The 111,195-nt window shown below is 69.0% G+C and carries 102 protein-coding genes and 1 pseudogene (1 of these 103 only partly in view); 48 read left to right on the forward strand and 55 right to left on the reverse strand.

From position 1 onward, the window contains the following. The first annotated feature begins 377 nt into the window (after positions 1 to 377). Positions 378 to 1,325 (forward strand): integron integrase, encoded by a 948-nt coding sequence (locus tag ACYVJH_RS00005; protein WP_460452751.1) that lies wholly within the window; start codon positions 378 to 380, stop codon positions 1,323 to 1,325. Positions 1,326 to 1,391: 66 nt separating this feature from the next. Here ACYVJH_RS00005 and ACYVJH_RS00010 read toward each other — a convergent pair whose 3' ends face one another. The 5 genes from ACYVJH_RS00010 to ACYVJH_RS00030 form a co-directional block, all read right to left on the reverse strand. Further along, entirely contained in the window at positions 1,392 to 1,715 is a 324-nt protein-coding gene (locus ACYVJH_RS00010; RefSeq protein ID WP_460452630.1) for a DUF1820 family protein, read from the reverse strand. A 33-nt stretch (positions 1,716 to 1,748) separates the two neighbouring features. After that, complete coding sequence (locus tag ACYVJH_RS00015; RefSeq protein WP_460452631.1) at positions 1,749 to 2,189, reverse strand: cupin domain-containing protein; 441 nt, start codon at positions 2,187 to 2,189, stop codon at positions 1,749 to 1,751. A 78-nt stretch (positions 2,190 to 2,267) separates the two neighbouring features. After that, positions 2,268 to 2,945, reverse strand: a complete 678-nt coding sequence (locus ACYVJH_RS00020; protein WP_460452632.1) for a rhomboid family intramembrane serine protease — start codon at positions 2,943 to 2,945, stop codon at positions 2,268 to 2,270. A gap of 3 nt (positions 2,946 to 2,948) precedes the next feature. Next, on the reverse strand, positions 2,949 to 3,647 hold the full coding sequence (locus tag ACYVJH_RS00025) for a general secretion pathway protein GspB (protein ID WP_460452633.1): 699 nt from the start codon (positions 3,645 to 3,647) through the stop codon (positions 2,949 to 2,951). Then, complete coding sequence (locus ACYVJH_RS00030; RefSeq protein ID WP_460452634.1) at positions 3,647 to 5,260, reverse strand: ExeA family protein; 1,614 nt, start codon at positions 5,258 to 5,260, stop codon at positions 3,647 to 3,649. The genes ACYVJH_RS00025 and ACYVJH_RS00030 overlap by 1 nt, the downstream gene beginning before the upstream one ends. 201 nt (positions 5,261 to 5,461) lie before the next feature. Here ACYVJH_RS00030 and ACYVJH_RS00035 point away from each other — a divergent pair, with 201 nt between their 5' ends. Continuing rightward, entirely contained in the window at positions 5,462 to 6,076 is a 615-nt protein-coding gene (locus tag ACYVJH_RS00035; RefSeq protein ID WP_460452635.1) for a hypothetical protein, read from the forward strand. A 42-nt stretch (positions 6,077 to 6,118) separates the two neighbouring features. On the opposite strand, the gene putA is transcribed toward ACYVJH_RS00035, so the two are convergent. Beyond that, positions 6,119 to 9,274, reverse strand: a complete 3,156-nt coding sequence (gene putA / locus ACYVJH_RS00040) for a bifunctional proline dehydrogenase/L-glutamate gamma-semialdehyde dehydrogenase PutA (protein ID WP_460452752.1) — start codon at positions 9,272 to 9,274, stop codon at positions 6,119 to 6,121. A 259-nt stretch (positions 9,275 to 9,533) separates the two neighbouring features. On the opposite strand from putA, the gene coxB reads away from it, so the two are divergent. Genes coxB through ACYVJH_RS00065 form a run of 5 tightly spaced genes read left to right on the forward strand, consistent with a single transcriptional unit; the run spans position 9,534 to position 13,733 of the window. Continuing rightward, positions 9,534 to 10,421, forward strand: a complete 888-nt coding sequence (coxB, locus tag ACYVJH_RS00045) for a cytochrome c oxidase subunit II (protein ID WP_460452636.1) — start codon at positions 9,534 to 9,536, stop codon at positions 10,419 to 10,421. 26 nt (positions 10,422 to 10,447) lie between these two features. Next, positions 10,448 to 12,079: a cytochrome c oxidase subunit I gene (gene ctaD / locus ACYVJH_RS00050; RefSeq protein WP_460452637.1), complete on the forward strand. Its 1,632-nt coding sequence runs from the start codon at positions 10,448 to 10,450 to the stop codon at positions 12,077 to 12,079. A gap of 39 nt (positions 12,080 to 12,118) precedes the next feature. Further along, a complete protein-coding gene (locus tag ACYVJH_RS00055; RefSeq protein WP_460452638.1) occupies positions 12,119 to 12,247 on the forward strand; it encodes a hypothetical protein in 129 nt (42 codons plus the stop codon). Next, positions 12,244 to 12,825, forward strand: a complete 582-nt coding sequence (locus tag ACYVJH_RS00060; RefSeq protein WP_460452639.1) for a cytochrome c oxidase assembly protein — start codon at positions 12,244 to 12,246, stop codon at positions 12,823 to 12,825. The genes ACYVJH_RS00055 and ACYVJH_RS00060 overlap by 4 nt, the downstream gene beginning before the upstream one ends. 32 nt (positions 12,826 to 12,857) lie before the next feature. Then, a complete protein-coding gene (locus ACYVJH_RS00065) occupies positions 12,858 to 13,733 on the forward strand; it encodes a cytochrome c oxidase subunit 3 (protein WP_460452640.1) in 876 nt (291 codons plus the stop codon). Between the two features lie 51 nt (positions 13,734 to 13,784). On the opposite strand, the gene ACYVJH_RS00070 is transcribed toward ACYVJH_RS00065, so the two are convergent. Next, a complete protein-coding gene (locus ACYVJH_RS00070) occupies positions 13,785 to 14,012 on the reverse strand; it encodes a twin transmembrane helix small protein (RefSeq protein WP_460452641.1) in 228 nt (75 codons plus the stop codon). Between the two features lie 57 nt (positions 14,013 to 14,069). Between ACYVJH_RS00070 and ACYVJH_RS00075 the strand changes: the two genes are divergently transcribed. The 6 genes from ACYVJH_RS00075 to ACYVJH_RS00100 all read left to right on the forward strand — a co-directional run bounded on the left by ACYVJH_RS00075 (position 14,070) and on the right by ACYVJH_RS00100 (position 19,712). Further along, on the forward strand, positions 14,070 to 14,768 hold the full coding sequence (locus ACYVJH_RS00075) for an SURF1 family protein (RefSeq protein WP_460452642.1): 699 nt from the start codon (positions 14,070 to 14,072) through the stop codon (positions 14,766 to 14,768). Beyond that, positions 14,765 to 15,331 (forward strand): hypothetical protein, encoded by a 567-nt coding sequence (locus tag ACYVJH_RS00080; protein WP_460452643.1) that lies wholly within the window; start codon positions 14,765 to 14,767, stop codon positions 15,329 to 15,331. Before ACYVJH_RS00075 ends, ACYVJH_RS00080 begins: the two co-directional genes overlap by 4 nt. Positions 15,332 to 15,338: 7 nt before the next feature. Continuing rightward, entirely contained in the window at positions 15,339 to 16,484 is a 1,146-nt protein-coding gene (locus ACYVJH_RS00085) for a COX15/CtaA family protein (RefSeq protein WP_460452644.1), read from the forward strand. Continuing rightward, the gene (gene cyoE, locus ACYVJH_RS00090) at positions 16,481 to 17,440 is read left to right on the forward strand and encodes a heme o synthase (RefSeq protein WP_460452645.1); all 960 of its coding nucleotides are present in this window, start codon (positions 16,481 to 16,483) and stop codon (positions 17,438 to 17,440) included. Before ACYVJH_RS00085 ends, cyoE begins: the two co-directional genes overlap by 4 nt. Before the next feature lie 72 nt (positions 17,441 to 17,512). Further along, positions 17,513 to 17,890 carry a BlaI/MecI/CopY family transcriptional regulator gene (locus ACYVJH_RS00095; RefSeq protein ID WP_460452646.1) on the forward strand — a complete coding sequence of 126 codons (378 nt, stop codon included), beginning with the start codon at positions 17,513 to 17,515 and terminating at the stop codon, positions 17,888 to 17,890. Further along, the gene (locus ACYVJH_RS00100) at positions 17,880 to 19,712 is read left to right on the forward strand and encodes a TonB family protein (protein WP_460452647.1); all 1,833 of its coding nucleotides are present in this window, start codon (positions 17,880 to 17,882) and stop codon (positions 19,710 to 19,712) included. Before ACYVJH_RS00095 ends, ACYVJH_RS00100 begins: the two co-directional genes overlap by 11 nt. 40 nt (positions 19,713 to 19,752) lie before the next feature. On the opposite strand, the gene ACYVJH_RS00105 is transcribed toward ACYVJH_RS00100, so the two are convergent. The 5 genes from ACYVJH_RS00105 to rpsU form a co-directional block, all read right to left on the reverse strand. Next, on the reverse strand, positions 19,753 to 21,717 hold the full coding sequence (locus ACYVJH_RS00105; protein WP_460452648.1) for a S9 family peptidase: 1,965 nt from the start codon (positions 21,715 to 21,717) through the stop codon (positions 19,753 to 19,755). Positions 21,718 to 21,765: 48 nt separating this feature from the next. Then, positions 21,766 to 22,773 (reverse strand): mechanosensitive ion channel family protein, encoded by a 1,008-nt coding sequence (locus tag ACYVJH_RS00110; protein WP_460452649.1) that lies wholly within the window; start codon positions 22,771 to 22,773, stop codon positions 21,766 to 21,768. 8 nt (positions 22,774 to 22,781) lie between these two features. Next, positions 22,782 to 24,518 carry a DNA primase gene (gene dnaG, locus ACYVJH_RS00115; protein WP_460452650.1) on the reverse strand — a complete coding sequence of 579 codons (1,737 nt, stop codon included), beginning with the start codon at positions 24,516 to 24,518 and terminating at the stop codon, positions 22,782 to 22,784. A gap of 29 nt (positions 24,519 to 24,547) precedes the next feature. Then, positions 24,548 to 24,994 (reverse strand): GatB/YqeY domain-containing protein, encoded by a 447-nt coding sequence (locus tag ACYVJH_RS00120; protein ID WP_460452651.1) that lies wholly within the window; start codon positions 24,992 to 24,994, stop codon positions 24,548 to 24,550. Between the two features lie 103 nt (positions 24,995 to 25,097). Further along, positions 25,098 to 25,313, reverse strand: a complete 216-nt coding sequence (rpsU, locus tag ACYVJH_RS00125; RefSeq protein ID WP_034223607.1) for a 30S ribosomal protein S21 — start codon at positions 25,311 to 25,313, stop codon at positions 25,098 to 25,100. 137 nt (positions 25,314 to 25,450) lie between these two features. Between rpsU and tsaD the strand changes: the two genes are divergently transcribed. From tsaD to ACYVJH_RS00145, 4 genes are all read left to right on the forward strand, one after another. Beyond that, positions 25,451 to 26,464: a tRNA (adenosine(37)-N6)-threonylcarbamoyltransferase complex transferase subunit TsaD gene (tsaD, locus tag ACYVJH_RS00130; protein WP_460452652.1), complete on the forward strand. Its 1,014-nt coding sequence runs from the start codon at positions 25,451 to 25,453 to the stop codon at positions 26,462 to 26,464. A gap of 12 nt (positions 26,465 to 26,476) precedes the next feature. Continuing rightward, the gene (gene folB, locus ACYVJH_RS00135) at positions 26,477 to 26,833 is read left to right on the forward strand and encodes a dihydroneopterin aldolase (protein WP_460452653.1); all 357 of its coding nucleotides are present in this window, start codon (positions 26,477 to 26,479) and stop codon (positions 26,831 to 26,833) included. Continuing rightward, positions 26,830 to 27,330, forward strand: coding sequence for a 2-amino-4-hydroxy-6-hydroxymethyldihydropteridine diphosphokinase (folK, locus tag ACYVJH_RS00140; protein WP_460452654.1), 501 nt, complete (start codon positions 26,830 to 26,832; stop codon positions 27,328 to 27,330). Before folB ends, folK begins: the two co-directional genes overlap by 4 nt. Before the next feature lie 89 nt (positions 27,331 to 27,419). Continuing rightward, positions 27,420 to 28,253 (forward strand): DUF6159 family protein, encoded by an 834-nt coding sequence (locus ACYVJH_RS00145; protein WP_460452655.1) that lies wholly within the window; start codon positions 27,420 to 27,422, stop codon positions 28,251 to 28,253. A gap of 31 nt (positions 28,254 to 28,284) precedes the next feature. Here ACYVJH_RS00145 and ACYVJH_RS00150 read toward each other — a convergent pair whose 3' ends face one another. Further along, positions 28,285 to 29,025: a pteridine reductase gene (locus ACYVJH_RS00150; RefSeq protein ID WP_460452656.1), complete on the reverse strand. Its 741-nt coding sequence runs from the start codon at positions 29,023 to 29,025 to the stop codon at positions 28,285 to 28,287. A 56-nt stretch (positions 29,026 to 29,081) separates the two neighbouring features. Between ACYVJH_RS00150 and ACYVJH_RS00155 the strand changes: the two genes are divergently transcribed. After that, positions 29,082 to 30,266, forward strand: coding sequence for a class I SAM-dependent methyltransferase (locus ACYVJH_RS00155; protein WP_460452657.1), 1,185 nt, complete (start codon positions 29,082 to 29,084; stop codon positions 30,264 to 30,266). Beyond that, on the forward strand, positions 30,266 to 30,664 hold the full coding sequence (locus ACYVJH_RS00160) for a VanZ family protein (protein WP_460452658.1): 399 nt from the start codon (positions 30,266 to 30,268) through the stop codon (positions 30,662 to 30,664). Before ACYVJH_RS00155 ends, ACYVJH_RS00160 begins: the two co-directional genes overlap by 1 nt. Positions 30,665 to 30,670: 6 nt before the next feature. Here ACYVJH_RS00160 and ACYVJH_RS00165 read toward each other — a convergent pair whose 3' ends face one another. The 3 genes from ACYVJH_RS00165 to ACYVJH_RS00175 are packed head-to-tail and all read right to left on the reverse strand — an operon-like array spanning position 30,671 to position 34,831. Continuing rightward, positions 30,671 to 31,900, reverse strand: a complete 1,230-nt coding sequence (locus tag ACYVJH_RS00165) for a multifunctional CCA addition/repair protein (RefSeq protein WP_460452659.1) — start codon at positions 31,898 to 31,900, stop codon at positions 30,671 to 30,673. Positions 31,901 to 31,904: 4 nt separating this feature from the next. Then, the gene (locus tag ACYVJH_RS00170) at positions 31,905 to 32,846 is read right to left on the reverse strand and encodes a complex I NDUFA9 subunit family protein (RefSeq protein WP_460452660.1); all 942 of its coding nucleotides are present in this window, start codon (positions 32,844 to 32,846) and stop codon (positions 31,905 to 31,907) included. Next, positions 32,843 to 34,831 carry a transglycosylase SLT domain-containing protein gene (locus ACYVJH_RS00175; RefSeq protein ID WP_460452661.1) on the reverse strand — a complete coding sequence of 663 codons (1,989 nt, stop codon included), beginning with the start codon at positions 34,829 to 34,831 and terminating at the stop codon, positions 32,843 to 32,845. The genes ACYVJH_RS00170 and ACYVJH_RS00175 overlap by 4 nt, the downstream gene beginning before the upstream one ends. A gap of 58 nt (positions 34,832 to 34,889) precedes the next feature. Here ACYVJH_RS00175 and ACYVJH_RS00180 point away from each other — a divergent pair, with 58 nt between their 5' ends. Continuing rightward, positions 34,890 to 35,687 (forward strand): sulfite exporter TauE/SafE family protein, encoded by a 798-nt coding sequence (locus ACYVJH_RS00180; protein WP_460452662.1) that lies wholly within the window; start codon positions 34,890 to 34,892, stop codon positions 35,685 to 35,687. Positions 35,688 to 35,831: 144 nt separating this feature from the next. Then, the gene (locus ACYVJH_RS00185) at positions 35,832 to 38,702 is read left to right on the forward strand and encodes a TonB-dependent receptor plug domain-containing protein (RefSeq protein ID WP_460452663.1); all 2,871 of its coding nucleotides are present in this window, start codon (positions 35,832 to 35,834) and stop codon (positions 38,700 to 38,702) included. Between the two features lie 60 nt (positions 38,703 to 38,762). Here the strand turns inward: ACYVJH_RS00185 and ACYVJH_RS00190 are convergent, their stop codons facing one another. The 3 genes from ACYVJH_RS00190 to ACYVJH_RS00200 form a co-directional block, all read right to left on the reverse strand. Beyond that, positions 38,763 to 39,479, reverse strand: a complete 717-nt coding sequence (locus ACYVJH_RS00190; protein WP_460452753.1) for an endonuclease/exonuclease/phosphatase family protein — start codon at positions 39,477 to 39,479, stop codon at positions 38,763 to 38,765. Between the two features lie 140 nt (positions 39,480 to 39,619). Beyond that, the gene (locus ACYVJH_RS00195; protein WP_460452664.1) at positions 39,620 to 40,468 is read right to left on the reverse strand and encodes a thiol:disulfide interchange protein DsbA/DsbL; all 849 of its coding nucleotides are present in this window, start codon (positions 40,466 to 40,468) and stop codon (positions 39,620 to 39,622) included. A gap of 95 nt (positions 40,469 to 40,563) precedes the next feature. After that, positions 40,564 to 41,364, reverse strand: coding sequence for a c-type cytochrome (locus ACYVJH_RS00200; protein WP_460452665.1), 801 nt, complete (start codon positions 41,362 to 41,364; stop codon positions 40,564 to 40,566). 185 nt (positions 41,365 to 41,549) lie between these two features. Here ACYVJH_RS00200 and yihA point away from each other — a divergent pair, with 185 nt between their 5' ends. Next, complete coding sequence (yihA, locus tag ACYVJH_RS00205; RefSeq protein ID WP_460452666.1) at positions 41,550 to 42,137, forward strand: ribosome biogenesis GTP-binding protein YihA/YsxC; 588 nt, start codon at positions 41,550 to 41,552, stop codon at positions 42,135 to 42,137. On the opposite strand, the gene ACYVJH_RS00210 is transcribed toward yihA, so the two are convergent. Then, on the reverse strand, positions 42,134 to 43,066 hold the full coding sequence (locus tag ACYVJH_RS00210) for an ABC transporter permease (RefSeq protein ID WP_460452667.1): 933 nt from the start codon (positions 43,064 to 43,066) through the stop codon (positions 42,134 to 42,136). The two genes, yihA and ACYVJH_RS00210, sit on opposite strands and share 4 nt — an antisense overlap. Before the next feature lie 55 nt (positions 43,067 to 43,121). Between ACYVJH_RS00210 and ACYVJH_RS00215 the strand changes: the two genes are divergently transcribed. Next, positions 43,122 to 43,751, forward strand: a complete 630-nt coding sequence (locus tag ACYVJH_RS00215; protein WP_460452668.1) for a hypothetical protein — start codon at positions 43,122 to 43,124, stop codon at positions 43,749 to 43,751. Here ACYVJH_RS00215 and ACYVJH_RS00220 read toward each other — a convergent pair. Then, entirely contained in the window at positions 43,748 to 45,325 is a 1,578-nt protein-coding gene (locus ACYVJH_RS00220) for a peptide ABC transporter substrate-binding protein (RefSeq protein WP_460452669.1), read from the reverse strand. The genes ACYVJH_RS00215 and ACYVJH_RS00220 overlap by 4 nt on opposite strands. Positions 45,326 to 45,350: 25 nt before the next feature. Between ACYVJH_RS00220 and ACYVJH_RS00225 the strand changes: the two genes are divergently transcribed. From ACYVJH_RS00225 to ppc, 3 genes are read left to right on the forward strand one after another with little or no spacing between them, the layout of a single operon-like run. Continuing rightward, positions 45,351 to 46,715 carry a glutamate--cysteine ligase gene (locus tag ACYVJH_RS00225; RefSeq protein WP_460452670.1) on the forward strand — a complete coding sequence of 455 codons (1,365 nt, stop codon included), beginning with the start codon at positions 45,351 to 45,353 and terminating at the stop codon, positions 46,713 to 46,715. Beyond that, positions 46,715 to 47,431: a UPF0149 family protein gene (locus ACYVJH_RS00230; protein WP_460452671.1), complete on the forward strand. Its 717-nt coding sequence runs from the start codon at positions 46,715 to 46,717 to the stop codon at positions 47,429 to 47,431. Before ACYVJH_RS00225 ends, ACYVJH_RS00230 begins: the two co-directional genes overlap by 1 nt. Before the next feature lie 38 nt (positions 47,432 to 47,469). Continuing rightward, positions 47,470 to 50,196: a phosphoenolpyruvate carboxylase gene (gene ppc, locus ACYVJH_RS00235; RefSeq protein ID WP_460452672.1), complete on the forward strand. Its 2,727-nt coding sequence runs from the start codon at positions 47,470 to 47,472 to the stop codon at positions 50,194 to 50,196. Here the strand turns inward: ppc and ACYVJH_RS00240 are convergent. Continuing rightward, complete coding sequence (locus ACYVJH_RS00240) at positions 50,193 to 50,537, reverse strand: hypothetical protein (protein ID WP_460452673.1); 345 nt, start codon at positions 50,535 to 50,537, stop codon at positions 50,193 to 50,195. The genes ppc and ACYVJH_RS00240 overlap by 4 nt on opposite strands. 129 nt (positions 50,538 to 50,666) lie before the next feature. Here ACYVJH_RS00240 and ACYVJH_RS00245 point away from each other — a divergent pair, with 129 nt between their 5' ends. Both ACYVJH_RS00245 and ACYVJH_RS00250 read left to right on the forward strand, forming a co-directional pair. Beyond that, the gene (locus ACYVJH_RS00245) at positions 50,667 to 51,209 is read left to right on the forward strand and encodes a hypothetical protein (protein ID WP_460452674.1); all 543 of its coding nucleotides are present in this window, start codon (positions 50,667 to 50,669) and stop codon (positions 51,207 to 51,209) included. A 50-nt stretch (positions 51,210 to 51,259) separates the two neighbouring features. Continuing rightward, complete coding sequence (locus ACYVJH_RS00250; RefSeq protein ID WP_460452675.1) at positions 51,260 to 52,597, forward strand: amidohydrolase family protein; 1,338 nt, start codon at positions 51,260 to 51,262, stop codon at positions 52,595 to 52,597. Here ACYVJH_RS00250 and ACYVJH_RS00255 read toward each other — a convergent pair. Genes ACYVJH_RS00255 through ACYVJH_RS00270 form a run of 4 tightly spaced genes read right to left on the reverse strand, consistent with a single transcriptional unit; the run spans position 52,590 to position 54,737 of the window. Beyond that, positions 52,590 to 53,231, reverse strand: a complete 642-nt coding sequence (locus ACYVJH_RS00255; RefSeq protein WP_460452676.1) for an HAD family hydrolase — start codon at positions 53,229 to 53,231, stop codon at positions 52,590 to 52,592. The genes ACYVJH_RS00250 and ACYVJH_RS00255 overlap by 8 nt on opposite strands. Further along, a complete protein-coding gene (locus ACYVJH_RS00260) occupies positions 53,228 to 53,632 on the reverse strand; it encodes a VOC family protein (RefSeq protein ID WP_460452677.1) in 405 nt (134 codons plus the stop codon). The genes ACYVJH_RS00255 and ACYVJH_RS00260 overlap by 4 nt, the downstream gene beginning before the upstream one ends. Beyond that, the gene (locus tag ACYVJH_RS00265) at positions 53,629 to 53,994 is read right to left on the reverse strand and encodes a DoxX family protein (RefSeq protein WP_460452678.1); all 366 of its coding nucleotides are present in this window, start codon (positions 53,992 to 53,994) and stop codon (positions 53,629 to 53,631) included. The genes ACYVJH_RS00260 and ACYVJH_RS00265 overlap by 4 nt, the downstream gene beginning before the upstream one ends. Continuing rightward, entirely contained in the window at positions 53,991 to 54,737 is a 747-nt protein-coding gene (locus ACYVJH_RS00270; RefSeq protein WP_460452679.1) for a tetratricopeptide repeat protein, read from the reverse strand. The genes ACYVJH_RS00265 and ACYVJH_RS00270 overlap by 4 nt, the downstream gene beginning before the upstream one ends. 112 nt (positions 54,738 to 54,849) lie before the next feature. Here ACYVJH_RS00270 and ACYVJH_RS00275 point away from each other — a divergent pair, with 112 nt between their 5' ends. Continuing rightward, entirely contained in the window at positions 54,850 to 55,485 is a 636-nt protein-coding gene (locus tag ACYVJH_RS00275) for a DsbA family protein (protein WP_460452680.1), read from the forward strand. Here the strand turns inward: ACYVJH_RS00275 and ACYVJH_RS00280 are convergent. Both ACYVJH_RS00280 and ACYVJH_RS00285 read right to left on the reverse strand, forming a co-directional pair. Beyond that, positions 55,482 to 56,603, reverse strand: coding sequence for a diguanylate cyclase domain-containing protein (locus ACYVJH_RS00280; protein ID WP_460452681.1), 1,122 nt, complete (start codon positions 56,601 to 56,603; stop codon positions 55,482 to 55,484). The genes ACYVJH_RS00275 and ACYVJH_RS00280 overlap by 4 nt on opposite strands. 111 nt (positions 56,604 to 56,714) lie before the next feature. Beyond that, complete coding sequence (locus ACYVJH_RS00285; RefSeq protein WP_460452682.1) at positions 56,715 to 59,960, reverse strand: amidohydrolase family protein; 3,246 nt, start codon at positions 59,958 to 59,960, stop codon at positions 56,715 to 56,717. A 166-nt stretch (positions 59,961 to 60,126) separates the two neighbouring features. Here ACYVJH_RS00285 and ACYVJH_RS00290 point away from each other — a divergent pair, with 166 nt between their 5' ends. Then, positions 60,127 to 61,050 (forward strand): GGDEF domain-containing protein, encoded by a 924-nt coding sequence (locus ACYVJH_RS00290; RefSeq protein WP_460452683.1) that lies wholly within the window; start codon positions 60,127 to 60,129, stop codon positions 61,048 to 61,050. A 1-nt stretch (position 61,051) separates the two neighbouring features. Here the strand turns inward: ACYVJH_RS00290 and ACYVJH_RS00295 are convergent, their stop codons facing one another. Further along, complete coding sequence (locus tag ACYVJH_RS00295) at positions 61,052 to 61,468, reverse strand: DUF1761 domain-containing protein (RefSeq protein ID WP_460452684.1); 417 nt, start codon at positions 61,466 to 61,468, stop codon at positions 61,052 to 61,054. Between the two features lie 229 nt (positions 61,469 to 61,697). Here ACYVJH_RS00295 and ACYVJH_RS00300 point away from each other — a divergent pair, with 229 nt between their 5' ends. Together ACYVJH_RS00300 and ACYVJH_RS00305 are read left to right on the forward strand one after the other, a co-directional pair. Beyond that, positions 61,698 to 62,471: an AMP nucleosidase gene (locus ACYVJH_RS00300; RefSeq protein WP_460452685.1), complete on the forward strand. Its 774-nt coding sequence runs from the start codon at positions 61,698 to 61,700 to the stop codon at positions 62,469 to 62,471. 36 nt (positions 62,472 to 62,507) lie between these two features. Continuing rightward, positions 62,508 to 63,143 carry a class I SAM-dependent methyltransferase gene (locus ACYVJH_RS00305; RefSeq protein WP_460452686.1) on the forward strand — a complete coding sequence of 212 codons (636 nt, stop codon included), beginning with the start codon at positions 62,508 to 62,510 and terminating at the stop codon, positions 63,141 to 63,143. Between the two features lie 26 nt (positions 63,144 to 63,169). On the opposite strand, the gene ACYVJH_RS00310 is transcribed toward ACYVJH_RS00305, so the two are convergent. From ACYVJH_RS00310 to ACYVJH_RS00330, 5 genes are all read right to left on the reverse strand, one after another. Then, positions 63,170 to 63,508, reverse strand: coding sequence for a hypothetical protein (locus ACYVJH_RS00310; protein WP_460452687.1), 339 nt, complete (start codon positions 63,506 to 63,508; stop codon positions 63,170 to 63,172). 154 nt (positions 63,509 to 63,662) lie between these two features. After that, positions 63,663 to 64,592, reverse strand: coding sequence for a Grx4 family monothiol glutaredoxin (gene grxD / locus ACYVJH_RS00315; RefSeq protein WP_460452688.1), 930 nt, complete (start codon positions 64,590 to 64,592; stop codon positions 63,663 to 63,665). Between the two features lie 126 nt (positions 64,593 to 64,718). Beyond that, positions 64,719 to 65,357 carry an SGNH/GDSL hydrolase family protein gene (locus ACYVJH_RS00320; protein WP_460452689.1) on the reverse strand — a complete coding sequence of 213 codons (639 nt, stop codon included), beginning with the start codon at positions 65,355 to 65,357 and terminating at the stop codon, positions 64,719 to 64,721. Continuing rightward, complete coding sequence (locus tag ACYVJH_RS00325; protein WP_460452690.1) at positions 65,347 to 66,588, reverse strand: aminotransferase class I/II-fold pyridoxal phosphate-dependent enzyme; 1,242 nt, start codon at positions 66,586 to 66,588, stop codon at positions 65,347 to 65,349. The genes ACYVJH_RS00320 and ACYVJH_RS00325 overlap by 11 nt, the downstream gene beginning before the upstream one ends. A 71-nt stretch (positions 66,589 to 66,659) precedes the next feature. After that, on the reverse strand, positions 66,660 to 67,046 hold the full coding sequence (locus ACYVJH_RS00330) for a DUF4345 family protein (RefSeq protein WP_460452691.1): 387 nt from the start codon (positions 67,044 to 67,046) through the stop codon (positions 66,660 to 66,662). A gap of 61 nt (positions 67,047 to 67,107) precedes the next feature. Between ACYVJH_RS00330 and rsgA the strand changes: the two genes are divergently transcribed. Then, a complete protein-coding gene (gene rsgA / locus ACYVJH_RS00335) occupies positions 67,108 to 68,187 on the forward strand; it encodes a ribosome small subunit-dependent GTPase A (protein ID WP_460452692.1) in 1,080 nt (359 codons plus the stop codon). Positions 68,188 to 68,205: 18 nt separating this feature from the next. On the opposite strand, the gene ACYVJH_RS00340 is transcribed toward rsgA, so the two are convergent. Further along, positions 68,206 to 68,883, reverse strand: coding sequence for a hypothetical protein (locus ACYVJH_RS00340; protein WP_460452693.1), 678 nt, complete (start codon positions 68,881 to 68,883; stop codon positions 68,206 to 68,208). A 105-nt stretch (positions 68,884 to 68,988) separates the two neighbouring features. Here ACYVJH_RS00340 and ACYVJH_RS00345 point away from each other — a divergent pair, with 105 nt between their 5' ends. After that, complete coding sequence (locus tag ACYVJH_RS00345; RefSeq protein ID WP_460452694.1) at positions 68,989 to 70,251, forward strand: flavohemoglobin expression-modulating QEGLA motif protein; 1,263 nt, start codon at positions 68,989 to 68,991, stop codon at positions 70,249 to 70,251. Here the strand turns inward: ACYVJH_RS00345 and ACYVJH_RS00350 are convergent. After that, a complete protein-coding gene (locus ACYVJH_RS00350) occupies positions 70,248 to 70,469 on the reverse strand; it encodes a hypothetical protein (protein ID WP_460452695.1) in 222 nt (73 codons plus the stop codon). The two genes, ACYVJH_RS00345 and ACYVJH_RS00350, sit on opposite strands and share 4 nt — an antisense overlap. Positions 70,470 to 70,589: 120 nt before the next feature. On the opposite strand from ACYVJH_RS00350, the gene ACYVJH_RS00355 reads away from it, so the two are divergent. Then, complete coding sequence (locus tag ACYVJH_RS00355; RefSeq protein WP_188664150.1) at positions 70,590 to 71,135, forward strand: ECF-type sigma factor; 546 nt, start codon at positions 70,590 to 70,592, stop codon at positions 71,133 to 71,135. Then, a complete protein-coding gene (locus tag ACYVJH_RS00360; RefSeq protein WP_460452696.1) occupies positions 71,135 to 73,903 on the forward strand; it encodes a serine/threonine-protein kinase in 2,769 nt (922 codons plus the stop codon). Before ACYVJH_RS00355 ends, ACYVJH_RS00360 begins: the two co-directional genes overlap by 1 nt. Positions 73,904 to 74,076: 173 nt before the next feature. Here the strand turns inward: ACYVJH_RS00360 and ACYVJH_RS00365 are convergent, their stop codons facing one another. From ACYVJH_RS00365 to ACYVJH_RS00385, 5 genes and pseudogenes are all read right to left on the reverse strand, one after another. Further along, entirely contained in the window at positions 74,077 to 74,595 is a 519-nt protein-coding gene (locus ACYVJH_RS00365) for a glutaredoxin domain-containing protein (RefSeq protein ID WP_460452754.1), read from the reverse strand. Next, positions 74,590 to 75,528: pseudogene (locus tag ACYVJH_RS00370) on the reverse strand (PLP-dependent cysteine synthase family protein); the annotation flags it as partial. The pseudogene ACYVJH_RS00370 and the gene ACYVJH_RS00365, both read right to left, overlap by 6 nt. 8 nt (positions 75,529 to 75,536) lie before the next feature. Then, on the reverse strand, positions 75,537 to 76,523 hold the full coding sequence (locus ACYVJH_RS00375; RefSeq protein ID WP_460452697.1) for a hypothetical protein: 987 nt from the start codon (positions 76,521 to 76,523) through the stop codon (positions 75,537 to 75,539). After that, on the reverse strand, positions 76,520 to 77,329 hold the full coding sequence (gene mddA, locus ACYVJH_RS00380; protein ID WP_460452698.1) for a methanethiol S-methyltransferase: 810 nt from the start codon (positions 77,327 to 77,329) through the stop codon (positions 76,520 to 76,522). The genes ACYVJH_RS00375 and mddA overlap by 4 nt, the downstream gene beginning before the upstream one ends. Before the next feature lie 163 nt (positions 77,330 to 77,492). Then, entirely contained in the window at positions 77,493 to 79,943 is a 2,451-nt protein-coding gene (locus ACYVJH_RS00385; protein ID WP_460452699.1) for a tetratricopeptide repeat protein, read from the reverse strand. Positions 79,944 to 80,079: 136 nt separating this feature from the next. Here ACYVJH_RS00385 and ACYVJH_RS00390 point away from each other — a divergent pair, with 136 nt between their 5' ends. Together ACYVJH_RS00390 and ACYVJH_RS00395 are read left to right on the forward strand one after the other, a co-directional pair. Beyond that, a complete protein-coding gene (locus ACYVJH_RS00390) occupies positions 80,080 to 82,374 on the forward strand; it encodes an NADP-dependent malic enzyme (protein ID WP_460452700.1) in 2,295 nt (764 codons plus the stop codon). Between the two features lie 14 nt (positions 82,375 to 82,388). Beyond that, positions 82,389 to 82,901 carry a hypothetical protein gene (locus ACYVJH_RS00395; protein WP_460452701.1) on the forward strand — a complete coding sequence of 171 codons (513 nt, stop codon included), beginning with the start codon at positions 82,389 to 82,391 and terminating at the stop codon, positions 82,899 to 82,901. 10 nt (positions 82,902 to 82,911) lie between these two features. Here the strand turns inward: ACYVJH_RS00395 and ACYVJH_RS00400 are convergent, their stop codons facing one another. The 4 genes from ACYVJH_RS00400 to ACYVJH_RS00415 are packed head-to-tail and all read right to left on the reverse strand — an operon-like array spanning position 82,912 to position 87,653. Then, complete coding sequence (locus ACYVJH_RS00400) at positions 82,912 to 83,295, reverse strand: STAS domain-containing protein (RefSeq protein WP_460452702.1); 384 nt, start codon at positions 83,293 to 83,295, stop codon at positions 82,912 to 82,914. Next, complete coding sequence (locus ACYVJH_RS00405; protein WP_460452703.1) at positions 83,292 to 83,720, reverse strand: ATP-binding protein; 429 nt, start codon at positions 83,718 to 83,720, stop codon at positions 83,292 to 83,294. The genes ACYVJH_RS00400 and ACYVJH_RS00405 overlap by 4 nt, the downstream gene beginning before the upstream one ends. Positions 83,721 to 83,722: 2 nt before the next feature. Next, a complete protein-coding gene (locus tag ACYVJH_RS00410) occupies positions 83,723 to 85,681 on the reverse strand; it encodes a SpoIIE family protein phosphatase (RefSeq protein WP_460452704.1) in 1,959 nt (652 codons plus the stop codon). Further along, positions 85,674 to 87,653 (reverse strand): SpoIIE family protein phosphatase, encoded by a 1,980-nt coding sequence (locus ACYVJH_RS00415; RefSeq protein ID WP_460452705.1) that lies wholly within the window; start codon positions 87,651 to 87,653, stop codon positions 85,674 to 85,676. Before ACYVJH_RS00415 ends, ACYVJH_RS00410 begins: the two co-directional genes overlap by 8 nt. Positions 87,654 to 87,796: 143 nt before the next feature. Between ACYVJH_RS00415 and aceE the strand changes: the two genes are divergently transcribed. Both aceE and ACYVJH_RS00425 read left to right on the forward strand, forming a co-directional pair. Next, positions 87,797 to 90,481: a pyruvate dehydrogenase (acetyl-transferring), homodimeric type gene (aceE, locus tag ACYVJH_RS00420; protein ID WP_460452706.1), complete on the forward strand. Its 2,685-nt coding sequence runs from the start codon at positions 87,797 to 87,799 to the stop codon at positions 90,479 to 90,481. Between the two features lie 53 nt (positions 90,482 to 90,534). Next, entirely contained in the window at positions 90,535 to 93,585 is a 3,051-nt protein-coding gene (locus tag ACYVJH_RS00425; protein ID WP_460452707.1) for an STAND family AAA ATPase, read from the forward strand. A gap of 651 nt (positions 93,586 to 94,236) precedes the next feature. Here ACYVJH_RS00425 and ACYVJH_RS00430 read toward each other — a convergent pair. The 4 genes from ACYVJH_RS00430 to ACYVJH_RS00445 all read right to left on the reverse strand — a co-directional run bounded on the left by ACYVJH_RS00430 (position 94,237) and on the right by ACYVJH_RS00445 (position 98,631). Then, on the reverse strand, positions 94,237 to 96,120 hold the full coding sequence (locus ACYVJH_RS00430) for a S9 family peptidase (protein ID WP_460452708.1): 1,884 nt from the start codon (positions 96,118 to 96,120) through the stop codon (positions 94,237 to 94,239). A gap of 113 nt (positions 96,121 to 96,233) precedes the next feature. Then, positions 96,234 to 96,695 (reverse strand): hypothetical protein, encoded by a 462-nt coding sequence (locus ACYVJH_RS00435; protein WP_460452709.1) that lies wholly within the window; start codon positions 96,693 to 96,695, stop codon positions 96,234 to 96,236. A 96-nt stretch (positions 96,696 to 96,791) separates the two neighbouring features. Further along, complete coding sequence (locus tag ACYVJH_RS00440) at positions 96,792 to 98,315, reverse strand: M20/M25/M40 family metallo-hydrolase (protein ID WP_460452710.1); 1,524 nt, start codon at positions 98,313 to 98,315, stop codon at positions 96,792 to 96,794. A gap of 115 nt (positions 98,316 to 98,430) precedes the next feature. Then, positions 98,431 to 98,631: a hypothetical protein gene (locus ACYVJH_RS00445; protein ID WP_460452711.1), complete on the reverse strand. Its 201-nt coding sequence runs from the start codon at positions 98,629 to 98,631 to the stop codon at positions 98,431 to 98,433. A 140-nt stretch (positions 98,632 to 98,771) separates the two neighbouring features. On the opposite strand from ACYVJH_RS00445, the gene ACYVJH_RS00450 reads away from it, so the two are divergent. Next, positions 98,772 to 99,920, forward strand: coding sequence for a threonine aldolase family protein (locus ACYVJH_RS00450; RefSeq protein WP_460452712.1), 1,149 nt, complete (start codon positions 98,772 to 98,774; stop codon positions 99,918 to 99,920). A gap of 50 nt (positions 99,921 to 99,970) precedes the next feature. Next, on the forward strand, positions 99,971 to 100,342 hold the full coding sequence (locus tag ACYVJH_RS00455; protein WP_460452713.1) for a VOC family protein: 372 nt from the start codon (positions 99,971 to 99,973) through the stop codon (positions 100,340 to 100,342). A 15-nt stretch (positions 100,343 to 100,357) separates the two neighbouring features. On the opposite strand, the gene ACYVJH_RS00460 is transcribed toward ACYVJH_RS00455, so the two are convergent. Beyond that, a complete protein-coding gene (locus ACYVJH_RS00460) occupies positions 100,358 to 101,320 on the reverse strand; it encodes a helix-turn-helix transcriptional regulator (protein ID WP_460452714.1) in 963 nt (320 codons plus the stop codon). Positions 101,321 to 101,397: 77 nt separating this feature from the next. On the opposite strand from ACYVJH_RS00460, the gene ACYVJH_RS00465 reads away from it, so the two are divergent. The 4 genes from ACYVJH_RS00465 (at position 101,398) to ACYVJH_RS00480 (ending at position 104,103) form a co-directional block, all read left to right on the forward strand. Then, positions 101,398 to 102,039, forward strand: coding sequence for a glutathione S-transferase family protein (locus ACYVJH_RS00465; protein WP_460452715.1), 642 nt, complete (start codon positions 101,398 to 101,400; stop codon positions 102,037 to 102,039). Between the two features lie 68 nt (positions 102,040 to 102,107). Continuing rightward, positions 102,108 to 102,347, forward strand: a complete 240-nt coding sequence (locus tag ACYVJH_RS00470; RefSeq protein ID WP_460452716.1) for a hypothetical protein — start codon at positions 102,108 to 102,110, stop codon at positions 102,345 to 102,347. A 10-nt stretch (positions 102,348 to 102,357) separates the two neighbouring features. Continuing rightward, a complete protein-coding gene (locus ACYVJH_RS00475) occupies positions 102,358 to 103,026 on the forward strand; it encodes a nitroreductase family protein (RefSeq protein WP_460452717.1) in 669 nt (222 codons plus the stop codon). Positions 103,027 to 103,104: 78 nt separating this feature from the next. After that, positions 103,105 to 104,103, forward strand: coding sequence for an RNA polymerase sigma factor (locus ACYVJH_RS00480; protein WP_460452718.1), 999 nt, complete (start codon positions 103,105 to 103,107; stop codon positions 104,101 to 104,103). On the opposite strand, the gene ACYVJH_RS00485 is transcribed toward ACYVJH_RS00480, so the two are convergent. From ACYVJH_RS00485 to bla, 4 genes are read right to left on the reverse strand one after another with little or no spacing between them, the layout of a single operon-like run. Next, positions 104,057 to 105,127, reverse strand: coding sequence for a serine hydrolase domain-containing protein (locus tag ACYVJH_RS00485; protein WP_460452719.1), 1,071 nt, complete (start codon positions 105,125 to 105,127; stop codon positions 104,057 to 104,059). The two genes, ACYVJH_RS00480 and ACYVJH_RS00485, sit on opposite strands and share 47 nt — an antisense overlap. Further along, positions 105,124 to 106,353, reverse strand: a complete 1,230-nt coding sequence (locus tag ACYVJH_RS00490; RefSeq protein ID WP_460452720.1) for a DUF418 domain-containing protein — start codon at positions 106,351 to 106,353, stop codon at positions 105,124 to 105,126. Before ACYVJH_RS00490 ends, ACYVJH_RS00485 begins: the two co-directional genes overlap by 4 nt. Further along, complete coding sequence (locus ACYVJH_RS00495; protein ID WP_460452721.1) at positions 106,350 to 107,183, reverse strand: AraC family transcriptional regulator; 834 nt, start codon at positions 107,181 to 107,183, stop codon at positions 106,350 to 106,352. The genes ACYVJH_RS00490 and ACYVJH_RS00495 overlap by 4 nt, the downstream gene beginning before the upstream one ends. Before the next feature lie 5 nt (positions 107,184 to 107,188). After that, entirely contained in the window at positions 107,189 to 108,073 is an 885-nt protein-coding gene (gene bla / locus ACYVJH_RS00500) for a class A beta-lactamase (protein ID WP_460452722.1), read from the reverse strand. A 107-nt stretch (positions 108,074 to 108,180) separates the two neighbouring features. Here bla and ACYVJH_RS00505 point away from each other — a divergent pair, with 107 nt between their 5' ends. Both ACYVJH_RS00505 and ACYVJH_RS00510 read left to right on the forward strand, forming a co-directional pair. After that, positions 108,181 to 108,726, forward strand: coding sequence for a carboxymuconolactone decarboxylase family protein (locus ACYVJH_RS00505; protein ID WP_460452723.1), 546 nt, complete (start codon positions 108,181 to 108,183; stop codon positions 108,724 to 108,726). An 88-nt stretch (positions 108,727 to 108,814) separates the two neighbouring features. Beyond that, positions 108,815 to 110,842: an amidohydrolase family protein gene (locus ACYVJH_RS00510; protein ID WP_460452724.1), complete on the forward strand. Its 2,028-nt coding sequence runs from the start codon at positions 108,815 to 108,817 to the stop codon at positions 110,840 to 110,842. Here the strand turns inward: ACYVJH_RS00510 and ACYVJH_RS00515 are convergent. Then, positions 110,839 to 111,195 carry the 3' portion of a methyltransferase domain-containing protein gene (locus tag ACYVJH_RS00515; protein WP_460452725.1) on the reverse strand. 246 nt of this gene lie beyond the right edge of the window, so 357 of the gene's 603 nt are visible here — the last part of the coding sequence; its start codon lies beyond the right edge, outside the window; its stop codon occupies positions 110,839 to 110,841. The two genes, ACYVJH_RS00510 and ACYVJH_RS00515, sit on opposite strands and share 4 nt — an antisense overlap.

The following is a 111,195-nucleotide window of genomic DNA, read 5'->3' on the forward strand; positions in this document are numbered from 1 at the left end:
GAAGTAAACGACGACATGCGCGATACACAGCAGTGCAACAAGCCAGAAGAACTGCGTAAGTAGGCGAAGCGTTTCAGTTAGGAGCACTTTGCTTGAGATGCTGCGTTCATTCATTTGCGGCCTAACACCTATTCGACCCCTGAAGCGGGGCGTTGCGCGTACGTTCCGACAGAATTTCTGCGGGGTCAAGAGAGGATTCCTACCTCACATCAACGCTTTGGCCGATGTTCGGGGGGGCGGCGGGAGCCGCAGCATTCTGCGTTATGCATCGGCGGCGACGGCTAAGCGGTTATTGGAGCGCGAATGAAGATTCCGCCGGCGCGGCCGGGGTGGGCGATGCCTCGGCGAAGGGCGGGGCGGGGCGGCGCGCTCCACGCCTGTTGGACGAAGTTCGCCGCGTGATGCGGGTCAAGCACTACGCCATCCGCACCGAGCGGGCGTACGTGGACTGGATCAGGCGGTTCATACAAGCGAATGGGCGCCGGCATCCGCGGGAGCTGGGTGGGCGCGAGGTCGAAGCCTTCCTGTCTCTGCTGGCAGTGCGCGGGCGGGTGGCCGCCAGCACCCAGAACCAGGCGTTGGCGGCACTGTTGTTCCTCTACCGGGACGTGCTCGGGACCGAGTTGCCGTGGATGGACAAGGTCGTGCGCGCCAAGCGGCCCGAGCGGGTTCCGGTGGTGCTGTCGGTGGCCGAGGTGCGGGCCCTGCTGGCCGTGCTGGAAGGGCGCCCGTGGCTGCTGGCCAGCTTGCTCTACGGCAGCGGCATGCGCCTGATGGAAGTGCTGCGGTTGCGCATCAAGGACGTGGACTTCGGCCGCGGCGAAATCACCGTGCGCGAAGGCAAGGGCGCACGGGACCGGCGCACGGTGCTGCCGGCCTCCCTGGTCGAACCGCTGCAGCGCCAGGTCGATCGCGCCCGGGCGCTGCATGCCGCCGACCTGCGCGAAGGTTTCGGCCAGGCCTGGCTGCCCTTCGCGCTGGCGCGAAAGTACCCGAACGCGGGCCGCGAGCCGGGCTGGCAATACCTGTTTCCTTCCGAGCGCCGCTCGGCCGATCCGCGCGACGGCGTGGTGCGGCGGCACCACCTCGACGACCAGGTCGTCGGCCGCGCGCTCAAGGGCGCCGCCCGTCGTCTCGGCCTGGTCAAGCCCGTCAGCGCCCACACGCTGCGCCACAGTTTCGCCACCCACCTGCTCGAAGCCGGCTACGACATCCGCACCGTGCAGGAACTGCTGGGCCACAAGGACGTCGCCACGACGCAGATCTACACGCACGTATTGAACCGCGGTGCCGGCGGCGTGCTCAGTCCGCTCGACCGGCCATGACGCCTGCGTGGCCCTGCCGGCGCACTCGACGCAGTCCAGCGCCCGGCGTGCCGGGGTACCGCGGGTTCAGCGCGGTTTGGCCGGCAGGGGGAAAGGCGTCACCACCTTCTCGCCGGTGCTGGCGTCGCGGATGCTCAGCTGGCCCTTGCGGTCTACTTCCTCGACGCGCACCACGCTTTGCATGGGCAGGTGCAGCACGCGTGTGTCGGCGAACTCGTCGCGCAGTCGTTCTTCGGTGGGGTCCACCACCACGCCTTCCTTGGCATCGAACACCAGGTCGGCAACTTCCGTGAAACCCCACAGCGAGCTCGCCGCCACCCGGCGCGCATACAGCTCGTACACCTTGCCGGCGTTGAGGAAGGTCACCTTGTACAGAATGCGCGTGCTCATGGCAGGCGATTCTATGCCACTGCGCCTTCTGCGTCAGTCGGTGGGCACGGCATCCACCGGTGCGGTGAACGAAATGAACAGGATGCAGGGCTCGCCCGCCGCGCAGACGGCGGAATGGCCAAGCCGGGCCGGACCGTAGGCGTACATGCCGGCGCGCAGCGTGCGGGACTCTTGCCCGTCGTAACGGACCTCGAGTTCGCCGGAAACCAGCACCATGCGTTCGGGCGACGTGTGCCAGTGGTGCGGGATCACCGAACCACCGGGCACCTTGAAGAAAACATCGGAGCTCGGCCCGGCGGGGTCGCCGTGGAGCACGGCGATCCCGCAGCCCTCGGGCATGAAGTCAGGGCAGGGGCCCCAGGCCAGCCCGGCGTCATCGGCCGAAACCGCAAGCGCCGGCTCCGTATCGCCGGCAAGGGCCGCGGGACTGGCAAGCAGCAGGACAAGCGCGGTTCGCAGGGCAAATCGGTTCATGGCATGACTCCGGGAGGAACCGGGGCGGGTCGCCCCTTCCCATCCAACGTGCCAAGGACCATTAAACGGCCTGCGGGGTCAGGCGCCGCGGGAGCGGCGCGTCAGCATCGGCTTCAGGGCCAGGGCGTAGATCAGCCCGACCACGAAGCCGGCCAGGTGCGCCCACCAGGCCACGGCACCAAAGCTGGGGCCGGCAAAGGTGAAGATCAGCTGCAGCGTCGCCCACAGGCCGATCAGCAGGGCCGCCGGCACCTTGATGAACTCCAGCCACAGGCCCAGCGGCACCACCACGCCCAGCCGCGCGCGCGGGAACAGGGCCAGGTAGGCACCGATCACCGCCGACACGCCGCCGCTGGCGCCGATGATCGCGCGCGCCGGCGTACCCATCAGCACCGCGGCGGCCAGGTTGGCCAGGGCGCCGCCGGCCAGGAACAGCAGCAGGAAACGCCAGGGGCCCATGGTGCGTTCCGATGGCAGGCCGAAGATCAGCAGGAACAGCAGGTTGCCGACCAGGTGCACCGGCCCGGCGTGGATGAACAGCGCGGTGAGCAGGGTCAGCAGGCGCACGTCGCGCATCGCCGCGCGCCATTCGGTGACGCTGCCCGACAGCGTGCCCCAACGCAGCAGCGTGGCGCGCCAGGCGGCGTCGTCGGGCAACAGGAAGATCCAGATGTAGGCACCGACCATCAGCAGCGCCAGCAGCGGCGTGGCCCAGCGCCAGTGCGTCTTTCGGCGGGTCGGCAGGTCGACGAACACGGCTCAGGGTCTCGGCAGCAGCACGTCGCGGCCGCGCAGCGACAGCACCAGCCCGTCGCGGCGGATTTCCTGGATCACCACGCCGTCGGCCGGGTTGGCGCCTTCGCCGTGGCGGCGACCATCGAGGATGACAAAACGCTGCGCCGGGTCCTCGGCGTAGACGTGCATGGTGATCTTCAGCGACGGCAGGGCGTTGCGTTCGCTGGCCGGGAGGTCGGCGAGGCGGGGCAAGGTGTCGGCTGGCGCCACAACAGGGGCGGCGGCGGCCGGTGCAGGAACGGGCGCCGGCGTCTGCGGGGGAGCGACCGCGGGTGCCGGGGCTCGCGCCGGCGGCGGCACGCCCGCGGCATCAGGGCGCCCCGGCGCGTTGGCGGGCGCGGGCCGGGGAGGCGGTGCTTCGACGCGCGGCGGCACCACGTCCAACCCGGGCGCGCCCTGGCTCATTCCCGCGGGCGGGGCAGGGGCAGCGGCCTCCGGGGCCGGAGCCTGCGTCTGAACAGGCGCCACGGCATCCCGCGACCATTCCCGCCACGCGAACACAGCGAGCACCAGCACCAGCAGCAGCCCCAGCGCATACGCCCAGGCCGGCGTGCGCCGTCGCCCGCGCGCCGGCACCACGGCCTGCTGGACGAACAGGCCCGGGGCCTTGCCGCGCTGGCGCTCGGCTTCGGACTTCTTCAGGGCTTCCAGGATCAGCGACATCAGTCCAGCACCCGGCGCAGGCGCGGGCCCTCGTTCTCACGGGCGGCCAGGGCCATCAGGGTTTCCGGGCCGACCACGCCGTCGGGCACCAGGCCATGGGCGTCCTGCAGGCGGCGCACGGCGGCCAGGCTGTGTGCGTCGAGCACGGCCGGGCCGGCTTCCGGCGACTGCAGGCCGACACGGTCGCGCAGGCGGTCATGGATCCAGTCCACGGCCGGGCCGCTGTCGCCGGCCACCGGGGCCGGCCAGAGGAAATCCGGGCCGCGCCACAGCGTCGCGTAGTCGCCGTCCCAGGCGCGCTCGAGCGCCAGCCGGTCGGTATCGAAACGGCCGCCGCCGAGCCACAGGCGCACGCGTAGCGCGTCGGCCCCCAGCAGCAGCGCCCAGGCTTCTTCGCCATCGGCGCGCAGCCGCAGCAGCGAGGGGCGGCCCAGCGCCGCCAGCTTGTCCAGGCCGGCGCGGCCGCGTTGGCAATACAGGCCCGGTGCCAGCACCGGCGGACAGGCCTGGGCCCGGTCGACGGTGGTTTCGTTCGCGCGCACCGTCCACAGGCCCAGCAGCTGGCCCCAGGCAGGCTGCGCCGGTGCGCCGGCCAGGCGTATGCGGTCGGCCAGTTGCACGCCCGGCAGGTAGGGCACCACCGCCACGGTGACGGGCGGGGGTTCGGCCTGGGTTTGCGATTCGGGTTCGGGTTCGGGCGGCAGCGGCGTGCGTTCGCGCATGGCCAGGGCGATCACCAGCACCGCCAGCACGGCGGCCACGCCCCAGGCCAGGGTCGGGCGCGGCAGTTTCGACAGCCGCGGCGCCATCGCTTCGCGCGCGGCGCGGTCCACCCAGCTCTCGCCCACCTGGATCTGATCGTGGGCGTAACCAGCCAGCAGGGCGCGTTCGGCGATGATGTTCACCAGCCGCGGCACGCCGCCGGCGTGGTGGTGGATGCGCTTGACCGCCAGCTTGGTGAACGGGAAACGCGTGCCGCCGGCCACCGAAAACCGGTGCCGCAGGTAGGCCTCGGTTTCGGCGCCGTCCATCGGTGTCAGGTGGAACCTGGCGGTGACGCGCTGGGCCAGCTGGCGCAGGTCGGGGCGCGCCAGCATGTCGCGCAGCTCCGGCTGGCCCAGCAGCAGGATCTGAAGCAGCTTCTGCGTCGGCGTTTCCAGGTTGGTCAGCAGGCGCACCTGCTCCAGCGCTTCGGGGCTCAGGTTCTGCGCCTCGTCGATGATCAGCACCACGCGCAGCCCCTGCGCGTAGGCATCGAGCAGGAAGTGGTTGAGCGCATCCACCAGGCCCTTGAGGCTGCCGCGGCGGCCGGCCACGTCGATGCGCAGTTCTTCGCAGATCGTTTCCAGCAGTTCCACCGGGTCCAGGCGCGGGTTGAGCACCAGGGCCACGCGGACGTTCTCGGGCAATTGCTCCAGCAACAGCCGGCACAGCGTGGTCTTGCCGGTGCCCACTTCGCCGGTGAGCTGCACGAAACCGCCGCCGCCGCCCTGGCCGATGCCGAACAGCAGGTGCGCGAGGGCGTCCCGGTGGCGCTCGCTCAGGTAAACGAAGCGCGGGTCGGGCGTGATCGAGTACGGCGGCTCGTCGAGGCCGTAGTGCTCGAGATACATGCGAGGTCCGGGCGGAAGGGGCGACCAGCATGCCACGGCGGCCACGCAGGCAGGAACCGCATCCTTCCTGGCCGCGGCGGGTGCCTTTCCACGCGGCCGGCCGGTGTCTTGCCTACCGCTGTGCCGGGCTTGTGCCGATTCGCGGCCGGGGCGACGGGCGGACGCTGCTCCTGCGCCATTCCGGCGCACGAGGAGACCCCGATGATCCTGACCCGCTGTTTCGCCACCGCCGTCCTGTGGGCGGCCGCCGCCGGCGCCTTGGCCTTTCCCGGCACCGGCGACGAAACCATCGAACGCCCGCCCGGTGCGGCCCTGCTCACCATCACCTCGGCCATGCCCGAACTAACCGCCTTCCCCGACGACGGCAGCACCCACCTGGTCTGGGAGGACAGCGCCGGGCGCCGCAGCAAGGCCGAGATCCTGGCCGACGGCACCGTCCGCCTGCACCTGCCCGGCGACCCGGTGCGCCAGATCCCGCCGCGCCCGCGCCTGCTCAGCCTGTCCGAGGAGCAGCGCGTGAACCTGATCCTGGACTACTACTACGAAAACGGCGTCGACCTGGAAAACCGCCGCATGCGCCGCCCCAGTGACCCGCCGAGGCGCCGGCTCGTGCGTGGCGGCGGTGGCATCGGCCCGCTGATCGTCTGGATGATCGCCGATGCCTGCATCACCGCCGAAAAGGGCCGCCAGAACGCCTGTCTGGAGGAATGCGCGTCCATCGGCATGAGCGCGCACTACCGCAGCGGCATCTGCGGCGCCGGTTCCACCTGTGCCTGCGTGTACGTGGTTGAACGCCAGCCCGACACCGGCAACTGAGGCCGGAAGCAAGAAGGCCCTCCATCCGGAGGGCCTTGCTTGTCAGTCGTCCAGCGTCAGCAGCGAGGCATTGCCGCCGGCCGCCGTGGTGTTCACGGTCAGCACGCGTTCGGTGGCGAAGCGCAGCAGGTAGTGCGGGCCGCCGGCCTTGGGGCCGGTGCCGGACAGGCCTTCGCCGCCGAACGGCTGCACGCCGACCACGGCGCCCACCTGGTTGCGGTTGACGTAACAATTGCCCACCCGCACCGTCGTCGCGATCTTTTCCACCGTCGCGTCGATGCGCGAATGGATGCCCAGGGTCAGGCCGTAGCCGGTGGCGTTGATGTCGGCCATCACCCTGTCCAGCTCGCTGGCCTCGTAGCGAAGCACGTGCAGCACCGGGCCGAAGACTTCGCGTTCGAGCTGCGAGAGGTTCTTCAGTTCGTAGGCGCGCGGCGCGAAGAAGCAACCGTGCGCGGTGCTGTCTTCGGGCAGTGTCACCTGGTTGATCAGGCGCGCCTCGCGGTCCATGCGCTCGGCGTGTGCTTCGAGCACCTTGCGCGCGTCCTCGTCGATCACCGGGCCGACGTCGGTGCTCAGCAGCGCCGGGTTGCCCACCCGCAGTTCGTCCATGGCCCCCGACAGCATGGTGATCACCTTGTCGGCGATGTCGGCCTGTACGTAGAGCACGCGCGCGGCCGAACAGCGCTGGCCGGCGGAATCGAAGGCCGAGGTCATGGCGTCCTTCACCAGCTGCTCGGGCAGCGCCGACGAGTCGGCGATCAGCGCGTTCTGGCCGCCGGTTTCCGCGATCAGCGCGGCAATCGGCGCCTTGCGCGCGGCCAGGGCGCGGTTGATCGCCCACGCGGTGTCGGTCGAGCCGGTGAAACACACGCCGGCGATGCGCGGGTCCTTGGTCAGCGCCACGCCGACGGTGGCGCCGTCACCGGGCACGAACTGCAGCACGTCCTTGGGCACGCCGGCTTCGTGCAGCAACTGCGTCGCCAGGTAGGCCGTCAGCGTGGTCTGTTCGGCTGGCTTGGCCACCACGGTGTTGCCCGACGCCAGCGCGGCGGCCACCTGGCCCAGGTAAATCGCCAGCGGGAAGTTCCAGGGGCTGATGCAGGCGAACACGCCCTTGCCGTGCAGCCACAGTTCGTTCGATTCGCCGGTGGGGCCGGGCAGTTTTTCCGGCGCGCCGAACAGCTTGCGCGACTGCATGGCGTAGTAGCGCAGGAAGTCCACCGCCTCGCGCACCTCGCCCACCGATGAGGAAATGGACTTGCCGGCTTCCTTCACGCAGATCGCCATGAACGCGCCCATGCGCTGTTCCAGCAGGTCGGCGGCGTGTTCGAGGATGCGCGCGCGGCTGGCGGCCGGCATCCTGTCCCAGCCCGGCTGCGCGGCCACGGCGTTGGCGATGGCCAGTTCGACCGTGGCGGCGTCGGCGTTGATGTACTCGCCCACCTGCTCGCGGCGGTCGGCGGGGTTGCTCACCTTCACCTTCTCGCCGGCCGGCTTGGCGCCCGGCACCAGCGGCGTGGCCGACACCGGGGCGAGCGCGGCGTTCATTTCGCGCGCGAGGGTGGCAAGGGTGTCGTCGTTGGCGAGATTGGCGCCCATGGAATTGGTCCTGTCTTCGCCGGCGGCCCGGAACAGCGCGCGCGGCATGGGAATGCGGGGATGGGGCTTGGATTCGAACGCCGAGGCCACGGCCACCGGGTCGGCGACCAGGTCAGCGGCCGGCAGGGATTCGTCGGTGATGCGGTTGACGAAGCTGGAATTGGCGCCGTTCTCCAGCAGGCGCCGCACCAGGTAGGGCAGCAGGTCTTCGTGCGAGCCCACCGGCGCATACACGCGGCAGGGCACGCCCAGCTTGTCGGCCGGCACGACCTCGGCGTACAGGTCGTCGCCCATGCCGTGCAGCTTCTGGTATTCGAACCTGCCGCCCGCGTCCTTGGCGAAGTGGTGGATCGCGGCGATCGTATGCGCGTTGTGCGTCGCGAACATCGGATAAAGCGCATCCGTCGCCGCCAGCATCTGCCGCGCGCAGGCCAGGTAGCTGACGTCGGTGTTCACCTTGCGGGTGAAGACCGGGAAGCCCGGGTAGCCGTCGGCCTGGGCCTTCTTCACCTCGCTGTCCCAGTAGGCGCCCTTGACCAGGCGCATGGGGATGCGCCGGCCGGTGCGGCGGGCCAGGTCGACGATGTAGTCGATCACGTAGGGCGCGCGCTTCTGGTAGGCCTGGACGGCCAGGCCATAACCTTCCCAGCCTTCCAGCGACGGATCCTCGTAGGCGCCGGCAATGACGTCCAGGCTCAGTTCCAGGCGCTCGGATTCTTCGGCGTCGATGGTGAAGCCGATGCCCTGCGCCTTGGCCAGCCGGGCCAGTTCCAGCACCCGCGGGGTCAGTTCGGCCTGCACGCGGGCGCGCTGGGCCAGCTCGTAGCGCGGGTGCAGCGCGGACAACTTCACCGAAATGGAAGGTGCCTGGAACACGTCCTTGAACGGCCCGCCGGCCCCGATCGCGCCGATGGCGTCGCGGTAGGCCTTCAGGTAGCGGTCGGCGTCGGCCTGGGTGAAGGCGGCTTCACCGAGCATGTCGAAGGAGTACAGGTAATCGGCCGCATCGCCCTTGCGGCTGCGCTCCAGCGCCTCGGCGATCGTGCGGCCCATGACGAACTGGTGGCCCATGATGCGCATCGCCTGGCGCACGGCCAGGCGGATCGCCGGTTCGCCGGCCCGGCCGACCAGGCGACGGAAGGCGCCGATGGCGTTGCGGCGGGTTTCTTCGGCCAGGTTGACCATGCGGCCGGTCAGCATCAGGCCCCAGGTCGAGGCATTGACCAGCACCGAACTCGAGCGGCCCATGTGCCGGTCCCAGTCGGCGTCGCCCAGCTTGTCGCGGATCAGCTTGTCGGCGGTGGCGCGGTCGGGCACGCGCAGCAGGGCTTCGGCCACGCACATCAGCAGCACGCCTTCCTCGCTGGACAGGTCGTACTGGCGCATGAAGGCCTCGACCATGCCCGGGTCGGCGCCGCGCACCCGCGTGCGCTCCACCAGGCCCACGGCGGCGGCCTGCACCGCCGCCTGCTCGGCGGCCGGCAGGCGGGCGACCTCCAGCAGGCCGGCCAGGTGCTCGGCCTCGTCGCGGTGGAAGGCCGCGGTGATCCGGGCGCGCAGGTCCGACGGCGCGCCGGGCAGTTCAGGGCTCAGGATCGGGGTCACAAGGGTCCGTGGTGGTCGGCGCTGGCAGCGCGTGAACGCGGATTCTAAGGCCGCTGCCGGGGGCGCTGAAAGCGGTCCGCGTTCACCTTTCCGGACAACGGGCCTCCGGTTTGGCTTGCCCCCCCGTCGCGCGGGTCGCTAAAATCCGCCAGTTCTCCTGCCCTGCGTCCCCTGCCGCTGGCTGCCCTCGGGCCGCCGGCGACGACCGGGAGCCGGGCGGAGCCAAGACCACACGTTGGGGTATGTTCGGATGAAAGCGAAGAAAGCAAGCGCCATCGTCGCCAGGGTCGCCACCGGCCTGATGGCCGCGATGGCCAGTGTCTCGGCCCTGGCCGCCAGCAGCGAACCGGTGCGCTGGCAGCTCAACATGCCCGAAGGCGTCACCCGCACCGCGGAAAACGCCTACTTCATGCACATGCTGATGCTCTGGATCTGCGTTGCCATCGGCATCGTGGTGTTCGGTGCGATGGCCGTGGCCATGGTGAAGTTCCGCAAGTCCAAGGGCGCCAAGCCGGACGTGGACTTCACCCACTCGACCAAGCTCGAGATCATCTGGACCGTCATCCCCATCGTCATCCTGGTGGTGATGGCCGTGCCGGCCACCAGCATGGTCATCCAGCAGTACGACGCCAAGGGCCACGAAATGACGGTGAAGATCACCGGCTACCAGTGGATGTGGCGCTACGAGATCGTCGGCGAGGACGTGAACTACATCTCCCGCCTCGACCGCGAATCCGACCGCATCCGCCAGTCCGGCGAGCGCCCCGATGCCGACGTCGTGCCGCATTACCTGCGTGACGTCGACCGTCCGCTGGTGCTGCCCACCGACACCAAGATCCGCTTCGTGGTCACCGCCGACGACGTCATCCACGCCTGGTGGGTGCCGGCGCTTGGCTGGAAGCAGGACGCCATCCCGGGCCTGATCAACGAAGCCTGGACCGAGATCAAGCAGCCGGGTACCTACCGCGGCGTTTGCGCCGAGCTGTGCGGCAAGGACCACGGCTTCATGCCGATCGTCGTCAAGGCCGTGCCGCGCGCCGAGTACGAGGCCTGGCTGGCCGCCCAGAAGGCCGGCGACCTCGCCGAAGCCGCCCGCATCGTCGCCAACGCCCCCGCGAAAGCGGGCGGCGAGGGCTGAGCAGAACCTGAGAGAGGCACACGACCATGGCACACACTGACGCCCACGCCGCCGACCACCACGGCGAGCACAAGCAGGGCTTCGTCCAGCGCTGGCTCTACTCCACCAACCACAAGGACATCGGTACCCTGTACCTGGTGTTCGCGCTGGTGATGTTCTTCATCGGCGGCTCGATGGCCCTGGTGATCCGCGCTGAACTCTTCCAGCCCGGCCTGCAGCTGGTCGAGCCGGAGTTCTTCAACCAGATGACCACCATGCATGCGCTGGTGATGATCTTCGGCGCCGTCATGCCGGCCTTCGTCGGCCTGGCCAACTGGATGATCCCGCTGCAGATCGGCGCGCCCGACATGGCGCTGCCGCGCATGAACAACTGGTCGTTCTGGATCCTGCCGTTCGCCTTCACCCTGCTGCTGATGCCGCTGATCCTCCAGATCTTCTTCGGCGTGGGCGGCGGCGGCCCGGCCGGTGGCTGGACGCTCTACCCGCCGCTGTCGCTGCAGGGCGGCAACAGCACGGCCTTCACCATCTTCGCGATCCACCTGATGGGCATCAGCTCGATCATGGGCGCGATCAACGTCATCGCCACCATCCTCAACATGCGCGCCCCGGGCGTCGACCTGCTGAAGATGCCGATCTTCGTCTGGACCTGGCTGATCACCGCCTTCCTGCTGATCGCGGTGATGCCGGTCCTGGCCGGCGCGGTGACCATGCTGCTGACCGACAAGTTCTTCGACACCAGCTTCTTCAACGCCGCTGGTGGCGGTGACCCGGTGATGTTCCAGCACATCTTCTGGTTCTTCGGTCACCCCGAGGTCTACATCATGATCCTGCCGGCCTTCGGCATCGTGTCGGAGATCATCCCGACCTTCGCCCGCAAGCCGCTGTTCGGTTACCAGGCCATGGTGTACGCCACCGCGTCCATCGCCTTCCTGTCGTTCATCGTGTGGGCCCACCACATGTTCACCGTCGGCATGCCGCTGGGCGGCGAGCTGTACTTCATGTACGCGACGATGCTCATCGCCATTCCCACCGGCGTGAAGGTGTTCAACTGGGTCACCACCATGTGGCGCGGCTCGATCAGCTTCGAAACCCCGATGCTGTTCGCGCTGGGCTTCGTGATCATGTTCACCATCGGCGGCTTCTCGGGCCTGATGCTGGCCATCGTGCCGGCCGACTTCCAGTACCACGACACCTACTTCGTGGTGGCGCACTTCCACTACGTGCTGGTCACCGGCGCCGTGTTCGGCATCATGGCCGGCGTGTACTACTGGCTGCCCAAGTGGACCGGCCACATGTACAACGAGTCGCTGGGCAAGTGGCACTTCTGGCTGTCCACGATCTTCGTGAACCTGCTGTTCTTCCCGCAGCACTTCCTGGGCCTGGCGGGCATGCAGCGCCGCGTGCCGGACTACAACATGGCCTTCGCCGACTTCAACCTGTGGTCGTCCATCGGCGGCTTCGGCTTCGGCCTGAGCCAGCTGCTGTTCGCCTACATCGTCTGGTCGGCCGCCCGTGGCGGCGTCAAGGCCGAGCCGCGCGTCTGGGAAGGCGCCAAGGGCCTGGAGTGGACGGTGCCTTCGCCGGCCCCGCACCACACCTTCACCCTGCCGCCGGTCATCAAGGACGGTGACCTGGCCCACGGCGACATCACCCACTAAGGAGTGCAGGCGCCCCGACCGGGGCGCCGCCAAACCGGCATGAACAACCCCAGCCCGACCAAGACCGACGCCACCCGCCGCCGCAACGCCCGCCGCACGGCGCTGGCGCTTGCGCTGGTGGCCGCCGGTATTTTCGTGGCTTTCATGCTGACGGCGGTGATGCCGTGAAGACGCCCGCGCTCAAGACCTTCCGCACCATCGCCCTGGTTTCGGCGGCGTCGTTCGTGTTCGCGTTCTCGCTGGTGCCGCTGTACCGCATCGCCTGCGAGAAGGTCTTCGGCATCAAGCTCGAGCAGGGCCCCGCCGGCGAAGCGCAGGTGGCCGGGCTGCAGGTGGATGAATCGCGCACGATCACCATCGAGTTCGACGCCACGGTGAACTCCAAGCTGCCCTGGGAGTTCAAGCCCACCCAGCTCACCATGCAGGTGCACCCGGGCAAGATGTACGAGATGAACTACATCGCGCGCAACATCGCCGACCATGCCATCGTCGGCAATGCCGCGCCGTCGGTGGCGCCGTCCACGGCGTCCACCTACTTCAACAAGACCGAGTGCTTCTGCTTCACCGAGCAGCTGCTGGCCGCGGGCGAAGAGCGCCTGATGCCGGTGCGTTTCATCGTTGACCCGGCGCTGCCCGACAACGTGCAGACGCTCACCCTGTCCTACACTTTCTTCAGCAACGACGCGGCCACGGCCCGGGTCGGCGAGGGCGCCCACGCTCCCGCCGCCGCCCGCACCGCACCGTAACCCAAGGCCCACCAGGAGTACCGGGGAACCCCATGGCACACACCCACGACGACCCGAACATCTATTACGTCCCGCACCACAGCCCCTGGCCCTTCGTGGGTTCGATCACGCTGTTCACCACCATGGTGGGCGTGGCGAACTGGTTCAACGGCCACGGCTGGGGCGAGCCGGTGTTCTACATCGGCCTGGTGGCCACGCTGGCGGTGCTGTTCGGCTGGTTCGGCAACGTCATCGCCGAATCCGTGTCCGGCAGGTACAACACCCAGGTCGATGCCTCGTTCCGCATGGGCATGATGTGGTTCATCTTCTCGGAGATCATGTTCTTCGCGGCCTTCTTCGGCGCGCTGTTCTACACGCGCCAGTTCGCGCTGCCCTGGTTGTCGGGTGAAGGCGACGGCTCGCTGACCAACCAGTTCCTGTGGCAGGGCTTCAGCGCCGGCTGGCCCAGCAATGGCCCGGCCCAGATCGGCGGTTCCTTCCAGACCATCTCGGCCTGGGGCCTGCCGCTGGTCAACACCCTGCTGCTGCTCAGCTCGGGCGTCACCATCACCATCGCCCACCACGCCCTGAAGGCCAACAAGCGCGGCTCGCTGCTGTTCTGGCTGGGCGCCACCATCGCGCTGGGCGCGGTCTTCATGGTGGTGCAGGGTTACGAGTACTACCACGCCTACGCCGAGCTGGGCCTGACGCTGGGTTCGGGCATCTACGGCTCGACCTTCTTCATGCTCACCGGCTTCCACGGCATGCACGTGATGCTGGGTACGATCATGCTGGCCATCATCTGGCTGCGCTGCCTCAGGGGCCATTTCAGCCCCGACCACCACTTCGGTTTCGAGGCCGTGGCCTGGTACTGGCACTTCGTGGACGTGGTCTGGCTTGGCCTGTTCATGTTCGTCTACGTGCTCTGAGCACGCAGACAAACCGGTAACCGTGGGCCGGCCTTGCGCCGGCCCGCTGTTTTAAGGGCCGGCGCGGCCGATGCCATGCGGTTCGATCACGCCGGTGGCGATACCGATGATCACCAGCACGATCAGGCCGACCGAAAGGCCGATGCGCCAGCTCAGCGAGTTCACCGTGCGCTTGCTGCGGCCCTTGTCCACCATCATGTAATACAGGCCGGCGCCCAGGTTCCACAGGATGAAAATGAAGAATCCGACGACGACCAGGGTCTTGAGTTCACTGCTCATGCAAAGGGCCGGTGGTGATGTCTGGCGCGCATTATCCGCTTCCCGGGCGCACGGGTGGTGAAACGCCGCGTCCTGCTCGCGATCTTCGGCCTTTGCCTGGTGCTCGGATTCTCGGCGCTGGGCAACTGGCAGTGGGGCCGCGGGCTGGAGAAGCAGGCGATGCTCGACGCCGCCCTGGCTGCGCGCGCCGAGGCACCCTGGCCGCTGTCGGCCGCCGGCACCCCCGGTGGCGTCAACCGCGCCGCCGGCGGCGGTGTTTTCCTCGCCACGCCGCCGCTGTGGCTGGACAACCAGCGCCGTGGCCAGCGCGTGGGCGTGCGCCTGTACTGCGCCTTCCAGCCGCACAGCGGCACGGCGCTGCTGGTCGACCTGGGCTGGCTGCCGCTGCCCGGCGACCGCACCCTGCCGCGCGAAACCTGCCCCGCTGGCCCGGCGGACCTGTCCGGTCTGCTGGCGCCGCCGCCGGCGGTGGGGCTGCGCCTGGGCGGGGGACTGGAGTCGCGCGATGGCGGCGCCCGCTGGCTGGCGCTGCACCTGGAGCCCGATGCCGTGGCGCGCGCCTGGGAGCTGCCGGCGCTGGCGCCGCGGGTGCTGCGCCTGGATCCTTCGCTGCCGCTGGGCCATGAACGCGATCTTGAGGTGCTGGCGAATACGCTGCCTCCCGAAAAACACCGCGGCTACGCCATCCAGTGGTTTGGCCTGGCCTTCGCCACCCTGGTGGTGATCCTTCTCCTGTGGTTCCGGAAACGCCCATGAACGCGCCCAACAACGCCGCCCCGTCCAAGACCCGCTCGCGCCTGCAGCTGCTGCTGGTCGCGGCTTTTTTCCTCGGCAGTTTCGGCATCGCCGCCAGCCTGTTCTTCGGCGGCTGGAAGCCCAGCCAGACCCGCAACATCGGTGAAATGCTCGACCCCTATCCGGATCTGCGCACGCTTGCCCTCAAACGGGCCGACGGCAGCGACTGGTTATGGCAGCCGGCCGAACGCAACTGGCACGTCGTGTTCGTGGCGCCGGAAGGCTGCGGCGAACCCTGCGCGCAGATGCTGGTCGCCCTGCAGCGCGTCTGGGTCTCGGAAGGCCGGCACGCCGAACGCCTGAAGGTGCTGTGGTTCGGCGAGGTTCCCGCCGGCGCCCCCGGATTCGCCGGCCTGGTGCCCATGCAGCCCAGCGTGGCCCTTGCCGAAAAACTGCCCGACACGGCGCGCCCCGATGCGCTGCCGGCCTACCTGGCCGACCCCAATGGTTACCTCGTCCTGCGTTACGCCCCGGGGTTCAATCCCTCCGGCCTGCGCAAGGACCTCGGACGTGTGTTGAAGTAGGCCCCTGATGAACGCTCCCTCCCGTCATTTCCATCGCCTTGCCTGGGCAGCCGTGCTGCTGGCCCTGGTCGTGATCGTCTTCGGCGGTTTCGTCCGGCTGTCCAACGCCGGGCTGAGCTGCCCGGACTGGCCCACCTGTTACGGCAAGGCCACGTGGCCGAACCAGGACCACGAGATCGCCGCCGCCAATGCCGGCTACGAACGCATGGTCGAAGTCTCCAAGGCCTGGCGCGAACAGTTCCACCGCCACATCGCGGCGCTGCTCGGCGTACTGGTGCTTACCCTGGCCCTGCTGGCCGCGCGCAAGCGAAAGGGCGGGGTAGTCAGCGTGCTGGCGGCATCGGCCCTGGTCGGGCTGTCCATCCCGGTGTACATGGGCGTGGGCATGGCACCCAACCACGAGCTGTCCGTGGCGCTGTGGCTGGCCGGGGAGCTGATCCTGCTGGTCCAGGCCCTTCGCTGGTCGAACGTGGACGCCGCGCGCATGTCCACGCTGCTGCTGATGGTGATCGTCTTCCAGGCGGTGCTGGGCATGTGGACGGTCATCTGGCTGGTGAAGCCGGTCATCGTGATGGCGCACCTGCTGGGCGGCCTGCTCACGCTGTCGCTGCTGACCTGGCTGGCCTGGAAAACCACGCCCTGGGGCCCGCTGGTCAGCGCCGAGGCACCGAAGCTGCGGCGCCTGCTCTGGATCGGCCTGGTGCTGCTGGTCGTGCAGATCGCCCTGGGCGGCTGGACCAGCGCCAACTACGCCGCGCTCGCCTGCGGCACCGACTTCCCGACCTGCCTGGGCCAGTGGTGGCCACAGCAGGACTACCGCGAAGCTTTCGTGCTCTGGCGCGGCATCGGCGTCGACTACGAAGGCGGCGTGCTCGACGGCCCCGCGCGCGTGGCCATCCAGATGGCCCACCGGCTGATGGCGATCCTGGTGGTCGGCCACCTGCTGGTGGTGGCGATCAGGCTGCTGCGCTCGACCGGCCTTCGGTATTCCGGCGGCCTGCTGCTGGTGCTGCTTGTCGGCCAGGTCGCCCTGGGCATCAGCAACATCGTGCTGGGCCTGCCGCTGTGGGTGGCGGTGGCGCACAACGCCGGCGCGGCCCTGCTGCTGTTCACGGTGGTCGGCCTGCTGGCGCGGCTGCGGGCACCCGAATGAACCTGCCGCTGGCCGCCTACTGGGAGCTGACCAAGCCGCGCGTGGTGGCGCTGATCGTGTTCACCGCGATCATCGGCATGTTCCTGGCCATCGAACCGGGCGAGCCGCTGCCGTGGCAGCGCATGGTCCTGGGCGCGCTGGGCATCTGGCTGGCGGCTTCGTCGGCGGCGGCGATCAACCACCTGCTCGACCAGCGTATCGACGTGCTGATGGCGCGCACCCAGCACCGGCCGCTCGCCACGGGCTCGCTGCGGCCCGCCCAGGTGCTGGGCTTCGCGCTCGCGCTCGGTGCGCTGTCCATGGTCCTGCTGGCCGCGTGGGTGAACGTGTTCACGGCGGCGCTCACCTTTGCCTCGCTGATCGGCTATGCCATCGTCTACACCGGCTACCTCAAGCGCGCGACGCCGCAGAACATCGTCATCGGCGGCCTGGCCGGCGCCGCGCCGCCGGCCCTGGGCTGGGCGGCGGTGAAGGGCTGGCCGGCGGGCGTGTCGTTCTGGGGCCTGGCCGGCGCGCCGCTTCACTACGACCATGCGCTGTTGCTGGTGCTGATCATCTACGTCTGGACGCCGCCGCATTTCTGGGCGCTGGCGATCTTCCGCCGCGACGACTACGCCAAGGCGCTCATCCCGATGCTGCCGGTGGTGTACGGCGTCACCTACACGCGCTGGCAGATCCTGTTCTACACGGTGCTGCTGGTGGTGGTGACGGTGTTGCCCTACGTGACCGGCATGAGCGGCGTGTTCTACCTGGGCGGCGCGCTGGTGCTGGGCGCGGTCTTCCTCTGGTACGCCATCCGCCTGCTCAACCCGCCCAGCGAGTGGTACGCGATGCAGGTGTTCAATTATTCGATCGTGTACCTGATGGCCCTGTTCGCCTTCCTGCTGGCCGACCACTGGCTGCTGCGCGACGCTGCCGCCCTGGCCGTCCAGACCCTGGAGTTCGTCCCCGCCTGACCGGACCGGGGGCCTTGACATTTGGTTTTACAGGCGTAAATTGACCATCAATTACGCGTGTAAAGGAATGACATGGCCGGGGTATCCATCAGCGAAGCCGAAAGCGAAGTCATGAAGGCCCTCTGGGCGGCCGGGGAGGCCACCGCCGAGGACCTGATCGCTGCCGTCGCCGGCCCGCAGGGCTGGGCCGAAGCCACCGTGCGCACCCTCATCAACCGCCTGCTGACCAAGGGCGCGCTGTCGGCCGAACGCGAAGGCCGGCGCTACCGCTACCGCCCGGTGCTTACCCACGAAGCGTGGCTGGCCGAACAGTCCAGCGGCGTGCTCGAACGCCTGTTCGGCGGCCGCGTTGCGCCCCTGGTCGCCCACTTCGGCGAGCAGGGCAAGCTGACCCGTCGCGACATCGACGAGCTGCGCAAGCTGATCGAGGACTTCGACGATGGCCGCTGAACTCTTCGACTGGCTGCTGCGTTCGGCCGGGGCCCTGGCCGTGGCCGCCTGCCTGGTGATGGCCCTGCGCCCGCTGTGGCGCCGCTGGCTGGGTGCCGGCGCGGTGCTGTGGCTGTACCTGTTGCTGCCGGCCGCGCTGCTGGCAACCAGCCTGCCGGGCCCGACGATCGTGGTCGACGAGCCGGTGGCCCATGGGCCGGCGCCGGGCCCTGCGCTCATGGCGACCGCTGCGCCGGTGCTGCGGCCGTCACCGCCGGCCAACCTGGCCACTGGCCTGGCCGTCGCCAGCGTCGCGTCGCATACCCCCGCGTCGACTCCCCCGGTGTCCCGGGACCCGCAGGTCGGCGCGCTCACCGCCGCCCTGCTGGCCTGGGCCGCCGGGGCTTTGGTCCTGGCCGGCTGGCTGCTGGTGCAGCAGCGCCGCTTCCGCCGCCGCCTGGGCGCGCTGCAAGAGAGCGACGCCGGTTTGTGGCGGGCCAGTGCCGACGACATCGGTCCGGTGGTGATCGGCCTGCTGCGCCCGCGCATCGTCGTGCCGGCCGATTTCGAGCAGCGCTACGACCCGCAGCAGCGCGAACTGGTGCTGGCGCACGAACGCGCGCACCTGCGCCGCGGCGACCTGCCCATGAACGCGCTGGCCTGCGTGCTGCGCTGCGTGTTCTGGTTCAACCCGCTGGTGCACCTGGCCGCCGCCAAGCTGCGGCTTGACCAGGAGCTGGCCTGCGACGCCGCCGTGCTCGCCCGACATCCCCGCGCCGGACGCGCTTACGCGACCGCGCTCTTGAATACGCAGCTGGCCGACCTTGGACTGCCGGTCGGCTGCGCATGGCAGTCCAGCCATCCCCTCACCTGGAGAATCTCCATGCTCAAGAAACCCCTGCCGGGAACCGCCCGGCTGATGCTGGGCGCCGGACTCGCCGTTCTTGCCAGCTCCGCCGCCGCCACGGCGATCTGGCAGCAGCAGCCGGCCACCGTGGTTTCACTGCCCGCCGTTTCCCTGGCCGCCGCGACGGCGCCGCTGCCGCCGCTCGCGGTCGAAGGCCGGATGCCTGCGCCGGCACCGTCGGCCGCGCCATCGGTCGCCTTCGCCGCAGTCGCCGCTGCGCCGGTGGCGACGCCGGCGCCGGCGAGCCCGGTGGCTCCCGCAGCTCCGGTCGCCGCGCCTGGGCCGGTTCGGGCGACGCCTGCCATCGCCCCGGTGGCGAGACCCGGCAAGGGCTCGACCACGCCGGCGCCGCGGGTCTCCGCCGTCAACGATGCGGCGTCCTCTCCGGCCGGCGTCGCCCGGGCGGAGCGTGCGCCGCTGCCGCCGCCGCTTCACGCGGAACGCATCTACGCCTACAGCCAGAACCCGCCGCTGCCGCCGCCGCCCATGCCGTCCGACGAGTCAGGGCAGCTCGAGGTCACCGAACCCAAGGTGGTGCTGGTCGCCGGCGCCAATCCCGATGCCGAGGCCGCCGGCTACCAGCCGCCGCGCATCCGCCTGGCCAAGCCGGCCCGGCTGCCTTTCCTGGCCAGCGCGCGACCGGAAACCCTGGTGGCCTACGGCATGGTGATGAAGGTGGAGGTCGACACCACGGGCAAGCCGGTGGATGTGAAGGTCCACGACAGCAAGCTCACCGACGTTTACCAGCGCAACGCCCTGGCCGCGGTGAAGCGCTGGCGCTTCGAGCCGGCGAGCCTGGCCGGCCAGCCTCAGGAAGCTACGGTGCTGGTGCCGGTCTGGTTCGCGGGCTCGTCGGTCAGGAACTTCGAATCGGAGGCCATGCGCCACCCGAGGCCGCAGTACCGCATGCCGGTGCAGGCCGTCGCCGGCCAGTAGCGAAACGGGGGCGGGTGCATTGCACCCGTCCCCAGCCGGGTTACTCGGCCAGCAGGTGCTCCTGCCAGAACAGCATCGCCGCCGCGCCGAAGTAGTCGCTGTTGCCCTTCTTGCGGAAGCCGTGGCCTTCGTCCTTGAACATCAGGTACCAGACCTCGCCGCCGTTGCCGCGCACCGCCTTCACGATCTGCTCGGCTTCGGTCCAGGGCACGCGCGGGTCGTTGAAACCCTGGGCCACGAACAGCGGCGACGTGATGCGATGGGCGTTGTTGAGCGGCGCGATGCGGTCGTGGAAGGCCTTCATTTCCGGCAGGCGCTCGTCGCCGTATTCGGCGCGGCGCAGGTCGCGGCGGTAGTCCTCGGTGTTCTTGAGGAAGGTGCCGAAGTCGGAAATGCCCACTACGTCGATGCCCGCGCGGATGCGGTCGGCGTAGTCCACCATCGACGCCAGCACCATGTAGCCGCCGTAGCTGCCGCCCATCACGCCGATGCGGTCGGCGTCGAGTTCGGGTCGGGTGCCGATCCAGTCGAGCAGGGCGCCGATATCCTCGACCGAATCCTTGCGCAGCAGGCCATTGTCGAGCTGCAGGTAGGTCTTGCCGTAGCCGGCCGAGCCGCGCACGTTGGGCACGAGCACGGCTACCCGGAGCTCATTGAGCAGGAACTGGGTGGACGGATTGAAGGTCGGGGTTGCCTGCGCTTCCGGGCCGCCGTGGATGCTCACCACCACCGGGAAGGGGCCATCGCCCTCGGGGCGGTAGTAGAAGGCGGGGATGGTGCGCGGCTTGCCGTCCACTTCGTCGAAGGTGGCAAAGCGCACCAGTTCGGGCGCGCGGAAGCGCGACGCGTCCAGGCCGCCGACTTCACTCTGCGTCCAGCGCACCAGGTCGCCGCTGGCAAGATCGACCACGTAGACGTCGCTGGGCGAGGTCGCGCTGTTGAGCGTGAGCGCAAGACGCTTGCCGTCGGGCGAAAAGCCGAAGTTGCCGATCACGCCGACCGGAAGTTCCGGCAGCGGGACTTCCGCATGGCCGGGCAGCGCCAGCACGTGCAGCTTGCTGATGCCGTCCTCGTTGCTGGCGTAGGCCAGGTGGCCGCCGCCCGGGGCGATGTCCAGGTCGGTCACGTTCCAGGGGATGTGGCCGCTGACCAGGGTCGGCGCGCCGCCGCGGGGATCGTGGTGGCGCAGGGTCTGGAATTCGCGACCCTCGTCGGACACGTAATAGACGCTGCGGCCATCGGGCCCGTAGCGGAAGGCGCTGAAGCCGGCCTTGTCGCCGTCCACCGGGAACAGGCGCAGCCTGCCCGAGCCCAGGTCCACTTCGCCCGGGTAGGCTTCGTTGATCGAGACGTACTTCATCACCAGCAGGCGCTTGCCGTCGGGCGAGAAGTCCATTGGCCGCCACATGCCGCCTTCCTGCAGCACGATGCGCGACTGCCCCGTGCCCAGGTCCCGGACCCAGAGGTCGTAATCGCTGCCGTTGCGTGCGGTGCTGGCCCAGGCCAGCTGGCTTGAATCCTTGGAGAAAAGCGGCCCGGCGTTCTGGCTGCGGCCGCCGTCGGTGAGCATCGTCGCCTCGCGCGACCCCAGGTCGTACCAGAACAACTGCCAGAACTCGGAGCCGCCCACGTCCTTGCCGAATACGAAACCGTTGCGTCCCGGCGTGGTCGTCACCGCGGACAGCGGTTCGCTGTAGAAGGTGATCTGCTCGCGCATGCCCATCGGTTCGCGCACGCGGTGCACCTGGCTGGTTTCGGCGAAACGCGTGCTGATCGCCAGGCTGCCGTCGGGCAGCCAGCCCGAGAGGGTTGCGCCGCGGGTGTTCTGGTAGCGGTTCAGGCGCTCGACCAGGTCGGCCGGCACGTCCGGCAGGTTTTCGCTGATCCGGTTTCCGACGTCGACGCGTTCGACGGCCCGATCCGGTTTGACCGGTTCGACCTGGGACTCGGCCAGGACGGGCGGCGCCAGCAGGGCCGCGGTGAGCATCATCACGAACAATCGCATGCGTGGGTCCCCGCTGTGGTCAGAACCGCAGCATACCGCCGGGGTTGTTTACTCGCGAGGCGCCGACGGGTCGAGCAGGTTCTCGCCCGATGTCCCACGTTGTTCCTGGTCGATCTGGCGGTCGATGTCGTCGCGTGCGCGGGTGTCGACCGAGGCTTCGCCTTGCCTTGTCCCCTTCGGTGCCGGGGCAGGCGCCGGTGCGGGTGCCTGGTTGCTCACCTGCACGCGGTAGGTCGGTTCGGGCATGTCCACGCCGGCGCCTTCGAGCGCGAGTTTCACGCGGCGGATGGCTTCGCCCATGACGGTGCCGAAATCGTGGCTGCGCTGGTCCACCCAGCCGAAGAAGCGGACCTTCACGCTGAAGTCGCCCAGCGCCATGACCTGTGCACGGGGTGGCGGCTCGGCCAGCAGGCCGTCCACGCCGGCCAGCGCCTCGACGCCCAGCGCCTGCGCGCGCACCAGGTCCTGGTTCATGCCGACGCCGACATCGAACTCGAAGCGCCGGCTGGGATTGCGCGTGTAGTTGAGCGTGACGCCGCGAAAGACCATCGCATTGGGCAGGCGCAGGTGGTTGCCGTCGAGCGTCATCAGGATGGTCGCGCGCGAGGTCAGCGCGACGATCACGCCTTCGTTGCCATCGATCACCACGTGGTCGCGCGGCGAAAACGGCTGGCGCAGGCTCATCAGCAGGCCGGCCAGGTAATTTTCCAGGATGTCCTTGAAGGCAAAACCAAGGGCCACGCCCAGCACACCGGCGGTGCCCAGCACCGCGCCCACCAGGGCCGTGGCGTTGAGGATTTCCAGGGCCACCAACAGGCCCGCCAGCAGCACCACCCAGCGCACGGTGGTGCGGGCGAGGTCCTGCATGAAGGGGTTGCGGCTTGCCACCCGGCCCACCAGCGTGCGGCGCGACAGCCAGTTGCCCAGCAGCCAGGCCAGCAGCACCACGACCAGCGCCACCGCCAGCAGCGGCAGGTAGGCCAGCCAGGCGTACATCTCCTCGACCAGGCGTTCCAGGCTGGGGGCGAGCTCGCGGGTGCCGGCTTCGATGGCCATGCGGTCTCCTATCGGGGGGTGGCGTGCAATTCGCGCAGTTCGGCCTTTTCGATGTCGGACAGGCCGGACATGCCGACTTCGCGGATGCGTGCATGCAGTTCGTCGATGCGCTGCTGGCTGACCTGGCGGTCGAGCTGGGCCAGGGCGTCGACCAGTTCATGGCCCCATGCCGATTCTTCGCCGGGGAAACCCTGCAGCGCCAGCTTCTGCAGCGCGGCTTCTTCTTCGCGGCCGGCGAAGTGTTCCAGCACGGCGCCGGTGGTGATGCCGGGCCGGCCGCGCACCAGTTCCAGCAGTTCCACCAACAGCGGGATGCCGGGCTGGCGCAGCACTGCGAACCGGTAGGGCGGCTGGATCACGTCCGAAAGCGTGGGTTTTTGCAGCAGCAGGGCGATGGCGGTGCGCACCAGGCTGCGCCGGGGAGCCGGAGCACCTGCGCGGCCACCGCGCATGGACGGTGTGGCGCGCGTGGGTTCGGCGGCCGGCGCCTGCTGGCCGACGCCGGTGAGTTCGGTCAGGCGCTGCTTCATCAGGTCGAGGAAGGCGCCGTCGGGGATGCCGGCGATCAGCGGCTTGGCCCGTTCGGCCAGGCGCGCCTTGCCTTCCATGCCGGCCAGGTTCACGTCCTTGGACAGTTCGTTGAAGAAGAACTCCGACAGCGGCGTCGCCTGGCCCAGCCGCGCGTCGAAGCCGGCCGCGCCCTCCTTGCGCACGATGCTGTCCGGGTCCTCGCCGTCGGGCAGGAACAGGAAAAATGCCTGGCGGCCGTCGCGCATGCGCGGCAGCACCGATTCGAGCGCCTTCCAGGCCGCGCCGCGGCCGGCGCGGTCGCCATCGAAGCAGAAGTAGACGTCGGCGGCGTTCCGGAACAGAAGTTCGGCGTGGTCGGGCGTGGTCGCGGTGCCCAGCGTGGCCACCGCGGTGTTGACGCCGAACTGGAACAGCGCCACGACGTCCATGTAACCCTCGACGACGATCAGCCGCGGGATCTTCGCGTGCGCCTGGCGCACCTGCCACAGGCCGTAGAGTTCGCGGCCCTTGTGGAAAAGCGGGGTTTCGGGCGAGTTGAGGTACTTCGGGCCGTCGTCCTTTTCCATGACGCGCCCGCCGAAGGCGATGACGCGGCCACGGCGGTCGTGGATGGGAAACATGACGCGGTCGCGGAACTTGTCGTAGACGCGGCCGGCGTCGTTGCGCGAGAACAGGCCGACCTTCTCCAGCAGCGCCAGCCGGCGTTCGTCGGTGCCCAGGGCGGACTTCAGGCCTTCCCAGCCGTCGGGCGCGTAGCCGATGCCGAACCGCGCCTGGTTTTCGGCGTCGACGCCGCGACGGTCCAGGTAGGCCCTGGCCTTGGAACTTCCCTGCAGCTGCTGCTGGAAGAACTTCGCGGCGGCGTCCACGGCCAGGTAGAGCTCGCGCGACTCACCCGACTCGTTGCGCTGGCGGGTGTCGCGCGGCACTTCCATGCCCACCCGCTTGGCCAGCTCCTCGACCGCGTCGAGGAACTCGAGGCGGTCGTAGTTCATCAGGAAGCTGATGGCGGTGCCGTGCGCCCCGCAGCCGAAGCAGTGGTAGAACTGCTTGGTCGGCGACACCGTGAACGAGGGCGAACGTTCGTCGTGGAAGGGGCAGCGCGCCGAATATTCCCGGCCCTGCCGCTTGAGCGGCACGCGCGACCCCACCACCTCGACGATATCCGTCCGGGCGAGCAGGTCGTCGATGAAGGCGTCGGGGATGCGGGCCATGGACGCCTAGGATGCCACGGGGTGGGGTGTCAGCCGGCCAGGGACTTCTTGACCAGCTGGGAGACCAGGCCCATGTCGGCCTTGCCGGCCAGGCGCGGCTTGAGCACGCCCATCAGCTTGCCGATGTCGGCCGGGCCCGCGGCATTGGTCTCGGCCTTGGCGGTGTCGATGGCGGCCTGGATCTCGGCCTCGGACATCTTCGCGGGCAGGTAGGCCTCGAGCACGCCCAGCTCGTAGCGTTCGATCGCGGCCAGGTCTTCGCGGGCGGCGGCTTCGTACTGGCTGATCGAGTCCTTGCGCTGCTTGACCATCTTTTCCAGCACGGCCAGCACCAGCGGGTCGGTCATCTCGACGCGTTCGTCCACTTCCTTCTGCTTGATCGCGGCCAGGATCAGCCGGATCACGCCCAGGCGGTCCTTCTCGCCGGACTTCATCGCGGCCTTCATGTCTTCGGTCAGCTGGGTCTTGAGGCTCATCGGGGTTCTCCGCAGGTCAGGCAAACTCGGCGCCGGCTTGGCGCCAGAAACACAAAAAGCCGGCCACGCTCGCGCGTGCCGGCTTTCTGGCAAGCAACGCGGCTCAGTACAGGCGCTGGCGCTTGGTGACGTCGCGCGAGCTGCGGCGCAGCTGGCGCTTCACCGCGGCGGCGGCCTTGCGCTTGCGCTCCTGGGTCGGCTTCTCGTAGTACTCGCGCTTGCGGGTTTCGGCGAGGACGCCGGCCTTTTCGCAAGTGCGCTTGAAGCGACGCAGCGCAAACTCAAACGGCTCGTTTTCGCGGACTTTGACAGACGGCATGTTCGATTCCTGGGATCTATGGATGTCGCACGGCAACACCGGCGAGCCGCGTATGATACGCGGGTCCGGCGCCGGCAGGCAAGCCAGCCCCGCCTTTTGTCCTTGAAAGTCTCCCTAACCCCCCAAAAAACAGGCACATGCGCGTCCTGGGAATCGAAACCAGCTGTGACGAAACCGGCGTGGCGGTGTACGACACCGACCGCGGCCTGCTGGCGCACGCCCTGTTCAGCCAGATCGCCCTGCACGCCGACTACGGCGGGGTGGTGCCCGAGCTGGCCAGCCGCGACCACGTCCGCAAGCTGCTGCCCCTGGTCCGCCAGGTCCTGGCCGAGGCCGGCCTGGCCCCGGCCGACCTCGACGGGGTGGCCTACACCGCCGGCCCCGGCCTGGTGGGCGCCCTGATGGTCGGCGCCGCCACCGGCCGGGCCCTGGCCTGGGCGCTGGACCGGCCCGCCGTGGGCGTGCACCACATGGAAGGCCACCTGCTGGCGCCCCTGCTCGAGGACCCGTCGCTGAAGCCGCCCTTCGTCGCCCTGCTGGTCTCGGGCGGCCACACCCAACTGGTGGAAGTGGCCGCCGTCGGCGATTACCGCCTGCTGGGTGAAACCCTGGACGATGCGGCCGGCGAGGCTTTCGACAAGACCGCCAAGATGATGGGGCTGCCTTACCCCGGCGGCCCCGAACTGGCCCGCCTGGCCGAGTCCGGCCGGCCCGGCGTGTTCCGCTTCTCGCGGCCGATGACCGACCGGCCCGGGCTCGACTTCAGCTTCTCCGGGCTCAAGACCCAGGTGCTGCTGGCCTGGCAGGCCTCGGACCAGACCCCGGAAACCCGCGCCGACATCGCCCGCGGTTTCGAGGACGCGGTGGTCGAGACCCTGGCGATCAAGTGCCAGCGCGCGCTCGACGAGACCGGCGCCCGCACCCTGGTGGTGGCCGGCGGCGTCGGCGCCAACCTGCGCCTGCGCGAACGCCTGCACCTGCTGGCCGGTAAACGCGGCGCCCGGGTCTGTTTCCCGCGCCCGGCGTTCTGCACCGACAACGGCGCCATGATCGCCTTCGCCGGCGCCCTGCGGCTGGTGGCCGGCCAGCACGAGGCCCCGGTCGTCACCGTGACGCCACGCTGGGACATGGCAAGCTTGCCGTCCGTTTGACCAGGAACTGACATGGACAAGGTTTTCATCGAGGCGCTCGAGATCGAGTGCGTCATCGGCATCTACGACTGGGAGCGCAAGATCCGCCAGCCGGTCGTGTTCGACATCGAGATGGCCTTCGACAACACCCGTCCGGCCGCCACCGACGACATCAAGGACACGCTGGACTACAAGGCCGTGAGCAAGCGGCTCATCCAGTTCGTGTCCGAATCCGATTTCGGCCTGGTCGAGTCCCTGGCCGAGCGCTGCGCCGCGATCATCCTGGAAGAATTCGGCGTGCAGCACGTGCGCCTGAAGCTGGCCAAGCCCGGCGCCGTGCGCGGCTCGCGCGCGGTGGGCGTGATCATCGAGCGCCAGCGCGCCGCGTGAGCACCGCCTGGCTGAGCCTGGGCAGCAACCTGGCGCCGGCCGACAACCTGGCGCGCGCCGCCCGCGCCCTGCGCGACGAATTCGGCGACGTGCTGTTCTCGCCGGTGTACCGCACGCCGGCGGTGGGCTTTGACGGGCCGGATTTCCTCAACGCCGCTGCGGTCGTCAGCACCGGCCTGTCGCCGTTCGAACTCAACCACTGGCTGCATGCGCTCGAGGAAACCTTCGGCCGCGACCGCAGCGGGCCGCGTTTCTCCAACCGGCCGCTCGACATCGACATCGTCTTCTACGACGACCTGGTGCTCGAAGGCCCCGGCAATCTGAAACTGCCGCGTCCGGAACTGCAGCACGCCTTCGTGCTCAAGCCGCTGGCCGACATTGCCCCGCGCCACGTGGTGCCCGGCGACGGCCGGACGCTGGCCGAACTCTGGGCGGCGCATCCGGAAAACGCCAGCCCGCCCAGCGTCGATCCGCTGGACCTCGCCGGCGCCTGCTGACCCCGGCGCGCCGGGCAGGGGTGACTTCCGGCCTTGCGGCGCTGCAGCAACCCCGCATAATCAGGGCGTCATTCGGGGAGGAAGACGCCATGTTCGACAAGATTTCCCGCAGCTGGCACCTGGTCAAGGCCAGCGCCGGCGTGCTTCGCACCGACAAGGAACTGCTGCTGTTCCCGGTCATCTCGGGTTTCGCGACGCTGCTGGTGGCGCTGACCTTCCTGGTGCCGGTGCTGGGCCTGCGCCTCTTCGAGGGCGGCGAAATCGGCCCGGTGGGCTTCGTGGTCGGGTTCCTGTTCTACGTCTCGCAGTATTTCGTCATCTTCTTCTTCAACACGGCCCTGGTCGGGGCGGCGATGATCCGCCTCGAGGGCGGTGATCCCACCGTGGCCGACGGCCTGCGCATCGCGCGCTCGAAGGTCGGCGTGATCCTGGGTTACGCGGCCATCGCCGCCACCGTGGGCATCGTGCTCAAGGTGCTGGGCGAACGCGCCGGTTTCCTGGGCCGGATCATCCTCAACCTGGTCGGCATGGCCTGGACCTTCGCCACCTTCCTGGTGGTGCCGATCCTGGTGACGCGCGACGTCGGGCCGATCGACGCGGTGAAGGAAAGCGTCACGCTGCTCAAGCGCACCTGGGGCGAAAACGTGGTCGGCAACGTCGGCATCAACTTCGCCTTCGGCCTGATCACCACCGCCGTGGTGGTGCTGGCGATCGCGATGGTGGTGGGCGCGGCGATGCTGGGCGGCCCGAAGCTGGCGACCGTGGCCGTGGTGGTCGGTGTTGTCGCGGTGGTGGGCGTGGCGGTGTTCCAGGCCGCGCTGTCGGGCGTGTATTCCGCCGCGGTCTACCGCTACGCCGTCGACGGCCAGGCGCCGGAAGGTTTCACCGGCGGCGAACTGCAGGCCGCGTTCCACCAGAAATAACGGGCGACCGTAGGAGCGCCCCCGGGCGCTCCTACATGTTGAGCGAGCGGCCGCCGTCGACGCGGATCACCTGGCCCGTCGTGTAGCGCGCGTCCTGGATCAGCCAGCGCACCGCCTCGGCCACGTCGCCGGGCTCACCGGCGCGCCCGAGCGCGGTGCTCGCCAGCATCGCCTGCTTTTCATGTTCCGCCTTGCCTTCCTCGGGCCACATGACGGCACCGGGCGCAACGGCGTTGACGCGGATCTCGGGGCCCAGCTCGCGCGCCAGCGACTGGGTCATCATCAGCAGCGCCGCCTTGGCCATGCAGTAGATCGTGTGCGCGGCCAGGGGCCGTTCGCCGTAGATGTCGCCCAGGTTGACGATGGCGCCGCCGGACAGGCGCAGCAGTGGTGCCGCTGCCTGGGCCAGGAAAAACGGCGCCCGCGCGTTCGAAGCGAACAAGTCGTCCCAGTCCGCCGGCGTCGCCCCGCCCACCGGCGTCGGCCGGAAGCTGCTGGCGTTGTTCACCAGTGCGTCCAGCCGCCCGAAACGTTCCTGCACGGCCCGCACCAGCGCCGCCGGCGCGTCGGGGTCGGCAAGTTCGGCCTGCAGCACCAGGGTGCTGCCGGCACGCTCGCCCTCCAGCCCGGCCACCAGCGCGGCCATGGCGTCGGCGGAGCGGCGGTGGTGCAAGGCCAGGTCGAAGCCGGCGGCGTGCAGGCGACGGGCGATGACGGCGCCAACGCGCTTGGCGGCGCCGGTCACCAGGGCGACGGGACGGTCGATGGGCATTCAGGGCTCCCCGGGTTTTGCCGGTATCCTGCGCGTTGGCCGATGAAGATTCCAACATGAGCGCAAAAATGCCGGCGCCCGACGCCGATGCCCGGGCCCACAGCGATCGCCTGCTGGCCCTGGTCAAGGACCAGGTGGCTGCCGCCGGCGGCGTCATTCCCTTCTCCCGCTACATGGAACTGGCGCTCTACGCGCCGGGCCTGGGTTATTACAGTGCGGGCGCGCGCAAGTTCGGCGCAGCCGGCGATTTCATCACCTCGCCCGAACTGGGCCCGACCTTCGCCGAATGCGTGGCGGCCTGCGCGGCCGATGTTTTCGGCCAGCTGGGCGGGCGCGCCGGCTTCCTTGAGCTGGGCGGCGGCAGCGGTGCCTTCGCCGAGGCCGCACTGCGCCGGCTGGACGAACTCGACGCCGCGCCCGCGCACTACCTCATCCTCGAACCCAGCGCCGACCTGCGCGAACGCCAGCTCGAACGCCTGCGCGCGGCGCTGCCCGCGCGCCTGTTCGAGCGCGTGCGCTGGCTCGACGGCCCGCCGGAGAAAGCCTGGCGCGGTTTCCTGTTCGCCAACGAAGTGATCGACGCCCTGCCGACGCCACGCTTCGCGATCCGCGACGGCGAGGTGTTCGAGGAACACGTGGCCCTGGGCGCCGACGGCGAACTGACCCGCGTGGACCAGCCGGCCGACGCGCTGCTGCACGCCGCGGTGCGCCACGTCGAGCGCGACATCGGCATGCCGTTCGCCGACGGTTACCGGTCGGAGCTGTTGCCGCAGCTCCCGTACTGGATCCAGGCCGTTGGTGGCCTGCTGCGCGAAGGCGCCATGCTGTTCGTGGACTACGGTTACCCGCGCCGCGAGTACTACCTGCCCGAGCGCGACGACGGCACCCTGGTCTGCCACCGCCAGCACCACGCGCACGGCAATCCTTTCGACCTGCCGGGACTGACCGACATCACCGCCTTCGTGGACTTCACGGCCCTGGCCGAAGCCGGCGTCGGCGCGGGTTTCGACCTGGCCGGCTACAGCGCCCAGGCCAGCTTCCTCATCAACAGCGGCCTGCCCGAACGCCTGGCGGCCATCGAAGCCATCCAGGACCCGGTGGCCCGCCTGGCGCGCACCAACGAAGTCAAACGCCTCACCCTGCCCGGGGAAATGGGCGAACGTTTCCAGGCGATGGGCTTCCAGCGTGGCGTGGACATCCGGCCGCTGTTCGCGCGCGGTGACCTGAGCCGCCGGCTCTGATGCTGCGGCCCTTCCGTTTCCCGGGGGTCTGGCTGGGCCTGTGGGTGCTGGGCTGGGTGCTGTGCATCGTGCTGTCGCTGATGCCGGCGGTGGACCTGCCCGGGCCCGCGCACTCGGACAAGCTGGGCCACTTTCTGGCCTACTTCGTGCTGTCGGCCTGGGCGGTCTGGACGTTTCGCGCGCGCCGCGCGCACCTGCTGGCCGCGGTGGCCCTGGTGGCGCTGGGCATCGCCATGGAAATCGCCCAGGCCACGCTGACCCGGGTTCGCCTGGGCGATGTTCGCGATGTGCTGGCCAATACCCTTGGCGTGGCCGCGGGCCTGTCGCTGACGCTCACGCCGCTGCAGCGCCTGCTTGAGCGCGTGGATTGCAGGCTGTTCGGCGGCCGCAACCCGTAGGCGTCCTTAGGCGCTGGCGTCCCTGGCGGCGCGAATGGCTTCGATGCGCGCCTTGCGCAGCCAGTCGCCGACGGCAGGGCCACTGAGGCCCTTGGCCACGGCGTGGCCGGCCGACACCGATGCGGCCGCGGCATGCAGCGCCACGAGCAGGGCCGCCGACGGGTAGTCGGCCTCCCCGCGTCCCAGCCGGCCACGCGAATCGGCTTCGCAGACCAGCGCCAGCTGGCGCACGCGATCAGGCTTGCGGAAGGCATCGCAGCGCGACAGCAGGTCGTGCACGGTGTCCGGGCGCAGTTCGGCCAGGCGATGCACGTTCAGGTGTTCGCGGCAGCAGATCTCGGCGACCGCGGCGTATTCCGAAGGCAGCTTGTAGCGCGCGCACACCGTGCGCAGCGGCCGCACGCCGGAATGTTCATGGCCGATGTGGCGCGGCAGCTTGTCCTTGGGCGTAAGCGCCTTGCCCAGGTCGTGGGTGAGCGCGCAAAAGCCCACCAGCGCATCACCCGGCGCCAGGCGCGCCGCCATGTCCATCACCATCTGCACGTGCACGCCGGTGTCCACCTCCGGGTGGTACTCCGGGCGCTGCGGCACCCCGTAAAGCGCATCCACTTCCGGCAGCAGCTTCGCCAGCGCGCCGCACTCGCGCAGCAGGGCGATGGCGGCGGAAGGGCGGGGCATCTCGAGCGCCTTCTTCAGTTCCTGCCACACGCGTTCCGGCACCAGGTGGTCGACTTCGCCGGCGGCGACCATGTCGCGCATCAGCGCCAGCGTCTCCGGCGCCACCGTGAAACCCAGTGGCGCAAAGCGCGCCAGGAAGCGCGCCGCGCGCAGGATGCGCACCGGGTCCTCGGCGAAGGCGGGCGAAACGTGGCGAAGCACGCGCGCCTGGACGTCCGCCGCGCCGCCGAACGGGTCGGTGAGCGTGCGGTCCTCGGCCTGCGCGATGGCGTTGATGGTGAAGTCGCGCCGGGCCAGGTCCTGGTCCAGGCTGACATCCGGTGCGGCGTGGAAAACGAAACCGTGGTACCCCGGCGCGGTCTTGCGCTCGGTGCGCGCCAGCGCGTGTTCCTCTTTCGTCTCCGGGTGCAGGAACACCGGGAAGTCCTTGCCCACCGGCAGGTAGCCGGCGCGGATCATTTCCTCGGGCGTGCTGCCCACCACGACCCAGTCGCGGTCGCCCACCGGCTGGCCAAGCAGCCGGTCACGAACGGCGCCGCCGACCAGGTAGCGCTGCATCGGCTCAGCGCGCCGCGCGGAAGCGCTGGTAGCGGGCCTGGCGCTCGTCCACGTGGCCCAGGATCGCCGGCAGCTTGTCGGCCACGCGCGTGGCCGGGATGCCCAGGCGGTGCAGGCCATCGATTCCGCCCACCGAGTCGGTCATCAGCGAGCGGAAATTGTCGGACGAAAACGGCTTGCCCGGCACGAAGTCACACACCAGGGCCTGCAGCCGGCCCAGCGCATCGGGCAGCGGCAGCACCCAGCGACGCAGGCCCATCTGGCGCGCGGTCAGCCGGACGATCTCGCCCAGGGTGAAGACGTCGGGCCCATAGAGTTCGTAAACCTCGCCGCGGCTGCCGCGCAGGCGCAGGCAGCGGCGGATCGCCTCGACCACGTCGCCCACGTACACCGGCGCGAACCTCGCCTTCGCGCGCGCCAGCGGCATCACCGGCGCAATCCGCAGCAGGCTGGCGAAGCGGCAGAACAGGCCGTCGCCGGCGCCGAACACCACCGAGGGTTCGAAGATGGTCCAGTCCAGGCCCGAGGCCTTCACTGCCGTTTCGGCTTCGCCGCGCGACTTGAGGTAATGGCTGCGGCCACGACCGGCGTTGAGCGAGCTCATCTGCAGCAGGCGGCGCACGCCGGCCAGCTGCATCGCAGCGATGACCAGCTTGGTCAGCTCCACGTGCGCACGGCGGAAGCCGCGGCCGTTGTCGCCCTTTTCATTGAGGATGCCGACCAGGTTGACCACCGCGTCGGCGCCGGTGAAGGCGGCGCGCAGCACGTCCGGGTCGTAGACGTCGACCTCGCGCAGCGTCACACCCGGCGGCAGCAGGCGATCGTAATGCGGGCCCAGGTTGCGGCTGAGCAGGGTGACGGCGTGGCCATCGGCGGCGAGGCGGGCGACCAGGTGGCGACCGATGAAGCCGGTGCCTCCCAGGACGACGATCTTGAGCGGGGTCATGGCGTGGAGTCTGGACCTGTCGGAAGGGGGCAGGCAAAGGGGCGGCGGGCGGACGGGGCAACGGTGCGGCCGAGCATGCGCTCGGAAACCGGCACCGCGGTGCCGTCCAGGCGCCAGTCGTAGATGACGCTGAAGGCAAGCACGCGGGCGACGTACTCGCGGGTTTCCTTGTAGGTGACCGTTTCGATCCACAGGTCCGGATCGAAACCGGGGCGGTCCCGGCTCCACCGATTCACCGGCGCCGGGCCCGCATTGTAGGCGGCGATGGCCTGGTAGGCGATGCCCCCGTGGTCGTCGAGTTCATGGCGCAGGTGGGCGATGCCCAGCACCAGGTTGGTTTCCGGGTTGTACAGGCTGGCCGCGCCCGTCCAGGCCATGCCCAGCTTGCGGGCGGTGCGTTCGGCGGTGGACGGCAGCAGCTGCATCAGGCCCATGGCATTGGCGTGCGAACGCGCCCGCGGCATGAAGGCGCTTTCGGCGCGGGTCTGGGCGGCGACCCAGGCCGGGTCGACGTTGTGGCGGCGGGCTTCGCGGCGCAGCACGTTTTCGTGGTGCAGCGGGAAACGCAGCGAGTAGTAGCGCAGGTCGTCGGGCTCGTCGCCGATCGTGAACACGGCGCGGTCGTACCAGTGCGCGTCGCGGGCGAATTCGATCGCCACCTTGCGTTCGTCGTCGCTGAGTTCCTTCAGGAGCGCGGCCCACTCGCGGATCGCCGACATCCGGCGGTCGATGGTGTGCAGCTCCAGCGCGCGGACCAGACCCGGGTGGGTGGCGACGCGCTCGCGCAGCGCGACATCGTCGGACGGTTCCAGCGGGCACAGCGCGTAGGCCTGGCCCAGGCGATCGGCGGCCAGGAAGCCGTGGAAGGTGGCGGTGTTGGCGGCCTTGGCGAACAGCGCGCGGGCGGCGTCCTTGCGGCCCAGGCGTTCAAGCACGCGGGCCTCGAAATATTGCCAGCGCGGGTCGTTGCGCTGCGCCGCGGGCATGCGCGACAGCGCGTCGAGTGCGCCGGCATCGTCGCGGCGGTTCAGGGCCTCGCGCACGCGCCACTCGTGCAGGCGCTCGTCGTAGGCACTGGCGGGCACGGCGGCCAGGCGTTCGCGGGACTTGGGCAGGTAGGACGCCACCGTCCACAGCGCCACCTGGTGGAGCACCTTGCCGCGCGCGGCTTCGTCCAGGCCCAGCGCCTTGTCGAGTGCCGCCAGCCGGGATTCGGCCTCGTCCGGTGACTTGCGCGCCAGCCGGGCCAGGCCCTCGGCGGCAACCGCGCGGCTGCGTGCATCCTTCGGCCAGGCGGCGGCCCCGTCATGGGGTTTGTCGATGAAGTCGGCGTAGTCCTTGGCGCGTGCTTCTTCCGCGGCCGGCAGGTCGCGCGCCAGGAACCGGGCCAGGCCGGTCTGCCCGGCAAGCAAGGCCAGTTCGATGCGCTGCCAGCGGAGGTCGCGGTTGATGTGCCCCAGGCCCTGCAGCGACGTCAGCGGTGCATCGCAGCTCGCGGGCAGGGATTCCGGGGTAAGCCACAGTGCGCGGCCATCGGCGATCCACTGTTGATCGGTGGCGCCGGTGGCCAGGCGCGCGGCCAGGTGGGCGCAGCGCAGCTCCACCGACGCCGAGGGTTGGTAGTCGGCCAGGAAGTCGGCCCAGCGTCGGTTCGCCGCCAGGTGATGCAGCCAGGAGTTGCGCAGCCAGTCGCCGGCGGCCAGGCCATCGTGGCGCGACAGCACGCTGCGCACGTCCTGCGCCCGTGCCGAGGCCAGCTTGCGTTGCATCTGGGTCACTTCGACCCACGGCAGCAGCGGGTGGTCCTGCACGCGCGCCAGGTCGGTTAGGCTCAGTTGCCCCTGGTCGGCCAACCGGAATGCTTCGAGGATGGCCGGGCGCTGTGGGCCAAGGTCCGGCGGACGCACTTGCGCCGCCACCTGGGTGGACACCACGTTCGTGGCCAGCAAGCCGGCCAGAAGACAGGTAAGAATTCGCCTCGACATGCCCCAGAGTCTAGCCCATGCCCCCTGAGTCCCCCGGTCCGCGCCGGGTCGCGTCCGCATGATCGCCACCTGGGCGATCTACCTGGCCCTGGGCGCGCTGGCCGGGGTGCTGGCCGGCCTGCTGGGCATCGGCGGCGGCCTGGTGCTGGTGGCGGCCCTGGTCTGGCTGCTGCCAAGTCAGGGCGTGCCGGCGGAGCTGGCCGTGCACGTGGCCCTGGCAACGGCGCTGGCAAGCATCGTCCTGACCGGCCTGTCGTCGGCGCGCGCCCACCACCGGCGCGGCAGCGTGCTGTGGCCAACAGTGGCCTGGCTGGTGCCGGGCCTGCTGCTGGGCGGCTGGCTGGGCAGCGGCCTGGCGGTGCGTCTGGAAGACGCCTGGCTGCGGCTATTCATTGCCCTCTATTGCGGCCTGGCGGCGGTGCAGATGGCCCTGGACTGGCCGCGTGCGCGCGCCGAACGCGCCGATCCGCCGCGCGGCCCCGTTTATTCGCTGGCCGGAACCGGCATCGGCGCGGTGTCGGCCCTGGTCGGCATCGGCGGGGGATCGATGACCGTGCCCCTGCTGGTCTGGCGTGGCGTGCGCCCGGTGCGTGCGGTCGGCACGTCCAGCGCCTGCGGCGTAGCCATCGCCTTGTCCGCCGCGGCCGGTTACGCGCTGCAGGCGGCGCCCACCGGCCTGCCGGCGGGCAGTTGGGGTTATGTGTACTTGCCGGCGGCGGCCGGCATCGCCCTAGCCTCGGTGCTGGCGGCGCCGCTGGGCACGCGCCTGGCCCACCGGCTCAGCGGCCCGGCCCTGCGGCGGGTGTTCGCGGTGTTCCTGGCCCTGGTCGGCATCAGCATTTTTCTCGCTCCCTGAACAAAAACCGGGGGTTTTGTACAGCATCACTAACGGGGTGAGGAAATGTGATGCTTGTCGCGTTTTGACGCTTTCTTTACAACATGGAACTGGACCGGCGCATTGGGGGCAAGGCGCAGGTGACTCCAACCACAGGGAATCGTCATGAAGACCATCCGTAACTCCCGCCTGAGCTTGGCGGTTCGGGGCGCCTTGCTGTTCGCCTTGGTGCCTGCCGTCGCGCTGTCGCAGGACGACAGCAACGAAGAGATCAAGACGCTTGACCGTATTGAGGTCACCGGTACCCGCATCAAGACCTCGGAAGCCGAGGGCCTGGTGCCGGTGCAGCGCATCACCCGCGAAGACATCGACCGCAGTGGCCTGACTTCGATCGGCGACGTGGTGCAGGCGCTGACGGGTTCGGGTTCGGCGCTCAACACCAAGTTCAACTCCAGCGGCAACTTCGGTTTCCCGCCGGATGGCAGCGGCGTCGGCGCGGGTTCCGCGCAGGCCGACCTGCGCCACCTGGGTTCCAAGCGCGTGCTGGTGCTGGTCGACGGCGTGCGCTGGGTCAACGAAGCCTCCGCCTCGGGCGTGGGTGCGGCGACCGACCTCAACACCATCCCGCTGGCGATCGTCGACCGCATCGAAGTGCTCGAAGACGGCGCCTCGTCGCTTTACGGCTCGGACGCCATCGCCGGCGTGGTGAACATCATCACCCGCAAGAACTTCGACGGCCTGTCGGTCAACGCGCAGGTCGGCCAGTACGGCGAAGGCGACGGCACCACCAAGTCGGTGGACGTGGCCTGGGGCTGGAACAGCTCCCGCGCCAACGTCTTCCTGGGCCTGAGCTACACCGACCAGGACGTCATCTATTCGCGCGACCGCGCCCAGTCCAGCTTCCCGGTGCCCGGCACCGGCGTGTCCTTCGGCAGCTCGGCCACGCCGACCGGCCGCTTCATCTTCGTCGACCCCAACACCGGCGCGGTGCTCGACATCACGCCCAACACCGGCGCCAGCAGCCCGACCTACGACCCGACGCAGACCGGCTGCACCCGCACCGACGACTACCACTGCTTCAGCACCGCCGACCGCTTCAACTTCTCGCAGTTCAACCTGCTGCTGACCCCGTCCGAGCGACTGGGCGCCTTCGGCCAGGTGCGCTTTGACTTCAACGATTCGGTCACCGGTTACGCCAAGGTGCTGTTCAACCGTCGCGAGTCCACCAACCAGGCGGCGCCCGAGCCCCTGTTCCTGGGCCCCGAGGCCGGCACGGGCAACCCGCTGGCCGACGGCATCTTCATCTCGGCGCTCAACCCCTTCAACCCGTTCGGCTTCGACCTCGATTCGTCGGACAACCTGATCCTGATCGGCCGTCGCCCGGTCGAGGGCGGCCCCCGCGTGTTCGAACAGGAAGTCGACACCTGGTACGTCGGCGCCGGGCTGGAAGGCGTGATCGACGCCAACCGCACGCTGTACTGGGACGTCAATGTCGCCTTCAGCGAGAACAAGGCCCAGCAGACCAACTTCGGCAGCTACAACATCCGCAACATCGCCCTGGCCCTGGGTGACCCGGCGGCCTGCGCGGCCGTGGCGGGCTGCACCCCGCTGAACATCTTCGGCGGCCCGGGCACCATCACCCCGGCCATGCTGGCCTGGATCCAGCCGATCGTGCGCGACCGCAGCCAGAACGAACTGGCCCTGGTCACCGCCAACCTGTCGGGCAGCCTGTTCGACCTGCCGGCCGGTTCGGTGGACTTCGCCGCCGGCCTTGAGCACCGCCGCCTGGAAGGCTGGTACCAGCCCGATGCGCTGACGGTGGCGGGCGACTACAACGGCGTGCCGTCGCTGCCGACCGCAGGCGAATACGACGTCAGCGAGCTGTTCTTCGAGGTCAACTTCCCGCTGATGGAAAACACCGACATCGGCCAGCGACTGGACCTCACCGTGGCCGGTCGTTACTCCGACTACTCCACGGGCATCTCGGAGTTCTCGCCCAAGTTCGGCCTGCGCTTCCAGCTGGTCGAGGAACTGGTGTTCCGCGCCAGCTACGCCGAAGGCTTCCGCGCGCCGTCCATCGGCGAACTCTTCGGTTCGGCCAGCCGCTTCGACGCCCAGCTCAACGACCCGTGCTCGACGCCGCTGCTCGACCCGTCCGTGGCCGGCAACTGCGCCGCCCTGGGCGTGCCGGCCAACTACCAGCAGCCCAACCCGCAGATTTCGATCACCACCGGTGGCAACGACCAGCTCGACCCCGAGTCGTCCGAAAGCTACGCGGCCGGCTTCATCTGGAGCCCGTCGTTCCTGGAGGATTCCCAGTTCGCCGAGCGCGTGGACTTCGAGGTCACCTACTACCGGCATGAAATCGACGGTGCGATCCAGGCCATCGACGCCCAGACCCAGCTCGACCTGTGCGTGCAGACCCTGGACCCGCTGTACTGCAGCGGCATCACCCGTGCGTCGACCGGCGGCATCAACGGCTTCAACAACCGCCTGACCAACCTGGGCACCATCGAGACCGATGGCTGGGACGTGGATCTGTTCTGGGTGTTCCCGGAATCGAAGCTGGGCAAGTTCTCGGCGGCCTGGCGCAACACCTTCGTCGGTGACTACCTCGCGGTGGGCGCGGCCGGCCAGGTGCAGCCGCAGGGCCCGGGCATCGAAGTCGTGGACAGCGCGATCCCGGAGTGGACCTCGAACTTCACGCTGGACTGGAAGCGCGGCAACTGGAACGCGGCCTGGACGGTTCGTCACATCAGCGAACTGCGCGAGGACTGCGGCAACGCGGTCAGCTTCCCGGTGTGCTCGAACCCGGCGACCGGCACGAACGTGCTGGACGCGATCACCTACAACGACCTGCAGCTGGGCTATCGCTTCGGCGATGGCGAGGGCCTCGGCCTGACCTTCGGCGTGAACAACGTGTTCGACGAGGATCCGCCGATCTGCCTGTCGTGCTCGCTCAACGGTTACGACGCGTCCACCTACGACATCCCGGGTGGCCGCTTCTACTACCTGCGCGCCGACATCAAGTTCTAGTCCCGCAAGTCGCTGCAACCGAAGGGCCGGCGCTCACCCGCCGGCCCTTTTTTTATCAGGCTATTTCTGGCGCAGCTCGACGCCGACCGCCATGTGGTCGGAGCCGGCGGCGGGCACCGCCTTGTAGTCGAGCACTTCGAAGCCGCCGACCAGGACGTGGTCCAGGCAGCGCTGCGGGGCCCAGCTGGGGAAGGTGCACACCCGTTCCGGTGGCGGCTCGAGCGAGGTTTCGCGGTAGAGCGCGCGCATTTCCGGCGCGTCGAAATCGCAGTTGAAGTCGCCCATCAGCACCAGCCGCGGTGCGTCCGACAGCAGGTCGGCCAGGAAGCCCAGCTGCAGCTGCCGCGACTTCACGCCCAGCGAGAGATGCGTGATCGCCAGCGTCCAGGCTTTCTTGCCCTTGCCGTATTTCGCCAGCAGCACGCCGCGGCCGGCGATGCGTCCGGGCAGCGCGTAATCCAGCATCTCGGTCGGCTCCTCGCGGCTCAGCAGCGCGTTTCCGCTGCCCGCGATGCGCGAAATGCGCCGGTTGGGCTGGTGGCTCCAGAACGGGAACTGCGCCTGTTCGGCCAGGTAGTCGGCCTGGTTGGTGAAGCCCGAGCGCAAGCTGCCCGGATCCGATTCCTGCAGCCCGACCACGTCGTAATTGCTCGCCATCTTCGCCAGCGCGTCGAGATTGATGCGCTTGCCGTTGGGCAGCACGTGCGACCAGCTGCGGGTCACGTAGTCGCTGTAGGCGCGCGTGCTCGAACCCGCCTGGATATTGGCGCTGAGCAGGCGCAGGCGGTCGTTGGCGGCTTCTGGCGGGACGGCGGACATGGCTGACATGTTGGGGCGCCATGCCCGCGCCGGCAAGGCGGAAAAGGAAAAGGGCCGCGTTTGCGGCCCTTTTCGTTCAGCTTTCGGTGGCGCGCCGCTTAGGGCGTGCTGCCGGCGCGCTCGTGCGCGACCAGCCAGTCCACCGTGTCCAGCAGGCCCTGCATGCCGCGGTCGCCCGTGGCCATGGCGCGGTACTTGCCGTTGACGATGATCATCGGCGTGGCGTCGACGCCGCCGCGCAGCGCGAACTGGCGGGCGCGGTTGAGCTTGGCGGTGACCGCGAAGCTCTGCATGGTCGACAGGAAGGCCTCGCGGTCGGCGCCGTGGCCGGCGTACCAGTCGGCGATCTCCTCGGGCGAGGCGCTGGTGAACGTGCGCTCGATCAGCACGGCCTTGAACAGGTCGTCGTGGGTCTTGTCCACCAGGTTCATCGCCTCGGCCGCGTAGTAGGCGCGGGCGAAGTTGTCGCTGACGCCGCCGAACACGCCCGGCACGTACTCAAAGCGCACGTCGGCCGGCTGGCCGGGCTTCCAGGTGTTGATCAGCGGCTGCAGGTTGGCGCAGTGGATGCACATGTACGAGAAGACTTCGGCCACTTCGATGCCGCCCTGGCCGATGGTCGGCATGGGTTCGGCCAGCGGCTCGTAGTCGGCGCCCAGGCGGGGCGCCCTGGCCGGGTCGACCACCGGCGGCGCCGGGCGCGGGGCCTCGGCAGCGGCTTCGGCGTCCGCCGGGGCGGCTTCTTCGGCGGGCATTTCGGCAGCCGGTGACGCTTCGGCCGGGGCTTCGGCCGGGGCCTCGGGCTGGGCCGCTTCGGGCGCGGGCGTTTGTTCCGCCGGCGAGGAAGCCACGGCCGGCGCGTCGGTGGCCGGGGCGGCGGAGTCGTTGGCCGACTCGCCGCAGGCGGCCAGGGCCAGGGCGAGGAACAGGGGCAGCAGGCGCTTCATGGACGGTGGCTCCTAGGAAAGGTCGCCTACCTGACCACGGTCGGCAGGCAAAGGTTCAACCCGCGGCGGCCGGGCGGGCCACCGCGTCATGGGGATCAGCCCTGCGGCTGGCCGGCGGCCATCGCTTCGGCCGACGGGGTGTCGGCGGCGTTGTGCAGGCCTTCGATGTAGCTGGCCAGGGCCTGGACCTCATCGTCGCTCAGGCCGCCGGCGACGCCGGCCATGATGGCGTTGGCGTTCTGGTCCTTGCCCCAGACCTTGCCGTCGCGGAAGGCGGTGAGCACGGTGGCGGTGTAACCGGCGTGCTGGCCGCCCAGGGAGGGCCAGGCCGAACCCGGGTTGCCCGAGCCGGCGGGGCCGTGGCAGGCGGCGCAGGCCGGCACCGAACCGTCGGCCTTGCCGAAACGGAAGATCTGCTCGCCCACCGCATAGAACTTGCGGCCGGAGTAGGGGCCTTCGGCGATCACGGTGTCGTCGGCCACGCCCGGCACGACCTTCTGGCTGGCGAAGTAGGCGCCGATGTCGCGCATGTCCTGCGCGCTCAGGCCGGCGGCGAAGCCGAGCATGATCGCGTTCTCGCGCCCGCCGGTCTTGTACAGCGAAAGCTGGCGGGCGATGTAGCGCTCGTGCTGGCCGGCCAGCTTGGGGTACTGCGGGTCGGCCGAGTTGCCGTCGACGCCGTGGCAGGCCGCGCAGGCGATCGCCTTGCCGGCGCCGGCCTGGGCGTCGCCATTGCTGGCTTCGGCGCCGTCGACCTCAAGGGCCTCCACCGGGGCCGGTACGGCCTCGGGGGCCGCCGACACGGTGGCTGCGGGCTCCACTTCGGTCTCCTGGCCCACGGCCACGGCCGAGAAGGCCAGGGCGGCGGCGACACCAAGGATGCGCGTGAACTTCATGAGCGGCTCCGGAAAGCTGGTTTCAAGGGAATCAGGGGCTTGCGCGACGGGCGCGCAGGAAGGCGCGGATTATCCCAGCCGGTGGCCGCGACGGTCAATTAAACCGGGCCCGCGGCGGTGCCAAGGCTGGTCAGGAGGGCCGGCAGGGGCCATGCTTGGCGCCTTTCCCGCCCCGGCGAGCCCCGATGTCCAACGCCCTGGCCCGAGCCAAATACGTTGATTCCGTGCATTCCCTGCGGCAGCTGCCGCCCGATGACGGCCGCGAGGTCGTGTTCGCCGGCCGTTCCAACGCCGGCAAATCCAGCGCCCTCAATGCCCTGACCAACCAGAAGGGGCTGGCGCGCGTGTCCAAGACCCCGGGTCGCACCCAGGCGCTGAATTACTTCGAGGTCGACCCCGGTCGTTTCCTGGTGGATTTGCCGGGTTATGGCTACGCCAAGGTGCCCGAGGCGATGCGCGAGGCCTGGAAGGGCATGATCAACCGCTACTTCCAGGAGCGCACCTCGCTCAAGGGCCTGGTGGTGGTGATGGACATCCGCCATCCGCTGCGCGAGTACGACCTGCAGATGCTCGACTACGCCTTCGAGCGGGAGCTGCCGGCGCACTGCCTGCTGACCAAGGCCGACAAGCTGGGCCGCGGCGAGCAGGGCAACATCCTGCTCAAGGTCCGCAAGGAACTCGCCGGCCGCGCCAGCGCCCAGGTGTTTTCCGCCGACGCCAAGATCGGCGTCGACGAGGCCCGCGCCGTGGTCACCGGCTGGCTCGAGGTCTAGACCGGCCCTTCCCGCAGCCGCGGGTCCATGCGGCCGCGCAGCCAGTCCACCAGCACGTTGATGACCACGATGGCGGCGCCGACGACCAGTACGACGCCCAGCACCAGGGTGTAGTCGCGGTTGAGCGCACCCTGCACGAAATAGCGGCCGATGCCCGGGATGCCGAACACCTGTTCGACCACCGCCGAGCCGCTGACCACGTTGATCAGCGCCGGGCTCAGCCAGGCCACCACCGGCAGCAGGCCGGGCCGCAGGGCATGCATGAAGAGCAGGCGGGCCCCGGAAATGCCGCGCCCGCGCGCCGCGCGCAGGTAGTCCGCACCCAGTACGTCCATCAGCGACCCGCGCGTGAGCCGCGCGCAGTAGGCCAGATTGGGCAGCGCCAGCGCGATGACCGGCAGCACCACGCTGCGCCAGCTGCCGTCCCAGCCCCCGGCTGGCAGCCACTGCAGGCCCACCGCGAACACCAGCACCAGCAGCGGCGCCACCACGAACTTCGGGATCGACAGTCCCAGTCCGGCGCCAAACATCAGCGCCCGGTCGGTCCAGCTGCCCGCCCGCAGCGCCGCCCACGTGCCCAGTGGCACGCCCAGCCCCAGCGCCAGCAGCAGGGCCAGGCCGCCGTTGACCAGGGTGATCGGCATCGCCGCGGCCAGCAGTTCGCTGACCCGGTAGTCGGGATACTGGAACGACGGGCCGAGGTCGCCGCGCACGACGTCGGCCACCCAGTAGGCGTATTGCAGCGGCAGCGGCTGGTCGAGCCGGTACTGCGCGGCCAGCGCCGCCTCGACTTCCGGCGGCGCCGCCTTTTCGGCGTCGAAGGGACCGCCGGGCGCCGCGCGCAGCAGCACGAAACACAGGGTCGCCAGCAGCCACAGCGTCAGCAGGGCTTCCAGGGCGCGGCTGGCGAACAGGCGGGCGGCGGGCATGCCGGGACTTTGCCCAAGCAACCCGGGGATGTCACGCTGCCGCAGGGGGACAGGCATGGACGAGTCGGGCGGAACCACATTCTGGGGCCGGGTGCTGCGCGAGGGCGGCAGCGAGCTCGCCGTGGCCGCCAGCTACCTGCTGGCCTGGCTGTTCTCGGCCTGGCTCTCGGACGAAACGCTGCTGTCGATGGTGGTCGCGGTGGCGCTGCAGTTCTGGGTGTTCACGGCGCTCATCGGCCTGGTGACGCCACGCGGCGTGCGCGGCATCACCTGGTTCCTGGTGCTGCACGCGGTGCTGTTCATGCTGCTGGTGTGGGTGGCGTCCGAGGGTGGCCAGGACGAACCGTCCTGGTGGGCGGTGCTGGTGGCGCAGGCGCCGATCATCATGCGCAACCTGTCGCGGCTGGCGCGGCCGCCGGACCTGCATTCGCGCTGGATGCTGGAGATGCTGGGGCCCTTCCTGATCATCCTGCCCGTGGTGCTGGTGACCGCCTTGCTGGCGGCGGTGCTGCCGGACCTGGGGCTGGCCGGGCGGGTGATCACCTTCGACCACATGGACCCGCTGACCGGGCACGAACTCAAGTGGGGGCTGCTGGGCGGCGTGGTCTATTTCAGCGCCTACGCGATGTCGCGCACCTGGTGGGAAGGTAGCCACGATGCCTTCCGGCACGGACGCCGGGGCTAGTCGCGCAGCTGCAGGAACCGGCTGGGGTGGCGGTCGAGCGGGTTGGCTTCGAAGCCCTGCACGTCCGGGTGCACCAGGTGTTTGGACGTGTAGTGGTAAAGCGGCAGCACTGCGTGCGCCGACTGCAGGCGGGCTTCGGCCTGGCGCAGCAGCCGCTGCCGTTGCGCCAGCGTCGGCGCGGCGTCGGCGGCATCAAGCAGGGCGTCGTAGGCCGGGTCCTCGTAAGCGCTCCAGTTCGAGGCACTGTCGCTGCGGAAGGTGTCCAGGAAGTTGCGGGCATCGTCGATGTCGGCGATCCAGCCGCCGCGGAAAGCCTGGGTGATCACGCGCTGGCGGCGGGTGCCCACGAACACCTTCCATTCTTCGTTGCGCAGGCGGGTCTGCACGCCCAGGGTTTCGCGCCACATCGCCGCCACCGCCAGCGCCAGGCGCCGGTGCGGGGTGGAGGTGTTGTAGCGCAGCTCGACCTGCAGCGGATTCTCGGATGAATAGCCGGCCTGGGCGTACAGCGCGCGGGCGCGGGCTTCGCGTTGGGCCTGGCTCATCGCCGCGGCCGGCGGCAGGGGGGGCTCGTAGCCGGCCACGCCCGGCGGCACCACGCCCCAGGCCGGGCTTTCGCCCAGGCCGGTGACGTGGCGGGTGAGGATGTCGCGGTCCACCGCCAGCGACAGCGCTTCGCGCAGCGCCGCCTGATCCTTGAACGGCGGGCGCTCGAGGTTGAAGCCCAGCCAGAAGCTGCCCAGGTAGGGACTGATGCGCAGCTGGCCGCCGAATCGTTCGCGCAGGTGGGCCAGGGGCTGCGGCGGCAGGGTTTCGGTGATGTGCAGGCCGCCGGCTTCGAAACGACGCAGTTCGCTGGCGGCGTCTTCGGTGACGTGGAAGCGCACGCGCGGGATCGGCGGCGGTTCGCGGAAGTGCGGGTTGGTTTCCAGCGTGACCTGCGCCTGCGGCAGCCAGTCGGCCAGGCGATAGGCGCCGTTGGACACCAGGTTGCCGGGTCGGGTGTGGCGCGCGCCGTGTTCGGCCAGTCCGGGCAGGTACACCGGGTAGGCTACCGGCAGGGTCAGCAGGCGGGGCAGGTCGGCACTGCGGCGCAGCGTGAAGACCAGGGTGGCCGGGTCGGGCGCGGTGATGCCAAGGCGTTCCGGCGGCTGCTGGCCGCGCTGCACGGCGCTGGCGTTTTCAATGGCGTCCAGGTGGCCGGCGAAGGGCGCGGCCGTGGCCGGGGCGAAGGCCCGGCGCAGGCTGGCCAGCACCTGCGGGGCGTCCAGGGGCTCGCCGTTCGACCAGCGTGCGTCCGGGCGCAGGTGGAAGCTCCAGGTGCGGCCGTCCTCGGACACCGACCAGCGTTCGGCGAGGCCCGGAACCAGCCGGCCGGCGCCATCCTCGGCCACCAGGCCTTCGAACAGGTCGCGCAGGATGTTCGCGCAGGCCACTTCAGGGCAGCGGTGCGGATCGAGCGTGGACGGTTCGGGGCCGTTGCCGCGCTCGAGCGTCTGCGCCAGGGCCACGCCGGAACAGTGCAGGCCCGCCAGCAGGACGCCAAGCGCGACGGCGCGGGTTACGATTCGCATCCCCAGAGTGTACCTAGGACCCCCTTTGTCCGGACCGAGCCATGCCAAGGACGAACCGCTGACCGACCACCGCGTACTGGTTGACTACCTGGCGACGGGCAGCCGGCCAAGGCAGGACTGGCGCATCGGCACCGAACACGAAAAGTTCGGCTTCCAGCTCGACGACCTGCGTCCGCCCACCTGGGACGGCGAGCGCGGCATCGAAGCCCTGCTGCGCGGGCTCACCCGCTTCGGCTGGGAGCCCTACGAAGAACACGGCAAGCTCATCGCCCTGGCCAAGGACGGCGCGTCGGTGACGCTGGAACCGGCCGGCCAGCTGGAACTCTCGGGCGGCATGCTCGAGAACATCCACGACACCTGCTGCGAAACCATGACCCACCTGCGCGAGGTCAAGGCCGTCGGTGACGAACTGGGCCTGGGTTTCCTGGGCATGGGTTTCCAGCCCAAGTGGCGCCGCGACCAGATGCCCTGGATGCCCAAGGGCCGCTACAAGATCATGCGCGAGTACATGCCCAAGCGTGGCCAGCTGGGCCTGGACATGATGACCCGCACCTGCACCGTGCAGGTGAACCTGGATTTCGCCGACGAGGCGGACATGGTGAAGAAGTTCCGCGTGTCGCTGGCGCTTCAGCCCATCGCCACCGCGCTGTTCGCCGATTCGCCGTTCACCGACGGCAAGCCCAACGGTTACCTGTCCTACCGGTCGCACATCTGGACCGACACCGACCCCGACCGCACCGGCATGCTCGACTTCGTGTTCGAGGATGGTTTCGGTTTCGAGCGTTACGTCGACTACCTGCTCGACGTGCCCATGTACTTCAGCTACCGCAACGGCGAGTACCTGGACCTGGCCGGCCGCAGCTTCCGCAAGTTCCTGCGCGGCGAACTGGCTGAACTTCCCGGCCAGCTGCCGACCCTGCGCGACTGGGCCGACCACATGACCACCGCCTTCCCGGAAGTGCGGCTGAAGAAGTACCTGGAAATGCGCGGCGCCGACGGCGGCCCCTGGAACCGCCTGTGTGCGCTGCCGGCGTTCTGGACCGGCCTGCTCTACGACGATGCGTCGCTGGACGCGGCCTGGGACCTGGTGAAGGACTTCAGCCGCGAAGAGCGCCATGCGCTGCGCGATGGCGTGCCAAGACATGGCTTCAAGCTGCCGTTCCGCGGTGCCACGCTGCGCGAGCTCGCCCTTGAGGCGCTGAAGATCTCCGGCCAGGGCCTGGCGCGGCGCAACCGGCTCAACAAGTCCGGCGCCAGCGAAGCGGTGTTCCTGGAGCCGCTGCTGGAATTCGCCCTGGCCAATGAAACCCCGGCCGAGCGCAAGCTGGCGCTGTTCCACGGTGCCTGGGGCGGCAGCGTTGATCCGGTGTTCCGGGAGTTCGCGTACTGATGGCCACCATCAAAGCCGACTGGTTCCGCGCCAACGATGCCCGCATCGACCAGCTCGATCGCCTGCTCGAACAACGCGCCGTGCCCTTCGGCGGCCTCGGCCTGGAGCCGCTGGACGGTTACCTGACGGCCCTGGCGGTCAGCCCGGGCGAAGTGACGCCGGCCGACTGGCTGCCGCGCGTCTGGGGCAAGGCGCCGCCGCGCTGGGAAAACGCCGACGAGGAAGCCGAGGCCACCGCCCTGCTGATGCTGGCCTGGGAAACCGCCCGCCGCCGCGTGCGCCAGCCCGGCGACGAACTCACCGTCGAAGGCGCGCTGCTGTGGTGGCTGCCCGACGATCCGGAGGGCGAACATGGCCCCGACGTGGACATCGGTGCCGCCTGGGCCGGTGGATTCCTCGACGGCATGGACCTGCGCTCCGACGCCTGGGACGCCTGGATCGCCAAGGACGAGTGGATCGGCGAAGTCGAGGCCTACATCGAAGCCCTGGCCGTGGGCAGCTATCCCCCCGAGGAAGAGGGTGGGGCACCGGTGCCGCTGGATTACCGCGAGCGCCTGGAAATCTACGGCGGCCTGCCGGACATGCTGCACGACCTGCACTGCCACCGCATCGAGTCGCTGACCCCGCGCGAACCCGTGCGCCGCGCCGCCACCCCCGAACGCAACGATCCCTGCCCCTGCGGCAGCGGCAAGAAGTACAAGAAGTGCTGTGGCTAAGATCGGGGTTTGACACTGGCTTGGGTTAGGCTTTGTCGATGAGCCAGATCCCCGAATCCCTTCGCGACATCGACCTGCCCGCCACCGACGACCTGCTGCGCGAGGACGTCAAGCGCCTGGGCACCCTGGTCGGCGAGATCCTTGCCGAACAGGTCTCGCCCGGGTTCCTCGACGATGTCGAAACCCTGCGCATCGCCTCCATCCGCCGCCGCGAGGCCGGTGCTCCGCTTGAAGACGTTGCCGAACGCCTGCGCGCGCTGCCGCTCGACCGCGCCGAGCTGCTGGTGCGCGCGTTCGCCAGCTACTTCCAGGCGGTGAACCTGGCCGAGCGCGTGCACCGCATCCGCCGCCGCCGCGACTACCAGCGCCTGGGCGAATCGCCCCAGCCCGGTGGCCTGGAGGACTCGCTGCGCAAGCTGCGCGACGAAGGCGTGCCCGCCGAAGCCGTGCTGGCCCTGCTGCCGCGCCTGCGCGTCGAGCCGGTGTTCACCGCCCATCCCACCGAAGCCGTGCGCCGCGCGCTGCTGGAAAAGGAAAGCGAGGTCGTGCGCTGCCTGGTCGAGGACATCGACCGCAGCCTGACCCCGCAGGAGCGTCGCGCCGACGTCGAACGCATGCGCCTGGCCCTGACCGCCAGCTGGCAGACCGACGAAACCCCGCCGGAAAAACCCACCGTCGCCGACGAGTTCGAACACGTCGCCTATTACCTGTCCGACGTGCTCTACCGCGTGCTGCCGGTTTTCCACGAAGCCTTCCTCGACGCCCTGCACGCCGTCTACGACATCTCGCCCGACGAACTGCCACCCCTGCTGGGCTTTGGCTCCTGGGTCGGCGGCGACATGGACGGCAATCCGAACGTCGGCGCGCAGACCATCGCGGCCACCCTGTCGAGCCAGCGCGCGATCGTGCTGGGCCGCTACCGGCGCGAACTGGAAAAACTGGCCGACCTGCTCAGCCAGACCGAAGGCCGGGTCGGCGTCGCGGGCGACATGATCGCGCGCGGCGACGACTACGCCCAGCGTTTTCCCGACGCCGCCGACGCGATCAAGGCGCGCCACGCCGACCTGCCCTACCGGCGTTTCCTGACCCTGGTCGCCGCGCGCCTGCAGGCGACGGCAAACGACCATGACATCGGCTACGCCAGCCCCGATGACCTGCTGGCCGACCTGCGCCTGGTCGAGGCCAGCCTCCGGCAGCACCGCGGCGACCACGCCGGGGGGTTCGCGGTACGCCGCCTGCTGCGTCGCGTGCAGGCTTTCGGCTTCCACCTGGCCACGCTCGACCTGCGCCAGGAAAGCAGCCAGCACGACATCGCGCTGGCCGCGGTGCTCGACGACGAAAGTTTCCCCGACCGCGACTGGCAGGACCGCGCGCAGCGCCTGCGCGACCTGGCGGGCGGCAAGGGCCGGGCCGGCAACCCGTCCGCCGAGGCTGCCCGTCCCGTGCTCGACGTGTTCCGCACCGTCGCCGAGTCGCTGCCGCGCTACGGCGCGCGCGCCATCGGTCCGTACATCATTTCCATGAGCCGCAGCGCCGCCGACGCACTGGCGGTGCTGGCGCTGGCGAGGCTGGGCGGCTGCGTGGACGGCAACGACGCCGTGCCGCTGGACGTGGCGCCGCTGTTCGAAACCGTGGACGACCTCGACAACGCCGCCGACACCCTGCGTTCGCTGTTCGCCGACCCGGTGTATCGCGCGCACCTTCGCAGCCGCGGCGATCGCCAGGTGGTGATGCTTGGGTATTCCGACAGCGCCAAGGACGGTGGCCTGGTCGCCTCGCGCTGGGCGCTGCAGCAGACCCAGGTGGCGCTGACCGCGCTGGCGGCCGAAGCCGGCGTGCGCATCGCGTTTTTCCACGGCCGCGGCGGTTCGCTGTCGCGTGGCGGCGGCAAGACCGGTCGCGCCGTCATCGCCGCGCCGCGTGGTTCGGTGGACGGCTACCTGCGCCTGACCGAACAGGGCGAGGTGATCCACCGCAAGTACGGCATCCGCGCCATCGCCCTGCGCAACCTCGAACAGGCCACCGGCGCCGTGCTGCGCGCCACCCTGCGCCCGCGCCAGCCCGAGCCGCGCGAGGCCCGCTGGCGGGAAATGGCAGCGACCATCGCCACGGCCGCACGCGCGCACTACCGCGGCCTGGTCTACGAAAGCGAAGGTTTCGTGCCCTATTTCCGCGACGCCACGCCGATCGACGTCATCGAACGGCTGCGCATCGGCTCGCGTCCCAGCAAACGTGGCAACGCCGGCGGCGTGTCGTCGCTGCGCGCGATTCCCTGGGTTTTCGCCTGGTCACAGAACCGCTGCGGACTGACCGCCTGGCTGGGCGTGGGCACCGGCCTGGTCGAGGGCATCGAGCGCTACGGCCAGGACGCCGTGGCCGAGATGGCCCGCGACTGGCCGTTTTTCGCCACCCTCGTGGACGACGTCGAAATGGTGCTGGCCAAGTCCGACCTGGCGATCTTCGAGCGCTATTCCCTGCTGGCCGGTGACGCGCATGCGCGCTTCTACCCCGGCATCGCCGACGAGTTCGCGCGCACCCGCGACGTCATCCTGGCGATCAAGGACAGCCCGCGCCTGCTCGACGGCGACTTCCGCCTGCGCCAGTCGATCCGGCTGCGCAACCCTTACGTCGACCCGATCAGCCTGCTGCAGGTTGACCTGCTGGCCCGCTGGCGCGCCGAAGGCCGGCCCGAGCAGGGCCCGCTGTTCCACGCGCTGGTGACCACCGTCAACGGCATTGCCGCCGGCGTGCAGAACACCGGCTAGGGATTGCGAACGTCGGCCAGCACCCAGTGGTCGCCGGCCAGCCACCTCAGCCGCTGCTTGAGGATGCCGCTGGAAATAGAGGTCGTGGCGTGCAGTTCGATCTGCAGGTCTTCCTGCTTGCCGAGCACGCTGGCGGCCGGGTCGGTGGCACCCAGCGCGTCGTCCACCTCGTCCGGGTCTTCCTGCATGGCGCGCCAGCGCCGGAACAGGGTGTCTTCGCGCAGGGCGGCCTGCAGTTCCGCGGCCAGGCCTTCGGCACCGCCGGACGTGAAGGACAGGGCGGGCTCGGTCCCACGCGCCTTGGACGGCTCGGGCAGGCGCAGGATGTATTTGACGGCCATCGCGGATCTCCTTGTCTGGAATGGGCGGATGCCCCGAGGTTACCGCGCGCGGGGCGCCGGAATCTTGCTGGTGGCGGAATTGGCTCGCTTACTGCGTTTGCTCCCCTGAAGCCAAAGGTGAGGAACCCGATGATGCGCAATTCCCTGATCGTCCTCGTGCCGGCATTCGCGCTGCTGGCCGCCTGCGCCGGCGACAAGCCTGCCGACGCCGCGCCGGAAAACACCAGCAAGGCCGCGGCCGTCACCGCCGCCGCCGCCGACCAGCCCGGCCAGGCGCCGGGCAAGCCCGGCAACCGCCCGCTGTCCAAGCCACTGCCGGGCGGGGTGGTGCCGGACTTTGCCTACAACACCACGGTGGACATCAGCACGCAGGCGGGCATGACCATCCGCCAGGTGCATCTGGACCTGCCCGAACTCGGTGCCCAGGAGGCGATGGACCGCCTCGCGGCCCAGCTCGAAGCCGCTGGCCTGGAAGTGGGCGAGCAGGCCCAGGAGAAGGCAACCTTCGTGCGCTCGGCCTGGACCCCCGTCGAGGGTGGCGCCACCGGCATCGCCGCGGCCAGCGCCGGCGGCAGCCACGTGGTGCTGATGGCGACCGACTACGAAGCCGACCACAGTCGCCGCGATGAAGGTTACGTGTCGGCGCTGCGCATCCAGGTGAACTCAAAATAGGGGCGCCTGCTTCGCGCTAACATCGGGCCAGCCCAACCGAGGTCCGCCCGATGACGCCGAAGCACACCTGCCTGGCCACTGCGCTGCTGCTGGTCCTGTCCCCCGCCGCGCTGGCGGCGAAGCTCGCCCTGGTCGGCGGCACCCTGGTGGACGGCACGCTGGCCGAGCCGATCCGCGACAGCGTCATCATCGTCGACGGCGAGCGCATCGTCGCCGTCGGCACCGTCAGTTCCCTGCCGGTGCCGGCCGACGCCGAGGTGGTGTCCACCGAAGGCATGACCGTCATGCCCGGGCTGTGGGACATGCACGTGCACCTGATGATCAATGGCCACGCCGACTACGCCTACTGGGACAAGAAATACCTGCCCCAGCTGCGCGACGTGATCATGCCGGCCTCGGCCGAACAGCTGCTGATGGCCGGCATCACCAGCGCCCGCGACCTGGGCGCGCCGCTGGAAGATTCCATCGCCGTGCGCGACGCCATCAACGCCGGCAGGATCCCGGGCCCGACCATGTACATGTCGGGGCCCTTCATCCAGAAGAAGCCCTACCCGGGCACCGAAGCCTTCCGCTGGGGCGTGGATTCACCCGCCGACGCACGCGCCAAGATCCGTCGCCTGGCCGATGCCGGCGTCGACGTCATCAAGCTGATCGACCAGGACCAGATGAGCGAGGCCGAAGTCGCCGCCATCGTCGACGAAGCCCACAAGCACGACCTGCCCGTGATCGCCCACGCCCACCGCCCCGAGGAAGTGCGGCGCGGCCTGCGCCATGGCGTCGATGGCTTCGAGCACACCGGCTTCGCCGCGGCGCCCGAGTTCCCCAAGGACGTGATGGACGCGCTGGCCGAACGCACCGCCAACATGGCCGCAGGGCCGTTGTTCTGGACCCCGACCATCGAGGGGCTGTTCAACTTCCCGTACACGGTGCGCAACAACGAGTTCATCGATTCCGACTCCTGGCACCGCGGGCTGCCGCCCGAGATCGTCGAAGACATCAAGGGCTCACTCGAACACCCCGAACGCATTTCCTACTTCCAGCAGACCCCGCAGCGCCAGCCGACCCTGCGCCGCAAGTTCGACCAGCTGCGCCAGTCCGGCGTCGTGCTGCTGGTGGGCACCGACTCGGGCATCCCGATGAAGTTCCACAGCCAGAGCACCTGGAACGAACTCGACGTCTGGGTGAACCAGTTCGGCGTGCCCGCGACCGACGCCATCCGCGCCGCGACCTACTGGCCGGCCGTGGCCATGGGCGTGGACAAGGACTACGGCACCGTGACCGAAGGCAAGTACGCCGATATCGTCGCCGTGCGCGGTGACGCGCTGAAGCAGGTCGCCCTGCTGCAACGGATCGACCTGGTCGTAAAGCACGGCAAGCGCGTCAAGTAATCGCGGCGTAGGGCGCGTCGCCGTGCAGGAGATCGCGGCCTGCCGGCCAGGGCTGGCCAGCGTAGTAGGCGTGGCTGGCCAAGGTAAGCAAGGGGACATCCTCGGGCGTGTCGCCGTAGGCGTAGATCGTTTCGTAGGCCTGCAGGTCGCAGGCCGCGCGTAACCGTCGGACTTTTTCGTCGAGCACGCACTGGTGGCCGAGGTACCTGCCGGTAAGCACGCCGTCGTGTTGTTCGAGGGACGAGCAGACAAGTTCCAGCCCCAGCGACCGGCACCAGGGAGCCAGGTAGACATCCAGGCCGCCGGACACGACCACCACCCGGTGGCCCGATTCGCGGTGCCATTCCAGGCGCTCCATGGCTTCGGGGCGCAAGGCCTGGGGCAGGTAGTCCCGGGCGAAGGCCTCTCCCTCGGCCTGGAGGACGGAAGCCCGCACGCCGCGATAGCCAACGCGAACGATCGCCTTTCGCACCAGCAGCCCCGATACAAGGCGAAGCCTGTAGCCGACGATGAGCGGGGCGAGCGCCAGCTGCCCGCCAAGCAGGCGTCTTGTGCTCACGGTGCGCCGTACGAAAACCGGCATGGTCTCGTGCGTCGTCAGCGTGCCGTCGAAATCGAACAGGGCAAGGGTCACGGGGCTTGCCTGCGCGGTTCGAGCAGGTCCCACAGGTTCCCGTAAAGGTCCTGGAAGACCGCGACGGTGCCGTAGGGCTGTTCAACGGGCTCACGCACGAAGACCACGCCCTTCGCCCGGTAGGCCGCGTAGTCACGCTGGAAATCATCGGTGTAAAGAAAGAAGCCGACCCGGCCGCCGGTCTGGTCGCCAATGCGGTCGTGCTGCGCGGACGTGGATGCCTGGGCCAGCAGCAGCTGCGCGCCGGAATCGCCCGGCGGCGAAACGACCACCCAGCGTTTGCCTTGCTCCGGGACGGGGCGGTCTTGGACCAGGCGGAAACCAAGCACGCCGACGTAGAAGGCCAGCGCCTCGTCGTAGTCGCGCACGAGCAGCGAAACCAGGGCGAGGCCTTGTTTCATCCCGCGGACGCGCGGCCACCGAACAGGCGCCTGAGGTCCGACCGCTGCCGCCAGCCGCACCAGAACGCGGCCAGGAGGATGCCCAGCGCCACGCCCACCATCACCCACTCGCCGTGGCGCAGGTGGGTGGCGACCGCGCCCAGCATCAGCGCCGACAGGCAAAAGCCGGCCAGGGCGGACAGCCTGGGCAGGAGCAAACCCACGGCGCCGGCCAGTTCGAGTGCGCCGATGACATACATGAAAACCAGCGGATAACCCCAGCGCGCGAAGGCGTCGGTCTCGAAGGGAAGGGAAAGCAGCTTGGCCGCGCCCGAAAGGACGAAAACAAGCGCCAGCAGGTAACAGAGAGCCCGGGTCTTCATTCTTCCTGTGCCTGTGCTTGTAGCCGCCGGATCCACTCACGGTCGAGTTCGCGCGAGTGGCGGGGCAGGGACTGCGCCTTTTTCAGGGACTCTTCGGCAAGGCGGCGGGCCTGTTCCGTGTCGCCCCAGCCCGCCAGCAGTTCGGCGTAGCGCGCCCGGGCTTCCAGGCCGGGATAACTGTCCACCAGCACCTCGAATTCTTCATGTGCCTTGGCCTGGTCGCCGCAGGCGGCCACGGCGCGGGCGTAGGTGAGGTGGGCGGTCGGCGAGCGGTAGTTGGGATGGGCGGCGATCAGCGCATCCAGGCGGTCGCGGGCCGCCGCCGCGTCGCCGGATTCGAGTTCGGCGCGCGCCAGCTGCGCCAGCACGTCCGGGTCGTCGGCATACAGGCCCTGGGCGGCGGCGCGCAGCAGCGGCACGGCTTCTTGTGCCTGGCCGGAAGCCAGCAGCGCCTGGCCCAGGCGCGTGCGGTTGGCGACGGTGGCGGTCTGGTCGTGGGCTTCCCGCGCTTCGCGCAGTTCGCGGTTCGGATCCAGCACGCGCCGCACGGCGCTGCCGGCCCGACGTGCCGTGTAGCTCTGGCGCATTTCCGGCAGCCAGATGGCGACGCCGTACACGATGCTGCCCAGCAGCGGGAACATGAAAAGGATGAACAGCCAGTACAGGCCCTGGTTGCTGCGGATGGCGTGCACCGCGAAGTAGATCGCGACCAGGATATGCAGGCCGATGCCGAGGATGTGCATGGTGGCGGCAGGGGTTGGGTCCGGAGGCCTGCAGACTAACAGCGGGCGGCCCGCGCGGGCAGTGCCCGCTGGCCTTAGACTCGGGGCCGGTCGTCCACGAAGCAGGCACGCCATGTCCGGACCCAAGGTCACCTGGTATTTCGACTTCATCTCGCCCTTCGCCTACCTGCAGTGGCAGGACGTGAAGCGCTTTGGCACCTGTCGCGTCGAATGCCGCCCGATCCTGCTTGCGGGCCTGTTGAATCATCATGGCCACAAAGGGCCGGCGGAAATCCCGTCCAAGCGCCGGTTCACCTACCGCCACGTGCAGTGGCGAGCCGGGCGCAAGGGCATCGCGCTCAACTTCCCGCCGGCGCATCCGTTCAATCCCCTGAACGCGCTGCGCCTGTGCATCGCCGCCGGCGGCACGCCCGAAGCCATCGACCAGATCTTCGACCACCTCTGGCAGGAAGGCCGGGCCGGCGAATCCATCGAAGACCTGCGCCCGGTAGCCAGCCGGCTGGGCGTGGTCGACCTGGAATCGGCCCTGTCATCGCCCGACGTGAAGGCTGACCTTCAGGACAACTTCCAGGCAGCCCTGGCCGACAAGGTCTTCGGCGTGCCGACGCTGGTGGCTGGCGATGCGCTGTTCTGGGGCGAAGATGCAACCGAACTGTTCCAGGACTGGCTGCGCGATCCGGGCGTGCTGGAGACGCCCGAGATGAAACGACTCGACGCGCTGCCGGTCGCCGCGGCGCGGGTGATCTAGTCGGGCGTCCAGTAGACGAATCGACGCCCTCCCTGGCGCTTGGCCACGTACATGGCTTCGTCCGCGCGTCGCATCAGGGTCTCCGGATCCCCGCCATCGGCCGGGTAGAACGCCACGCCGATGCTCACGCCCACCTGCAGGGGCTTGTCCTGCCAGCGCACGGGCAGGCACAGGCTACGCACAAGGCGCGAGAGCACGGGGTCGATCGATTCGTCGGGATCGACCGAAACGAGCAGCGCCATGAATTCGTCGCCGCCCATGCGTGCGACCGAATCGCGCCCCCGCAGCTCCGCCCTCATTCGCGTGGCCAGCTCACGCAGCACGGCGTCGCCCGCGGCATGCCCGAACTTGTCGTTTACCTGCTTGAACCCATCGAGGTCGAGGCCAAGCACCGCAACGCGAAGACGATCGCGTTTCGCCGATTCGATAGCCGTTTCCAGGCGGTCGCGGGCGAGGCGGGCCTTGGGCAGCCCGGTCAGTTCGTCGTGCAGCGCCAGGTACTCGATGTGCTCGTTCTTGCGCTCGATCTCCCGCAGCAGGTGCGCCGTAGAACGGTTGTAGGTGCCGTAGGCGAACAGGGTGACGACGATGAAGGCGCCCGTGCCCAAGACCAGGTTGCCCCAGGCCGCCGTATCCCGGGCGTACTTGTTCAGGTCGACGTCCAGCGGTAGCCAGCCCTCGACGAAGGCGACACCCGAGAGGGCCACGGCCAGCACGGCGGCCAGGCCCAGCAGCAGGCTGGCGCGCGGGGAGTAGAGAGTGCTGGCGATGAGGGCGCTCAGCGCAAGCCAGAGCACGCCCGCCGCCGCCAATCCCAGCGTAATCAGTCCGGGCAATCCAACCAGCCAGAGCATCGCCACGAACAGGCCCGACTTGAGCGCCAGCGGCAGGCGGTGCCGGACCAGCGCCACGCAAACCGTCACCACGCCAAGCGCCAGGTGCCAGCCATACAGCGGCAGCCAGCCCGTCGAGGTGGCGCGCGCCAGCGAAATGGGAACGGCGAGCAGGATGACCAGGGCCATGCCGAGCCAGAGGCGGTCGACGAACTGTTCGCGCAAGGCAATCAGTTCGCCGGCCGAGCTCCTGCTGACTTCCCGGTCGCGTTCGGTGCGGTTCAACGACGGGCCGCTCCTGGTCGGGTGGCTGGCCCGATTAGGCTGCCTGGGTCGCTGGCCGTCAAGCCAGGCGGGCCCCGGCCCCGGGTGTCGTGTTGCCTGCCCGGGCGCGCGTCAGTGTCGGTGCGGGTCCGATTTCGGGCAGTGGCAGGGCACCGTCGGGCCGTAATGAACGCCGGTGGGCACGCCGGCACCGCCGCGCTGCCAGAAGAATTCCGGAGCGGGGCGCTGTTTGCCGCCAATCTCCGACAGGTCGGCGGCGTTGAACAGGCGGCCGTTGACCATCACCAGCGCAGTGTCGTCGCTGTGGCGGATGTCCTCGAGCGGGTTGCCGTCCACCACCACCAGGTCGGCGCGCTTGCCGGTTTCGATCGAGCCGATTTCCTTGTCCAGGCCCAGGTAGCCGGCACCGTCGATGGTGGCCGCGCGCAGCGCCTGGAACGGCGTGAAGCCGCCCTGGTTGAGCGACCAGATTTCCCAGTGCGGGGCCAGGCCCTGCATCTGGCCGTGGCCGCCGACCAGGATCGGCACGCCGGCATCGCGAAGCACCTTGGCGGCCTTGGCGACTTCGACGTGGTAGTAGTCCCACTCCGGGCCGCCCTGGCGGCGGATGGTGTTCTCGTCCAGCGAACCCTTGGGGAAGAAGTGGTTCAGGCGCTCGTTCTCCCACAGGTTGTCCTTGGCGTACCAGTAGTACTCGCCGTTGAGCCCGCCGTAGTTCACCACCAGGGTCGGGGTGTTGCCGACGTCGGTCTGGCGCCACAGTTCCACCACGTCGCGGTAGAGCGGCGCCACCGGGACGTTGTGCTCGATGCCGGTCACGCCGTCGACCACCATGGTCATGTTGTGCTGGAAGGTGCTGCCGCCTTCCTCCACCACCAGCATGCCCAGCTCGCGCGCGGCCTGGTTGATCTGCTGCCGCTGGTCGCGGCGCGGCTGGTTGTAGCTCTTCACCGAAAACGCGCCGTTGGCCTGCATGCGTCGCAGGTGCGAACGGGCGTCGTCGAGCGAGTCCACCTTGGCCTTGAAGTCGCCGTCGGCGCCGTAAAGGATGGTGCCGGTGGAGAATACGCGCGGGCCGACCATCTTGCCGGCCTTCACCAGCTCGGATTGCGAGAACACGAACTCGGTGGTCGCCGACGGGTCGTGCATCGTGGTGATGCCAAAGGCCAGGTTGGCGGCGTAGGCCCAGTTGTTCTGCGGAACCACGCCCTGGCCGAAATGCGCGGCGTGCGCGTGCACGTCGACGATGCCCGGGAACACGGTCTTGCCGGCCACGTCCACTTCGCGGGCGCCGGCCGGGATGGCCACCTCGCCACGCTTGCCCACGGCCACGATGCGGTTGCCGCGCACGACCACCACGCCGTCCTCGATCACTTCCTCGGCGTTGTCGGCGTCGCGCATGGTCACCACGCGGCCGCCGACCAGGGCGAAGCTGTCGTCCGGGCGGTCGCTGTCGATGCGCAGGCCGACGGGCACGCCGGCATCGGCCTTGCCGGCCGCCAGCGCGCGGCTGTGGTAGCGGTCGCCGACCATCCAGTGCACTGAGTTCGAGTCCGCGCCCCAGTGCAGGTAACTGCCCATGTCGGTGCCCAGCGCGGTGACCGGAAGCGCCTTGGTGTCCTTGCTGAGCTCGATCGAGCCGCCGGTGGCCGGCAGCGGCGCCACGTAGCCGTTGAACAGCTCGGTGAAGGCCACCGACCTGCCGTCCGGGCTGATCGCCACGTGGTCCACGTACTTGAGGCTGAATACTTCGCGCGGCTGTTCACCGTGCAGGCCGGCGCTCATCAGCTTCTTCTCGAGGCCGCCTCCGGTCAGGAAATAAATCCGTTCGCCGTCGGCCGAGAACTGCGGGTCGGCGCCGTTGCCGGCGATCTCCACCGGCTCGCCGCCGGCGGCCGGCATTACGAAAATGCCGCGGCTGCCGCTCCACAGGCTGCCGGTGAGGCCACCGCCTCCCTGGCGCGAATACACCACGCGCGATCCGTCGGGCGAATACCGCGGGCCGTAATAGAAGCCCGGCTCGGTGCTGAGCTTGCGGGTCTGGCCGCTGGCCAGGTCGAGTTCGTGGATCGCGCCCAGGTCGGCGTCCGACCAGGTGGTGAACAGCAACTTGCGGCCGTCGCGGCTGAAGCTGGGCTGGTACTCGAAGCGCGAATCATCGTTGAGAAGCCGGCGGGGCTGGCCGCCCGGCAGCGACTTGGTCCAGAGCTGGCCAACGGCGTGGAATACCAGGGTCTTGCCGTCGGGGCTGGTGGCGACGTCGCGGATCATCTTCGGCGCGAAGCTGTCGCCTTCGATGTCTTGTTCGAAACGCAGCGCCGGAAGCACGCTCTGCTCGACCTGCGCGGTGAAGGGGATGTTGGCGGCCTTGCCGCTGGCCATGTCCACCTGCCACAGCTTGCCCTGCGCCCACAGCACCACGGCCTTGGAATCGGGCGTCCAGTCGAAGCCGGGATAGGGGCCGAAGATCGCCCAGGCTTCCTGCTGGTCGTGCGACAGGCCATCCCAGACCGGGCGCACGAAGCCCGAATCAAGATCGATCACGTGCAGCACCGACTTGTCGCGCACGCGCTTGACGAAGGCCAGCTGCTTGCCGTCCGGCGAAGGCTGCGGGCGCACCGCGCCGCCGGCGCCGGCGACCACGGTTTCTGTTTCGCCGGTTTCGCGGTCAAGGCGCTTGATCGCGTAGATGGTCCCGTGCACGTTGCGGTTGTACTGGAACATGCCGCCCGGGCTGACGTCCTCGGAGTAATAGACGAAGCGGCCATCGGCCGACACCGCCGGCTCGCCCAGGTCCTGCTGGTCGTTCTTGCGCTTGGTCAGCTGCAGTCCGCTGCCGCCGTCGCGATGGAACATCCACAGCTCGCCCGCGCCCAGCGAACGGCCCGAGGTGAAGTGCTTGCGGCCGACCAGGTACTGGCCGTCCGGCGTCCAGGCGGGGCTGTTGAGCAGGCGGAAATCTTCCTTCGACACCTGGGTGGCGCCGCTGCCGTCGGCCTTCATGCGCCAGAGGTTGTTGCCGCCGCCGCGGTCGGAGGTGAATGCCACTTCCTTGCCGTCGGGCGAAAACCGCGGCTGGATGTCCCAGGCCGGGCCGCTGGTCAGGCGCCTGGCCTGGCCGCCGCCTGCGGGCAGCTCATAGATGTCGCCAAGCATCGAAAACACGATGCGCCGGCCGTCCGGGCTCAGGTCCAGGTCCAGCCAGGTGCCCTCGTCGGTGCTGAAGCGGACCGTCTTGCCCTTGGCGTGTGCCCGCTGCACGTCCCACTTGTCTTTTTCGTCCTTGTCGGCGGCCTGGGCTGGGGCGGTGCAGGCCAGGGCAAGGCCGAGGGCGAGGGCAAGCGGGCGAGGCGTCATGAAGGGCTCCGGGAGCTGGGGCGAAACGACCGATGCTAGGTCAAGCGCGGGTCCGGCCCCTAGGCCGAAGGTCATGGGTCCCCGAAAGCGTGAGCCGGCTCCCAGCTTCGATATCCCGCGCCCCGGCTTGCTTGTGCTGGACCCCCGGCTGCCGGACAGTAGGCCAATGAACGCCGCCCCCCGCCGTTCCGGCCCCGTGTTTCCGGCAGTGTTCCTGCTGGGAATGAGCTCGGCCGGGCCGGCTATTGCCACGCCCTCCAGCCCCGCCGCCGTGTCCGCGGCCTGGCTGATGGTGGGCCTGGCGCTGGGCCTGGCGGCGGCAATGCTGGCCTGCTGGGCCGTCATGCGCGACCGCCTCGGGCATCGTGGAGGCTGGGCCCTGCAGGGGGGCGCGGCGCTGGTGCTGCTGCTGGCGGCGGTCTTCCTGGCGGGATCCTATCCCTGGATCCTGGCCCTGGCCGGTGCCGCCGTGGCGGGCTGGGGCCTGTGGCTGGTGCGCAGCCTGTCCGGCGGCATGCGCCACCTCCTGATCGAACGCGACCACGCCCGGGCCGAAGCCAGCCGCGTCAAAGCCGACTCCGAGCGCGACCCGTTGACCGGGGTGCTCAACCGCGGCGCCTGGCGCGCACGCCTCGAGCGCCTCGCCGAGGACACCCAGCAGGACAACCGGCCGCTATCGGTGCTGTTCTTCGACATCGACCTGTTCAAGCTGATCAACGACAGCCTGGGCCACCAGGTCGGCGACGATTGCCTGAAGGCGGTCGCCGACACCGTCGCCGCCGAACTGCGAGGTGGCGACATCCTGGGGCGGCTGGGCGGCGAGGAATTCGCCGTGGCCCTGCCGGGTGCGCGCCGCATCCACGCCCTGGCGGTCGGCGAACGCGTGCGCACCTCGGTGCAGAAACGTTGCCAGGTCGTGGGCGAAGAAGTGGTGGAACTGACCGTCAGCGTCGGCGCCGCCGAACACCTGGGGCCCGAAGAGGCCCTGGACGCCCTGGTCGACCGCGCCGACCGCGCCATGTACACGGCCAAGGATTCGGGCCGCAACATGGTGGTGGCGGACGCCAACGTGCCGCCAGGCGCGAACTGAGTCAGCCGACCACGGGCGGCAGCGGCCAGAGTCCCAGGACCAGGCCGATCAGGGTGAACTGCAGCGTGTGGTAGCCGCCGTTGATGGCGAAGAGCGTGAAGCTCTTGCGCTCGAACAGGTAATTGATGCCGAAGCTGGCCGCCACCCAGCACAAACCCGCCGAGAATCCCGCACCCACGCCCAGCACCAGCGACGGCCGCGGCCCCAGGAACATGGCGAAGACGAAGCTGGCGACCAGGCACAGCACGAAAGCCGCGCCGAAGATCAGCGCCATGTTGCCCTTCGCCAGTTCCTCGTCGCTCAGGCCGGCCTCGCGCTGCCAGGCCTTGCCGAACAGCAGCGGCGAGTACCACAGGCCGCCCAGTACGAAACCGGACGCAGCGGCGGCGATCACCGCCCAGATGTTGACCTCAGGCATGTCCCTTCTCCCCGTGGCTCCCCGCCACGCCGACATCGTGTGCCGGCCGGGCCCCGCCGGCAAGTCCCGGCGGGCAGGTCGGTGGCTGGGAGGTGTGCGCCCGGCTGTGGGGCAACCCTGGTCGGCGCGGCGCGGCTTTGCCCGGTGCGGTGAGCCGGCAACGGAGCACCTGCATGGCACAATGGTCCGGCAGTACGGATAAAAAGAACAAGACAAGGACCATGAAAACATGAAGGACAAGAACGAAATCGTCAGCAACTGGCTTCCCCGCTACACCGGCGTACCGCTGGAAGAGTTCGGGCAACACATCCTGCTGACCAACTTCAGCGGCTACCTGGGCACCTTCGCGCGCATGACCGGCGCGCAGATCGTCGGCATGGACCGGCCCATGCCCAGCGCCACCGCCGACGGCATCACCCTGATCAACTTCGGCATGGGCAGCGCCAACGCCGCCACGGTGATGGACCTGCTTTCAGCGATCAATCCGCAGGCCTGCCTGTTCCTGGGCAAGTGCGGCGGGCTCAAGCGCAAGAACGAGCTCGGCGACCTGATCCTGCCCATCGCCGCCATCCGCGGCGAAGGCACCAGCAACGACTACCTGCCCCCGGAAGTGCCGGCGCTGCCGGCCTTCGCACTGCAGCGCGCGGTGTCCACGATGATCCGCGACCTGGGCCACGACTACTGGACCGGCACCGTGTACACCACCAACCGCCGGGTCTGGGAGCACGACGCCGAGTTCAAGGACTACCTGCGCAAGCTGCGCTGCATGGCCATCGACATGGAAACGGCCACGGTGTTTTCGGCCGGCTTCGCCAACTCGATCCCGTCGGGCGCGCTGCTTCTGGTGTCCGACCAGCCGATGGTGCCCGAGGGCATCAAGACCGAGGCGTCCGACCGCAAGGTCACCGAACACTTCGTCGAGCGCCACATCCAGATCGGCATCGAGGCCCTGCGCCTGATCCGCCGCCACGGCAAATCGGTCAAGCACCTGCGCTTCGACTGACTGTCCCGGGTCCGTGGCCGGACGTAGACTCCGGCCATGGATCCGATCGACTCCCCCGGCGGCAGCGCACACTGGTGCGACGTCTACCGGAAAAAGCCGGCCGACACGGTCAGCTGGTACCGGCCGCGGCTGGACATGTCCCTGCGCCTGCTCGAAGAGGCGGGCCTGACGCCGCAGTCGCGGGTCATCGACGTCGGTGGTGGTGCTTCGACGCTGGTGGACGACCTGCTGGGCCGGGGGGTCAGCCAGGTCACCGTGCTCGACCTGGCCGACGAGGCGCTGGACGTGGCTCGCCAGCGCCTGGGCATCCGCGGCTCGCGCGTGCAGTGGCTGGTGGCGGACGTCACCCGGGCCGACCTGCCCGTGGCGGCCTACGACCTCTGGCACGACCGCGCCGTGCTGCATTTCCTGGTCAACCCCGCTGACGCGGCGGCTTATGTCGCCCAGGTGCGGCGCAGCCTGGCCCCGGGCGGCCACGCGGTCATCGGCGGATTCGCGCCCGACGGTCCGGAGCGCTGCAGTGGACTGGTGGTGGCCCGGCGTTCGCCCGAAGACCTGGCGAGCCTGTTCGGCGCGGACTTCAGCCTGGTTGGCGAGGCGAAAGAAGACCACCACACGCCGGCGGGCTCCCGCCAGGCCTTTTCCTGGGCTGTCCTGCGAAAAACGGGGTAGGGGCGCCGCCTACCGGCGCCCGTGGGTTACCAGTTGAACCCGAAACCGACGACGTCGGGCTGCGGTTTGGCCTCGGAGAAGCGCACCGTGCATTCGACGATCTGCTTGGCCTCGGAGGTGAGGCCGGGTTCGATGACGATCGGCGCGGTCAGGAACTGCTCCCCGTTGGGCACGTCCTTCATGCTGGCACCGAGCGCCGCGAGGTCGAGTTCGTAGAGTTTTCCGTCGAGCCGTGCCTCGGCAGCCACCTTGCAGGCCTGGGCCGCGAGGGCGTTGCGGTCGCTGCCGCGGCCGCCATTGTCGGCGCCGCCGCCACAGGCCACGAGGACCAGGGTCGCGGGAACCGCCACCAGCCAATTGCGCATGTCATGTCTCCTGGGTGCTACCACGCCCTTGCCTTGGGGGGACGACCCGGTTGGGCGGGTTTGGTTGCACCCACAAGTTAGCGCAATTGCTCTAACCCTGCCAATAACGCTTGCGTGAAGGCGCGGGTCGGGGTGCTCCCCGCGCCCGCGTCGGTCAGTAGCGCGGCAGCGTCGGGTCGATTTCGACCGACCAGGCGTCGATGCCGCCTTCGACGTTGTAGAGGTCGTGGAAACCCAGGCCGCGGAAGTATTCGGCCGCCTGGCGGCTGGAGTTGCCGTGGTGGCAAAGGAAGGCCAGCGGCAGGTCCTTGGGCAGGGCCTCGAGCCGTTCGCGGCTGTCCTCGTCGAGCACGTCGTGCGGGTGCGGGAAGGGCGCCAGGGCGCGCTCCGCGGCCGGGCGCACGTCGATGACGTCGATGGTGCCGGCGATGATGTGGTCGTGCAGCTGCTGGACGCCCATGGGCTTCACGGCGGCCGGCGCGTTCGGGTTGTGGATGGCCAGGCCGGCGCCGCGGGCGTCTTCCACCCAGTCGATGCGCAGGCCGCGCGCACGCGGCACGCTGGCCAGGTCCAGGTGCAGGCGGATGCCGCCGGCTTCGGTCACCACTTCGCCGCCGCTGGCGGCCTTGAGCTCGAAGCGGGCGTTGAAGCGCGGATCCACCGACAGGTGCAGCACCGTGCCGTCTTCGGCGTTTTCCAGCGCGCGGCTGATCGCTTCGGCCGCGGCCGGGGTGATTTCAATCGCCGGCGGGCTGCGGTCGGGCTCGGGCAGGCCCAGCATCTGGTGCAGTTCGCCGCTGTTGAGCATCTGCTCGATGATGTCGCTGCCGCCGAGCAGTTCGCCGCCGACATACAGCTGCGGGATCGTCGGCCACTGGCCGAACACCTTGATGCCCTCGCGAACCTCCGGGTCCGACAGCACGTCCACGTGGCCGAACGAAGGCACCAGCCCCTTCAGGATGCCCGCGGCCTTTGCCGAGAAACCGCACTGCGGCATGTCGGGGCTGCCCTTCATGAAGAGTACGACGTGGTTGGCGCCCAGGATCTGTTCGATGCGCGCGCGGGTATCGGGGGAGAGGGACATGGGGAACTCCGGAAATTAACCCCGATATTCTACCCCGATGCGCTGAACGAACCCGAAGGAACACCCGGGAGCGACGTCCTTGCTTGCCGAACGCGGAGGCCGGAAGACGTGCGCCCGGAGGCGCTCCTACACGGGTTCGAGCAGGCGCTGGGCGAACGGCAGGGCCAGGGCCGTCCAGTCGGCGTAGGCCCGGGCCGAGGGGTGCAGGCCGTCGGCGGCGATGCGGTCGGGCTGGCTGCCGGGCGACCGGCTGGCCGGGGTGATGTCCACGAACGCCACGCCCCGGGCCACGCATTCGGCGGCGGCGGCGGCGTTGTAGGCGTCCAGGTCGCTGGCGATGGACGCGGTGTCGCGGCCACTGGCCTGGCCGAAGGGGGTGACACCCCAGTCCGGGATCGACAGCACCAGCACCCGGTCGGCGCGGCCGCCGGCCAGCTGGATCGTGCGGTCGAGCAGGCCGGCGAACTCGCCGCGGTAGTCGTCCACGGGCCGGCCCCGGTACTGGTTGTTGACGCCGATCAGCAGGCTGGCGAAGTCCCACTGGCCCAGGGGTTCGGCGGCGTCCATGGCGGCCGACAGTTCGTCGGTGGTCCAGCCGGTGGTGGCGATGATGTGCGGGTCGGCAAGCGGCACCCCGCGTTCGCGCAGCGCCGCGGCCAGCTGCATCGGCCAGCGCCCGGCTTCGGGTACCGATTCGCCGATGGTGTAGGAGTCGCCCAGCGCCAGGTAGCCCAGCGGGCGGGGGACGGGAGCCTCAGGCGACATGGCGCTTGCGCTGCCCCGCGCGCGCCGCCAGCACCCGGTCAATGCGTTCGAACACCTCGCGCACCACCGGCGCCTCGGGCAGCAGGGTGATGCGGAAGTGGCGCGAGCCCGGCACGTTGAAGCCACTGCCCGGCACCACCAGGACGTCCTCGTTCTCCAGCAGCGCCAGCGCGAAGGCCTGGTCGTCGAAGCCGTCGGCCGCCGGGCCGACCACCTGCGGGAAGGCATACAAGGCACCCATCGGCGCGACGACCGACAGGTGCTCGCTGGCCGCGCAGCCATCGATCACGGCCTGGCGCGATTCGTACAGGCGTCCGCCCGGCACGGTCAGGGCGCGGATGGTTTCCGGCCCCTGCAGCGCCGCCGGCACCGCGAACTGGCCCGGCACGTTGGCGCACAGGCGCATGGCGCTGAGCAGGTCCAGGGCGTGGTGGAAGTCGCCCACGCGCAGCGGGTCGCCCGAGAGCACCGCCCAGCCCACGCGCCAGCCGCAGGCGCGCCAGACCTTGGACAGCCCGCCGAAGCTCAGGCAGGGCACGTCGCCGGCCAGCGGCGCCAGCGCGGTGAAGCAGGCGTCCTCGTAGGTGATGCCGTCGTAGATCTCGTCGGCCATCAGCAGCAGGCCGTGGCGCGCGGCGATGTCCACCAGGCGCTGCAGCAGCGCCGGCGGGTAATTGGCGCCGGTGGGATTGTTCGGGTTGATGACCACCAGCGCGCGCGTGCGCGGCGTCACCAGTTTTTCGAGTTCGTCCGGGTCGGGCAGGAAACCGTTCTCCGGCGCGCAGCGGTAATACACCGGCCGGCCCTGGTTGAGGATGGTGGCGGCGCTCCACAGCGGGTAGTCGGGCGAGGGCAGCAGCACCTCGTCGCCCGGATTGAGCAGCGCCCGCAGCGACATGTCGATGAGTTCGCTGACGCCGTTGCCGACGAACACGCGTTCGGCGCAGGCGTTGGGCGTGCCGCGGTCGCGGTGGGCGGCGGCGACGGCTTCGCGGGCCAGCGGCAGGCCCTGCTGGTGGGTGTAGGCGTCGGAGTCGGCGACGTTGCCCGACAGGGCCTGCTGCAGGTGGTCCGGGGCGCGGAAGCCGAAGGCGCCCGGATTGCCGATGTTCAGCCGGATCAGCTGCCGGCCCTGGCCCTCGAGTTCGCGGGCGCGGCGGGAAAGTTCGCCGCGGATGTCGTAGCGGACCTCGCGCAGGCTGTCGCGGGTCGGCATGGGGCTGTGGGGCATGGTGCAACGGGCTCGGGCAGGGGAATGGGCCCGAGGTTAACGGAATCTTGACGTGCTTTCAGCCGGGTCCCTCAGCCCGGTCGCGGCCCCCGCCGCAGGGCCAGGATGGCGGCGACGGTGAAGCCCAGCTCCCAGACCAGGGCGCCGGCGAAAAAGCCGGTGAACTCACCGCTCAGCGCGATGCCCAGCAGGCGGGCGGCCGCGATGCCGCCATTGACCAGGGCCACCGACCACAGGCCCGGCTCGCGCCAGGCCGGCCGGGCGGCGCAAACCAGCAGAAAAGTACCCAGGCCCAGTTCCAGCCCGCCGTAAAAGGCCCGCAGTTCGACCACGCCGGCCGCGCTGCCGGTGATGCCGACGCCGCCCAGCACGGCCGCCGGCGCGGCGGTGATCGCCACGCCGAAGCCCAGGAAGCCCAGGCCGGCCAGCACCAACACCCACTTGCCAAAGTTTTCCATGGCGGCAGGATGGCCCCGGCAAAGTGAGCAGGGCGTGTTGGCCGGCGTATCATCGCCGCCAATGCAGCTCCTTGAAGAAGACCTCGCCCCCCTGCGTGCCCTCGGCTGGCCCGACGACGCCGCTGCCCGCGAGGCGCTGGCCGCCGTCGCCGGCCGCCGGCTGGCGCGGGTCGCCAGCCAGCACCGCACGGCCTACGACGTGGCCACCGGTCCCGACGAGATGCAGATGAAGGTGCAGCCACCCATGCCCTGGACCCGGCCGCGTTTTCCGCCCGACCAGCGCGCCGCGGTCGGCGACTGGGTCACCCTGGATGAAAGCGGCAAGACCATCGTCGACCTGCTGCCGCGGCGTTCGATCCTCAAGCGGGGTGCCGCCGGCGAACACCACCGCCAGCAGCTGATCGCCGCGAATGTTGATCATGTGCTGGTGGTGGTCGGACTGGACCAGGACTTCAACCCGCGCCGCATCGAGCGCTACCTGGTGCTCATCCGCGCCAGCGGCGCCGACCCGGTGCTGGTGCTGACCAAGGCCGACCAGTGCGAGATCGTCGAGGACTGCATCGACCTGCTGGCCGAAGTGGCCGACTCGGGCGTGCCCATCCATGCGGTCAACGCCAAGGACCCGGACAGCACCGCCGCGCTGCATCCCTACCTGGGCCCGGGCCGCACGGTGGTGCTGGTCGGGAGCTCGGGCGCCGGCAAGTCCACGCTGACCAACACCCTGCTGGGCCGCGAAAAGATGAAGACCAATGCCGTGCGCTCGAACGATTCGCGCGGCCGGCACACGACCACCGCACGCGTGCTGCTGCCGCTGCCCCAGGGCGGCTGCCTGATCGACACGCCGGGCATGCGGGAAGTGAAACTCAGCGGCGACGAGGACGTGGCCGACGCCTTCGAGGATGTCGAGGCCCTGGCGGCCAACTGCCGCTTCCGGGACTGCGCCCACGTCAACGAGCCCGGCTGCGCCGTGCAGGCCGCCGTCGAGGACGGCCGCCTGGATGAAGCCCGCTACGCCAACTACGCCAAGCTGCGCGACGAGATGGAAGCCGCGGCGACCTCCCAGGCCGAACGCAAGGCCGACGCCCGGGTCATGGGCAAGGCGCTCAACAAGCGCCTGAAGGACAAGTACGGCCGCCGCTGAGGGAGGCGGCCGCCGGGCTTACAGGCCCTCGCGCTGGAAGGTGTCGCGCTGCTTGACCAGGTAGTCCTCGAACGCGCGGTCGTAGGCGAGTCGCCAGTTGGCCTCGCGGCCGCTCTGGCCCTTGTTGATGCCGTAGGCCGAGACGGTGAATCGCCGGTTGCCGACCGGGTCCACGACCTCGAAGTCCATGCGCAGTTTCGCCTCCATGGACACCGACCAGAAGCCGGGGCTGAACCAGGCCCAGAATTCCTTGATGTCCACGCGCAGCCGGATCGCGTCCGCCGGCGCCTGCGCGTCCGCTTGCAGGACCCGGATGCCACGTTCCTGCAGTCCGGTGGTGACCAGGTCGCGGGTCAGCGTTTCCACCGTCTCGTCGCCTTCGAGCAGGATGTCGCCCAGGGCCATGCCGTAGCTGTTGCGCTTGCGCGCGATCGCGCGCTTGCGACCTTCGGCATCGAGCACGTAGTCGCCGCCCTTCTTCAGCGACGGGATGCTGGGGTCGCGCGGGTCGGTCTCGAAAACGCGCTGGTCGCGCACCCATTCGATGACCGCGACCCGGTCGCCGGTCGGTTCGGCGTAGGTTTGTTTGGCCCCCGGGACGCCGAGCGCCATTTCGCCGCGGCTGGTGGCGCAGGCGCTGGAAAGCAGGGCCAGCAGGAGTACCAGGCCGAGCCTGGCGAGCGTGGTGAGTCGCATGGGTTCCCCCCGGAGACATTGGCGGCGGTCGCCGCCGGGATACAGTAGCGGCGGCCCCGGCGAACCCGCAATCTGCCGGCCAGAGAATCTTTCAGGTTTTCAGCCATGCCCCTTTCCGCGAATACGCTCGACCACCATGCCGCGCTCGACGCGCGCCTGGTGGCGGCGGTGCGCGGCATCCGGCTGCTGCAGGCGGTGAGCTGGCCGCAGACGGTGCAGCAGGATTTCCTGGCGGCCTGGCGCAGCGGCCGCGCGGTGCTGCCGCAGGTTGACTACGCCAGGCCCGAACTGGCCGGCGTCCGCGGCGAACTGGCGGCGATCGCCGATGCCGCCGATGCCGACGAGCCGCTGGGGCTCTACCTTCGCCGCACCGCCGAAAGCTGGTCGGTCGCCACCCAGTTGCTCGAGGCCGTGGGCACGCCGGCGGTCACCGAGCACTCCGTGCGCCTGTTCGGACGCCCGGGTGACATCCTGCCCGGCGACGGGCCCAGCAACCTCGACGCCGCCCGCCACTTCATCGAGGTGGCCGACGAACTCGACCAGGAGCTGCACGCCGCCGAAGCCGACTACGTGCTGTCGGCGGAAACCGTGCAGGCGGAGCTGCAGCACGCGCTGGATGCGTTTTTCGTGCACCACCGGGTGTCGGTCGAACTCGACCCGGACCTGATCGCCAAGGCCGCCGCCGGCCCCACCCGCATCCGCCTGCGCAGCGGCACGGCCTTCAGCGAATACGACCGGCACCAGCTGCTGGAACACGAAGCCTTCGTGCACACGCTCACCGGCCTCAACGGCCGCGAGCAGCCGCACTTCAAGTCGCTTGCGCGCACCTCGCCGCGGGTCACGGCCACCCAGGAAGGCCTGGCGACCTTCGCCGAACTGGTGACCGGCGCGATCGACATCGAACGGCTCAAGCGCATCAGCCTGCGCATCGTCGCCATCCACATGGCCATGCACGGCGCCGATTTCATCGAGGTCTTCCGCTATTTCCTGGACGCCGGCCAGACCGAAGCCGACAGCTTCGCCTCCACCCAGCGCGTATTCCGCGGCGTGCCGACATCGGGCGGCGCGGCTTTCACCAAGGACACCGTCTACCTGCACGGCCTGCTCAGCGTGCACACCTTCTTCCGCTGGTGCCTGCGCCACCGCCGGCTGCCGCTCACCCGCCTGCTGTTCGCCGGCAAGATGACCCTGCAGGACGTGTTCGCGCTTGAACCCATGTTCGAGGCCGGCGCACTGGCCGAACCCCTGTACCAGCCGCCCTGGGTCCAGCGCGCCAACGGCCTGGCCGGCATGCTGGCCTTCTCCCTGTTCGCCAACCGCATCCGCCTGGACCGGGTGGACGCCGACGACCTGGTGCTGGGTCTCTAGCGGCTGCGCAGGGGTTCGTCCGGGTCCACGCCGAACCGGCGGCACAGGCGTATCGCGTAGCCGCCGCCGATCTGGAACAGGTCGCGCACGACCGTCCAGCGCGGCGCGCCGGGGGCGGGCGAGGTGGTGCCGGCGAACATCACCGCCCGGCGGATGAGTTCGGCGTCGTCGATGCCCAGGGGGTGGGTCGGGGAGGGGTCGAGCTTGGGTGGGTTCATGGAAAGGGTCGGTGCCGCTCGTCGGACATGTCCATGTCTTCGTCGTTCGGGGCCGGGAAGTGCCACCTGGCGGCGACGTGGCATATAAGATGCCCCCGGATAAGGGCAGGGGGAGCGAGGATGAGCGAGATCACGGAGTTGCTCAGGCGCGCGGGAGACGGTGACGAACAGGCGCTGGACGCCGTGTTCCAGTCGCTCTACCCCGAGCTCCGGCGCCTGGCCCAGGCCCGCGTGGCGCGCGAAGGCGGCTCGCTGAGCCCCACCGTGCTGGTGCACGAGGTCTACCTGCGCCTGGTCGGCAACGACGGCCTGTCGATCAACGACCGCGCCCACTTCTTCGCCTGCGCCGCCAAGGCCATGCGCCACATCGCCATCGACGAGCTGCGCCGTGACCTGGCGGTCAAGCGCGGTGGCGGGGCCGCGGCCGTCACCCTCGACGACAGCTTGTCGGAGCTGGCCCTGCCGGGTAATTCCGCCCTGCTCGAGGTGAGCCAGGCCATGGACACCCTGGGCGAGGTGAACGCCCGCCAGAAACAGGTCGTCGAGCTGCGCTTCTTCGCCGGGCTCGAGTTCCAGGAAATCGCCGAACTGCTGGGCTGTTCCCTGCGCACCACCAAACGCGAGTGGGAAAGGGCCCGGGCGTTCCTGTACGCACAGTTGGCCTGATGAGCGACGACGATCTGGCGCTGTGGCGCGCGGCCGACCAGGTCCTGGACCAGCTGCTGGACCTGTCGCCCGGTGAGCGGGACGCGGCGCTGGCGGCCATGGCCCTGGCGCCGGCCCTTGCCGAACGGGTCGGGCGGCTGCTCGAAGCGCACGGCCGCGACGATGGCCCGCTGGACCCGGCGGGCCCCGAGGCAAGCCTGGACGGGCGCCGTATCGGCTGCTGGCAGCTGGACGCGGAAATCGGCCGCGGCGGCATGTCGGTGGTTTACCGGGCCCACACCAGCGAAGGCGGCGAGACCCGCGTCGCCGCGATCAAGCTGCTGACCCTGGGCGCACTCGTGGCCGGCGGCGCCAACCGCTTCCGCCGCGAGCAGGCCATCCTGGCGCGGCTTGAACATCCGCACATCGCCAGCCTGGTCGATTGCGGCGTTGCCGACGACGGCACGCCGTGGCTGGCCATGCCGCTGGTGGACGGCGACCCGATCGACACCTGGTGCGACGAGCGTGGCCTGGGCGTCGGCGCCCGCATCACGCTGATGCTCGATGTCTGCGACGCGGTGGCCTACGCCCACCGCAACCTGGTGATCCACCGCGACATAAAGCCCAGCAACGTGCTCGTGGACAAGGAGGGTTACGTCCGCCTGCTCGATTTCGGCATCGGCGGCATGCTCGAAAGCCGCCAGGCCGGCATGACCCTGACCCGCATGCTCGCCTGGACGCCCCAGTACGCCGCGCCCGAACAGTTCCGGCTGGCGCCGGCCAGCACCGCCATGGACGTTTATGGCCTGGGTGCGCTGATCTACCGCCTGCTCACCGGCCGTCCCCCGCGCGAGGGCGAGCCAGACGACGAACCGGTGACCCTGCCGTCGCGCGCCTGCCTGCAAGACGAAGGCGAGCACGCACCGCTGCGCCGCCTGGCCTCGCGCAATATTCGCGGCGACCTCGATGCCATCGTGCTCAAGGCCCTGGCCCCCGATCCCGACGACCGCTACCGCTCCCCCGACGCATTGGCGCGCGACCTCAAGGCATGGCTCGGCGACCGGCCCGTGCAGGCCCGCGGCGCCGGCGCCGGCTATCGCCTGCGCTGTTTCCTGCGCCGGCACCGCGCCGGCGTGGTCGCCGGCCTGTTGCTGACCCTGGCCCTGGGTTCGGGCCTGGGCGCCACGCTCTGGCAGGCCGAGCGCGCACGCGCCGAAGCAGCCCGCGCGACGGCCGTAAAGGACTTCCTCGTGGGACTGTTCGAATCGGCCGACCCCGAGGTCGAGGCCGGGCGTTCGCCCGACACCCGCAGCGTGCTCGCGCGCGGCGCCGACCGCGTGCATACCGAGTTCGCCGACCAGCCGCGACTTGCCGCCGAGCTGCTGCACCTGATCGGACGGGTGCAACTGCACGCCGGCGACTACGCCCAAAGCCGCACGCAGCTGCTGGCCGCCAACGAACTGGGCGAACGCCACGCCCTGCCGGCGGCGGAACGTGGCGGGACCCTGCTGCTGCTGGGCGCGCTGGCATCGGAAACCGGCCAGTACGCCGAGGCCCGGGACTGGCTCAACCAGGCCCGGGCCATGCTCGAGGACGATGGGCTTGCCGAGTCGCGCGCCGCGCTGGCCTACGTGCACATGTATCTGGGCAACGTGGCCACGTCGCTGCTGGAAACCGACCAGGCGCTGGCCGAGCTCGCCCGGGCCGAGGCCATCGTCGCCACGCTCGAGCCCGACCCGCGGCGGCAGGCGCACCTGCTGATCTACCAGGGCCAGGCCCTGCGCGCCGCCGGCCGCACGCAGGAAGCGCACGTGCACCTGCAGCGGGCGCTGGCGATGATTCCCGAACCCGGCATCGCCGACCTGCCGCTGCTGACGGCGCTGGGCGCCGTCGCCAGTGACCTGGGCCAGCTCGAACAGGCCCAGCGCCACTACCAGCAGGTGGTGGACACCATGCGCCGGGTCTACCCGCCCGAGAGCCCGGCCCTGGCGACGCCGCTCAACAACCTCAGCCTGTCGATGAGCGCCCGCGGCCACATGGCCGAGGCCGAACCCGTGCTGCGCGAGGCGCTGGCGCTGCGCCGTGCCTCCGTGGACGGCGACAGCGCGCGCCTGGCGCCGGTGCTTTCGAACTACGGCACGATGCTGATGTGGCTGGGCAAGCCCGAGGAGGCCATCGAGGCGCTGAGCGAAGCGCTCGCCGTGGTGGAAGCGGGCATGGGCCGGGACAATCCCCGCAGCTTCCTGGTGCTTTCCTTCCTGTGCCAGGCGCATGCCCTGGCCGACGACGAGCCGGCGCTGCTCGCCTGCGAGACGCTCGCGAAACAACGACTGGCCGGCTTCGGCGAGCCCGCCGCGTGGCCGGCCCATGCCGCGCCCACCCTGCGCCGCCTGGCGATGGCGCGGCTGATGCTGTCGCGGCCACAGCCCGCGCCGGCGCTGGAATTGCTCGGGCAGGCGCAGGCCATCGACGACCGCGAAGGCCTGGACGCCGACCACAAGGCGCGCGCCCGGGTGGCGTCCTTGCGCCTGCTGGCGCAGGCCCTGCAGGGAGCTGCCGACCCGGAGGGCGCCCGGACCCTGGCCGCCTGGCTCGAAGCCGGCGCGCTGACCGGCCTGGACCGCGCCGACATGCTGTTGGCGCTCGCCGGCCAGGCACGACGGCGCGGCGACGCCGACGCCGCGGCCCGCTACCTGGCGCAGCTTGATGCCATGTATCGGGACGGCGACATGCCTGCCCGCATTGCACGGCTGGCCGCGCAGGTGCGTGCATTGCCGCCGGCCCGCTGAGCGTCGGCAGACGTGTTCGCCGCCGCGCCCGGAACGGGTGAGGTCTTGCCGATGAACTTCCGCCCGGGCTTCCAGGGCGAACCCCCCGGGGCCCCGCAGGTCAGCCAGCCGCTGCTGCCGGGCCCCGAAGACGGCTGGCTGTCGCTCGAAGAGGCGGCCTTGTCCATCGAGTGTCAGCCCCCGGCGCTTGCCGCGGCTTTCTGCCGCCAGGCGGGAAGCATCTGCCCGGCATCGGGAATGCTGCGGTGGCGCGGAGGATGGCCAAGGGCGTCAAGGCGGTCGGCCAGCGATCCGTCCGCATTGGCCGCGAAGGTTTCCGAACAGCCGCCGAGGAACTGGCCGCCCAGGAACACCTGGGGCAGGGTGCGGCAGCCGGTGTGCTGTTCAAGCGCCGCGCGCAGGCGGATGCCGAGGTCGGTGGCCAGCAGCTCCGGATCGTCGAGGTTGATCCAGCGGAAGTCGGCGCCAAGTGCGTCGAACAGCTTGCGCACCGACCAGCCGAATTCGCACCACGACAGGCCATAGACCACCAGTGGCGCAGCCGGGTCGCTGATGGCCGCAGCCAGCAATTGCCGGGCCTGCTCGTCGGCGGCCGGCGTGGGTGCCGGCGCCGGCGCAGGTGCGGCGGCCGGTGCCTGGTCGAAGCGGGCGAAGGGCGACGAACGCGAGATGTCCCATTCGGCGGCGTCCATGTCCTGGTCGATGGCGTCGAACAGCGGCGTGCTCAGGTAACGCTCGCCGGTGTCGGGCAGCAGCACCAGCACGTGCGCGTCCGGCGATTGCTCAAGCAGCTGCATCGCGCCGGCGACGGTGGCGCCGCTGGTGATGCCGGCCAGGATGCCCTCGCGCCGCGCCAGTGCGTGGGCCTGGGTGATGGCGGCCTCGCCCGACACCGCGAGCACCTGGTGCACGCCACCTTCTTCGAGCAGGCGCGCGCTGTGGTGTGACACGAAGTCGGGCGTCCAGCCCTGCATCGGGTGCGGCCGGAACGCGGCCGGGCCGCCGGACAGCACCGGTGCGTTGTCCGGCTCGCAAAGCACCAGCCGGGTTTCCGGCCGCTGCTGCCGCAGCACCCGCGCCAGGCCCCGCGCCGTGCCGCCGGTGCCCGTGCCCAGGACCACGTAGTCCAGTCGCCGGCCTTCGAAGCTGGCCAGGATCTCCACGGCGGTCGTGCGCGCATGCACGTCGGCATTGGCCTCGTTTTCGAACTGCTGCGGCCAGAACCAGCCGTGGCGCCGCGCCAGTTCGCCGGCCTTTTCGACCATGCCGCTGCCCTTGAGGTGGGCCGGGGTAAGCACGACGCGGGCGCCGAGAAAACGCATCAGCCGCCGCCGTTCGACGCTGAACTGCTCGGCCATCACGATCACCAGCGGATAACCCTTGGCGGCACACACCATCGCCAGGGCAATGCCGGTGTTGCCGCTGCTGGCTTCGACCACCGTCTGCCCCGGGCGCAGCTCGCCGCTGGCCTCGGCGGCTTCGATCATGGCCAGGGCCATGCGGTCCTTCACCGAACCGCCCGGGTTGGCGGCCTCCAGCTTGGCGTAAAGGCTCGCACCGGGCGGCGCCAGGCGATCGAGCCGCACCACCGGAGTGCGGCCAATCGTTTCGAGCACCGAGGCCAGCGGCGCGTTCAACTCGCGTCCCCTTCGGCCACGGCCGCGAACAGCGGCTCCAGGGCGGTGCCGACGCGCTGCATCTGGGCATCGGTGAGCAGTTCGCCCAGCACCTGCTGGAAGCGCGGGTCCTGCACGCCCGAAACGATGTACTGCCAGCGATAGGCGGCCAAGGTCTCGCGTTCGATGCGGGCCTGTTCGTCGGCGGCGACCACGCGCGGCACGATCGCGCAGAAATAGTCGGCGTCGGCGCGCGCCTGCGCCTGCAGGATGCCGTCGACGGCGCCGACCAGGGCGATCAGGTCGTCGACCGCGGCGTCGCGCGCGGCGGCGTCAAGGCGTTCGTGTTCGTGGCGCAGCTCGAGCTCGTCGAGGATGGCGTGCTGCGATTCTTCGCGCCAATGAAACAGGAAAACGTCCTTGTACAGCGGCGACAGCGCCGCGTCGGGCGAGATCGACTGCTTGTAGTGCACCTGCGTGAACAGCTCGATGTGCAGGGTCAGCGCCAGCACCGACCAGGTGGACTTGCCGAGCACGGCGCGCGCCACGTCGTCCGGGTTGGCGGTGCACTCGTAGCCGGCCGGCATGATGCCGCCGATCATGGTTTCGATGCGGCGGAACATCTCCTGGTGCTTGATCTCCTCGTCGCTGAAGCGCACCAGCGCTTCAAGCTTGACCTGGTCGCCCAGGACGTAGCGCTGGCCGATCTCGAGCACCTTGGCGTTGATGAAACGTTCGACCAGGCCAAAGATGTAGGCGTAGGTGCGGCCCTGCACCTGGCTCATCAGCCGGCGCTCGGATTCATCGGCCAGGCTGGAACGGTCCAGCCGGCTCAGGCCGTCGGGCAGGAACTTGTTGGACAGGTCGAATTCGCGACCCTGGAAAACATCGCGGTCGATTTCCCAGCGGATGCGGCGGGACGCCTCGATGCAGCGGGCGTAACGTGCGGAGTCGGTGCCGGCCTGGGCCGGCGCGAAGTCGATGTCCTTGGCAAGGGCGTTCATGGGGTGGTCCTCGTGGTGTCGTGGGGGAGGTTCTGCGTGGCGGCCTGGGCCGCACGGGCTTTGCGCACCGGGCCGGGGATGAGCATCGGCACGCGACGCCGGTAGTCGGCGTATTCGGGGTGGACCGCCAGCAGGTCGTTTTCCTCGAACTGGATCGCCACCACGATGTAGGCGGTCGTCATCAGTGCGAACACGAGGTGCGCGACGGTCATGGTCGGCGTGGCCCAGAAGGCGAACAGCCAACCCAGGTAGAGCGGGTGCCGCACCATCCGGTAAAGGCCAGGCGTGTTGAAAGCCAGCGGCGGGCAGGGGCGACCGCGCATGTACAGCCAGGCCTGGCGCAGGCCGAACAGGTCGGCGTGGCTGATCAGGAAAGTGCTCACCAGCACCAGGCCCCAGCCGAAGGCGTACAGGCCCAGCAACGCGCCGCGGGCGAAAGGTTCGTGCAGGTCCCAGACGACGCCGCCCATCGGCTGCCAGAACCAGAACAGCGCCAGCAGCGCCAGGCTCGAGGCCAGCACGTAGGTGGATCGTTCGGCCGCCGCCGGCAGCACGCGCGCCAGTCGGCGCTTGAAGGCCGGCCGGGCCATCACGCTGTGCTGCACGGCGAACGCGCCCAGCAGGCCAAGATTGACCAGCAGCGCATCACCCAGGGGCACCAGCGCCGGCGAGTCGATCGAGCGCGGCACCAGCAGGTTGCCGACAAAGCCGATGGCGTACAGGAAGGTCGCGAAGAACACGGCGTAGCTGGCGAGCGCATAGGCGAACACCAGCGGGCCGAGCCGGGGGCGGGTTGACGTGGACATCGGGGACTCCGGGGCGGGGCGCGGGACATTCCGCGGGCCGCAGTCTCGGTGTCCGGGACCTGGCAGTCCTGACCGGGGCCGGACCGGTCACTGACCAGTTCATGACCCTGCCTGACCGGATGGTTCCAGCCAGGAAAAACAATGACTTATGGCAGGGCGGGTGCTAGCGGACGGCGGCCTCGCGGGCCGCCAGGCGGGCCTGGTCGTCGGGTTGCCAGCGCTCGCCGGAGGCCTCGCGGGCGCGCTGTTCCATGGCCAGGGCGGCGGCCGGGTCGCCGGCGGCCGCCAGCCAGGCCGCCTCGATGCGCAGCTGCAGCGGGTCGTTGTCCAGTTCGCCGGCCGACTGATCCAGTTCGCGGCGGGCGTCGTCGGGGCGGTCCTGGGCCAGCCAGGCATCCGCGCGCCAGGCGTGCAGCTGGGCGACCCGGCGCGGGTCGTCGATCTGCGTGGCAATGGCCATCGCCTGGTCAAGGCGCGCATGGGCCCCGGTCGGGTCACCGGCGTCCAGGCGCAGCTGGGCGAGGTTGCGCAACACGTCCACGCGCATGGCCGCCGAGCCGTCGTCGCCGATTTCCGCCAGCAGCTCTTCGAGCGCCGCCTGGGCTTCTTCGCGCCGCCCCTGCATCGCCGCCGACCGCGCCAGCCACAGCCTGGGTCGCCAGGCGCCCACCGGGTCGTCGGCGGCCAGCATCAGGATCTGTGCCTGGCGCAGGTAACGCTCGGCTTCCTCGTGCCGGCCCAGGTCGACGCTGAACTGGCCAAGCACCGACGTGGCGCCGGCCAGGTTGGGCGACTGGTCGATTTTCGCGGCTAGTTGCACGGCTTCAAATGCGGTGTCCCGGGCCAGCGAAAGCTGGCCCATCTGGGCCTGGGCTATCGCCAGCTGGATCAGCGCCGAGGCTTCGGCGGTGGGGTTGTCCAGCTCGCGATGCAGCTGCACGGATTGCGCGGCAAGGTCGCGCGCCTCTTCGAAGCGGCCCTGGCGCCGGCGCAGGTTGGCCAGCGCGTTGAGCACGATGGCCTCGTTGCGGCGGTTGCCCTGCAGGCGGAAGCCGGCCAGCGCCGCCTCGATGTGAGCGCCGGCGTTGGCCAGGTCGCCTTCGCGCAGGGCCAGCTGGCCCTGGGCGTGACTCAGTTCCGGCGAGACCGTCATCAACCCGGCCCGGCGTTCGGCGGCCATGGCTTCCTGCAGATAGCGGCGGGCCCGGTCGTACTGATCGGTGTAGGTATGCAGGATGCCAAGGCGCGAAAGCACCGTGGCTTCGGCATCGGGGTCATGGATTTCGCGCGCCAGTGCCAGGGCGTCGACAAGCAGCGGTTCTGCTTTCACGTTGTCGCCCTTGCGCCAAAGCAGGACCGCCAGCGCATTGCGCACGGCCAGGCGTTCGAAGGGGTCGCCGGCGCGGTCGGTTTCGGCCAGCAGCAACTCGAGCTGGGTGCGCGCCGCGGCCAGTTCGCCCATCTCGGTCTGGCCGCGGGCCAGCTGCAGGCGCGGCCAGAAGGCGTCGGGGACCTGTTCGGAGGCCAGCTGGAAATAGCGCTGCGCACCCGGCAAATCGCCCTGCAGGCGCAGTGCCAGGCCGCGCAGGTAGGCTTCGTTGGCGAAGTTGTCCTCCGACACCGGCCGGCTGGTGCCGCGTACGTTCACGCCGGCGCTCAGTTCGGCGGCAGCGGCGCGCGCCAGCGCCGGCACGTCGTCGGCGACGGTGCTGCGGCGGCGGACCTGGCCGTCGGGGCCGGTGATGGCGTAGTCGAGCCGCAGCAGGCCGCCCCGGCGCAGCAGCCGGCCCGACACGACGTGGCTGGCGCCGTGCGCGGTACGCAGTCGTTGCACGCGCTCGTCGCCGGGCAGTTCGGCCAGGGCCTGTTCGATCTCGAATACCGCGTCGGCGGACACCACGGCCGTGCGCTGCTGCAGGATGTCGGACAGGGCCTGCATCAGGCCCAGTCGGGCCCAGTCGTAGCGCGCGTCGCCCGTGGCGTTTTCGATCGGCAGCACCGCCACCCGGGCATGCCCGTCCACCAGGGCGGCCCGGTCGGCCTGGTGCTGCCACCACCAACCGCCCAGCAGGGCCAGGGCGAGCGCGGCCAGCGCCCCCAGCGCCCAGGCGCCGCGTGGCATCGGCCGGGGCGTGGATCTGGCGGCGGCAGGGGCGGCCGAAGCAGGCGTCGCGGGCGCCGCGGGCGGCTGCGGTTCCGGCCCGGGAGCGGGCCCGCTGGCGACACGCGGGACCAGGCGGCGTTCCTGCACCGGCTCCACCGGCGCGATGAAGCGGAAGCCGCGCCCGTGCACGGTGAGGATGACCTGCGGCGCGCCTGCTTCGTCGTCGAGCGCGCGGCGCGCCTTCATCGCGCAGCGGCTGAGCGCCGCCTCGGTGACCACCTGGCGTGGCCACACGGCGTCGAGCAGTTCGTTCTTGTCCACCACGCGGCCGCGGTTGAGCAACAGGTAGGCGATGAACTCGAGCACCTTGGGCTGCAGGTCCACCGGCTCGCCGTCGCGCAGCAGTTCGTGGCGGGCGGGGTGCAGTTCGAAACGGCCGAACCGGAACGCGCCGGTACTGCCATTGGCGTCCGGGGACGGCGTCGCATCCGTGTCTTGCGACTGGCTCATGGCGGGGCGAGGGCCCTCTCGATGGCTGGACCGAGGATAACGCATGCCGGACGGCCATACGGCCGCGTCGGCAGCCGGGTCGGGCGGGGCGCTACAATCAGGGTCCTTTCGCGCAAAGCCCGCCAACGCCCCGCCCATGTCCGAACAAGAAGACTTCAAGCTCGCCGCCCTCGACTACCACCGCCAGGCACCGGCGGGGAAGATCAAGGTGACGCCGACCAAGGCGATGGTGACCCAGCGCGACCTGGCGCTGGCCTATTCGCCGGGCGTGGCCGCGGCCTGCGAAGCCATCGTCGCCGACCCGGGCGAGGCCAGCGCGCTGACGGCGCGCGGCAACCTGGTGGGCGTGATCACCAACGGCACCGCCGTGCTGGGCCTGGGCAACATCGGGCCGCTGGCCGGCAAGCCGGTGATGGAAGGCAAGGGCGTGCTGTTCCAGAAGTTCGCCGGCATCGACGTCTTCGACCTCGAGATCGCCGAGAACGACCCCGACAAGCTGGTCGAGATCATCGCCAGCCTCGAGCCGACCTTCGGCGGCATCAACCTCGAGGACATCAAGGCGCCCGAGTGTTTCGTGGTCGAGAAGAAACTGCGCGAGCGGCTGAAGATCCCGGTCTTCCACGACGACCAGCACGGCACCGCCATCATCGTCGGCGCGGCGCTGATCAACGCCCTGCACGTGGTCGGCAAGGACATCGCCACCATCAAGCTGGCGGTCAGCGGCGCCGGCGCGGCCGGCATCGCCTGCCTGGACATGCTGGTGGCGCTGGGCGTCAAGCCCACCAACATCCACGTCGTCGACCGCGACGGCGTGCTGCACACCGGCCGCCCCGACCTGTGCGCGGGCGGCGTCAACGAAGGCATCGCGCGCTATGCGCGGGAAACCGCCGCGCGTGCGCTGGCCGAAATCGTCGACGGCGCCGACGTCTTCCTGGGCGTGTCCGCCGGCGGCGTGCTCAAGCCGGAAATGGTCAAGACGATGGCCGACAAGCCGGTCATCTTCGCCCTGGCCAACCCCACGCCCGAGATCGACCCGCAGCTGGCCCGCGAGGCGCGCCCTGACGCGGTCATCGCCACCGGCCGCAGCGACTTCCCGAACCAGGTCAACAACGCCCTGTGTTTCCCCTACATCTTCCGCGGCGCGCTCGATGTCGGCGCGACCACGATCAACGAAGAAATGAAGCTGGCCTGCGTGCACGCCATCGCCGACCTGGCGCGACGCGAGGCCACCGACCTGGGCGCCGCCTACGCCGGTGAAACCCCGCGCTTCGGCCCCGACTACCTGATTCCGCGTCCCTTCGACCCGCGCCTGCTGGTGTCGCTGGCGCCGGCCGTGGCCCAGGCCGCGATGGCGTCGGGCGTGGCGACGCGCCCGATCGAGGACCTCGACGGCTACCGCGACCGCCTGTCGAGCTGGGTCTTCCGCACCGGCCTGCTGATGAAGCCGGTGTTCGACCGCGCCCGCGCCGACCGCAAGCGCGTGGTCTACGCCGAAGGCGAGGAAGAAACCGTGCTGCGCGCCGTGCAGACGGTGGTGGACGAGGGCCTGGCCCGGCCGATCCTGGTCGGCCGCCCGGCGGTGATTGAACGCCGCATCCAGCGCCTGGGCCTGCGCCTGCGCATCGGCATCGACGTCGACGTCACCAATATCGACGATGACCCGCGTTTCAACGACTACTGGCAGCTCTACCACGAGATCATGCAGCGCAAGGGCATCACGCCCGCCGCGGCCAAGGCCGTGGTGCGCTCGCGCGACGTCGTCATCGCCGCGCTGATGGTGCGTCGCGGTGAAGCCGACGCGCTGCTGTGCGGCACGGTTGGCCGCTTCGTGCGCAAGCTCAAGTACGTGCGCGAAGTGCTGGGCCTGGAAAGCGAGGTGCGCGGGCTCTCGGCACTGAGCGCCGTGCTCAACGAGAAGGGCGTGTTCTTCTTCACCGACACCCACGTGCAGGTCGACCCGACCGCGGCCCAGGTGGCCGAAAGCGTCGTGCAGGCGGCCTTCCGCCTGAAGCTGTTCGGCATCCAGCCCAAGGCGGCGCTGGTGAGCCACAGCAACTTCGGCTCCAGCGAATCGGCCAGTTCGCAGAAGATGCGCGACGCACTCGCCATCCTGCGCGAGCGCGCGCCCAAGCTCGAGGTCGAAGGCGAGATGCACGCCGATATCGCGCTCAACGAAGAAGCACGCAACCGCATCTTCCCGAACTCGCAGCTCTCGGGCCGCGCCAACCTGCTGGCCTTCGCCAACCTCGACGCCGCCAACGCCAGCTACAACCTGGTGCGCAATGTCACCGACGGCGTCGGCATCGGCCCCATCCTGATGGGCCTGGCGGCCTCGGCGCACGTGCTGACGCCCTCGGCCACGGTGCGGCGCGTCGTCAACATGACCGCCATCGCCGCCGTCGACGCGCAGATCCGCGCCGCCCGCGGCTGAGCCCGGTCCCGCCCATGAAACTCCGCGGGGACCTGACCATCAACGGCAAGCAGTACCGCAAGGGCGAGTTCGCACCCAAGTGGTTCATCTACCCGTTTTTCCTGTTCCACATGGGCATGTTCGGCCTGTCGGGCTTCTTCATGGCCTACTTCGCCGACGACATGGACCTGGCGTTCCTGTACATGCACGGCGGCATCGCGATCACCGCCTACGTGGTGTTCTACCTGGTGATCTTCGGGCTGGACGAAGTGCGCTGGATGTTCATCAACGCCGCCCTGGGAATGCTGGGCATCTGGGTGGAGATCGGCTGGATCCTGTCGCTGTTCGGCAAGAGGTTGGGGGACTTCCCCATGGCGGTGCACGTCACGCCCTTCCTGTACTACATCCTCTACACCTTCCTGCTGCGGCAACTGGTGCTGGACGTGTTCGGCGCGCGCGACAAGCCCACGCGCAAGCGACGCGTGGAAATGATCTACGTCGGCCTGTCCCTGCTGGTTTACGGCGGTACCTGGCTCGCCACCCGCTGAGCCGGGCGGCTTATTCCTCGTCTTCGCCGCGCAGCACCTTCTTCTGCATCGCGTCCAGGTAGGCGTCGGCTTCGGCGACCGACGAGAAGATCTCGTTCAGCGGCACCGCCTTCACCACGTCGAACACCTTCTGGATCTGTGGCTGCGGGTTCACCACCACCACGCGGCCGCCGCGGCCGGCCAGGGCCTTGCGGGCCTTGAAGATGGAGCGCACGCCGGCCGAGCTGATGTATTCCAGGTTGGCCAGGTCCAGCACCAGCGAATTGACCGTCGAGGCCAGCAGCGGCGCCAGCTGCATGTCCAGCTGCTGGTAGCTGTGGGTGTCGAGGCGGCCGCCCAAGGCGACACGCTGGCTGCCGTTGCTGGCCGGCTGGATATGGACGTCGAGGTTCATGCAGGGCTCCCGGGGGGTTCGGATCGAAGGACGACACGCAGGATGTTGTGTGGTTCCTGGCGCAGGTAGCTGACCTCTTCGGCCAGCTGGCGGATCAGGTGCACGCCCAGGCCGCCGATCGGCCGGTCGTTGATGTCGGCGTCCAGGTCGGGGTCGGCGCGCTCGAGTGGATTGAAGGCCACGCAGTCGTCGCGGAATTCCAGCGTGACCAGGTCGCCATCGACCCCGATGCCGACGCTGATCTCGTGCTCGCGGCCTTCGACGCGGCCATGCGCCAGCGCGTTGCAGACGACTTCTTCGGTCACCAGCTGCACGTCGTGCACCACGCCCGGGTGCACGCCTTCACGCGCCAGCACGCCGTCGATCGCGGCCACCAGGTCGTCCAGCTGGCCTTCTTCCTGGGGCACCTGCAGCCTGATGTGCATGCCTAGCCTCCCTGGATGTCGCGATGGCGGCGCAGCACCATCACGGTAATGTCGTCCGACTGCGGCGCCTCGCCGGCATGGCCCTGCACGGCCGCCAGGATGGCCTCGCACTGGGCGCTGGCGTCGAGCTCGCCCGACAGGGTGTCCAGCAGCCGTTGTTCACCAAAGGCAAGGTCATCGCGGTTGAATGCCTCGGTAACACCATCCGTATAAAGCACCAACGCATCGCCTGGATCAAGCCGGCCGTGCCAGGCCTCATACGCCTGGCCGGCCTCGAAGCCCAGCGGCGGGCCACCCGGCAGCGCCAGCCACGCCGGTGCCTGCCCGGCGCGCAGCAGGGCCGGCGCCTCGTGCCCGGCATTGGCCAGCGCCAGCTCGCCGGTGGCGAGATCGAGGCGACCGCAGAGCACGGTGGCGAACATGCAGGTGTCGTTGCCTTCGACCAGGTGCAGCGCGGCTTCGGCCAGCGCACGCGCGGGTGTGCCGCCCAGCTTCGCGGCGACTTCCAGCACCGTCATCGTGCGTGCCATGAACAGCGCCGCCGGCACGCCCTTGTCCGAGACGTCGCCCACGACGAACCACAGCCCGCCGTCGGTCTGCTCGAAGAAGTTGTAGAAGTCGCCGCCGACCGCCTTGGCCGGCTTGAGCACCGCGCCGACCTCGACCCGGGCGCCGGCGGCGCGCACTTCCCGCGGCGGCGGCAGCATGGCGAGCTGGATGTCGCGGGCGATGTCGAGTTCGCTTTCCAGTTTCTGGCGTTCGGTGGCCAGCCCGGCGATTTCGTCGAGCTGGAAACGGATCGAGTCGCGCGCCCGTTCCAGCGCCCGGGCCATCACGCCCACTTCGTCGCCGCGGGTGTCGTGCGGCACCGGCCAGTCGTATTCGCCCGCCGCGAAATGCCCGGCCGAACCGGTCAGCTCGCTCAGCGGCACGGTGATGCGGCGGGCCAGCCGGCGCACCAGCACGGCCACCACCAACGTCGCCACGCTGGCTCCCAGCGCCAGCCACAGGCCCTGTCGGCGCAGGTCGGCCAGGATGGCATCGTGGGACAGGGCCAGGTGCAGGCTCCAGCCGCTGGCGCCGATGGGTTCGAGCACCGAGTAGCGCCGCTCGCCCAGGCCGGGCAATTCGTGTTCGAACTGCAGGTGCTGGCGCGCGGCGTGGGCCTGGACGACGGCGGCCAGGTCGTCGCGGCCGTTTTCGCGGACATAGGTTTCAAAGTCCAGGTTCAGCGCGACGCCCGGATCCGGGTGCACCGCGATCGAACCGCCCGGCGACAGCAGGGTGGGGCGCTGGCCCGGTTCGGCGCGCAGGCCGTCGAGCAGTTCGCTGAGCCGGCGCACCGGCACGTCCAGGCTGACCATGCCGATGCCACGTCCGCTGCTATCGCGCAACGGCAGGTTCAGCGTTGTCATCCAGGTGCCGCCGGCGGTTTCGTTGAAATACGGGTCCGACCACCACGGGCCCTGGGCCGCCAGGGTGGCCTGGTACCAGCCCTGGGCCTGCACGTCGTAACCATCGGCGAGCATGTCGCGGTTGGCGACGCCGTGCACGTCGCTGCCGACATAGTGCGCCAGCGCTTCGCCGTCGGGCAGCACGCCCGGTTCCAGTGCCAGCAGGCCGCCCACGGCCGAAACGTCGGCGGCGACCATGGCTTCCATGGCGGCGATCCACTCGTCGCGGTCCAGGGTAAGGCGTTGCTGCAGGCCGGCGACGCCTTCGACCGTGATGCGCACCGAATCCAGGGTGGCCTGCAGCCGATCGCTGGCCTGGCGGGCCTCGAAGCGGGTGCGGGCCTCGGCTTCGGCCACCAGCTGGCGCTGCGCGGCGACATAAGCCACCGTGAAACCCAGCAACAGCAGCAGGCCCACCAGCAGGCCGAACCAGAGCATCAGCCGCGTGCGCAGGCTTTGCCGCCAGGGAACCCGGACTTCGGTCTTGCGCAGGCGCAGCTCATTCATCGGTGGCTTCCCGGTAGCGCAGTGCCAGCAGGGTGATGTCGTCGGATTGCGGGGCCTCGCCGGTGAACCGGTGCACGGCCCGGGCCAGCGTGTCGCACAGCGCCGCGGGTTCAAGCGCCGGGTCCAGCGCGGCCATCAGTCCCTCTTCACCAAACGCCTTGTTGTCCACGTCGAAGGCTTCGGTGATGCCATCGGTATAGAGCAGCAACGTGTCGCCCGACGCCAGCCGGCCATGCCACACCGGATAGGTTTCCGCGACTTCCACGCCCAGCGGCCCGGTCGTGGGCACGGGCAGGAACTCGCGGCGTCCGTCCGCATGCAGCAGCACCGGCGCCTCGTGCCCGGCACTGGCCAGCGACAGCCGGCCGCCGCGCAGGTCGAGCACGCCGCAGAGCACGGTGGCGAACATGCAGGTGTCGTTGCGCTCGGCCAGGTGCGCGGCCGCTTCGGCCAGGGCGGCGCCGGGCGAGCCGCCGGATTCAGCCGCCACTTCCAGCACCGTCATCGTGCGCGCCATGAACAGCGCCGCCGGCACGCCCTTGTCGGACACGTCGCCGATGACGAACCACAGCACGTGGCTGTCGCGCCGGAATACGTTGTAGAAATCACCGCCCACGGCCTTGGCCGGTTCCAGCAGGCCCTGCCACTGCACCGCCGAACCGTTCTCGCGCAGGCGTCCGTCCGGCGGCAGCATGCCGCGCTGGATGTCGCGGGCGATGTCGAGTTCGGATTCCAGCTTCTGGCGCGCCCTTCCCATTTCGGTGATCTCGCGCATCTGCTGCTTGAGCGAGGTGCGGGCGCTGTCGAGGGCGCGCGCCATCACGCCCACTTCGTCCTTGCGCTCGGTATGGCCAAGCGGATGGTCGAACTCGCCCCGGGCCAGGCGCCCGGCCGAGTCGGTCAGGTCCTCGATGGGCCGGGCGAGGCGGGTGGCGTGCCGGCGCACGGCCCACACGCACAGCGCCACGCCCAGCAGGCCGCCGCCCAGTCCCCACAGGGTGACCTCGTCGAGCTGGGCCAGGATGACCCGCTCGGGCACGCTCAGCGCGAAGCTCCAGCCGCTGTCGCCCACCGGCCGGGCGAAGCTGTAGTGGCGCTGGGTGGGCTCACCGTCGCTGCCCGGCACGTCGTGCACGAACTCCAGCGGCATCCGCCGCTTCAGTGCGTCGGCCAGCGGCGCCAGGTCCGGGCGGCCGTGCTCGCGGATCACCGCGTCCAGGGGCCCGCGATGGTTGAGCTGCGGGTGCACGACCACCTGGTGTTCGGGCGAGAACAGCATGGGCACCAGCGCCGGGTCGTCGACCAACTGCCCCAGCTGCGCCCGCAGGCGGCGCACCGGCACGTCCAGGCTGACCATGCCGATGGCGCCTCCTTCGATGCTTTCGCTGCCGGGGCGGTATAGCGGCAGGTTGTAGGTGACGAACAGGTCGCCGGCGGTGGCGTCGTTGGCATAGGCCTCCGACCACCAGGTCTGGTTGGTGCCGACGGTGCGCGTGTACCAGGGCTCGATGCGGAAATCGGCATAACCCAGTTCCGACAGCCGGCTTTCCAGCCGCACCGGGCCCTGCCGGCGCACGTACCAGTCGAAGCCCGGGTCCTCGGGGCCCAGGCGGCCGGGCTCCAGGGCGATCATGACCCCGGCGATGGCCGGGTCGGCCTCCAGCGTGGCCGTCATCAGGGCACGCAGGTCCATGGGCTGGCGGCCCAGGCCCGAGGCGGCGCCGGCCAGGGTGCGGCCGCTGACCTGCACCGAATCGAGCGTGGCCTCCAGCCGGCCGGCGGCCTGCTGGCTCAGGCCGCGCATCTCGGCCTGGGTATTGGCGATCAGGACGCCGCGAATGGCCAGGTAGAAGATGAGCGCCACCGCCGCCAGCAGCAGGATGCTGGTGAGGCTGGTCCACAGCGCCAGCCGGGTCCGCAGGCTGCGGCGCCAGGGAATGGTGCCGCCGAGCGTATGCCTCGAATCGTGCATGCCTCCTCCCGTCCCCCGCCAGCAGCATAACCATCCGGCGCGAAGACGGCGCCAAGGCCCAGGACAGGCGGCCTGCGTTAAACTCCGAGCCTTGACTCTAAAATCATCTGGCCGCGCCTGATTGCCGGCCTCAGGAAGACGGAATGAACTGGCTGACCGACGCTCTGGAAAACGACCTCGACCCCACCGAAACCCGCGAGTGGATCGAGTCCATGAAGGCCGTGCTCGACGCCGACGGCCCCGAGCGCGCCCACCACCTGCTGCAGCGCATGGTCGAGCTGACCCGGCGCGCCGGTGCCCACCTGCCGTTCCAGCCCACCACCGAATACGTCAACACCATCCCGCCTCACCTGGAGACCAAGGGCGACGGCGACGCCGCGATGGAGTGGCGCATCCGCTGCATCATCCGCTGGAACGCCATGGCCACGGTCGTGCGCGCCAACCGCAAGCCCGGCGACCTGGGCGGCCACATCGCCAGCTTCGCCTCCGGCGCCACGCTGTACGACGTCGGCTTCAACCACTTCTGGCGCGCGCCGAGCGAAAACCACCCGGGCGACATCCTCTACATCCAGGGCCACAGCTCGCCGGGCATCTATGCCCGCAGCTTCCTGGAAGGCCGCATCAGCGAAAACCAGCTCGACAACTTCCGCATGGAAGTCGACGGCAAGGGCATTTCCAGCTACCCGCACCCGTGGCTGATGCCGGACTACTGGCAGACGCCCACCGTTTCCATGGGCCTGGGCCCGATCAGCGCCATCTACCAGGCGCGTTTCCTGAAGTACCTGGAAAGCCGCGGCCTGATAGAACCCAGCGACCGCAAGGTCTGGTGTTTCCTGGGCGACGGCGAGACGGACGAGCCCGAGAGCCTGGGCGCGATCGGCGTGGCCGGCCGCGAAGGCCTGGACAACCTGGTCTTCGTCGTCAACTGCAACCTGCAGCGCCTGGACGGCCCGGTGCGCGGCAACGGCAAGATCATCCAGGAGCTGGAAGGCAGCTTCCGCGGCGCCGGCTGGAACGTGATCAAGCTGATCTGGGGCAGCTACTGGGACCCGCTCCTGGCGCGCGACACCGACGGCATGCTCAAGAAGCTGATGATGGAAACCGTCGACGGCGAATACCAGAACTGCAAGGCCTTCGGCGGCGAGTACACCCGCGAGAACTTCTTCGGCAAGTACGAGCAGACCAAAAAGCTGGTGTCGAACCTGAGCGACCGCGACATCGCCCGCCTCAACCGCGGTGGCCACGACCCGCACAAGGTCTACGCCGCCTACGACCGCGCCGTGAAGCACAAGGGCCAGCCGACCGTGGTGCTGGCCAAGACGGTGAAGGGTTATGGCATGGGCACCTGGGGTGAGTCCCTGAACCCCACGCACCAGACCAAGAAGCTCGACGACTCGGGCGTCAAGGCCTTCCGCGACCGCTTCAACATCCCCATCAGCGACGACAAGCTGGCCGAGGTGCCGTTCTACCACCCGGGCGAAAAGTCGCCGGAGGTGGAATACCTGCGCAGCCGCCGCGAAAAACTGGGCGGCTACCTGCCGCAGCGCCGCCAGAAGACCAGCAAGAAGCTCGAAGCCCCCAAGCTCGAGGTCTTCGAACGCCTGCTCAAGAGCACCGGCGAGCGCGAAAACTCCACCACCATGAGCTTCGTGCAGGCGCTGAACATCGTGCTGCGCGACAAGCAGGTGGGCCCGCGCTGCGTCCCCATCGTGGCCGACGAAGCGCGCACCTTCGGCATGGAAGGCCTGTTCCGCCAGATCGGCATCTACGCGCCGGAAGGCCAGAAGTACAAGCCGGTCGACGCCGATCAGCTGATGTACTACCGCGAGGACAAGACCGGCCAGGTGCTGGAAGAGGGCATCACCGAAGCCGGCGCCTTCAGCAGCTGGATGGCGGCGGCGACCAGCTATTCGTCGTCCGACGTGCCGATGCTGCCCTTCTACATCTACTACTCCATGTTCGGCTTCCAGCGCATCGGCGACAGCGCCTGGCAGGCGGCCGACATGCGCGCCCGCGGCTTCCTGCTGGGCGCCACCGCCGGCCGGACCACGCTCAACGGCGAAGGCCTGCAGCACGAAGACGGCCACAGCCACCTGCTGGCCGGCGCCATCCCGAACTGCCGCGCCTACGACCCGACCTTCGGCTTCGAAGTGGCGGTGATCCTGCAGCACGGCATGAAGCGCATGCTCGAGGACCAGGTGGACGAGTACTACTACCTGACCCTGATGAACGAGGCCTACACCCACCCCGACATGCCCAAGGGCGCCGAGGACGGCATCCTCAAAGGCATGTACCTGCTCAAGGACGCCGGCAAGCCCAAGAAGGGCGAGCTGCGCGTGCAGCTGATGGGCAGCGGCACCATCCTGCGCGAAGCCATCGCCGCCGCCGAACTGCTGGACAAGGACTTCGGCGTCACCGCAGACATCTGGAGTTGCCCCAGCTTCACCGAGCTGCGCCGCGACGGCTTCGACGTGGAGCGCTGGAACCGCTTCAACCCGGAAGCCAAGTCACCGCGCAAGGCCTACGTGACCGAATGCCTGGAGGGCAGGCAGGGGCCGGCGATTGCAGCGACCGACTACGTGCGGGCCTTCGCCGACCAGATCCGCGCCTTCGTGCCGATGAACTACACCGTGCTGGGCACCGATGGCTTCGGCCGTTCCGATACCCGCGCGAACCTGCGGCGGTTCTTTGAGGTTGATCGGTACTACATCGCCCATGCGGCGGTGGCCGCTTTGGCTGCCGAGGGCCGTATGAACGGGAAGGATGTTGCGCGGGCGCTTAAGCAGTACAAGATTGATACTGACCGAGTAAACCCAACGCAAGCGTGATTGATGGCATGCGATCACCTGAATCAATGGTCCAATAGATTGGAAGACTGCCTTTGAGCATAGTTCTTCTCCACCTAAGCGATTTGCACGTCAAGTCGGCCGCTGCGCCCATATTGTCAAGAGCTGAGCAGATCGCGGGAACGCTCAATTCGCGCGTACATTCCGCTTCGCTAGTCGTAATTGCGCTGACTGGCGACATCGGCTTTTCAGGAAAAGCCGAGGAATATAAGGCCGTTGAAACTTTAATTGAGCGCCTGCGCGATCTTATTGCAAAAGAGACGAGCGCAGATATTCGAGTGCTTGTTGCGCCCGGAAACCATGACTGTGACTTTTCTCTCTGTAATGAAAGTCGAGTCAACAACATTGCAGCTCTTACATCGAGGCAACACGAAGTAAAGGTTGATGAATCTGTGATCGACAGCTGTACGTCGGTGCAGAGGGCGTTCTTTGACTTTAGAGAGCGCGTTGAGAACTGGGAGCAAGTGAACGACGACAAACTATGGCGGTCAAGCGCGGCAGTTGTAGATGGAGTTACCGTTCGCTTTGATACCCTCAATGTTTCCTGGGTCTCGCGGCTAAAGGAGCAGAGGAATCTCTACTTTCCGATTGATCTATACGCAGATAGGGCTGCCGATAGTGCGAATGTCAGGCTGCTTTTCATGCACCACCCCTTCAACTGGTATCACCAGACGAAGTATCGGGAAATGCGAAGCTTCCTTAGGCGTATCTCCAGTGTGATCTTCACGGGTCATGAACATGAGGGCGTTGTCGGCCTTATCGATGACACAGAGTCCGAAAGGAGTGCATTCGTAGAGGGCTGGGTGTTGCAGCACGATTCTCAAGACCTCAGTGAAACCGGCTTCAATATTCTCGAGATTGATGTCCAGAAGAAGGAGTTCAACTGCACCGCCTATAGGTACAGTAAGGGCGCCTATCGGCCCTCACCTAGCGGCTCTTGGGAAGAGTTCCACGAGCTCCCCGCTATCGGACAATCCTCACTTAGCCTAAGAGTCGAGTTCCTTAAGAAGATCAGGGACCCTGGTGCACTTTTCCTTGCGCACGGAGGAGAGCCAACGCTCGACGATCTCTACGTATACCCCGACCTGAAGGTCATGGGCTCGCCGCGAGCGCGGCGGAAGTTTCTCGACGCGCGGAGCCTTCGGGAGCCTGACCAGACACGAGGCGGTGTGATCGTAGAGGGCGATGATCGAAGCGGTTGCACAAGTCTCTTGCACCAACTCTATATCTCGTATCACTCAATCGGCTTCGCTCCAGTTCTGATTCGTGGCGCCGATATAAAGCACGCATCCAATCGAGAAATAGATTCTGTATTGAAGCGAGCAATCAAAGCGCAATATGAGGACGAGTCGGTTGAGTCCGTTTTGCAAAGCCCGAAAGCCAAGAAGATCATCCTGATTGACGACTTCGACGAGTGCCCGCTCGACGACTCAACTAGCAGGGCGGCGATCATTTGTGCATTGAGAAGCAGATCTGATCATTCCGTGATTACGGTTGGGAAGTTGTTTGAAGTTAAGGAGATGGTTGAGCGAGGTTCCGAGAATGAACTCGCATCAATGACGCACTACGAATTGCAGCTATTCGGATTCAAGAAGCGCGGCGAGCTTATCGAGCGTTGGTTCACGCACAACTCTGTGAATGCTGGCCAGGGTGAAGGTCAGTTCATTGCGAAATGCGATGTCGCGGAGAAGCTGATCAATACAGCGATGGATAAATCAATAATTCCATCGTCACCACTCTACCTCCTGGCACTGCTGCAGAGCGTAGATGCTGGGAATAGTGCAGAGCTGAAGGAAAGTGCGCTTGGCCACTACTATCACTTTCTCCTCACGCAGGCGTTTGCTGCTGCGGGCGTAGCAAGCAATAAGTTCACCGAGATGTTTGACTATGTCGCTCATCTGGCCTGGCGCTTTCATGAGAGCGGCCGAAGCGAGTTAACTCATGGTGAACTGAAGGAGTTCAACGCGTGCTTTAGCGAGGAATGGACTCCCGTAGAGTTTTCTCCGCGGTTGGAGACGCTACTGTCCGCGAAGGTGCTACATCGCGTGGGAGATTCTTACGCCTTTCGCTACCCTTATATGTACTATTACTTGAAGGGGATGCGGCTGGCAAAACTGCTCGGGGAAGAGTCTTCGCGAGCGTACGTGGAGCATTGCTGTAGCCACCTTTATGTACGTGACTACGCCAACACTGTTCTATTTCTCGCCCACCATACCGACGATGATTGGCTCTTGGCGAAGATCTCTGCGGCGCTTGTGGGTCTATTTCGGGACGTACAAGAAGTGCAGTTTGGCGACGATACGTTGCCAATTCTCCAGCTAATTTCTAACGCTCCAAAGCTGACATTTGGTAGGGCGGATCCACGAGCTGCTCGAGCAGAGAGAAATGAGCGAAGGGATGACAACGAACATGATAGTGATGATGGGCTGCTAGACGCGGAGGCTGCCAGCGATAATTTGCCACTTGCCGCGAAGCTGGCCATGCTCTTCAAGACAATTGACATTCTCGGGCAGGTACTCAAGAACCAGTATTCCTCGATCAAGCGATCTCGAAAAAGGGAGCTGCTCAAGGAGCTGTTCAATGGGCCGCTAAGGGCCTTGGCAAGCTTCTATCGCTTTTACGAAGAAGGTCCCGACAAATTCTCAGAGCAAATTACGAAGTTGTTAGAAGCGCGAGGTGGGGCCGATTCAAGTGAGGCAGCTGCACGGCGCGTCGTAGCAAATGTGGTACTTGGAGTCACTTGTGGAATTTTGCATCGCGGCTCCAGGAGCGCAAACTCGGAAGATCTTTTGGAAGACGTTCAGCTAGTTGTGCGAGAGAACGGTTCGGCCGGTTTTCAGCTTATGGAGCTTGCTGTGCTACTTGATTCCGCAAAGGATCTTCCCAGAGTTCAGATATCAAAGCTCCTCCTAGAAGGAGGTGGCAATATACTCATTGAGATGATCGTTTCGCTCTTGGTTATGAATCGACTTTATATGTTCAAGACTAGCAAGTCTGACATGAACTGGGTAAGTAACAATTTGAACATTGCCATAGAGATCCAACATCAGATTGCTTACCAGAACTCTGGTAGGCAGATAGGCTAGTCAGTTGGTGTGTGATCACCACTCAGGGTGGTATTGCTTTTGGATGCACTCTTGGACGTTTGGTTGCACGAACTAGCTAGGAAGCTTTGAATACTCCTCTCCAAGAGTCTCTAGCAGCTCGAAGAATTCATCCTGATCGAAGCCTTCGATTGCCGTCCATTCATCTCCTGTGCGTTGAGTCGGGTACCGGTATCTGAGGCTGGGTGATTCGTTGGATAGAAGGTCTTCTTCGAACGGGGCTCCGTCGATTGATTCCATGGGGAGGCGAAATCCATGCTCGCTATCGTCATACAGCTCTCGCGCACGCTCTGCGAGCGTGTCGAGACGATGGTGGGGAGGAAATCGCTCATCCGGAGATCTTTGAAGAATTGCACCCTTCAGAAACAGTTCTACCGAATGTGCAGCCAGAAGCATAACTACGGAAGCGTTTGCCCACGATTGCTGCGTTTCATTCACTATTATGCGGTGGCAAAAGTCCATCGCTGCCTGGCGATACGATTCCGCCAATTCTAGGAATCTATCGCTCGTGGGTGTCTCGCGCTCTCGCCAGTTGGTAATCATCTTTCCGTGCTCAGGTCTTCCCGGTTTGTGGTTGAAAGCTTCTTTTTGGCTCTGATGGCAAAGTTCGTGTGTGGTTGCGTGAAGTAGGGATTATTCAGCCAAATGCGTCCCAAGGAAGCGCGTCAGTATGAGCGTGGAGCTCACCCTGTTGGGTTCCTTGCGCCACCCATGCCCTTCATCCGGAAACAACACGTACTCCACCTCAACCCGGCGCTTCCCCAACACCTCCACAATCTGCTCCGCCTCCACCACCGGCACGTTGGTGTCGTTGGCGCCATGCATCACCAGCAGCGGCGTCGTCACCCGGTCCAGCTTGTGGATCGGCGACAGGTCGCGCAGCAGCTGCGCCTGGGTTTTCGGGTCGCCGTATTCGCTGGTTGAAATCGCCGCCATCCACGGCTCGCTCTGGGCGAAGAAGGTTTCGAAGTTGACCATGCCGAACAGGTTCACTGCGGCGGCGAAGGTGTCGGGGAACTCGGTCACGCCCACCATGGTGGCGTAGCCGCCGTAGCTGCCGCCCATGATGCCCAGGCGGTCCTTGGCGCCGATGCCCTCGCGCACCAGCCAGTCGGCGGTGGCTTTGATGTCCTTATTGGCGTCGAAGCGGCCGGCTTGGTTGTCCAGGGTCATGAAGGCCTTGCCGAAGCCCGACGAGCCGCGGATGTTTGGTGCGAACACGGCGATGCCGCTGGCCAGCAGGGCCTGGTAGTCGCTGCGGAAGGCGGGCACTTCCTGGCCTTCGGGGCCGCCGTGGAAGCTCAGCACCACCGGGCCCGGGGCTTTGAAGTCCTTGGGCAGGTACAGCCAGCCCGAGAGCTCCAGGCCGTCGAAGGATTCGTAGGTGCGCAGCTCCGGCTTCACCAGGGTGGCCAGGTCCACGCCCGGGTGCGGGCTCCAGGTGAGGCGGGTGTACTTGCCGCTGGCGAGGTCCAGTTGCCACAGGTCGGGCGGGGTCGTTGAGCCGGCCAGCGACAGCACGGCGTGTTTGCCGTCCGGGGCGATGTCGGCGGAATACACCAGTTCGGCCGGCGCGGCGGGCAGGGAGCTGCGCTTGCCGTCGGTCAGCGAGATGCGTTCGATTTCATGGCGGCCGGCCACGTTCCACACCAGCAGCGCGAAGCTGAAGTCCTTGCTCAGCAGGAAGTCGTCGAGCTCGGCTTCGTCGCGTTCGGCCAGCGTCACCGGCGCGGACGCCTTGCCGTCGGCGCCGATGTCCACGCGCCCGAACACCATGTTGTCGCGGTCCAGGTTGTGGCCCAGGTACACGGTATTGGTGTCGCGCCCGAACTGCCCGAAGGCCGACGCCGTGCCTTCGTGCGGAGTGAGCAGGATGCGCTCGCCGGTGCGCAGGTCACGCCGGTAGGCGTTGACGTCGCCGCGCGTCACCAGCTTCCATTCCAGCGCGTGCTCCCCCTTGAGGTCGGCGATGCCGCCAAAGCCGTCCGCTTCGAAGGCCATCGTGGCCTTGCCGGTTTTCGGGTCCCAGATCCAGGGGTCGGTGATGGACGGACTCCGCGCGTTGCTGCGGAAGTGGTAACGCCCGTCGTCGGCGAAGTCGCCCAGGAAGGTATTGGCCTCGCCGTCGTCGTCCATGGCGATGGTGTCGGTGCCCGTGGTCGTGGTCAGCAGCAGCCGGGCGTTGTAACCGCCGCCGGGCGACACCGCATAAGCCAGCCGGCCGTCGGGCGACCAGCGCACGCCGTTGGCGGCATCGGGCCCGGCGCTCACCGCCCGCGGGTAGCCCCCCTCGGCCGGCAGCAGCCAGACCTGCGACACGCCGCTGATGTTGGTGTGGAAGGCAATCCACTGCCCGTCGGGCGAATACTGCGGCCCCGTGGCGCTGGCCATGCGGGCCATGGCCGTGATCCGGGCCTCGAGCTCGGCATCGGCGGCGGAGGAGGCGTCCTTGGCCAGCCCGGGCAGGGCGGTCAGCAACAGCGAAGCAACAAGGGCGAAACGGACTGGCGTAGACATACCTGCTTCCCTCCCCAGGGTATTTAGGGGCCAACGTAGCAGGTGGGCGGGACCGGCCGAGGTTTTTTCTCAGGTTCGGACCCTGGGCGGCAGCCCGGCGTCCACGGTCATCGTTATCGCGAACAGCGTGCCCCGTAGGCCGGCCGGTTGCCCACGGCCACGGCGTCGGCTTCCGACATGTAGCGGCCGCGTTTTGTTGCGCCGTAATACCGCGTGCCCGGGCAGTGATAAACCCCGGAGCTGGTGTTGACCCAGACCTCCGTGCTGCGTGCCTGCGGTTCGGCGATGAGGCCTTGTTTGGCAGCGGACTGTCCGGTGCGCGCAGCAGCGGGGGAATAACGTTTCCCGTATGCGGCCCGGTAACCGGATTCGGTTGCTTCCGATTCGCTCAGGTATTTCCCGCGCTTGGTGTTGCCGTAGTACTGGGTTCCGGGGCAGTGGTAGACGCCGGAGTTGGTGTTCACCCAGACGCGGGAGGCATCGTCCGCCGCCAGGGCGACGGGTGCCAGCCACGCCAGGCTCAGCAGGAGGGTCAGCAGGGCTGCGAAGCGGGTAGCGGTGCGGTATTCGGGCATGAGGCTTCCTCCGGAAGCTGCCTACCCTCCTGTCACGCGTCCGGGGCCGCTAAACGGCCAGCCATCTCAGCGGGGCACGTTTCGTCTTCCCGGCGCTCAATTCTTGGTATTGGCCAGCGCGTACAGGAACTCGGCGTAGAACAGCGCCTGCCGGTCGATGCCCGCGAGCTTGGGGTCTTCGGCATCAATCAGGTACCACTCGTCCGGCGCGTGCGCTTGGCCGCCCTGGCCGATGCCGACGAACACCGCCGGCAACGACACCGGCGGGTCGGTGAAGCGGTAGCCGGGCCAGGAGCCGGCCAGGCGCGGGGTCAGGGTGTGGGGCACGTCGGCGCCCGCCAGCGCGGTTTCCAGCGCCTTGACGATGGCGGCGTCGCGCGGCGTTTCGGTCGGGCCGTAGATGCCACCCGGCACGATCTGGATATCGTCAAAGCCCCGCTTGTCGAGATGGGCGCGCAGTTTCGCCACCACCTCGTCGGCCTGCATGTCGGGCACCAGCCGGAAATCGAGCTTCGCCTCCGCGCGCGAGGGAATCGAGGTCTTGCCACCCGGGCCGGTGTAGCCGCCCACCAGGCCCTGGATGGTCACCGTGGGCTGCGAAGCCAGGCGCACCAGGCTGCTGCGGTAATCCTCGCCGGCGATCCAGCCCTGCACCTTCAGCTCTTTCTTGGCCGCGGCTTCCGCGCCCGGCCGGATGCCCGCCTCGATCAGGGCGATCTGTTCGTCCGACAATGGCCGCACGTCGTCCATCCAGCCATCAATGGCCGGCGTATAGCCGTCGTCCGCGACGAGGGTGTCCAGCGCTTTCACCAGGCGCCAGGCTGGATTCTCCACCGACGCGCCCATGGAGGAGTGGATTTCCATTCCGGGGCCACGTCCCGACCTGGCGCCGTCGGCCACCAGCTGCACTTCCGCCACGCCCTTGGCGCCCAGGTAGATCTCGACGCTGCCGTCGTCGCCCTGCCAGGCGACCGGCAGGATCACGCCCACGGATTCGGAAAGCGCCTTGGCGACCTCGGGGTCGCCGGTGATCTGGCCGAAATTCTCGGAGCCCGTTTCTTCTTCGCCCTCGGCCACCAGCACGATGTTCACCGGCAGCGGCGTGCCCGTGGTCCTGAAGGCGCGGATCGCCGTCAGCAGGGTGGCCTCCGGGCCCTTCTGGTTGATCGCACCGCGCCCGATCAGCACGGTCTTGCCGTCGCGCTCGACCAGCCGGCCTTCCAGCGGCGGCTGGCTCCACTCGTGTGCTTCGAACTGCTTGACGTCGTACATGAAGTAGACGGCCAGCGTCGTCGGCGCGCCGGCATCCAGGCGGGCAAACACGCCAGGGGCCCCATCGGTCGGGATGATGCGTGCCGTATCGAAGCCGGCGTCGAGCAGCATGCGCTGCATCAGCTCGGCGCCTTCCTGGCGGTTGAGCTTCTCGGCATTGATCGAGGGCAGCGCGATCCACTCGCGCAGGCGGCTTAGCGCCTGGTCGTGGTCGGCGACGATCGCGTCACTGAGGGCTGCCCGCGTCTGGGCCGGCATCACCGGCGGGGCGGCGGGTGCCGCGGTTGCAAGGCAGGTTCCACAGGCCAGGCCGAGGCCCAAGGTAAGCAGGGTCTTGCTCAGCATCATCGTTACGCCTTCCAAGCGTGATCGAGTGCCGAGTATGCCGGGCCCGCTGCCGCCGGTGAAAGCGAAAGGCAGCGGGCCGGCCTGTTACCGGAACCGGGTTCTCAGAAACGATGAATCAGCAGCGACCGCGACGGTCGCCGTGGCCCATATGCGCGTCCACGGCGGAGCGCGGCAGCTGCATGGTCTTCTTGCCCTTGTGGCAAACGGTGACGGTGTCGCCGCCGGCCTTGGCCGAGCCGTAATAGCCGCCGCGGGAACCGTAGGTACCGCAGGCGCTCAGGCCGGCGGCCAGCATCAGCACGATGATGAGCTTCATGGAGGCACTCCTTCTTATTGTGGGTGGGTCACGCGGGCGCGCAGGCGCACCAGTCCGCATTGACCCTCCTACATAGCGCCCGGCATGCTGACGCTGCAATGAACGCCGCCATGGGGGCGACGGAACGCGCCGGAGTTCACATGGATCGCCGTCATTTCCTCGCCACCGGCGCACTGGCCACGGCCTCGACCCTGTTGCCGGCGTCGGCATCGGCCACAGCCGCGGCATCGGGGCAGGAGACCCTGTTCCAGGCCGTGAACTTCTACTCCGACGGCCTGGCGCTTTCCCCGCGCGAATACGCCGTGTCACTGGAGGAAGCGACAAGGCGAACCGGCTTCACGCCCGACAACTATTCCCGCGGCGGCGCCGTCGAAGCGCTGGAGGCGAAGTTCGCCGCGCGCCTGGGCAAGGAAGCCGCAATCTTCCTGCCCACCGGCACGCTGGCCAACCACCTGGCCGTGCGCAAGCTGGCCGGCAACAGCCCGCGCGTGCTGGTGCAGGCCGAAAGCCACCTCTACAACGACACCGGCGACGGCGCCCAGGCGCTCAGCGGGCTCACCCTGCTGCCGCTGGCGCCCGGCCGGGCCAGCTTCACCGTGGAAGAGGCCAAGGCCTGGGCCGCGCGCACCGCCGGCGGCCGCGTCGAATCGCGCATCGGCGTGCTGTCCATCGAAAGCCCGGTGCGTCGCCAGCAGCATCGTTTTTTCGACGTCGACGAACTGGCGCGCCTGTGCGACTGGGCGCGCGAGCAGGGCATCCGCCGGCACCTGGACGGCGCGCGCCTGTTCAACCTGCCCCAGCACACGGGCCGGTCGGTGAAGGAGTACGCGGCGCTGTTCGACACGGTGTACGTGTCGGTGTGGAAACACTTCAACGGCGCCACCGGCGCCATGCTCGCCGGCGACGCCGGTTTCATCGAGGGCCTGTACCACACGCGCCGCATGTTCGGCGGCGCGCTGCCGGCCGCCTGGCCGTCCATCGCCTTCGTCGACCAGTACCTGGACGACTACGAAGCCAACTACGCCAAGGCCTGGCAGGCCGCCGACCAGGTCATCGCCCTGCTCGAAGCCAGCGGCCGTTTCACCGCCCGCAAACTCGACAACGGCACCAGCACCTTCCTGCTAAGGGCCGAGGGAATCACCGCCACGGCGCTGTCCGAGCGAGCCTCGGAACACGGCGTTCTGCTGCCCCGTTATCCCGACGACGTCACCGAATTCCCGCTGCAGGTGAATACCTCGCTGCTGCGCAAATCGCCTGAAGTCGTGGCGCGGGCCCTGCTGGGTTCCTGAGCGCCGCTCCGGGCATATCATCGTGTCGCCGCCGCCACCAGGAGAGCCCCATGAACCTCGGCAACTTTTCGCTCAGCCTCGCCGTCAAGGACATCAAGGCCTCGCGGGCCTTCTACGAAGCCCTGGGCTTCACCGCCTTCCACGACCAGATGCAGCACAACTGGCTGATCATGAAAAACGGCGACACCGTGATCGGCCTGTTCCAGGGCATGTTCGAAAAGAACATGCTTTGTTTCAATCCGGGCTGGGACAACAACGGCCAGCCGGTGGATCCGTTCACCGACGTGCGCGAGCTGCAGCGCCAGCTCAAGGCCAGGGGCATCACGCCGGTCAAGGAAGTGGACGAAGGCGGCTCCGGACCGGGCGCGTTCATCGTCGTCGATCCCGACGGCAACCCGGTGCTGCTGGACCAGCACCGCTGATCTGAAACAGCGCGCTCAGGCCGGTGCGGGTGCGGCGAACATCGCCGCGGCCTGTGCCAGCAGGCGCTGGATTTCATCCGGGTCTTCGGTGCAGTCGACCAGCGTCATCGGCCGTCCGACCATCAGCACCTGCGCCACCAGCGCCCCGGGGCTGTCGGCGCCGATCCGCAGCAGGCTGTGCGTGTCGGACTCGGCTTCCAGGACGCCGAACCACAGCGGCATCACCGCTTCGAGCTCGGCGACCGTGCCTTCCAGGCGCAGCGTCGCGCGGCAGCTGAAGGGGGAATAGGCGATGCCACGTTCCAGTCGCTGCGCCACGTCGGCCGGCACGGCGCGCGGCGCGAAGGCTGCACCCACCCGCGGCGGCGCCTCGATGCGGTCCACCCGGAAACTGCGCCAGTCCGCGCGCGTGGTGTCCCAGGCCAGCAGGTACCAGCGGCGGCCGTAGTTGGCCAGGCGCAGCGGTTCGGCCTCGCGCCGGCTCGTTTCACCGGCGTGGTTGCGGTAGCCGAATGACAGCCTGCGGAAGTCGCGGCAGGCGGTGGCCAGCGCTTGCAGCAGGTCGGCCTGCACCAGCGGCGGCGCATTGCGCAGGGACAGCGTGACCGCATGCAGGGCGCTGGATCGGCGGCGAAGGCGCGTGGGCATCATCTGGTCCAGCTTGCCCAGCAGCCGCAGCGAGGTGTCTTCGATGCCACCGACGTAGGCCGTGGCCGCGCGCAGCGCCAGCGCCAGGGCCACGGCTTCCTCGTCGTCGAGCACCAGCGGCGGCAGGTCGGCGCCGCGGCCCAGCGCATAGCCGCCGCCGACGCCGGACGAGGCCTCCACCGGATAACCCAGTTCTCGCAGGCGGTCGACGTCGCGGCGCACGGTGCGGGTATCCACGCCCAGCTCATCGGACAACGCCGCGCCGGACCAGTGCCGCCGCGATTGCAGCAGGCTGGCCAGGCGCAGCAGGCGGGCGGAGGTCGACAGCATGCCGGCAGCCTATCGAGGACAGTAAATGTCCGCAATTGAGACTAGGCTGCTTGCATCCGCCCACCCAAGGAAACGCCATGGCCACGCCCGCGCTCACGCTGTACCACAACCCCAAATCCCGTTCGGCTGGCGCGCGCGTGCTGCTCGAAGCCCTGGGCGTGGAGTACGCGATCAAGGTGGTCGATTTCGCCGCCGGGGAAACCCGCGCGCCGGAATTCCTGGCGATCAACCCGATGGGCAAGTTGCCGACGCTGGTGCACGGCGATGCGGTGGTCACCGAGCAGGTCGCCATCACCCTCTACCTGGCCGACCGGTTCCCGGAAGCCGGCCTGGCGCCGGCCCTCGACCACCCGCAACGCGGCCCCTACCTGCGCTGGCTCGCCTTCTACGCGGGCTGTTTCGAACCCGCGCTGATGGACCACGCCTTCAAGCGCGCGCCGATCGATCCGTCCACGTCGCCCTACCGCGACTACGACACCGTCATCCAGACCCTGGCGGACCAGCTCGGGCGCCACGACTACCTGCTGGGCGACACGCTGACCGCCGCCGACCTGCACTGGGGCACGGCACTGAAGTGGACCACCAACTTCGGCATCGTGCCCAAGCTGCCGGTGTTCATGGCCTATATCGACCGCGTCTGCGCGCACCCGGCCTGCGTGCGCGCGGGCGAACTGGACGAAGCCTTGGCGGCCACGATGCCAGGCCCGGCCCAGGCCTAGTCGGCGGTGGCGCCATCGGTGCGTCGACGCGTCTAGAATCGGGGCTTCCCACTCCAGGCCAACTCCCGATGATGAAATACGGCTTCGCCCGACTGCTCACTTCCGTGCTCATTCTTGCCGGCCTGGCCATGTCGGTCCTGGGCCTGGTTATGGCTGCCGCCAGCCTGATGTCCTACAGCGCCGTGCTGATGGTGCCGTCGAGCCTGGGCATCGCGGTGGGCGGCGTGCTGCTGGCGCTGGTGGGGTTCGGTTTCCGGGCCCTGTTCGACATCGCCGAATCGCTGCTGGCCACCCGTGGCGCATCCTGAGAATCCAGCCATGCCTGCTGCCCGCACCTGTCCACTGCCGCCACCGCCCGCGCTCGACGACGAAGAGCGACTGGCGCGGGCACGCGCCTTCGCCCAGATGCTGGCGCAGCGCCGCACCGTGCGTGACTTCGCGCCGACACCGGTGCCGCGCGCCGTCATCGAAGCCTGCCTGCAGGCCGCCGGCACCGCGCCCAGCGGCGCCAACCAGCAGCCCTGGTCCTTCGTCGCGGTGTCGGACCCGGCGCTGAAGCAGAAGATCCGCGTCGCCGCCGAAACCGAGGAGCGCGAATTCTACGAACGCCGCGCCCCCGAGGAATGGCTTGAAGCCCTGGCCCCGCTCGGCACCGACGACCACAAACCCTTCCTTGAAATCGCGCCCTGGCTGATCGCGGTGTTCTACGAACGCACCGGCCCGGAAGTGGACGGCCGCAAGGCCAAGCGCTATTACCCGCACGAATCCACCGGCATCGCCTGCGGCATGCTCATCGCCGCCCTGCACCAGGCCGGCCTGGCCACGCTGACGCATACGCCCAGCCCCATGGCCTTCCTCAACGAACTGCTCGAGCGCCCGCGCAACGAAGTGCCCTACCTGTTGCTGGTCGTCGGCCATCCCGCGCAGGGCTGCCAGGTGCCGGACATCCACCGCAAGTCGCTGGAAGACATCGCCCACTTCCGCTGACCGGCAGGACGCTGGCGGCGGATGTCACATTGTTTGCCCCGGTTCGTAGGTTGTTGTGACTATCCTGCGAGCACAGCCATGAGCCCCGACATCCTCAATACCCTGATCGAACGCGACCTGCCTGCCGCCCAGGGCGGCGACACCGTGGCCTACGGCCGCCTGGTGGCGGCCACCCAGCGCATGGTGGCCAGCGTGGCATTGGCCATCACCCGCGACCTGCAGGCCAGCGAAGACATCGCCCAGGACACCTTCCTCACCGCCTGGCAGCGCCGCGGCCAGCTGGACAACCCGCAGAGCTTCCTGCCCTGGCTGCGCCAGGTCGCGCGCAACCGCGCCATCGACCACGTGCGTGCGCGTCGTTACCGGGAGACGCCGGTGGATCCACTCGAGCATCTGTCAGACGTTGCTGCCGAGCCCGGCCACGGGCCTGCGGACTTGCACGAGCGCTCGGAACAGGCCCGCCACCTCGCCGAAGCCCTGGACGAGATTCCGGAAACCAGCCGTGATGTCCTGCTGCTCTACTACCGCGAGGGCGAGCGCAGCGCCGACGTCGCCGCCTTGCTGGGCATCAGCGACGCCGCCGTGCGCAAGCGGCTGCAGCGCGGCCGGGATGCGCTTCGCGAGCAACTGCTCAAGCGCCTGTCCGCCGTCGCCCGGGAAAGTGCGCCCGGCGTGGCCTTCACCGTCGCCGTGGGCGTCGGCCTGGCCGGTTCGGGCACCGCCGGCGCAGCCGTCGCCACCGGTGCCGCGGCCAAGGCGACCGGCTGGAGCGTCAAGGCCGTACTGGGCGTGCTGGGCGCCCTGGCCGCGTCGGTCACGCTGGTGGTCGGCGCGGTCTGGCTGGAAGTGCGCCTGCTCCTGCGCCGGGCCCGCAGCGACGCCGAGCGCCGCTCGCTGGTGCACAACGGCATCGTCTACGCCGCGCTGATGGCCACCTACATGGTGGTCCTGTCCTGGGCCAATTACGCCGACTGGTCGGCGCTGCAGGTCATCCTGGCGGCGGTGGCCTTTTCGCTGGCGATCTTCCTGCTTACCTACGAACGGGTCCGCTCGCGCCGTCGCCATCGCCGGGAGTGACCTGTGCAGCCTGTACAAGCTCGGGCAGGATGCGCGTACCCATCCACTGCATCGGCTCCATGGCATCGGGCCGGTTGTAGCGTTTGCCGGCGAAGGCAATGCTCGCGCGCAGCCCGGGGAACAGGAACAGGTAATTGCCGCCGTTGCCCCAGGCCATCCACACCGGCTGGTCGCCGAGCTTCGGGCCGCGGGCGCGATCTAGCCACCACAGGTAGCCGTAGCGCTGTGACCGGCCGGGCACGGGCGTGTGTTCGGTGGTCATCGCCGCAATCCAGTCGGCGCTGACCACGCGCTGGCCTTCGAACTCGCCGCGCTGGATCACCATCTGCCCGATCCGCGCCAGGTCGCGCGGATGCAGGGCGAGATGGCCACCGGTATCGGTGTCGCGGCCGCGGTTCCAGGTTTCCCAGGCGGCGTTTTGAATGCCCAGCGGGCCGAACAGGTTCTTCTGCGCGAAGGCGGGCACCGGTTCGCCGGTGGCATTGGCCAGGATGCGCCCCAGGGCCACGACGTTGCCGGTGCAATAGGAAAAACGCGTGCCCGGTGCGTCGCGCATCGGCTGGCTGGCCCAGAAGCCGAGCCAGTCGCGTTTGCGGTACATGGTGTCTTCGTGGCCGGGCGATCCGCGCGTCCAGTCGTCGCAGTCGAGCCCGCTGCGCATGGTCAGCAGGTCCTGCAGGCGCATGGCCTGTTTGCGCGGGTCGTCGGCGAAGGCGTCGGCCAGTTCCGGCAGCAGTTCGACGACGGGGGTGTCCACCGACCCGATATGGCCGCGGTCGATGGCGATGCCCACCAGAAGCGCGGTGATTGATTTGGTCGCCGAGCGGATGTCGCGACCCTCGGCCGGCAGGCGCTCGCCGTAGCCTTCGGCGAACACCTGGCCGTCGTGCATCACCACCAGGCCATCAATGCCCCGGTGGTCGCCGGCCGCGATCTCGTCGGCCAGCGATTGCACGGCGCTGGCCTGCGCGCCGCCGGCGAGAAGGCCCGCCAGGAAAACCAGGATACGCGGCTTGAATTTCATCGGGCTCTCCTCGTGCTTTCGCTCAGGACTTTGCTTCGTCGCATGGGCTGGACCTGCAGGTAGGTCAGGCTCCGCCACAGCCACTCCAGCGGACCGAAGCGGAACCGCGCCAGCCACCAACGGCTGGCCGCCAGCTGCAGCGCCAGGATCAGGGCGCTCACGGCCACGGTGCCGGCCAGTCCGATCCGGCCGCCGAATCCGAGACCGATGCCGTAGAACAGCACGATCGCAATGAACGTCTGGCCAATGTAATGCGTCAGCGCCAGGCGACCCAGCGGTGCCAGTTGTCCGATCAGTCGCCGCCACGCCGGCCGCTGGTACAGCAGCACCAGGCCCGCCAGGTACAGCAGGCCCATGGCCAGCGGCGCGGCGAAACGCCCGAGCCGCATGAGCATCTTTCCCGGCTCGCTGCCGAGCCAGGGCAGGGCCTCGCCGAAGACGCCGGCCTTGCGCACTGCGAAGAAGACGGTGAGCCCGCCGCCGACCAGCAGCATCGAGAAGAACAGCCGCCGCCAGAACCGCAGGTGTTTTTCCGGCTGCTCCAATACGCCGCTGCGACCCAGCGCCGCACCGATCATCAGCCGGCCAAGCACGTAGGCCGGCAGGAACCAGACGGCGATGCGCATGCGCAGGTCACGCTCGAGGTTGCCCGAGAGCAGGGTGCCGAGCTCGTCCGAGCGGAACGCGACCAGCGCCCGCGCCGCGGACTCCGGGCTGCCGATCTGCGGCGGCAGCAGGCCGGGGACCACGGGCTGCAGCCACACCGGCAAGCCGACGCAAATCACCACGCCCAGCGCGGCAAGCCAACGGTCCGGCAGCCGCGCCAGCGGGATCAGCAAAAGCCCGAGTACGGCGTAGTAGCGCAGGATGTCGCCCCACCAGAGCAGGTAGGCGTGCACCAGGCCGAAAGCCAGCAGCAGCGCCAGCCGGCGCAGGTAGCGCCGCGTGCCCGAGGGATCGCTGGCGGCGCGCTGCCGCTGGATCGCGAAACCCACTCCGAACAGCAGCGAGAACAGGGTGATGGAGGTGCCGTCGACCAGGGCGGCCATGAAGGGCTGCAGCCACGCGTCGATCGCGGCGCCGGGCAGGCCGGCGCGTTCGTCGGCCGGCAGCAGGTCGTAGAGGCTCAGGCTGCGAAGGTTGACCAGCAGCACGCCGAACAGCGCGAAGCCCCGCAGGGCGTCGAGCAGTTCGGAACGCTCGCCCTGCGGCGTGGCGCCCGTCAAACCGACTTCAGCCACTGTCGCGGCGACAGCCCGCACGCCGAGGCGAAGGCCCGCGAGAGCGCCGCGCCGCTGCCATAACCGACCTGCTGGGCAACCCGCTCGAGTTTGTCGCCGCGGCGCAGTGCCTCCTGGGCCAGCGTGATGCGATAGCCGGTGAGGTAGGACGATGGCGGCGTGCCGACACGTTCGGCGAACACCTCCGCGAAGCGGCTGCGCGACATGCCGGCGACCGCGGCGAGCGCGTCGAGCGTCCACGGCCTTGCCGGCGCGTCGTGCATCGCCGCCAGCGCCCGCGCCAGCTGCGGGTGGCCCAGGCCGGCCAGCGGCCCGCTTTGCACCAGGCCGCTGTCCAGGAGGTGGCGCAGCAGCAGCACCAGCACCGCGTCGAACAGCCGGTCCACCAGCACCTGGCGGCCACAGCGCTGCGCGAACGCTTCGTCGAACAGCAGCTCGAGCACCGGCCGTGCGCCGGGCAGGGCCGACAGCGGCAGCTGCACGTAGGCGGGCAGCGCGCGCGTGACCGGATTGGCCGCGCCGCCGCTGAAGTCGAGGTTGGCGCAGGCCATGTCGGCGCCGGCGCTGGCGTCGGTGATGAAACGATGGGCCAGCGGCCGCGGGTAGAACAGCAGGCTGGGTTCGTGCACGGCGTGTTCTTCGCCGGCGTGCCTCACCGTCAGCGGCCCGCGCCGCACCAGGTGCAGCTGGCCCAGCCCGTTGTCATCGAAGTCATTGATGCCGCACAGCGGCCCGCTGTGGAACATGCGCGCGCTGACGCTGAAACGCTGCAGCAGGCCCTGCAGGCGATCGACCTGGGTCACGTGGCCGGGCATCGCCCTCAGCCGCCGGCCAGCGCCCAGGCGCCGACCACGCGGCCGACGTCGGCCAGTACCGCATCGCGCTCGGCGTGCGTGCTGGTGGACTCGGCGTAATACGCCGCCACCAGGATCGGCGCGCTGCGATCCGGCGCCCGGAGGATGCCGATGTCGTTGGCGTTGCCGGTGTTGTTGGTGCCGGTCTTGTCGCCGACCCGCCAGCCGGGCAGGCCGGCGCGCAGGCGCTTGTCGCCGGTCTGGTTGGCCAGCATCCAGCCGGTGAGGCGGGTTCGCGAGGCCGGCGAAAGCACGTCGCCCAGCAGCAGCTTGCGCATCGTCGCCACCATCGCGTCGGGCGTGGTGGTATCACGCGGGTCGCCCGGCGTGGCTTCGTTGAGCCCGGGTTCGTTGCGATCCAGGCGCGTCACCGCGTCACCGATGCTGGCCAGCCAGTCGGTCAGGCCACGCGGCCCACCGTGTTCGGCCAGCAGCAGGTTGGCGGCGGTGTTGTCGCTGAGGGTCATCGTCGCTTCGCACAGCGTTTCGACGGAAAGCCCAAGCTTGCCGTCGTGCTTGTCGATGACCGGCGACCAGGAAATCACCTCATCGGTCGTCCAGGCCAGGCGCCGGTCCAGGCGCTCGCGGCCGGCGTCCACCGCGGCCAGCACCTGGCCGGCCAGCAGCAGCTTGAAGGTGCTGCACATCGCGAAGCGTTCATCGCTGCGATTGGCCAGCACCCGGCCGCTGAAGGTATCGAGCGCCGCCACGCCGAGCCGGCCACCGTGGCGCGCTTCCAGCGCGGCCAGGGCCTCGGCGGGGTCGCCGGGCAGGCGGGCCCAGGCCCGCGTGAAGGGCAGCAGGGGCAGGGTGAGCAGGGCGGTCTGGAGCAGGGTGCGGCGGCTGGGCATATCGGACGATCCGTTATGTATTGGGGATGATTCGTGGCCTTGGTGCCGATCTTGCCGCCGATGATGGCCCTGCGCAATCGGCGCGACGCTTTCCTAAGGAGCCATCCATGTCCCGCATTCCCCTGCAAACCGCCACCTCCGCCCCCGCCGCCAGCCAGGCCCTGCTTGGCCAGGTGCAGTCGGCCTTCGGTGCCACGCCCAACATGTTCCGCGCGGTCGCCAATTCGCCGGCCGCGCTGGCCTCGATGTGGGGTAGCTTCGGCGCCCTGGGCAAGGGCCGCCTGCCGGCCCGCCTGACCGAAAAGCTGGCCGTGGCCGTCGCCGACCGCAATCGCTGCGAATACTGCCTGGCCGCACACACCCTGCTGGGCAAGAACGCCGGCGCCAGCGAACAGGAAATGGCCCAGGCCCAGGCCGGCCACAGCACCGACCCGGCCACCGCGGCGGCGCTGGCTTTCGCCCTGAAGGTGGTCGACCGCCGCGCCGACGTCGGCGACGCCGACATCAAGGCCTTGCGCGATGCCGGCTTCGACGACGAAGCCATCGTCGAACTGCTGGCGCATGTGGCGCTGAACCTGTTCACCAACTACGTCAACATCGCTTTCGACGTGCCGGTGGACTTCCCGGCGGTGAAGCTGCGCCAGGCGGCCTAGGCCTTGACGCGCGCGACGGGCCTGCCTTGTTACAGTGCCGGCAGGCCCGCCGCGCCGGCGCGCGCCCGACCATCTAAAGGGGATGACGATGCGCTGGATGCTTTCGATTGCCGTGGCCGTGCTGTCCGTCGCCGCCTTGCCGGCCGGGGCGGCGGAAGAACGCTTCAGCGTCGTGGTCGGGAACTTCCGCGTCGGCCACCTGGTGGTCACCCACGAAGGCAATAAGGTCGGGATCGACTTCGCCTACAAGAACAACGGCCGGGGGCCGACCCTGGTCGAGTCGCTGGACATCGGCGAAGCCGGCCTGCCGACCGCCTGGACGGTCACCGGCAGCACGACGTTTGGCAGCAAGGTGGACGAACGTTTCGAGTGGGGCGAGGGCAAGGCCCTCTGGCGCGACGCGGGCGGCGACGCCGAAGCCAGCGCCGACCAGCCCCTGCTCTACGTCAGCCAGTCCGCCAGCCCCTGGGCCCTGGGCCTGTACGCACGGCTGCTGCTGGCCGACGGCGACCAGACCCTGCCGACCCTGCCCGCCGGCGAAGTGACGCTGACGGCCGGCGAGTCGCTGTCGTTCGGCGAGGACGAAAATCGCCTGGACGTGCGCGTCTACATGTTGTCGGGACTGGACCTGCATCCCGAATACGTGTTGCTCGATTCGCGCAAGCAGCTCTTCGCCCATGCGTCTTCGCGCGTGGTCGTGGTGCGCGAGGGCTATGAATTCGAATCAAGCCGCTTGCGCAAGCTGGTCGCCGATCTTGGTGCCGCGCGCCTGGAAGGCATCCAGGAACGTACCGCGCATCGCTTCGACCGCCCGCTGCGTTTCCGCAACGTCCGCCTGTTCGACCCGGCGGCGCTGGCGCTGGGCGAACCGGTCAGCGTGGTCGTGCATGCCGGCCGCATCGCCGGCGTGCAGCCGGTTGATTCGCCGGTCACCCCGGGCGAGACGGTGGTGGAAGGCGAAGGCGGCACCCTGGTGGCGGGCCTCTACGAGATGCATTCGCACACCAGCCAGGACCGCGCCATCCTCAACCTCGCCGCCGGCATCACCAGCGTGCGCGACATGGGCAACGACTACGAGCAGCTTGCCGACCTGGTCGCGCGCGTCGAGCAGGGCAAGATCGCCGGCCCGCGCGTGCACCGCAGCGGCTTCATCGAAGGCTTCAGCCCCTTCAGCTCCAACAACGGCCGTCTGGTGGAAAGCGAGGCCGAGGCGCTGGACGCGGTGCAGTGGTATGCCGCCCGTGGCTTCCATCAGGTCAAGCTGTACAACTCCATGAAGCCGGAGTGGTCGGTGGCGGCGGCGGCGGAAGCGCACCGCCTGGGCCTGCGGGTGGCGGGCCACGTGCCGGCCTTCAGCAATGCCGATGCGATGATCGAAGCCGGCTACGACGAGCTGACCCACATCAACCAGATCATGCTCGGCTGGGTGCTCGAGGATGGCGAGGACACCCGCACGCTGCTGCGCCTGACGGCGCTCAAGCGCCTGGCCAGCCTGGACCTGGACTCGCCGCGCGTGCAGCACACGCTGGACCTGATCCAGGAACACGGCGTCGCCGTGGAGCCGACCATCGCCATCCACGAGAACCTGCTGCTCAACCAGGACGGCCAGGTGCCCCGTGGCCTGGCGGATGTTTTCGACCACCTGCCCGTGGGTGCGCAGCGGGAAGCCCGCCGCGCCTGGTCGGACATGTCGGCACCGGGCGACGCCGAGGCCTACCGCCTGGCCTATGGCAAGGTGCTCGACACCCTGCGGCGCATGCGGGAACGCGGCGTGTCGCTCATTCCAGGCACCGACCTGGGCGGTTCCTTCCACTTCCATCGCGAGCTCGAGCTGTTCCAGCAGCTGGGTTATTCACCGGCGCAGGTGCTCAAGCTCGCCACGCTGGACATGGCCCGCTACCTCGGCGAAGACCAGCAGTCAGGGTCGATCGAACGTGGCAAGCGCGCCGACTTTTTCCTGGTGCCCGGCGATCCCACGGCCGACCTGAAGGCGATCCGGTCCATCCGTGCGGTGGTGAAGGACGGCGTGCTCTACCTGCCATCCGAGATCTACCCGAACTTCGGCATCCGGCCGTTCGCCGAGGCGCCCGTCCTGCTCCACCCGCACATCGACTAGGCCGGGCTGCGCCGGAAGACCGCGTACTGCGTCGGCGAACCCGCGTCGGCATCGACCGGGCCGATGCCGCCGGTCTGCACGCGGTAGCCGTTGCGCTTGGCGACGCCGGCCGCCCAGGCGCGGAAACGATCGCGCGGCCATTCGAAGCGGTGCCCGGGGTCGCGGCGCTGGCCGTCGCGCAGGCCCAGCAGCGGGTTGTATTCGACGTTGGGCGTGGTCACGACCACCAGCGGCGGCCGGTAGTGGCCGAAGACGCAGCGCTCGGCCTCGGACAGGCGCTGCGGGTCCAGGTGCTCGATCACTTCCACCAGGGTCACCGCGTCCGCGGCGCCGGCGTCCGGATGCGGCGTGAA

The sequence above is a fragment of the Arenimonas aestuarii genome, assembly GCF_054781715.1.

Coding starts and splice junctions, on each gene's coding strand:
- ACYVJH_RS00010 (WP_460452630.1), bottom strand. CDS start 1,715: ATGAGCACGCGCATTCTGTACAAGGTGACCTTCCTCAACGCCGGCAAG.
- ACYVJH_RS00015 (WP_460452631.1), bottom strand. CDS start 2,189: ATGAACCGATTTGCCCTGCGAACCGCGCTTGTCCTGCTGCTTGCCAGT.
- ACYVJH_RS00025 (WP_460452633.1), bottom strand. CDS start 3,647: ATGTCGCTGATCCTGGAAGCCCTGAAGAAGTCCGAAGCCGAGCGCCAG.
- ACYVJH_RS00030 (WP_460452634.1), bottom strand. CDS start 5,260: ATGTATCTCGAGCACTACGGCCTCGACGAGCCGCCGTACTCGATCACG.
- ACYVJH_RS00035 (WP_460452635.1), top strand. CDS start 5,462: ATGATCCTGACCCGCTGTTTCGCCACCGCCGTCCTGTGGGCGGCCGCC.
- coxB (WP_460452636.1), top strand. CDS start 9,534: ATGAAAGCGAAGAAAGCAAGCGCCATCGTCGCCAGGGTCGCCACCGGC.
- ctaD (WP_460452637.1), top strand. CDS start 10,448: ATGGCACACACTGACGCCCACGCCGCCGACCACCACGGCGAGCACAAG.
- ACYVJH_RS00055 (WP_460452638.1), top strand. CDS start 12,119: ATGAACAACCCCAGCCCGACCAAGACCGACGCCACCCGCCGCCGCAAC.
- ACYVJH_RS00065 (WP_460452640.1), top strand. CDS start 12,858: ATGGCACACACCCACGACGACCCGAACATCTATTACGTCCCGCACCAC.
- ACYVJH_RS00070 (WP_460452641.1), bottom strand. CDS start 14,012: ATGAGCAGTGAACTCAAGACCCTGGTCGTCGTCGGATTCTTCATTTTC.
- ACYVJH_RS00080 (WP_460452643.1), top strand. CDS start 14,765: ATGAACGCGCCCAACAACGCCGCCCCGTCCAAGACCCGCTCGCGCCTG.
- ACYVJH_RS00085 (WP_460452644.1), top strand. CDS start 15,339: ATGAACGCTCCCTCCCGTCATTTCCATCGCCTTGCCTGGGCAGCCGTG.
- cyoE (WP_460452645.1), top strand. CDS start 16,481: ATGAACCTGCCGCTGGCCGCCTACTGGGAGCTGACCAAGCCGCGCGTG.
- ACYVJH_RS00095 (WP_460452646.1), top strand. CDS start 17,513: ATGGCCGGGGTATCCATCAGCGAAGCCGAAAGCGAAGTCATGAAGGCC.
- ACYVJH_RS00100 (WP_460452647.1), top strand. CDS start 17,880: ATGGCCGCTGAACTCTTCGACTGGCTGCTGCGTTCGGCCGGGGCCCTG.
- ACYVJH_RS00105 (WP_460452648.1), bottom strand. CDS start 21,717: ATGCGATTGTTCGTGATGATGCTCACCGCGGCCCTGCTGGCGCCGCCC.
- ACYVJH_RS00110 (WP_460452649.1), bottom strand. CDS start 22,773: ATGGCCATCGAAGCCGGCACCCGCGAGCTCGCCCCCAGCCTGGAACGC.
- dnaG (WP_460452650.1), bottom strand. CDS start 24,518: ATGGCCCGCATCCCCGACGCCTTCATCGACGACCTGCTCGCCCGGACG.
- ACYVJH_RS00120 (WP_460452651.1), bottom strand. CDS start 24,994: ATGAGCCTCAAGACCCAGCTGACCGAAGACATGAAGGCCGCGATGAAG.
- rpsU (WP_034223607.1), bottom strand. CDS start 25,313: ATGCCGTCTGTCAAAGTCCGCGAAAACGAGCCGTTTGAGTTTGCGCTG.
- tsaD (WP_460452652.1), top strand. CDS start 25,451: ATGCGCGTCCTGGGAATCGAAACCAGCTGTGACGAAACCGGCGTGGCG.
- folB (WP_460452653.1), top strand. CDS start 26,477: ATGGACAAGGTTTTCATCGAGGCGCTCGAGATCGAGTGCGTCATCGGC.
- ACYVJH_RS00145 (WP_460452655.1), top strand. CDS start 27,420: ATGTTCGACAAGATTTCCCGCAGCTGGCACCTGGTCAAGGCCAGCGCC.
- ACYVJH_RS00150 (WP_460452656.1), bottom strand. CDS start 29,025: ATGCCCATCGACCGTCCCGTCGCCCTGGTGACCGGCGCCGCCAAGCGC.
- ACYVJH_RS00155 (WP_460452657.1), top strand. CDS start 29,082: ATGAGCGCAAAAATGCCGGCGCCCGACGCCGATGCCCGGGCCCACAGC.
- ACYVJH_RS00160 (WP_460452658.1), top strand. CDS start 30,266: ATGCTGCGGCCCTTCCGTTTCCCGGGGGTCTGGCTGGGCCTGTGGGTG.
- ACYVJH_RS00165 (WP_460452659.1), bottom strand. CDS start 31,900: ATGCAGCGCTACCTGGTCGGCGGCGCCGTTCGTGACCGGCTGCTTGGC.
- ACYVJH_RS00170 (WP_460452660.1), bottom strand. CDS start 32,846: ATGACCCCGCTCAAGATCGTCGTCCTGGGAGGCACCGGCTTCATCGGT.
- ACYVJH_RS00175 (WP_460452661.1), bottom strand. CDS start 34,831: ATGTCGAGGCGAATTCTTACCTGTCTTCTGGCCGGCTTGCTGGCCACG.
- ACYVJH_RS00180 (WP_460452662.1), top strand. CDS start 34,890: ATGATCGCCACCTGGGCGATCTACCTGGCCCTGGGCGCGCTGGCCGGG.
- ACYVJH_RS00185 (WP_460452663.1), top strand. CDS start 35,832: ATGAAGACCATCCGTAACTCCCGCCTGAGCTTGGCGGTTCGGGGCGCC.
- ACYVJH_RS00195 (WP_460452664.1), bottom strand. CDS start 40,468: ATGAAGCGCCTGCTGCCCCTGTTCCTCGCCCTGGCCCTGGCCGCCTGC.
- ACYVJH_RS00200 (WP_460452665.1), bottom strand. CDS start 41,364: ATGAAGTTCACGCGCATCCTTGGTGTCGCCGCCGCCCTGGCCTTCTCG.
- yihA (WP_460452666.1), top strand. CDS start 41,550: ATGTCCAACGCCCTGGCCCGAGCCAAATACGTTGATTCCGTGCATTCC.
- ACYVJH_RS00210 (WP_460452667.1), bottom strand. CDS start 43,066: ATGCCCGCCGCCCGCCTGTTCGCCAGCCGCGCCCTGGAAGCCCTGCTG.
- ACYVJH_RS00215 (WP_460452668.1), top strand. CDS start 43,122: ATGGACGAGTCGGGCGGAACCACATTCTGGGGCCGGGTGCTGCGCGAG.
- ACYVJH_RS00220 (WP_460452669.1), bottom strand. CDS start 45,325: ATGCGAATCGTAACCCGCGCCGTCGCGCTTGGCGTCCTGCTGGCGGGC.
- ACYVJH_RS00230 (WP_460452671.1), top strand. CDS start 46,715: ATGGCCACCATCAAAGCCGACTGGTTCCGCGCCAACGATGCCCGCATC.
- ppc (WP_460452672.1), top strand. CDS start 47,470: ATGAGCCAGATCCCCGAATCCCTTCGCGACATCGACCTGCCCGCCACC.
- ACYVJH_RS00240 (WP_460452673.1), bottom strand. CDS start 50,537: ATGGCCGTCAAATACATCCTGCGCCTGCCCGAGCCGTCCAAGGCGCGT.
- ACYVJH_RS00245 (WP_460452674.1), top strand. CDS start 50,667: ATGATGCGCAATTCCCTGATCGTCCTCGTGCCGGCATTCGCGCTGCTG.
- ACYVJH_RS00250 (WP_460452675.1), top strand. CDS start 51,260: ATGACGCCGAAGCACACCTGCCTGGCCACTGCGCTGCTGCTGGTCCTG.
- ACYVJH_RS00260 (WP_460452677.1), bottom strand. CDS start 53,632: ATGAAACAAGGCCTCGCCCTGGTTTCGCTGCTCGTGCGCGACTACGAC.
- ACYVJH_RS00265 (WP_460452678.1), bottom strand. CDS start 53,994: ATGAAGACCCGGGCTCTCTGTTACCTGCTGGCGCTTGTTTTCGTCCTT.
- ACYVJH_RS00270 (WP_460452679.1), bottom strand. CDS start 54,737: ATGCACATCCTCGGCATCGGCCTGCATATCCTGGTCGCGATCTACTTC.
- ACYVJH_RS00275 (WP_460452680.1), top strand. CDS start 54,850: ATGTCCGGACCCAAGGTCACCTGGTATTTCGACTTCATCTCGCCCTTC.
- ACYVJH_RS00285 (WP_460452682.1), bottom strand. CDS start 59,960: ATGACGCCTCGCCCGCTTGCCCTCGCCCTCGGCCTTGCCCTGGCCTGC.
- ACYVJH_RS00290 (WP_460452683.1), top strand. CDS start 60,127: ATGAACGCCGCCCCCCGCCGTTCCGGCCCCGTGTTTCCGGCAGTGTTC.
- ACYVJH_RS00295 (WP_460452684.1), bottom strand. CDS start 61,468: ATGCCTGAGGTCAACATCTGGGCGGTGATCGCCGCCGCTGCGTCCGGT.
- ACYVJH_RS00300 (WP_460452685.1), top strand. CDS start 61,698: ATGAAGGACAAGAACGAAATCGTCAGCAACTGGCTTCCCCGCTACACC.
- ACYVJH_RS00305 (WP_460452686.1), top strand. CDS start 62,508: ATGGATCCGATCGACTCCCCCGGCGGCAGCGCACACTGGTGCGACGTC.
- ACYVJH_RS00310 (WP_460452687.1), bottom strand. CDS start 63,508: ATGCGCAATTGGCTGGTGGCGGTTCCCGCGACCCTGGTCCTCGTGGCC.
- grxD (WP_460452688.1), bottom strand. CDS start 64,592: ATGTCCCTCTCCCCCGATACCCGCGCGCGCATCGAACAGATCCTGGGC.
- ACYVJH_RS00320 (WP_460452689.1), bottom strand. CDS start 65,357: ATGTCGCCTGAGGCTCCCGTCCCCCGCCCGCTGGGCTACCTGGCGCTG.
- ACYVJH_RS00325 (WP_460452690.1), bottom strand. CDS start 66,588: ATGCCCCACAGCCCCATGCCGACCCGCGACAGCCTGCGCGAGGTCCGC.
- ACYVJH_RS00330 (WP_460452691.1), bottom strand. CDS start 67,046: ATGGAAAACTTTGGCAAGTGGGTGTTGGTGCTGGCCGGCCTGGGCTTC.
- rsgA (WP_460452692.1), top strand. CDS start 67,108: ATGCAGCTCCTTGAAGAAGACCTCGCCCCCCTGCGTGCCCTCGGCTGG.
- ACYVJH_RS00340 (WP_460452693.1), bottom strand. CDS start 68,883: ATGCGACTCACCACGCTCGCCAGGCTCGGCCTGGTACTCCTGCTGGCC.
- ACYVJH_RS00345 (WP_460452694.1), top strand. CDS start 68,989: ATGCCCCTTTCCGCGAATACGCTCGACCACCATGCCGCGCTCGACGCG.
- ACYVJH_RS00350 (WP_460452695.1), bottom strand. CDS start 70,469: ATGAACCCACCCAAGCTCGACCCCTCCCCGACCCACCCCCTGGGCATC.
- ACYVJH_RS00355 (WP_188664150.1), top strand. CDS start 70,590: ATGAGCGAGATCACGGAGTTGCTCAGGCGCGCGGGAGACGGTGACGAA.
- ACYVJH_RS00360 (WP_460452696.1), top strand. CDS start 71,135: ATGAGCGACGACGATCTGGCGCTGTGGCGCGCGGCCGACCAGGTCCTG.
- ACYVJH_RS00365 (WP_460452754.1), bottom strand. CDS start 74,595: ATGGACGCCGCCGAATGGGACATCTCGCGTTCGTCGCCCTTCGCCCGC.
- ACYVJH_RS00375 (WP_460452697.1), bottom strand. CDS start 76,523: ATGAACGCCCTTGCCAAGGACATCGACTTCGCGCCGGCCCAGGCCGGC.
- mddA (WP_460452698.1), bottom strand. CDS start 77,329: ATGTCCACGTCAACCCGCCCCCGGCTCGGCCCGCTGGTGTTCGCCTAT.
- ACYVJH_RS00385 (WP_460452699.1), bottom strand. CDS start 79,943: ATGAGCCAGTCGCAAGACACGGATGCGACGCCGTCCCCGGACGCCAAT.
- ACYVJH_RS00390 (WP_460452700.1), top strand. CDS start 80,080: ATGTCCGAACAAGAAGACTTCAAGCTCGCCGCCCTCGACTACCACCGC.
- ACYVJH_RS00395 (WP_460452701.1), top strand. CDS start 82,389: ATGAAACTCCGCGGGGACCTGACCATCAACGGCAAGCAGTACCGCAAG.
- ACYVJH_RS00400 (WP_460452702.1), bottom strand. CDS start 83,295: ATGAACCTCGACGTCCATATCCAGCCGGCCAGCAACGGCAGCCAGCGT.
- ACYVJH_RS00405 (WP_460452703.1), bottom strand. CDS start 83,720: ATGCACATCAGGCTGCAGGTGCCCCAGGAAGAAGGCCAGCTGGACGAC.
- ACYVJH_RS00410 (WP_460452704.1), bottom strand. CDS start 85,681: ATGAATGAGCTGCGCCTGCGCAAGACCGAAGTCCGGGTTCCCTGGCGG.
- ACYVJH_RS00415 (WP_460452705.1), bottom strand. CDS start 87,653: ATGCACGATTCGAGGCATACGCTCGGCGGCACCATTCCCTGGCGCCGC.
- aceE (WP_460452706.1), top strand. CDS start 87,797: ATGAACTGGCTGACCGACGCTCTGGAAAACGACCTCGACCCCACCGAA.
- ACYVJH_RS00430 (WP_460452708.1), bottom strand. CDS start 96,120: ATGTCTACGCCAGTCCGTTTCGCCCTTGTTGCTTCGCTGTTGCTGACC.
- ACYVJH_RS00435 (WP_460452709.1), bottom strand. CDS start 96,695: ATGCCCGAATACCGCACCGCTACCCGCTTCGCAGCCCTGCTGACCCTC.
- ACYVJH_RS00440 (WP_460452710.1), bottom strand. CDS start 98,315: ATGATGCTGAGCAAGACCCTGCTTACCTTGGGCCTCGGCCTGGCCTGT.
- ACYVJH_RS00445 (WP_460452711.1), bottom strand. CDS start 98,631: ATGAAGCTCATCATCGTGCTGATGCTGGCCGCCGGCCTGAGCGCCTGC.
- ACYVJH_RS00450 (WP_460452712.1), top strand. CDS start 98,772: ATGGATCGCCGTCATTTCCTCGCCACCGGCGCACTGGCCACGGCCTCG.
- ACYVJH_RS00455 (WP_460452713.1), top strand. CDS start 99,971: ATGAACCTCGGCAACTTTTCGCTCAGCCTCGCCGTCAAGGACATCAAG.
- ACYVJH_RS00460 (WP_460452714.1), bottom strand. CDS start 101,320: ATGCTGTCGACCTCCGCCCGCCTGCTGCGCCTGGCCAGCCTGCTGCAA.
- ACYVJH_RS00465 (WP_460452715.1), top strand. CDS start 101,398: ATGGCCACGCCCGCGCTCACGCTGTACCACAACCCCAAATCCCGTTCG.
- ACYVJH_RS00470 (WP_460452716.1), top strand. CDS start 102,108: ATGATGAAATACGGCTTCGCCCGACTGCTCACTTCCGTGCTCATTCTT.
- ACYVJH_RS00475 (WP_460452717.1), top strand. CDS start 102,358: ATGCCTGCTGCCCGCACCTGTCCACTGCCGCCACCGCCCGCGCTCGAC.
- ACYVJH_RS00480 (WP_460452718.1), top strand. CDS start 103,105: ATGAGCCCCGACATCCTCAATACCCTGATCGAACGCGACCTGCCTGCC.
- ACYVJH_RS00485 (WP_460452719.1), bottom strand. CDS start 105,127: ATGAAATTCAAGCCGCGTATCCTGGTTTTCCTGGCGGGCCTTCTCGCC.
- ACYVJH_RS00495 (WP_460452721.1), bottom strand. CDS start 107,183: ATGCCCGGCCACGTGACCCAGGTCGATCGCCTGCAGGGCCTGCTGCAG.
- bla (WP_460452722.1), bottom strand. CDS start 108,073: ATGCCCAGCCGCCGCACCCTGCTCCAGACCGCCCTGCTCACCCTGCCC.
- ACYVJH_RS00505 (WP_460452723.1), top strand. CDS start 108,181: ATGTCCCGCATTCCCCTGCAAACCGCCACCTCCGCCCCCGCCGCCAGC.
- ACYVJH_RS00510 (WP_460452724.1), top strand. CDS start 108,815: ATGCGCTGGATGCTTTCGATTGCCGTGGCCGTGCTGTCCGTCGCCGCC.